Source organism: Pseudoflavonifractor sp. MSJ-37 (assembly GCF_018917965.1).
Taxonomy (GTDB): domain Bacteria; phylum Bacillota; class Clostridia; order Oscillospirales; family Oscillospiraceae; genus Pseudoflavonifractor_A.
Window position 1 is genome coordinate 1 of sequence record NZ_JAHLPP010000006.1, and the last position, 113339, is coordinate 113339.

104 protein-coding genes, 4 tRNA genes, 1 pseudogene and 1 riboswitch (1 of these 110 running past the window's edge) are annotated in these 113339 nt (G+C 64.2%); of the genes and pseudogenes, 62 read left to right on the plus strand and 47 right to left on the minus strand.

Features of this window, described 5'->3' with window-relative positions:
• Positions 1–145: 145 nt before the first annotated feature.
• Both KQI12_RS10785 and KQI12_RS10790 read right to left on the minus strand, forming a co-directional pair.
• Positions 146–313 carry a hypothetical protein gene (locus KQI12_RS10785; protein WP_216573282.1) on the minus strand — a complete coding sequence of 56 codons (168 nt, stop codon included), beginning with the start codon at positions 311–313 and terminating at the stop codon, positions 146–148.
• A 63-nt stretch (positions 314–376) separates the two neighbouring features.
• Entirely contained in the window at positions 377–1303 is a 927-nt protein-coding gene (locus KQI12_RS10790; RefSeq protein WP_253291032.1) for an AEC family transporter, read from the minus strand.
• 241 nt (positions 1304–1544) lie between these two features.
• On the opposite strand from KQI12_RS10790, the gene KQI12_RS10795 reads away from it, so the two are divergent.
• The gene (locus tag KQI12_RS10795) at positions 1545–2105 is read left to right on the plus strand and encodes a manganese efflux pump MntP family protein (protein WP_216573285.1); all 561 of its coding nucleotides are present in this window, start codon (positions 1545–1547) and stop codon (positions 2103–2105) included.
• Positions 2106–2254: 149 nt separating this feature from the next.
• Here KQI12_RS10795 and KQI12_RS10800 read toward each other — a convergent pair whose 3' ends face one another.
• The 9 genes and pseudogenes from KQI12_RS10800 to KQI12_RS10835 form a co-directional block, all read right to left on the minus strand.
• The gene (locus KQI12_RS10800) at positions 2255–3718 is read right to left on the minus strand and encodes a M20/M25/M40 family metallo-hydrolase (RefSeq protein ID WP_216573286.1); all 1464 of its coding nucleotides are present in this window, start codon (positions 3716–3718) and stop codon (positions 2255–2257) included.
• The gene (locus tag KQI12_RS12725) at positions 3715–5835 is read right to left on the minus strand and encodes a sensor histidine kinase (protein WP_371818021.1); all 2121 of its coding nucleotides are present in this window, start codon (positions 5833–5835) and stop codon (positions 3715–3717) included. The genes KQI12_RS10800 and KQI12_RS12725 overlap by 4 nt, the downstream gene beginning before the upstream one ends.
• A 13-nt stretch (positions 5836–5848) precedes the next feature.
• Positions 5849–6550 carry a response regulator transcription factor gene (locus KQI12_RS10810; RefSeq protein WP_216573496.1) on the minus strand — a complete coding sequence of 234 codons (702 nt, stop codon included), beginning with the start codon at positions 6548–6550 and terminating at the stop codon, positions 5849–5851.
• A gap of 252 nt (positions 6551–6802) precedes the next feature.
• Positions 6803–7984, minus strand: coding sequence for an S-layer homology domain-containing protein (locus KQI12_RS12575; protein ID WP_253291035.1), 1182 nt, complete (start codon positions 7982–7984; stop codon positions 6803–6805).
• Positions 7985–8692: 708 nt separating this feature from the next.
• A pseudogene (locus KQI12_RS12815) lies at positions 8693–10135 on the minus strand (leucine-rich repeat domain-containing protein); the annotation flags it as partial.
• 71 nt (positions 10136–10206) lie between these two features.
• On the minus strand, positions 10207–10425 hold the full coding sequence (locus KQI12_RS10820) for a hypothetical protein (protein ID WP_216573290.1): 219 nt from the start codon (positions 10423–10425) through the stop codon (positions 10207–10209).
• Between the two features lie 201 nt (positions 10426–10626).
• Positions 10627–12705, minus strand: a complete 2079-nt coding sequence (gene fusA / locus KQI12_RS10825) for an elongation factor G (RefSeq protein WP_216573292.1) — start codon at positions 12703–12705, stop codon at positions 10627–10629.
• Between the two features lie 451 nt (positions 12706–13156).
• The gene (locus KQI12_RS10830; protein ID WP_253291037.1) at positions 13157–13705 is read right to left on the minus strand and encodes an HD family hydrolase; all 549 of its coding nucleotides are present in this window, start codon (positions 13703–13705) and stop codon (positions 13157–13159) included.
• Positions 13706–13856: 151 nt separating this feature from the next.
• Positions 13857–14498 (minus strand): ferritin-like domain-containing protein, encoded by a 642-nt coding sequence (locus KQI12_RS10835; RefSeq protein WP_216573296.1) that lies wholly within the window; start codon positions 14496–14498, stop codon positions 13857–13859.
• Between the two features lie 165 nt (positions 14499–14663).
• Between KQI12_RS10835 and KQI12_RS10840 the strand changes: the two genes are divergently transcribed.
• The 3 genes from KQI12_RS10840 to KQI12_RS10850 are packed head-to-tail and all read left to right on the plus strand — an operon-like array spanning position 14664 to position 16781.
• Positions 14664–15407, plus strand: a complete 744-nt coding sequence (locus KQI12_RS10840) for an ABC transporter ATP-binding protein (RefSeq protein ID WP_216573298.1) — start codon at positions 14664–14666, stop codon at positions 15405–15407.
• Positions 15407–16333, plus strand: coding sequence for a SufD family Fe-S cluster assembly protein (locus tag KQI12_RS10845; RefSeq protein WP_216573498.1), 927 nt, complete (start codon positions 15407–15409; stop codon positions 16331–16333). Before KQI12_RS10840 ends, KQI12_RS10845 begins: the two co-directional genes overlap by 1 nt.
• Complete coding sequence (locus KQI12_RS10850; RefSeq protein ID WP_216573299.1) at positions 16317–16781, plus strand: PaaI family thioesterase; 465 nt, start codon at positions 16317–16319, stop codon at positions 16779–16781. The genes KQI12_RS10845 and KQI12_RS10850 overlap by 17 nt, the downstream gene beginning before the upstream one ends.
• A gap of 73 nt (positions 16782–16854) precedes the next feature.
• Here the strand turns inward: KQI12_RS10850 and KQI12_RS10855 are convergent, their stop codons facing one another.
• The 3 genes from KQI12_RS10855 to KQI12_RS10865 all read right to left on the minus strand — a co-directional run bounded on the left by KQI12_RS10855 (position 16855) and on the right by KQI12_RS10865 (position 20068).
• A complete protein-coding gene (locus KQI12_RS10855; protein WP_216573301.1) occupies positions 16855–17439 on the minus strand; it encodes an AAA family ATPase in 585 nt (194 codons plus the stop codon).
• A gap of 132 nt (positions 17440–17571) precedes the next feature.
• Complete coding sequence (miaA, locus tag KQI12_RS10860) at positions 17572–18474, minus strand: tRNA (adenosine(37)-N6)-dimethylallyltransferase MiaA (protein WP_216573303.1); 903 nt, start codon at positions 18472–18474, stop codon at positions 17572–17574.
• A 61-nt stretch (positions 18475–18535) separates the two neighbouring features.
• Positions 18536–20068 carry a YifB family Mg chelatase-like AAA ATPase gene (locus KQI12_RS10865; RefSeq protein WP_371818024.1) on the minus strand — a complete coding sequence of 511 codons (1533 nt, stop codon included), beginning with the start codon at positions 20066–20068 and terminating at the stop codon, positions 18536–18538.
• Between the two features lie 298 nt (positions 20069–20366).
• Between KQI12_RS10865 and nifJ the strand changes: the two genes are divergently transcribed.
• Positions 20367–24035 carry a pyruvate:ferredoxin (flavodoxin) oxidoreductase gene (nifJ, locus tag KQI12_RS10870; RefSeq protein ID WP_216573305.1) on the plus strand — a complete coding sequence of 1223 codons (3669 nt, stop codon included), beginning with the start codon at positions 20367–20369 and terminating at the stop codon, positions 24033–24035.
• Between the two features lie 156 nt (positions 24036–24191).
• Positions 24192–25535, plus strand: coding sequence for a butyryl-CoA:acetate CoA-transferase (locus KQI12_RS10875; RefSeq protein ID WP_216573307.1), 1344 nt, complete (start codon positions 24192–24194; stop codon positions 25533–25535).
• A gap of 67 nt (positions 25536–25602) precedes the next feature.
• Here the strand turns inward: KQI12_RS10875 and KQI12_RS10880 are convergent, their stop codons facing one another.
• Both KQI12_RS10880 and KQI12_RS10885 read right to left on the minus strand, forming a co-directional pair.
• Positions 25603–25875, minus strand: coding sequence for a pro-sigmaK processing inhibitor BofA family protein (locus tag KQI12_RS10880; protein WP_253291039.1), 273 nt, complete (start codon positions 25873–25875; stop codon positions 25603–25605).
• A gap of 30 nt (positions 25876–25905) precedes the next feature.
• A complete protein-coding gene (locus KQI12_RS10885) occupies positions 25906–26181 on the minus strand; it encodes a DUF2508 family protein (RefSeq protein WP_216573309.1) in 276 nt (91 codons plus the stop codon).
• A gap of 425 nt (positions 26182–26606) precedes the next feature.
• On the opposite strand from KQI12_RS10885, the gene KQI12_RS10890 reads away from it, so the two are divergent.
• From KQI12_RS10890 to KQI12_RS10915, 6 genes are all read left to right on the plus strand, one after another.
• Positions 26607–28607 carry a type IIA DNA topoisomerase subunit B gene (locus KQI12_RS10890; protein ID WP_216573310.1) on the plus strand — a complete coding sequence of 667 codons (2001 nt, stop codon included), beginning with the start codon at positions 26607–26609 and terminating at the stop codon, positions 28605–28607.
• Between the two features lie 189 nt (positions 28608–28796).
• Complete coding sequence (locus KQI12_RS10895) at positions 28797–31040, plus strand: DNA topoisomerase (ATP-hydrolyzing) subunit A (protein WP_216573312.1); 2244 nt, start codon at positions 28797–28799, stop codon at positions 31038–31040.
• A 72-nt stretch (positions 31041–31112) separates the two neighbouring features.
• Positions 31113–31982 carry a YitT family protein gene (locus KQI12_RS10900; RefSeq protein ID WP_216573314.1) on the plus strand — a complete coding sequence of 290 codons (870 nt, stop codon included), beginning with the start codon at positions 31113–31115 and terminating at the stop codon, positions 31980–31982.
• Positions 31983–32020: 38 nt separating this feature from the next.
• Positions 32021–32611, plus strand: a complete 591-nt coding sequence (locus tag KQI12_RS10905; protein WP_216573316.1) for a lactate utilization protein — start codon at positions 32021–32023, stop codon at positions 32609–32611.
• 26 nt (positions 32612–32637) lie between these two features.
• A complete protein-coding gene (locus KQI12_RS10910) occupies positions 32638–33708 on the plus strand; it encodes a hypothetical protein (RefSeq protein ID WP_216573318.1) in 1071 nt (356 codons plus the stop codon).
• Between the two features lie 63 nt (positions 33709–33771).
• Positions 33772–33847 (plus strand) — tRNA-Gly (locus KQI12_RS10915).
• 182 nt (positions 33848–34029) lie between these two features.
• On the opposite strand, the gene KQI12_RS10920 is transcribed toward KQI12_RS10915, so the two are convergent.
• The 7 genes from KQI12_RS10920 to KQI12_RS10950 all read right to left on the minus strand — a co-directional run bounded on the left by KQI12_RS10920 (position 34030) and on the right by KQI12_RS10950 (position 42343).
• On the minus strand, positions 34030–35412 hold the full coding sequence (locus KQI12_RS10920) for an MATE family efflux transporter (RefSeq protein WP_216573320.1): 1383 nt from the start codon (positions 35410–35412) through the stop codon (positions 34030–34032).
• Positions 35413–35429: 17 nt separating this feature from the next.
• A complete protein-coding gene (locus KQI12_RS10925; protein WP_216573322.1) occupies positions 35430–35870 on the minus strand; it encodes a MarR family winged helix-turn-helix transcriptional regulator in 441 nt (146 codons plus the stop codon).
• A 143-nt stretch (positions 35871–36013) separates the two neighbouring features.
• Entirely contained in the window at positions 36014–37225 is a 1212-nt protein-coding gene (locus KQI12_RS10930) for an amidohydrolase family protein (protein ID WP_216573324.1), read from the minus strand.
• A 179-nt stretch (positions 37226–37404) separates the two neighbouring features.
• Positions 37405–38652 carry a pitrilysin family protein gene (locus KQI12_RS10935; protein ID WP_216573326.1) on the minus strand — a complete coding sequence of 416 codons (1248 nt, stop codon included), beginning with the start codon at positions 38650–38652 and terminating at the stop codon, positions 37405–37407.
• A 92-nt stretch (positions 38653–38744) separates the two neighbouring features.
• Positions 38745–39950: a sodium:proton antiporter gene (locus tag KQI12_RS10940; protein WP_216573328.1), complete on the minus strand. Its 1206-nt coding sequence runs from the start codon at positions 39948–39950 to the stop codon at positions 38745–38747.
• A gap of 58 nt (positions 39951–40008) precedes the next feature.
• A riboswitch (Fluoride riboswitch) is annotated at positions 40009–40106 on the minus strand.
• Positions 40107–40142: 36 nt separating this feature from the next.
• A complete protein-coding gene (locus tag KQI12_RS10945; protein WP_371818027.1) occupies positions 40143–41108 on the minus strand; it encodes an RluA family pseudouridine synthase in 966 nt (321 codons plus the stop codon).
• 962 nt (positions 41109–42070) lie between these two features.
• Entirely contained in the window at positions 42071–42343 is a 273-nt protein-coding gene (locus KQI12_RS10950; protein WP_216573330.1) for a hypothetical protein, read from the minus strand.
• 66 nt (positions 42344–42409) lie between these two features.
• Between KQI12_RS10950 and KQI12_RS10955 the strand changes: the two genes are divergently transcribed.
• Positions 42410–43603 carry an S-layer homology domain-containing protein gene (locus tag KQI12_RS10955; protein ID WP_216573332.1) on the plus strand — a complete coding sequence of 398 codons (1194 nt, stop codon included), beginning with the start codon at positions 42410–42412 and terminating at the stop codon, positions 43601–43603.
• 266 nt (positions 43604–43869) lie between these two features.
• The gene (locus KQI12_RS10960; protein WP_216573505.1) at positions 43870–45051 is read left to right on the plus strand and encodes a DEAD/DEAH box helicase; all 1182 of its coding nucleotides are present in this window, start codon (positions 43870–43872) and stop codon (positions 45049–45051) included.
• A gap of 86 nt (positions 45052–45137) precedes the next feature.
• Here KQI12_RS10960 and KQI12_RS10965 read toward each other — a convergent pair whose 3' ends face one another.
• Positions 45138–46352: an NADP-dependent isocitrate dehydrogenase gene (locus KQI12_RS10965; RefSeq protein WP_216573334.1), complete on the minus strand. Its 1215-nt coding sequence runs from the start codon at positions 46350–46352 to the stop codon at positions 45138–45140.
• Between the two features lie 257 nt (positions 46353–46609).
• On the opposite strand from KQI12_RS10965, the gene KQI12_RS10970 reads away from it, so the two are divergent.
• Positions 46610–47218: a type II secretion system protein gene (locus KQI12_RS10970; protein ID WP_216573335.1), complete on the plus strand. Its 609-nt coding sequence runs from the start codon at positions 46610–46612 to the stop codon at positions 47216–47218.
• Between the two features lie 82 nt (positions 47219–47300).
• Here the strand turns inward: KQI12_RS10970 and ftsH are convergent, their stop codons facing one another.
• Positions 47301–49436 carry an ATP-dependent zinc metalloprotease FtsH gene (ftsH, locus tag KQI12_RS10975; protein WP_216573507.1) on the minus strand — a complete coding sequence of 712 codons (2136 nt, stop codon included), beginning with the start codon at positions 49434–49436 and terminating at the stop codon, positions 47301–47303.
• Between the two features lie 310 nt (positions 49437–49746).
• Here ftsH and rlmB point away from each other — a divergent pair, with 310 nt between their 5' ends.
• From rlmB to KQI12_RS11000, 5 genes are all read left to right on the plus strand, one after another.
• Positions 49747–50532, plus strand: coding sequence for a 23S rRNA (guanosine(2251)-2'-O)-methyltransferase RlmB (rlmB, locus tag KQI12_RS10980; protein WP_216573337.1), 786 nt, complete (start codon positions 49747–49749; stop codon positions 50530–50532).
• A 69-nt stretch (positions 50533–50601) separates the two neighbouring features.
• Positions 50602–53025 carry a hypothetical protein gene (locus KQI12_RS10985; protein ID WP_216573339.1) on the plus strand — a complete coding sequence of 808 codons (2424 nt, stop codon included), beginning with the start codon at positions 50602–50604 and terminating at the stop codon, positions 53023–53025.
• 37 nt (positions 53026–53062) lie between these two features.
• Positions 53063–53383 carry a DUF6506 family protein gene (locus KQI12_RS10990; protein ID WP_216573341.1) on the plus strand — a complete coding sequence of 107 codons (321 nt, stop codon included), beginning with the start codon at positions 53063–53065 and terminating at the stop codon, positions 53381–53383.
• Between the two features lie 3 nt (positions 53384–53386).
• Complete coding sequence (locus KQI12_RS10995; protein ID WP_216573343.1) at positions 53387–53929, plus strand: RNA polymerase sigma factor; 543 nt, start codon at positions 53387–53389, stop codon at positions 53927–53929.
• Positions 53922–54098 (plus strand): DUF4367 domain-containing protein, encoded by a 177-nt coding sequence (locus KQI12_RS11000; protein WP_216573345.1) that lies wholly within the window; start codon positions 53922–53924, stop codon positions 54096–54098. Before KQI12_RS10995 ends, KQI12_RS11000 begins: the two co-directional genes overlap by 8 nt.
• A gap of 182 nt (positions 54099–54280) precedes the next feature.
• Here the strand turns inward: KQI12_RS11000 and KQI12_RS11005 are convergent, their stop codons facing one another.
• From KQI12_RS11005 to KQI12_RS11015, 3 genes are all read right to left on the minus strand, one after another.
• Complete coding sequence (locus KQI12_RS11005) at positions 54281–54637, minus strand: endonuclease domain-containing protein (protein WP_147563446.1); 357 nt, start codon at positions 54635–54637, stop codon at positions 54281–54283.
• Positions 54638–54886: 249 nt separating this feature from the next.
• Entirely contained in the window at positions 54887–55228 is a 342-nt protein-coding gene (locus tag KQI12_RS11010; RefSeq protein ID WP_216573347.1) for a DUF3221 domain-containing protein, read from the minus strand.
• A 379-nt stretch (positions 55229–55607) separates the two neighbouring features.
• Entirely contained in the window at positions 55608–55931 is a 324-nt protein-coding gene (locus tag KQI12_RS11015) for a hypothetical protein (protein ID WP_216573349.1), read from the minus strand.
• On the opposite strand from KQI12_RS11015, the gene KQI12_RS11020 reads away from it, so the two are divergent.
• The 12 genes from KQI12_RS11020 to KQI12_RS11075 all read left to right on the plus strand — a co-directional run bounded on the left by KQI12_RS11020 (position 55915) and on the right by KQI12_RS11075 (position 68050).
• Positions 55915–56778 carry a hypothetical protein gene (locus KQI12_RS11020; RefSeq protein WP_216573351.1) on the plus strand — a complete coding sequence of 288 codons (864 nt, stop codon included), beginning with the start codon at positions 55915–55917 and terminating at the stop codon, positions 56776–56778. The genes KQI12_RS11015 and KQI12_RS11020 overlap by 17 nt on opposite strands.
• A gap of 466 nt (positions 56779–57244) precedes the next feature.
• Positions 57245–57622, plus strand: coding sequence for a hypothetical protein (locus KQI12_RS11025; protein WP_216573353.1), 378 nt, complete (start codon positions 57245–57247; stop codon positions 57620–57622).
• 23 nt (positions 57623–57645) lie between these two features.
• Positions 57646–58200 (plus strand): hypothetical protein, encoded by a 555-nt coding sequence (locus KQI12_RS11030; RefSeq protein ID WP_216573355.1) that lies wholly within the window; start codon positions 57646–57648, stop codon positions 58198–58200.
• Positions 58201–58244: 44 nt separating this feature from the next.
• Positions 58245–59351, plus strand: coding sequence for a hypothetical protein (locus tag KQI12_RS11035; RefSeq protein ID WP_216573357.1), 1107 nt, complete (start codon positions 58245–58247; stop codon positions 59349–59351).
• 113 nt (positions 59352–59464) lie between these two features.
• Complete coding sequence (locus KQI12_RS11040) at positions 59465–60076, plus strand: TetR/AcrR family transcriptional regulator (protein ID WP_216573359.1); 612 nt, start codon at positions 59465–59467, stop codon at positions 60074–60076.
• A 191-nt stretch (positions 60077–60267) separates the two neighbouring features.
• Entirely contained in the window at positions 60268–61803 is a 1536-nt protein-coding gene (locus tag KQI12_RS11045) for a sodium/proline symporter (RefSeq protein ID WP_216573361.1), read from the plus strand.
• A 287-nt stretch (positions 61804–62090) separates the two neighbouring features.
• A complete protein-coding gene (gene larE, locus KQI12_RS11050) occupies positions 62091–62843 on the plus strand; it encodes an ATP-dependent sacrificial sulfur transferase LarE (RefSeq protein ID WP_216573363.1) in 753 nt (250 codons plus the stop codon).
• Positions 62833–63594 carry a nickel pincer cofactor biosynthesis protein LarB gene (gene larB, locus KQI12_RS11055; protein WP_371818029.1) on the plus strand — a complete coding sequence of 254 codons (762 nt, stop codon included), beginning with the start codon at positions 62833–62835 and terminating at the stop codon, positions 63592–63594. Before larE (KQI12_RS11050) ends, larB begins: the two co-directional genes overlap by 11 nt.
• Before the next feature lie 5 nt (positions 63595–63599).
• A complete protein-coding gene (gene larC / locus KQI12_RS11060; protein WP_216573365.1) occupies positions 63600–64934 on the plus strand; it encodes a nickel pincer cofactor biosynthesis protein LarC in 1335 nt (444 codons plus the stop codon).
• Between the two features lie 106 nt (positions 64935–65040).
• Entirely contained in the window at positions 65041–65916 is an 876-nt protein-coding gene (gene pdxS / locus KQI12_RS11065; protein ID WP_216573366.1) for a pyridoxal 5'-phosphate synthase lyase subunit PdxS, read from the plus strand.
• Position 65917: 1 nt separating this feature from the next.
• The gene (gene pdxT / locus KQI12_RS11070) at positions 65918–66481 is read left to right on the plus strand and encodes a pyridoxal 5'-phosphate synthase glutaminase subunit PdxT (protein ID WP_216573368.1); all 564 of its coding nucleotides are present in this window, start codon (positions 65918–65920) and stop codon (positions 66479–66481) included.
• 171 nt (positions 66482–66652) lie between these two features.
• On the plus strand, positions 66653–68050 hold the full coding sequence (locus KQI12_RS11075; protein WP_216573370.1) for an NAD(P)/FAD-dependent oxidoreductase: 1398 nt from the start codon (positions 66653–66655) through the stop codon (positions 68048–68050).
• A 190-nt stretch (positions 68051–68240) separates the two neighbouring features.
• On the opposite strand, the gene KQI12_RS11080 is transcribed toward KQI12_RS11075, so the two are convergent.
• From KQI12_RS11080 to KQI12_RS11090, 3 genes are all read right to left on the minus strand, one after another.
• Complete coding sequence (locus tag KQI12_RS11080) at positions 68241–69269, minus strand: glycosyltransferase family A protein (RefSeq protein WP_216573372.1); 1029 nt, start codon at positions 69267–69269, stop codon at positions 68241–68243.
• Between the two features lie 5 nt (positions 69270–69274).
• Positions 69275–70444, minus strand: a complete 1170-nt coding sequence (glf, locus tag KQI12_RS11085; protein WP_216573511.1) for a UDP-galactopyranose mutase — start codon at positions 70442–70444, stop codon at positions 69275–69277.
• Between the two features lie 244 nt (positions 70445–70688).
• Complete coding sequence (locus KQI12_RS11090; protein WP_216573374.1) at positions 70689–71237, minus strand: inorganic diphosphatase; 549 nt, start codon at positions 71235–71237, stop codon at positions 70689–70691.
• A 299-nt stretch (positions 71238–71536) separates the two neighbouring features.
• On the opposite strand from KQI12_RS11090, the gene KQI12_RS11095 reads away from it, so the two are divergent.
• The gene (locus KQI12_RS11095; protein WP_216573376.1) at positions 71537–72811 is read left to right on the plus strand and encodes a serine dehydratase subunit alpha family protein; all 1275 of its coding nucleotides are present in this window, start codon (positions 71537–71539) and stop codon (positions 72809–72811) included.
• A 97-nt stretch (positions 72812–72908) separates the two neighbouring features.
• On the opposite strand, the gene KQI12_RS11100 is transcribed toward KQI12_RS11095, so the two are convergent.
• The 5 genes from KQI12_RS11100 to KQI12_RS11120 all read right to left on the minus strand — a co-directional run bounded on the left by KQI12_RS11100 (position 72909) and on the right by KQI12_RS11120 (position 74634).
• Positions 72909–72985 (minus strand) — tRNA-Val (locus KQI12_RS11100).
• Between the two features lie 29 nt (positions 72986–73014).
• Positions 73015–73089 (minus strand) — tRNA-Glu (locus KQI12_RS11105).
• A gap of 27 nt (positions 73090–73116) precedes the next feature.
• A tRNA-Met gene (locus KQI12_RS11110) sits at positions 73117–73193 on the minus strand.
• Between the two features lie 96 nt (positions 73194–73289).
• Positions 73290–74141, minus strand: a complete 852-nt coding sequence (locus KQI12_RS11115) for a DUF3298 and DUF4163 domain-containing protein (RefSeq protein ID WP_216573378.1) — start codon at positions 74139–74141, stop codon at positions 73290–73292.
• Complete coding sequence (locus KQI12_RS11120; RefSeq protein ID WP_216573380.1) at positions 74134–74634, minus strand: sigma-70 family RNA polymerase sigma factor; 501 nt, start codon at positions 74632–74634, stop codon at positions 74134–74136. The genes KQI12_RS11115 and KQI12_RS11120 overlap by 8 nt, the downstream gene beginning before the upstream one ends.
• Before the next feature lie 306 nt (positions 74635–74940).
• On the opposite strand from KQI12_RS11120, the gene asnA reads away from it, so the two are divergent.
• Positions 74941–75957 (plus strand): aspartate--ammonia ligase, encoded by a 1017-nt coding sequence (asnA, locus tag KQI12_RS11125; RefSeq protein ID WP_216573381.1) that lies wholly within the window; start codon positions 74941–74943, stop codon positions 75955–75957.
• 84 nt (positions 75958–76041) lie between these two features.
• On the opposite strand, the gene KQI12_RS11130 is transcribed toward asnA, so the two are convergent.
• Positions 76042–76704, minus strand: coding sequence for a DUF6198 family protein (locus tag KQI12_RS11130; protein WP_216573383.1), 663 nt, complete (start codon positions 76702–76704; stop codon positions 76042–76044).
• A gap of 143 nt (positions 76705–76847) precedes the next feature.
• Between KQI12_RS11130 and KQI12_RS11135 the strand changes: the two genes are divergently transcribed.
• Positions 76848–77357 carry a cob(I)yrinic acid a,c-diamide adenosyltransferase gene (locus KQI12_RS11135; protein ID WP_216573385.1) on the plus strand — a complete coding sequence of 170 codons (510 nt, stop codon included), beginning with the start codon at positions 76848–76850 and terminating at the stop codon, positions 77355–77357.
• Positions 77358–77363: 6 nt separating this feature from the next.
• On the opposite strand, the gene KQI12_RS11140 is transcribed toward KQI12_RS11135, so the two are convergent.
• Both KQI12_RS11140 and KQI12_RS11145 read right to left on the minus strand, forming a co-directional pair.
• Positions 77364–78968, minus strand: coding sequence for a response regulator (locus KQI12_RS11140; protein WP_216573387.1), 1605 nt, complete (start codon positions 78966–78968; stop codon positions 77364–77366).
• Positions 78943–80721, minus strand: coding sequence for a sensor histidine kinase (locus KQI12_RS11145; protein ID WP_216573389.1), 1779 nt, complete (start codon positions 80719–80721; stop codon positions 78943–78945). The genes KQI12_RS11140 and KQI12_RS11145 overlap by 26 nt, the downstream gene beginning before the upstream one ends.
• A gap of 469 nt (positions 80722–81190) precedes the next feature.
• Here KQI12_RS11145 and KQI12_RS11150 point away from each other — a divergent pair, with 469 nt between their 5' ends.
• Positions 81191–81880, plus strand: a complete 690-nt coding sequence (locus KQI12_RS11150) for a stalk domain-containing protein (RefSeq protein ID WP_216573391.1) — start codon at positions 81191–81193, stop codon at positions 81878–81880.
• A 173-nt stretch (positions 81881–82053) separates the two neighbouring features.
• Here KQI12_RS11150 and KQI12_RS11155 read toward each other — a convergent pair whose 3' ends face one another.
• From KQI12_RS11155 to KQI12_RS11180, 6 genes are all read right to left on the minus strand, one after another.
• Positions 82054–82767 (minus strand): cyclase family protein, encoded by a 714-nt coding sequence (locus KQI12_RS11155; RefSeq protein WP_216573393.1) that lies wholly within the window; start codon positions 82765–82767, stop codon positions 82054–82056.
• A 19-nt stretch (positions 82768–82786) separates the two neighbouring features.
• Entirely contained in the window at positions 82787–83749 is a 963-nt protein-coding gene (locus KQI12_RS11160) for an ABC transporter permease (RefSeq protein WP_216573395.1), read from the minus strand.
• 1 nt (position 83750) lies between these two features.
• Positions 83751–84782 (minus strand): ABC transporter permease, encoded by a 1032-nt coding sequence (locus KQI12_RS11165; RefSeq protein ID WP_216573397.1) that lies wholly within the window; start codon positions 84780–84782, stop codon positions 83751–83753.
• On the minus strand, positions 84779–86335 hold the full coding sequence (locus tag KQI12_RS11170; RefSeq protein ID WP_216573399.1) for a sugar ABC transporter ATP-binding protein: 1557 nt from the start codon (positions 86333–86335) through the stop codon (positions 84779–84781). The genes KQI12_RS11165 and KQI12_RS11170 overlap by 4 nt, the downstream gene beginning before the upstream one ends.
• 122 nt (positions 86336–86457) lie before the next feature.
• Positions 86458–87549 (minus strand): substrate-binding domain-containing protein, encoded by a 1092-nt coding sequence (locus KQI12_RS11175; RefSeq protein ID WP_216573401.1) that lies wholly within the window; start codon positions 87547–87549, stop codon positions 86458–86460.
• A gap of 76 nt (positions 87550–87625) precedes the next feature.
• Positions 87626–88300 carry a cyclase family protein gene (locus KQI12_RS11180; protein ID WP_216573403.1) on the minus strand — a complete coding sequence of 225 codons (675 nt, stop codon included), beginning with the start codon at positions 88298–88300 and terminating at the stop codon, positions 87626–87628.
• Positions 88301–88612: 312 nt separating this feature from the next.
• Between KQI12_RS11180 and larE (KQI12_RS11185) the strand changes: the two genes are divergently transcribed.
• The 3 genes from larE (KQI12_RS11185) to KQI12_RS11195 are packed head-to-tail and all read left to right on the plus strand — an operon-like array spanning position 88613 to position 91423.
• Positions 88613–89425, plus strand: coding sequence for an ATP-dependent sacrificial sulfur transferase LarE (gene larE, locus KQI12_RS11185; RefSeq protein WP_216573405.1), 813 nt, complete (start codon positions 88613–88615; stop codon positions 89423–89425).
• Positions 89422–90546 (plus strand): cysteine desulfurase family protein, encoded by a 1125-nt coding sequence (locus KQI12_RS11190; RefSeq protein ID WP_216573407.1) that lies wholly within the window; start codon positions 89422–89424, stop codon positions 90544–90546. The genes larE (KQI12_RS11185) and KQI12_RS11190 overlap by 4 nt, the downstream gene beginning before the upstream one ends.
• A gap of 28 nt (positions 90547–90574) precedes the next feature.
• Positions 90575–91423 (plus strand): ATP-binding protein, encoded by an 849-nt coding sequence (locus KQI12_RS11195; RefSeq protein ID WP_216573409.1) that lies wholly within the window; start codon positions 90575–90577, stop codon positions 91421–91423.
• 76 nt (positions 91424–91499) lie between these two features.
• Here the strand turns inward: KQI12_RS11195 and KQI12_RS11200 are convergent, their stop codons facing one another.
• Together KQI12_RS11200 and KQI12_RS11205 are read right to left on the minus strand one after the other, a co-directional pair.
• Positions 91500–91829: a metal-sensing transcriptional repressor gene (locus tag KQI12_RS11200; protein ID WP_216573411.1), complete on the minus strand. Its 330-nt coding sequence runs from the start codon at positions 91827–91829 to the stop codon at positions 91500–91502.
• A 29-nt stretch (positions 91830–91858) separates the two neighbouring features.
• A complete protein-coding gene (locus tag KQI12_RS11205) occupies positions 91859–92449 on the minus strand; it encodes a VanZ family protein (RefSeq protein ID WP_253291046.1) in 591 nt (196 codons plus the stop codon).
• Positions 92450–92828: 379 nt separating this feature from the next.
• On the opposite strand from KQI12_RS11205, the gene KQI12_RS11210 reads away from it, so the two are divergent.
• The 23 genes from KQI12_RS11210 to KQI12_RS11320 all read left to right on the plus strand — a co-directional run.
• The gene (locus tag KQI12_RS11210) at positions 92829–93545 is read left to right on the plus strand and encodes a class I SAM-dependent methyltransferase (RefSeq protein WP_216573413.1); all 717 of its coding nucleotides are present in this window, start codon (positions 92829–92831) and stop codon (positions 93543–93545) included.
• A gap of 26 nt (positions 93546–93571) precedes the next feature.
• Positions 93572–94417 (plus strand): class I SAM-dependent methyltransferase, encoded by an 846-nt coding sequence (locus tag KQI12_RS11215; protein ID WP_253291047.1) that lies wholly within the window; start codon positions 93572–93574, stop codon positions 94415–94417.
• A gap of 7 nt (positions 94418–94424) precedes the next feature.
• Complete coding sequence (gene nikB / locus KQI12_RS11220) at positions 94425–95369, plus strand: nickel ABC transporter permease (protein WP_216573415.1); 945 nt, start codon at positions 94425–94427, stop codon at positions 95367–95369.
• Positions 95366–96202, plus strand: coding sequence for an ABC transporter permease (locus KQI12_RS11225; protein ID WP_216573417.1), 837 nt, complete (start codon positions 95366–95368; stop codon positions 96200–96202). Before nikB ends, KQI12_RS11225 begins: the two co-directional genes overlap by 4 nt.
• A 59-nt stretch (positions 96203–96261) precedes the next feature.
• Complete coding sequence (locus tag KQI12_RS11230) at positions 96262–97809, plus strand: ABC transporter substrate-binding protein (protein WP_253291049.1); 1548 nt, start codon at positions 96262–96264, stop codon at positions 97807–97809.
• Positions 97810–97863: 54 nt separating this feature from the next.
• Positions 97864–98655, plus strand: a complete 792-nt coding sequence (locus KQI12_RS11235; RefSeq protein WP_216573419.1) for an ABC transporter ATP-binding protein — start codon at positions 97864–97866, stop codon at positions 98653–98655.
• 4 nt (positions 98656–98659) lie between these two features.
• Complete coding sequence (locus KQI12_RS11240; protein ID WP_216573421.1) at positions 98660–99418, plus strand: ABC transporter ATP-binding protein; 759 nt, start codon at positions 98660–98662, stop codon at positions 99416–99418.
• 345 nt (positions 99419–99763) lie between these two features.
• On the plus strand, positions 99764–101059 hold the full coding sequence (locus KQI12_RS11245) for a UDP-N-acetylglucosamine 1-carboxyvinyltransferase (protein ID WP_216573423.1): 1296 nt from the start codon (positions 99764–99766) through the stop codon (positions 101057–101059).
• An 87-nt stretch (positions 101060–101146) separates the two neighbouring features.
• A complete protein-coding gene (locus KQI12_RS11250) occupies positions 101147–101935 on the plus strand; it encodes an MBL fold metallo-hydrolase (protein WP_216573425.1) in 789 nt (262 codons plus the stop codon).
• 33 nt (positions 101936–101968) lie between these two features.
• Positions 101969–102451, plus strand: coding sequence for a 23S rRNA (pseudouridine(1915)-N(3))-methyltransferase RlmH (locus tag KQI12_RS11255; protein WP_216573427.1), 483 nt, complete (start codon positions 101969–101971; stop codon positions 102449–102451).
• The gene (locus tag KQI12_RS11260) at positions 102448–102594 is read left to right on the plus strand and encodes a hypothetical protein (protein WP_216573429.1); all 147 of its coding nucleotides are present in this window, start codon (positions 102448–102450) and stop codon (positions 102592–102594) included. Before KQI12_RS11255 ends, KQI12_RS11260 begins: the two co-directional genes overlap by 4 nt.
• Positions 102595–103547: 953 nt before the next feature.
• Entirely contained in the window at positions 103548–103778 is a 231-nt protein-coding gene (acpP, locus tag KQI12_RS11265) for an acyl carrier protein (RefSeq protein WP_216573430.1), read from the plus strand.
• 3 nt (positions 103779–103781) lie between these two features.
• Complete coding sequence (gene accB / locus KQI12_RS11270) at positions 103782–104216, plus strand: acetyl-CoA carboxylase biotin carboxyl carrier protein (protein WP_216573432.1); 435 nt, start codon at positions 103782–103784, stop codon at positions 104214–104216.
• Positions 104217–104229: 13 nt separating this feature from the next.
• A complete protein-coding gene (accC, locus tag KQI12_RS11275) occupies positions 104230–105624 on the plus strand; it encodes an acetyl-CoA carboxylase biotin carboxylase subunit (protein ID WP_216573434.1) in 1395 nt (464 codons plus the stop codon).
• A gap of 49 nt (positions 105625–105673) precedes the next feature.
• Positions 105674–106552 carry an acetyl-CoA carboxylase, carboxyltransferase subunit beta gene (accD, locus tag KQI12_RS11280; protein WP_253291051.1) on the plus strand — a complete coding sequence of 293 codons (879 nt, stop codon included), beginning with the start codon at positions 105674–105676 and terminating at the stop codon, positions 106550–106552.
• The gene (locus KQI12_RS11285; protein ID WP_216573436.1) at positions 106549–107490 is read left to right on the plus strand and encodes an acetyl-CoA carboxylase carboxyltransferase subunit alpha; all 942 of its coding nucleotides are present in this window, start codon (positions 106549–106551) and stop codon (positions 107488–107490) included. Before accD ends, KQI12_RS11285 begins: the two co-directional genes overlap by 4 nt.
• The gene (locus KQI12_RS11290) at positions 107487–108431 is read left to right on the plus strand and encodes a beta-ketoacyl-ACP synthase III (RefSeq protein ID WP_216573438.1); all 945 of its coding nucleotides are present in this window, start codon (positions 107487–107489) and stop codon (positions 108429–108431) included. The genes KQI12_RS11285 and KQI12_RS11290 overlap by 4 nt, the downstream gene beginning before the upstream one ends.
• Positions 108432–108457: 26 nt before the next feature.
• Positions 108458–109387: a nitronate monooxygenase gene (locus KQI12_RS11295; RefSeq protein WP_216573440.1), complete on the plus strand. Its 930-nt coding sequence runs from the start codon at positions 108458–108460 to the stop codon at positions 109385–109387.
• Positions 109388–109513: 126 nt separating this feature from the next.
• Positions 109514–110449, plus strand: coding sequence for an ACP S-malonyltransferase (fabD, locus tag KQI12_RS11300; RefSeq protein WP_216573442.1), 936 nt, complete (start codon positions 109514–109516; stop codon positions 110447–110449).
• A gap of 2 nt (positions 110450–110451) precedes the next feature.
• Positions 110452–111195, plus strand: a complete 744-nt coding sequence (gene fabG / locus KQI12_RS11305; protein WP_216573520.1) for a 3-oxoacyl-[acyl-carrier-protein] reductase — start codon at positions 110452–110454, stop codon at positions 111193–111195.
• A gap of 67 nt (positions 111196–111262) precedes the next feature.
• Positions 111263–112504, plus strand: coding sequence for a beta-ketoacyl-ACP synthase II (gene fabF, locus KQI12_RS11310; RefSeq protein ID WP_216573444.1), 1242 nt, complete (start codon positions 111263–111265; stop codon positions 112502–112504).
• A 2-nt stretch (positions 112505–112506) separates the two neighbouring features.
• Positions 112507–112932, plus strand: coding sequence for a 3-hydroxyacyl-ACP dehydratase FabZ (gene fabZ, locus KQI12_RS11315; RefSeq protein WP_216573446.1), 426 nt, complete (start codon positions 112507–112509; stop codon positions 112930–112932).
• Between the two features lie 75 nt (positions 112933–113007).
• Positions 113008–113339, plus strand: the 5' portion of a protein-coding gene (locus KQI12_RS11320; RefSeq protein ID WP_216573448.1) for a MarR family winged helix-turn-helix transcriptional regulator. The gene runs 130 nt beyond the window's last position; the window shows 332 of its 462 coding nt (coding positions 1–332); it begins with the start codon at positions 113008–113010; the stop codon falls past the right edge of the window.

Genomic DNA, 113339 nt, shown 5'->3' on the forward strand with positions numbered 1-113339 from the left:
TCGAGCCTGTCAAGAACTTTTTTCGAGGTTTTTCAAGGCTTTCCGCCTTCGTACCTCAAAACTCCGTCCTTTTTGAAGTGGTCTGCTCTGTTCGAGCGAACTCATTCAGTTTACCACGCACTCTCACGTTTGTCAAGCACTTTCTTCATCCAGCCCCGCGGGTCCGTCCGGCTTCCGCCCGGTCTCCCCCGAAGCTTTCGGCTTCCAAAAGTGCCCCTCTCGCAAGGCGCTCGACTATGATACCAAGCCCAAGCCCATTTGTCAACTCCTTTTTCGACTTTCTTAGAAGTTTTTCCTTTTCCACCAGTTCCATACAAAAACCCCCGGCACCGATCCCTCTTCTGGGACCCGTACCGGGGGCATATCTTCTATCCCATCATGCAAGGCCGCCGAGCTGTTCGGCGATGACCGCCACCACAGGCAGGGTGACGATCGAGATGAGGGTGGACAGCGTGACGACCTGGGCCGAGCCCTCCTTGTCTCTGTCGAACTGTTCGGCGAACATGGCTGTCACGCCGGCAGTCGGCACGCCGGCCAGGATCACCACCGCCACGAAGCTGATGGGGTTCAGCCCCAGAGGCAGGAGCATCACCACCGTGAGTGCCGGCAGGAAGATCAGCTTCAGCACCGCTGTCGTGTAGAGCCGGGTGTTGCGGAAGGTGGCCGGGATATCGGCGGCGGCCATCTGGGCGCCGATCACGATCATGGCCAGCGGGGTGTTCAGATCCGCCACGAAGCCGATGGTGCTGCCGATGGCGGAGGGTAGCCGGATCCCCAGGAAGAACATGGGCAGAGCCACGAGGATGCCCAGGATCGGCGGGCTCAGGAGGACCTTTTTGATGGAGAAGTTCTCCTTCCCGCCCATCAGATACACACCGTAGGTCCACACGCCCAGATTGAACGCCACGAACACAGGCATGGAGTAGATCAGGCTGTCCTCGCCCAAGATGGCGCTCATCAGCGGGAAGCCCATGAACCCTGTGTTGCCGAAGATGACGGCGAAGCGCATGGTGTCCCGGGTATCCTTGTTTTCTTTTCGGAAGAAGGCCAGACAGACCACCGCGCAGACTGCGAAGCTCAGCAGGACTAGGAAGAAAGACGCCGCCAGGTCATGGAAGAGGGCCGGGTCGAACTCCACCTGCAGGGAGTCGATGATGATGCAGGGAGTGACCACATACAAGAGCAGGAACGAGAGCTGAGGCAACGCCTCTTGCGTCAGTTTGCCCAGCTTCGCCAGTACGAAGCCGATGCTCATCAGCAGGAAAAGGGTCCCGACCTGTCCAGTGACGATGAACAGGTTCATGAATAGGGAAGCCAAACCGGATCACTCCATTTCGATGATTTTCGATTCCAAGTCACGACTAGCCCTATTATAGAGCGGCAAAATCAGGCTGTAAATGATGATCTCATCCAAAATAACGCCCGTTTTTCCGCATTTTCAAGCCAACAACGATAAGATGTCTGCTCTCATCCGCGGTGTACGACAAGACGCGCCGCACCCCACGCTGTCGTTCCCCATAGGATGGGCCGGAAGGAGGCCCCCTATGGAACTCTGCTCCTCGATGGCCGCGGCGCTCTGCTTCGCCCTGGCCTGCAATCTGGATACCCTCCTGCTGGCCGTCGTCTGCGGAGGACGCGGCCTGCAGATCTCGCTCCTCCACGCGCTGGTCCTGGCCGTCGAGACCACCGCAGTGACCGCCCTCTCTCTTCTGCTCGGCTCTGCCTTCTCCACCGTCCTGCCCGTCAGGACCACAGAGGCACTGGGCGGGCTGGTCCTCATCGGCATCGGGCTCTGGACCCTTCTGGACGCCCTCCAGGGGCAGGAGACCGCCGGGGAGGACCAGCCTCCCGGTCCTGCCCTCCGGGACTGGATCGGCCTGGCCGCCGCCCTGGCCGTGAACAATGCGGGAGCGGGCGTCGCCGCCGGAGCCGCCGGGCTTTCCCTGCCGCTGGCGACTGTGGGCACGTTTCTGGTGACGCTGACCGTCCTGCCGCTGGGGGAACGGCTGGGCCGCCGGGCCGCCGGCCGTCTGTCCGACCGTCTGGCCCTCCCGCTCTCCGGCCTGCTCCTGCTCCTGCTTGGTCTGTGGGAGGTCATCCTGTGAACCGATATCTCACGCCGGATAGGATACGGAGGTCAGAGCCGGGGCCCTGACCTCCGTCTTTATTTCAGTCCAAGACCGTCAGCGCGGCCCTCATCAAGCATAAAGGCAGGCGATGCCGGAGAATGGACCGCCGCTGATATCTCATCCGCTCACACCCGTTCCAGTACATAGGCCAGTGCCGCCGCGTAGTCCGGCAGGCCCTCCAGCGGGGCCCGCTCATCCACAGAATGGGCGTCCAAGATCTCCGGGCCGGTGCTGAGCATCACCATCCCCGGCGCTTTCGCCCCCAGGACGGACAGCTCCAGTCCCACATGGACGGCGGTCACGTCCACCGTCCGGTCGGACGTCTCCCGGAAGCCCTCCGCCAGCAGGGCCGCCAGGCGGCTGTCCGGGTCCCCGGGCCAGCTGGGATAGCGCTCCTCCTTCGCCAGCCGGAAGCCCCGGTCGGCCGCCGCTCCGTCGTGCTGGGCAAAGAGGGCCTTCTCCTCCCCATAGGTGGCACAGCGGGTGAAGGCCAGCACCTCCACCTGTCCCTCCCGCTCCCATACCTTCGCCACGTTGGAGGACGCTCCCACCACGTCCGGGAAGCGGGGATGGGCCTCATAGACCCCGTGGAACAGGGTCGTCAACAGGGCACAGGTGTCCCGGGCCGCCTCCTGCGCCCACACGGTCTCCGGCAGAGGGACCGGCTCCAGCTCCACCCTGGCGTGAGGGTCCGTCTCCCCATAGCGTCCCACCAGCTCTGTCCGGAGGGCCTCCACGGCCCCCGGCAGGACCGCCGCGCCCTCGTCCCCCGTCACCAGCCGGCAGGAGGCCCCGGCGGCGATCGCGTTGTGGGCGGTGCCGCCGGCCAGGTCCCCGATCTGGAAGGGCAGCTCCCGCCATAGCTTCCACAAAAAGCCCGCCAGCGCCCGGACAGCGTTGAGCCGTCCCTTGTGGATGTCATCGCCGGAATGCCCGCCGGTGCCGCCGGTGATGGAGATCCTCCACCCCATGGTCCCCCGGGCCGGGACCCGCTCCAGCGGTCTGGCATAGGTCTCCCGCCGTCCCCCGGCGGAGCCCACGATGGCCCGTCCCAGATGGAAGCCGTCGGTGTTCAGCAGGCCCCAGGCCCCCGACAGCCAGGCGGGATCCACCTGATGGGCGCCCTTGAGGCCCACCTCCTCACCGGTGGTGAACAGGATGCGGAGGGGGCCGTGGACGGCGCCCCGCTCCAGCAGGGCCAGCACCACCGCGTTCCCCAGATCGTTGTCCGCCCCCAGTGAAGAAGTCCCGTCCGTGTGGAGGAGCCCGCCGTCTACACGCACATGGGGCGCGTCCCGCTTCGGGTCGAAGCCGCTGTCCGGCCGCACGGCGCACACCATGTCCATATGCCCCTGGAGGATCAGCAGGGGCCGATCCTCATGTCCCGGACTGGCGGGCACGTCCGCCATCACGTTCCCCGCCCCGTCCATCACCGGGGCGAGGGCCAGCCTCCGGAGCCGCTCCATGAGATACGCCCCGGCGGCTCTCTCGTTCCCGGAGCCGTGCGGCATGGCGCTCAGGCCCCTGAACTCCTCCAGGACCGCCCCCACGATCTCGTTCCGCTCCACTTCTGTTCCCGCTCGCGTCATGTCAGATCCTCCGTCCTCTCTTCGCTCTCGGTATCTCGCTCAGGCTCCGCCGGGGCCAGTGGGATGCCCACCTCCGCCTTGAACAGGTCCCCGTCGATCTCCAGCCGGAAGGTCCCGCCCTGGAGCTCTGTCAGGCTCTGGGCGATGGACAGGCCCAGCCCGGAGCCCTCGGTGGTCCGGGCCGTGTCTCCCCGGACGAAGCGCTCCATGAGCCGCTCCGGCGGTACGTTCAGCGCCGCCCGGGAGATGTTCTTCACGGTCAGCTCCGCCATGTCCCCCCGGAGGGCCGTCTCCAGATAGACCCGTGTCCCGCTCATGGCGTATTTGCAGCAGTTGCCCAGCAGGTTGTCCACCACCCGCCACAGGTGCCGCCCGTCGGCCAGCACCTCCGGACCGGTCTCGTCCAGCTCCAGCACCGGCGTCAGCTCCGCCTGCCGGAACTTCTCCTCGTACTCCCCCAGCGCCTGCCGGACCAGCTGTCCCAGGTCCAGCCGGACCAGCTCCACCGGCAGAGTCCCTGTGGAGGCCTTGGACGCCTCCACCAGATCCTCCGTCAGCTTCTTGAGCCGCTGGCTCTTCCGCTCCAGCACCGCCACATACTCCAGCGCCGCCGGGTCCCGGATATCCGTCTTTTTCAGCAGGTCCACGTAGTTGATGATGGAGGTGAGTGGCGTCTTGAGGTCGTGGGACACGTTGGTGATCAGCTCCGCCCGGAAGCGCTCGCTCCGGAGCCGCTCCTCCACCGCCGCGGAGATGGAGGAGCCCAGATCGTTGAGCTGTTCCGCGTGCTCCCGCAGGTCCCGGTACATATGGGCCGTGTCGATCCTGGTCTCCGGCTTTCCGCCCAGGATCTCCCCGGCGGCGGTCCGGATGGTCCGCCACTGCTCCACCCACCGGCAGATGGCCCAAAGCGCCACGCCCTGATAGACCGGGATCAGCACCACCGTCAGCCCGGTCAGCACCGTCCCCAGCAGATACAGCAGGAAGAGCCACACCGTCCGCCGGGACATGGGCCAGAGGTCCGCCGCCCGCCGGACCGTCCGGCGGACCCAGGCATAGAGCCGCCCGCACAGGGTCTTTTGGGGGATGCGGCGGCTCCGGATCTGCCGCAGGGTCGTCCCCAGCAGGACCAGCGCTCCCGCCGCTCCCGCCGCGGACAGCGCGCCCATGCCCACTATGTTCCGGACCGTCAGTCCATACCGTTCGATGCTGGACGCCACCGGATCCCCGGCGCTCACCAAGGCCCCCAGCAGGAGGGCCGCCGCCCCCGCCGTCAGCTCATAGGGGATCCGGTCCCACCAGCAAAGCCGCACCGGTCCGGTCAGATCCGACCGGCACAGCCGCGCCAGCAGGGCCAGCGCCGCCGACAGGGACAGGACCCAGAGCACCGTCACCGGTCCCAGCCACCGCTGGAACGTCTGATAGTCCAGCTCAGCCTCCCAGATCCCATCCTGGACCGTGAGCGGAGCCGTGACGCCGCTCTCGATCACCACCGCCGCCGCGTGGAGGCGCCCATCCAGCGCTTCGTCATACTGCCACTCCCCGCTCCCATCCGCGCAGCGGTAGCCGTACGGCTGGGCGGCGGCCGTGTCGGCCGCGCTCCGTGGGTCGAAGGTCACGCAGGTGTTCTGGTCGGTCCAGACCCGGAGGAGCGGGACGTCCCCCTCCTCGTCCCATTCCACCCAGTCCCGGTCGTGGAGCTCATCTCCGGCGGAGATGCCGGTGCGGGCGGTCTGCCGGTCCTTCAGGTCCGACATGGCCTCTCCCTCCGCCAGACTGCTGTACAGCAAGGTCCCGTCGTCCAGCCGCACCTGGACCCGGTAGTTGGTGTTCTCCGGCCGGAGGGCCTCCGTCAGCCGGTCCAGCCGGAGCCGGTCCAGATAGTCCAGCTCCTCCCCCCAGCTCTCCCGGAGGGACAGGTCCATGGCCGCCGTCACCATGCCGCCGTAGTCGATCTCCGCCCGATAGAGGCTCCCGCTCTGGTAGAAGTCTCCCCCGGACCACAGGTCATCCCAGTGGGAGGCCAGCAGGACGCTGGACCAGAAGGCCGCCGCCGCGCACACCACCCAGACCGCCGCGGCCAGCCGCCGGAACGCTTTGGGCCGTCCCTCCGTCACCGCCGATCCCTCCTCACATCTTCTCCATCTTATAGCCCAGGCCCCACACCACTTTGATATAGCGGGGGTCCGCCGGCTGGATCTCGATCTTCTCCCGCAGATGGCGGATATGCACGGCCACCGTGTTCTCCGATCCCAGAGACGGGTCGTTCCACACCCGTTCATAGATCTGTCCGGTGGAGAACACCCGCCCCGGATGCTTCAGCAGCAGGAGCAGGATGTTGTACTCGATCGGCGTCAGGGCCACCTTCTCCCCGTCCACCGTGACGGTCTTGGCCCCATCGTCGATGGTGATGCCGCCGTTGGTGAAAACGGCGCTGTCCTCCCCCGCCGGCCGGCTCCGGCCGCCCAGGGTGGTGTACCGCCGGAGCTGGCTCTTCACCCGGGCCAGGACCTCCACCGGGTTGAAGGGCTTGGTCACATAGTCGTCGGCCCCGATGTTCAGGCCCAGGATCTTATCGGTGTCCTCGCTCTTGGCCGTCAGGAGGATGATGGGGATATTGGTGGTCTCCCGGAGCCGGGCGGTGGTCCGGATCCCGTCCAGTCCCGGCATCATCACGTCCATGAGGATCAGGTGGATCTCGTGCTCCTTCACGGCGTCCAGCGCCTCCAGCCCGTCATAGGCCCGGAACACCCCGTAGCCCTCGCTGGTCAGGTAGATCTCCAGCGCCGATACGATGTCCCTGTCATCGTCGCAGACCAGGATGTTGTACACAGCGTTCATCCTTTCTCTCTATCGTCTCCTCCCATCTTATCCTATCTTTTTTAAGACGATGGGAGGTCCTCATTAAGATTTCCGAAAGCCCCATATCCAAGGCGCTCGGGAATATTTTACTCCCACCGGCGTCTAAAAAGCAAATCCGTTTGGGAGGCCTCTCTGACGGAGCGTCTCCGCGTCCCCGCCCATGAACGGGAACGCGCCCCCGGCCTTGCGGCCGGGGGCGCTCGTTTTCCCTCAAGGTGTCATTCACTTCGCCACGTTTTCCAAATAATTCATAAACATAGCGGCCACTTCGGCGCGGCTGGCGCTGCCGTGGGGGGAGAGGGTCACGTCGCTGGTGCCCTTGATGACGCCCGCGCCGCAGGCCCATCGCATGGCGGACATGGCCCAGCCGCTGACGCTCTGGGCGTCCGCATAGCGGAGGATGTCGGTGTCCTCGCCCACGCTCACGTCGATGCCCTTGAGTTGGGCGTAGCGGTACAGCATCACCACGAGCTGTTCCCGGGTGATGACGCCCTCGGGGTCGGTGCCGTCGGACACGCCCTTCTCCATGGCCCACGCGCGGCCCTGCTCATACCAGGTGGAGCCGCCGGTGGTGTCCGCGCCGTCCAGACGGGCCAGCATGGTCATGAGCATGGCACGGGTCAGCTTCCCGTCGGGGCCGAACTTCTGGCCGCCGATACCGGACATGATGCCCTTATCGGCGACATAGTCCACGGCCTTGGCGTACCACTGGCCCTCCGCCACATCGGTGAAGTCCGGAGCCTTGGCCGCCTCGGCGAAGGCCGCCTTCACGTCCACCTTGCCGGCGGGCATGGTGAAGGTGTACTTGCCATCGCCCTTGTCGGTCAGGGCGATCTTGTTGCCGTCCTTGTCGGTGACGGTCAGGTCCTTGAGCTGATAGCCGCTGTCGGGCTTGACGGTGATCGTCACGCGGTCGCCCTTGCTGGCGTTCTTCGGGCTGACGGTCACGGCGCCGTTGCTCGCCTTGCTGGGCACGGAGACCTCGTTGCCGGAGGAGCTGGAGCCGGAGGAGCTGGAGCCGCCGTCGGAGGACCGCCGGGTCACGGACACCTTGCAGGTATCGGCAGCCTCTTTGTGGTTATCATCGCCCGCGTAGCTGGCCGTAAAGGTATAGGTCTTGGTCTCGTTGGGGAGTGCCGCGGAGAATGGACCGTCCTTGTTCGCGGTCACGGTGATGCCGTTGTCGCAGGTCACTGCAATTTCGCCCTCAGTGGGAACGCCATTGGAGATGACGGTCAGCTCCACGGTGCCGGAGCCGGTGAGAGAGGTCTGGTCTGCGGAGATCTTGACGGTGGGGGTGGCCTTGGTGATGGTCACAGTTGTCGACTCACTTGTTGCGGTATCATTGTCAACGGTGATTTCCACGGTATAAGCGCCGCTGTCGGCAACATCAGTCAGCGTCAAGCGACTGTTGGTCTTATCGGCAATCGCCGCACCATCCTTGTACCACCGATAGGAAGCATTGCTTGCCGCAGTGCTGCTGGCAGTCAAAGTGACCGTATTACCGTAGACTGCCGTTGCTGTACCGGAAATGGTAGGCTTATTTAATGTCCACTGGGCGATAAGCGTCATGTCTCCACTTAGGTCGACGGTCGTACCAGGGCCATAAATCGTATCACCGTCCTTAACCTTCCAGCCAGTCAGGGTATAACCGGCACGGATGAAAATGTTTTCTCCGGCCAGAGTCCCACCGGATTTCGCAACTGTCTCTTTTACCCTGCTACCATCTGTATAGCCGTCCTGATAAGTGACCTCTGCATAGTTTGCGGAATCCAGCTTCCATTCAACAATATAGGCAGTTCCCCTTGTGGGTGTATCCTTTGTGACTTGAGTGCCATGATTGTCAGGTTTATTTTGGTCATACACATACCATGTGGCGATGTAGCCCGGCTTCGTTACAGCGCTGAATGTACCATCGTCCCCTGTTACAGTCCCCCCGTTGGTGATCAAGCAGGTGCTGGTTCCTTTGTTACGCTCAACCGCCAAAAGATTCTGAAGTGCTTGGCAGCACGCTACATCGTTCAAATAGACATAACGATCAAGATCACTCGTAGTACTGTTACCGTCAATACTAAATGTACGGGTCGCTCCGTCTACTGTGATCGTCCGCACACCGGTCAAGTCAATACGAGACAATGCTGAATTGTTGTAGAATGCAGCATCGCCTGTCAGCATCAAATTTTTTGCGGAAATTTTTACAGATTCCAGAGATTCTCGTATAAAGGCGGTTTTATTTATGGTTGCGATCCCAGTGACATCGATTTCAAGTGTTTTCAGCTTGCCCGTCCCACCCAAAGCGACAGAGAAAGCAGAATCAGCAGAAGCATAGCTGTCGCCTTTAATTGTAAGCTCTGCTACATTCGGATAATTCTTTCGCGTAATTTCTGTTCCCAAAGAACCATCAACGGTCAATTTTGTAGTAAGCACATTGGCAAATTTGGAGGGGTCGATCGTTGTTTCATCTATTACTGCACCAGCGTTTTTCAAATAGCTGACGATCGCATTGCCATCGCTTATGCTCATATTTTCTGACAGCTTGAGGTCGGTGAGTTTAGGGCTAGCATCGTTCTTCACAAAGGATCGGTTTCCAAATGCGATTGCACGGTCCCCCTCAAATGTAAGGCTCGTTAAACCGGAATTTCTAAACGCCGCATCACCAACGGATGTGATACTACTCGGAATCACAACAGAAGTCAGCGATGCGCAATTTTCACAGGTATATGCCGGGATGCCGGTCAAATCAGAAGAGAGCGTCAGCGTTTTGATACCTGACCCGCTAAATGCATTCGTTCCAAAGCGACTATTCAGTGTAGCGGTCGTCAAATTGGGCATATTCTGGAATGCAGAATTGCCATAGCCATCAGTCTGGTTTGTCAGCTGTGCGTTCAGCTTATCAAAATCGATTGAAAATGCAGAACCGTTGATCGTCTGCCCGTTCATCGAAGTGAAGCAATCCGGCAGCCAGTCCGAAAACTCTTGACCTTCTCCTAACTTATTGCAGCTGCCAAAGCCGTCAAACTTCATCGCTGCATGGCCTGCCAGAGACCAGTCGCCCTCCCAATTCACTGTTGTCAGTTCCGGCTCACTGTCAAAAGCCATGGCGCCAATGCTCGTTACCGAATGTGCAATGGTAATGCTCTCAACGCACGGAAGGCGGAACGCCCTTGTACCGACATTAGTCACTCCTTCAGATATGACAACACTTTTCACCGCTGTACCCAGGTCCTTCCAAGGCGTGTTGGATACATAGGTTTTTGTCCCGGCATAATAAATCAAATTCCTACTATCATACAGAGGAGACCTGTCATATTCTGCTTTATTTACATAGCTTCCACTCGAGTCCTCAAAGTTCCCAAAATCCGCCATCGCACCCGTGCCGAAGATCTTCAGCGTGCCGGTACTGCTATCGAAACTCCATTGGACGTCCGCCCCTTCTGCACCGCAGTTGCCGTCCATCACAGCTGTTCCGCTCCCGCCATCTTCTGCCAACGCTGCCGGAGCCAGCGTGAACATCATCGTCAGTGACAACAATATTGCAAGAATTCGCCGTTTCATCTCTTTTACCTCCTAATAGTTATTTATGTTGTACCCGCCTCCGCGGGAGGAACACAAACGAAAAGACGCCTTCAAGACATGGTTTCTCCATGCTCGAAAGCGTCTGCGTATTTCGGATAAAAGAGGCTGTGGGCAGTGCAAAAGGACAGAGTTTTATCTGCTCTGCTCTGCTCTGCTCTGCTCTGCTCTGCTCTGCTCTGCTCTGCTCTGCTCTGCTCTGCTCTGCTCTGCTCTGCTCTGCTCTGCTCAAGCATACGGGCAGGGGCGGGGGCTGTCAAGGTCTTTTTCATGTTCCACCCGCTCCTTTCCGCGTCAAGATCTATCGTTTTTCTACGATAAAAGTATATCATATTTTCCATTCCGTCGCAACCATCTGTGCCCGAACTGTCGTATTTCGGGCCTGAATAGCAGTGCTGAGAAGCGTGTCGAACTGGTCCGACACGCTGGCGGCCCCCGGCATATTGCCGGGGGCCGCGTCGTTCTTATCTATATCAGTTGTCCAGCTCCTGGATCGCCTTGGCGGCCTCGATGGCCTTCTGCTGGGCCACGGGAGGCGCCACCTCGTAGCGGACGAAGTGGAAGGTGAAGGCGCCGCGGCCCTGGGTCATGGACCGCAGGTCGATGGCGTACGTCATCATCTCAGCCATGGGGACCTCCGCGGAGACGACCTGGTTGCCCTTCCCGTCGGGATCCATGCCGAGGACGCGGCCCCGGCGCTTGTTCAGGTCGCCGATCACGTCGCCCATATAGCTGTCGGGGATGGTGACCTTCAGCTCGCCGATGGGCTCCAGGATGGTCGGGTCGGCGTCGGGCAGTCCGGCCTTGTAGGCCAGCTGAGCGGCGGTCTTGAAGGCCATCTCGGAGGAGTCCACCGGGTGATAGGAGCCATCGTACAGGGTGGCCTTCAGGTTCACCACGGGATAGCCCGCCAGCACGCCGTGCTGGACCGCCTCGCGCAGGCCCTTCTCCACGGCGGGGAAGTAGTTCTTGGGCACCGCGCCGCCGAAGACCTCCTCGCAGAATTCCAGCTCCTCGTTCTCGCCGGGCTCGAAGCGGATCTTGACGTCGCCGAACTGGCCGTGGCCGCCGGACTGCTTCTTATGGCGGCCCTGGACCTCCACCTTCTTGCGGATCTTCTCCCGGTAGGCCACACGGGGCACGGAGAGCTCCGCGTCCACGCTGAAGCGGCTCTTCAGCTTGGAGACCAGCACGTCCATCTGCATATCGCCGGTGCCGGAGACCACCATCTGGCGGGTCTCGGCGTTATTGCTCCAGTAGAAGGTGGGATCCTCCTCGCTCAGCCGGGTGAGGCCGGCGGCGATCTTGTCCTCCTGGCCCCGGGTCTTGGGGGCGATGGCCACAGAGTAGCAGGGCTCCGGGAAGGGCAAAGCGGGGAACTTGATGACCTTGCGGGGATCGCAGATGGTGTCGCCGGTCTTGAGGGCGTCCATCTTGGAGATCGCACCGATGTCGCCGCAGACCAGCTCCCGGACCTCCTCCGCCTTCTTGCCCTTCATGGTATACAGGCGGCCGATCTTCACGGTCTCGCCGGTGCGGGCGTCCACCAGAGACATATCCGGGGTCAGGCTGCCGGACAGGACCTTCACATAGGAGTATTTACCGTACTGGTCGGAGATGGTCTTGAACACGAAGGCGCAGGGATAGGCGCGGTCGGAGAGGACGTACTCCTCCAACTCGCCGTCGGCGTTCTCCACCAGCTCGGGCGTGCCCTCCAGAGGATCGGGCACCAGGTCGATGATGGTGTCCAGCAGCATCAGGGTGCCCAGGCCCTCCTCGGCGGAGCCGCAGCAGCAGGGGATCAGGGACAGGTCCCGCACGCCCTGGCGCAGGCCCTGGACCATCTCGGCATAGGAGAAGTCCTCGCCGTTGAAGTAGCGCTCCATGAACTCCTCGCTGGTCTCGGCCACGGACTCCTTCAGGGCGTCGTAAAGCTCGTCCAGCACGGGGAGCTTGTCCTCGGGGACCTCGATCTCCGCGCGTCTGCCGTTCTGCATCTCATAGGCGCGCTTATGGAGCACGTCGATGATGCCGATGACCTTCTTGTCCGCGTCCCAGATGGGGGCGACCACCGGGGCCACGTTCTTGCCGAACCGCTCCCGCAGGGCGGCGAAGGCGGCGTTATAGTCGGAGTTGTCCTCGTCGGTCTTGGAGATGTAGAAGATGCGGGGCATCTTCCGCTCCTCGCAGTAGTTCCACGCCTTTTCCGTGCCGACGCTGATGCTGCCGGCCTTGGCGGGGGTGACGATCACGGCGGCGCCGGAGACGCTCAGCGCCTCGATGACCTCGCCGGCGAAGTCGAAATAGCCCGGAGCGTCCAGGACATTGATCTTGGAGCCCTTATATTCCACAGGAGCGATCGCGGTGGAGATAGAGACCTTGCGGCGGATCTCCTCGGGATCGAAATCGGAAACGGTATTGCCATCGGCGGTAGAACCCATCCGGATGGTGCCGCCGGTCAGGAACAGCATATTTTCAGCCAAAGTGGTCTTGCCGCTGGAGCCATGGCCCAGGAGACAGATGTTGCGGATATTTTGCGCGGAATAGCTCATAAGGTTCCTCTCCTTGCGTTAAATGATCGGAGCAGCCGTGGGTCCGATGGAACATCACGACTACGTTGGTCATTATAACTCAAAAACCATGATATGGCAACCCGTTTTTTAGACGGATCTGCAAATCCATTAGAAAGATATGGCAAAGGCCCGCCGGATCCATCTCCGGCGGACCTTTCGGTCTGTCAAAAAAGTCATTTCTCACGTTGAACGATGCAAAAGCCTCACAGAGTTCCGTCACCCGCAGGTGGCGGGATCAAATGTAAGGTGTTTTTTCTGAGGACATGCGCCTCAGAAAAAACTCTTCTCAGGCCGCTAGTGTGCGAGCATAGCGAGTGTGCGCGGCGGACTGCATCCCATCGAAGAAATGCTTGCATTTCTGAGAAGCGTGTCGAACTGGTTCGACACGCTGAAAGGCCCGCCGGATCCACCTCCGGCGGACCTTTCGGTCTCAGTCTGTCCCTTCCAGCTTCTCCTCGGTCTCCTCCAGCGCCAGATCCCGCAGCTCCCGCAGGAGGGGCTCGCGGGAGCACTCCCCCACGCCGTAGGTCCGGTTCAGCTCCCGCTCCAGCGGGAGCCAGCTCTCCAGCGGCGCCTCGTTGTGCTGGATCACGGCCTCCAGCCGGTCCAGCGCCTTGTAGATCCTGGCCTCCCGGCTCTCCAGCGCCTCCATCTCGGCGAAGAGGGCGGTCAGTTCCCCCCGCTCCGTCTCCGGCAGTCGGGACAGGAGCCCCTCCACCGCCCGCGCTTCCACCGCCCGGTGGCCGTCGTTCTTCTGGAAGGCGGGGATATCTCCGGTGACGGCCTCGCCCCAGTCGTGGATCAGGCACATCCGGATCACCCGGTCCATATCCGCCCCCGGGAAGGACTCCCTCAGGAGGAGGGCCATCACGGCCAGCCGCCAGGAGTGGTCGGCCACGGACTCCTGCCGCCCATTGGAGGTCCAGGAGTGGCGGGTGTTGCACTTCATCTTCTCCAGCATATGGAGGAATTCCATCATCGTCCTCGCGTCCATCACGATCGCTCACGCTCCGATCATCGGTTTTTCTTATCGTAACACAGATGGCCCCTCCGCGTAAAGGCGCCGGCCGGGGGCCTGTATGCGCTCCGCTTTCCCGGAATAAATCCCCGCCGTTCCGGGCACCCTTCTCTCACAGCTCCTCCACCAGCCGCCGCAGGACGGCCGCGTGGCGGAGCTCTCCGGCGGCCAGCTCCCGGCAGAGGGCCCGGAGGGCTGGATCCTCCATCTCCTCCGCCATGGCCAGCAGCCGCCGGGCGCTCCGCTGTTCCTCCCGGAACCGTTCCCGCAGACACAGGGGGAAGGCCCCCCGGAGGGCGGGCTGGATCCGCTCCTCCGGCCAGTACCACGCCCCGCCGATCAGGAAGCAGACGGCGGCCAGACGCTTCCCCTGCCGGTGTTCCTCAGCCGCCAGGGCCCCCAGAGCCCGGCTCCCGCCGCCCGGAGCCCGCCGGGACAGGCTCCGGTACTCCTTCCATCCGGCCACCGCCCGCTCGACCATGCCCTGGAGCTCTCCCAGCCAGGCGGCAGAGCCCTCACTCAGGGGGAGCCCCTCCCCGGCGGGCCGGTCCCGGCGGCACGCCGGCCCGGGATCCGCGCGCGGTGTCTCCCGTCCTGCCGACGGCGGCGGGGAGATGGCGGGCACCGGCACCGGCGGTACGGCGGCCGGCTCCGCCTCGATGGGGCAGTCCGGCCGCGGCTCCGGCATGACCCGGCTCCATACCCGGGCAAAGGTCTCCCGGTCCGGCGCGGTCCCCTGGATCTGGTTCGGCATCATGATCCCTCCTCGTTCATGCTTCCCTCCATCCTATGTCCGCTCCCCGCCATGCGTCCCAGATATCCCCTATTCTCCGGGCATTTATAGGGATAATTCTTGTATTGTGGCGAAAAAGGTGATATGATACTGGTCCGAGAAACGTTACGAAGGAGCATTTTCATCATGCTGGAGATCAGAAGCCTGAGATACCAGGTGCCCGAAGAGGGCGGCACGACGCTGGGGATCCTCAACGACGTGTCCCTGACGATCGGAGACGGCAGCCTGGTCGTCGTCACCGGCCCCAACGGGGGCGGCAAGACCACACTGGCCAAGGCCGTCATGGGCCTGGTCACGCCGACCAGCGGCCAGATCCTCTGGAACGGCACCGACGTCACCCATATGAGCATCACCGAGCGCGCCCGCCAGGGCATCAGCTACGGCTTCCAGCAGCCGCCCCGCTTCAAGGGTCTGAAGGTCCGGGATCTGCTGTGTCTGGCCGCCGGCCGGGAGGACCTGGCCACGGAGGATGCCTGTCAGTATTTGACCAAGGTGGGCCTGTGTGCCCACGACTATATCGACCGTGAGGTGGATGCCTCCCTCTCCGGCGGCGAGGTCAAGCGCATCGAGATCGCCACGATCCTGGCTCGGAACAGCGGCCTCATGATCTTCGACGAGCCGGAGGCCGGCATCGATCTCTGGTCCTTCGCCAAGCTGACGGAGACCTTCCGCGCCATCCACGCCAAGCGGAAGGCCACCCTCATGATCATCTCCCATCAGGAGCGGATCATCGACCTGGCCGACGAGATCGTCCTCATCGAGGACGGAAAAGTGGCCAGACACGGTCCCAAGGATGAGATCTTCCCCCTCATCCTGGAGCGCACCTCCACCGGATGCACCTATCTCAGCCAGGAGGTGGACAAGGCATGATGGACAAGACAGACTGGAAGCTCCTGAAGGAGATCGCCGACCTGGAAAAGACCCCTCTGGGGGCCTACAACATCCGGCTCAACGGCCAGAGCGACTCCCGGGCCTCCACGGCCAATATCGAGATCACCGGCAAGACGGACGGCAAGTCCGGCATCGAGATCCGGGTCAAGCCCGGCACGAAGCACGAGTCCGTGCATATCCCCGTGATCATCCACGCCACCGGCTTCTCCGAGCTGGTGTACAATGATTTCTTCATCGGCGAGGACTGCGATGTGGACATCGTGGCCGGCTGCGGCATCCACAACACCGGCTGTGAGACCGCACAGCACGACGGCATCCACACCTTCTATATCGGCCGGAACTCCAAGGTCCGCTATGTGGAGCGCCACTACGGCGAGGGCGATGCCAACGCCGACGGCAAGCGGATCTTCAACCCCAAGACCGTGGTGTATCTGGAGGAGGGAGCCTCCATCCAGATGGAGACCACCCAGATCCGGGGCGTGGACTCCACCAAGCGGGAGACCATCATCACCGCCGGCAAAAACGCCGAGGCGGTGGTCACGGAGCGGCTCCTGACCCACGGGGACCAGACCGCCGAGTCCGATATGGAGATCATCCTGGACGGCGAGGGCTCCAGCGGCCGGGTCATCTCCCGTTCTGTGGCCCAGGACCGGTCCAAGCAGGTCTTTTATCCCAAGATGACCGGCAACAACAAGTGCTTCGGCCATGTCCAGTGCGACTCCATCATCATGGGGGAGGCTCAGGTCTCCTCCATCCCGGCCATCGTGGCGCATCATGTGGATGCCCAGCTGATCCACGAGGCGGCCATCGGCCGCATCGCCGGAGACCAGCTCCTGAAGCTGATGACCCTGGGCCTGACGGAGCAAGAAGCAGAGGAGAAGATCCTGGATGGATTCCTACAGTAATCTGGAAGCGCGGGCCAAGTGCAACCGCTTCGGCGAGCACAACGGCATCGTCATGACGAAGATCGAGCAGGACTATGCGGAGGGCGAGATCACCGTCTGCGAGACGCATCTCAATCCCATGGGCATGGTCCACGGCGGCTGTCTGGCCACCCTGGCCGACTCAGTGACGGGCACGGCCGTGGCCACCCGGGGCCGGGTGGGCGTGACCATGGACTGCCGGATGGACTATCTCCGTCCCGCCGTCGGCACCAAGAAGGTCCGCTGCCGGGCCATCCCCCAGAAGATCGGCCGGACCATCACCCTCTACCGGGCAGAGCTGACCAATGACGACGGCGCCCTAATCGCCGTCGGCACCTTCAGCTTCTTCCTGACCGACAAGCCTCTGCCCAACTTCCAGGAGCTCCTGGATCAGGCCAGGGCCCATCAGGAGGCGCAAGGGGACGCCTGACCGTCCCGATATAAGGAAAACGAGCGGACCCGCTCCCATCCGGGAGGGGCCCGCTCATTTCATATTTCCTGATTCAATGCTCAACGAAAGACAGGATCGTATCCACACAGCGCTCGATGCCCAGCACGCCGCTGTCCAGACAGAGGTGGTAGTTCTCCGCCATGCCCCAGGTCCGGTCGGTGTAGTACTTATAGTAGGCGATCCGGCGCTTGTCCTTCTCCGTGATGCGCTTCTCGGGGGTATCGTCCTTCTCGCCGTACAGCCGGACGATCCGGTCTTTCTTGAAGGCCATGTCCGCATGGATGAACACGTTCAGGCAGTCATCCCGCTCCCGCAGGAAAAAGTCGGCGCACCGGCCCACGATGACGCAGGGCCCCTTCTCCGCCAGTCCCTGGATGATCTTCCGCTGGGTGATATAGATCTGGTCGGTGAGGGCGCTGTTGGCCCAGTTGTTCAGGGCGAAGAGGAAGCTGGTGTTGGCGCTGGCCTCCTCGCTGGAGTTCTTGATGAAGTCCTTGGACATCCCGCTCTCCTTGGCGATCTGGTTGACCAGTTCCTCGTCATAGCAGGTCACGCCCATGCGCTGGGCCACCTCCTTGCCGATGGTCCGTCCGCCGCTGCCGAATTCCCGATTGATGGTGACGATACGAAAGCCCATTCCGCCGTACCTCCTTTGCGATGTTTCCCGCTCCGACTCAGCCGGACGGAGGAAAAGGGGCGCAGATGCCCGGTGACGGTCCCGCACCCCTTGCTTCGTATTCTAACATACCTCCCGGCGGAACGCAAGCGTTCACCGGGCCAGAAACTCCTCCGAAGCCCGAAGCGCCTGCCCCACAGGGTCCCCCTCCATGTCCAGCCAGAGCACGCCCTTGTCCCGCCGGAACCAAAGGACCTGCCGCTTGGCAAAGCGCTTGATGGCCCGCCCCAGCTCGTCGAACAGGGCCTCACGGCTGGGGATCGCCCCGGTGAGGTAGCGCAGGATATACCGGTACTCCAGGCCAAGAGCGTCCAGGAAGGCGTCCGCGGCCCCCTCCGCCCGGAGGCGTGCCACCTCTTCGATCATGCCCTGGTCCAGCCGCTTTTGGAGCCGCTCGTCGATCCGGCGGCATACGGTCTCTCTGGGATAGTCCACCCCCAGCAGGAGGCAGTCATACCTAGGCTGAGAGGCAGGGGCGTCCAGGCCCTCCCCGGAGCGGAGCTTCTCCAGCGTCCGCACCAGCCGCTGCTTGTTGTTCTCCTCTCCATCGGAGAGGGTGCGGCCGGTCTCCGCCCGGAACATGGCATAGAGCTCCGGGGCGGTCTTTTGCTCCAGCTCCGCCCGAAGGACCGGGTCCGGCTTGCTGTCCGTGAAGGTGAAGCCCTCCGTCACGGCCCGGACATACAGCCCTGTGCCGCCCACCAGGATGGGGACCCGGCCCCGGCTCAGGATATCGTCGATGGCGGCGTAGGCGTCCCGCTGGAACTCCGCGGCGGAGTAGCCCTGGTTTGGGCTCACCACGTCCAGCAGATGGTGGGGGACCCCCTTCATCTCCTCCTCGGTGATCTTTCCGGTGCCCAGATCCAGGCCCCGGTAGACCTGCCGGGAGTCGGCGGAGACGATCTCGCCTCCCAGGGCCCGGGCCAACTCCACGCCCAGCCCGCTCTTCCCACAGGCGGTGGTGCCCAGTACCACGATCAGTTTCGGCAGCGCCATATCCAACATCCTCTCTTGGTGTGCTCGTTCATAGTGGAAAAACGATCCGGAGACGCGTCCCTCATCTCCGGAAATAGCCGCTCTCCCGGTACTGGATCGCCTCGGCTAGATGGGGGACCCCGATCTGCTCCGCGCCGTCCAGGTCCGCGATCGTCCGGGCCACCCGGAGGATCCGGTCATAGCTCCGGGCGGTGAGGCCCATCCGCTCGAAGGCCCCTTTCATCACCGTCCGGCAGGCCTCGTCCAGCGGGCAGTGCTCCTGTAGGTCCCGGGGGCCCATGTGGGCGTTGCAGTCGGGACCCTCCCTGCCGAAGCGGACGGCCTGGACCTGCCTGGCCCGCTCCACCCGCGCCCGGATGGCGGCGGAGGACTCGGCCTTCGGCTTTCGGGACAGCTCTTCGAAGTCCAGGGCCGGCACCTCTACATAGAGGTCGATCCGGTCCAGCAGAGGGCCGGACAGCTTGCCCAGATACTTCCTGACCTCCGTCTCGGAACAGCGGCACCGACCGGAGGGATGGCCATACCAGCCGCATTTGCAGGGGTTCATGGCACAGATCAGCATGAACCGGCTGGGGAACACCTCGCTGGCCGCCGCCCGGGAGATCTGGACCTTCCCCTCCTCCAGCGGCTGGCGGAGGGATTCCAGCACATCCTTGTGGAACTCCGGCAGCTCGTCCAGGAAGAGGACGCCGTTATGGGCCAGAGAGATCTCGCCGGGCTTGGGGATCGGCGAGCCCCCGCCGGCCATGCCGGTGGCCGAGATGCTGTGATGGGGCGCCCGGAACGGCCGCTGGACCACCATCGGCTTCTCCCGGGAGGTGAGGCCCATGACCGAGTGGATCTCGGTGGCCTCCAGCGCCTCCCGCTCGCTGAGGGCGGGCAGGATGGAGGGGAGCCGCTTGGCCAGCATGGACTTGCCGGACCCCGGAGGGCCGATCATGGCCAGGTTGTGGCCTCCCGCCGCCGCGATCTCCAGGGCCCGCTTCACCTGATCCTGGCCCTTCACGTCGGCGAAGTCCAGACCCGCTTCGGGCTCTGCGGTCGGCCGCCACACCTCGGCCGGCCCGATCCGCCGCTTCCCCCTCAGGTGGGCCACCAGCTCCTCCACGCTCTCCACCGGGCAGACCGTCAGGTCTCCGGCCAGAGTCGCCTCGGCGGCGGAGTCCGCCGGGACATACAGGGTGCGGATGCCCGCCCGTCTGGCGGCCAGCGCCATGGGCAGCATCCCGGTCACTGGCCGCAGAGAGCCGTCCAGAGACAGCTCGCCCACGAAGGCGGCGTCCTCCTCCGGCGGCGGGAGCTGGCCCCCGGCCGCCAGGATGCCCACCAGCATGGGCAGGTCGTAGACCGTGCCCGCCTTGCGCCGGTCTGCCGGGGCCAGGTTCACCGTGATCCGGGCCGCCGGGAAACGGAAGCCGCAGTTCCGGGCGGCGGAACGCACCCGATCCCGGGCCTCCTTCACCGCCGTGTCCGGCAGGCCCACCACGTCGAAGGCCGGGAGCCCGTTGGAGAGATCGCACTCGGCCAGCACCTCATATCCGTTGACCCCCTGGAGGCCCAGGGAACGCACCTTGCAGAACAAACCCTCCACCATCCTTCCGCCGGCTCCCGCCAGTCCCATCAAAACTCCTCTATACTGATCGGTAGCACGCAGTTAACATACGCTAACATCAAATAACGCTGCTGTCATCATAGCTTATCATAGCCCATCTGTCCATTTTTTGCAATCAGTATGATGAGTTCAACGATCTAAACCGGCAGTTGGCATGATTTTCGCAGGAAATTTTACAGATCCTTTTGATTTTCTTCCCCCGCAGCGATTTACAAACAGAAACGTTGGTGATAGAATAAGGGCGCTGCTGAAAGGAAAACTTCTAAGGAGGAACCCGTTTATGGCTCGTAAGCTGAAAACGATGGACGGCAACACTGCTGCCGCCCATGTGTCCTACGCCTTCACCGAGGTCGCAGGCATCTACCCCATCACTCCCTCCAGCCCCATGGCCGACAATGTCGATCAGTGGGCCGCGGCCGGCCGCAAGAACATCTTCGGCACGACTGTGAAGGTCATCGAGATGGAGTCTGAGGCTGGCGCGTCCGGCACCGTGCATGGCTCTCTGGCCGCCGGCGCCCTGACCACCACTTATACCGCGTCTCAGGGCCTTCTGCTGATGATCCCCAATATGTACAAGATCGCCGGCGAGCTGTTGCCCGCCGTGTTCCACGTGTCTGCCCGTACCGTGGCCAGCCACGCCCTGAACATCTTCGGCGATCACTCCGACGTCATGGCCTGCCGCCAGACCGGCTTCGCCATGCTGGCCGAGGGCAACGTGCAGGAGGTCATGGACCTGTCCGCCGTGGCTCATCTGGCCGCCATCAAGGGCCGCGTCCCCTTCATCAACTTCTTCGACGGCTTCCGCACCTCCCATGAGATCCAGAAGGTCGCGATCTGGGATTACGACGACCTGAAGGAAATGGTGGATATGGACGCGGTCGAGGCGTTCCGCAAGCGCGCCCTGAACCCCGAGCATCCCATCATGCGCGGCTCCCATGAGAACGGCGACGTGTTCTTCCAGCATCGTGAGGCCAGCAACAAGTACTATGAGGCCGTCCCCGGCATCGTCGAGGAGTATATGGCCAAGGTCAACGCCAAGCTGGGCACCGACTACAAGCTGTTCAACTACTATGGCGCCGCGGACGCGGACCGCGTCATCATCGCCATGGGCTCCATCTGCGACGTGGCTGAGGAAGTCATCGACTACCTGAACACCCACGGCGAGAAGGTGGGTCTGGTGAAGGTCCGTCTGTACCGCCCCTTCTGCCCCGACAAGCTGATTGAGGCCATCCCCGCCACCGCCAAGAAGATCGCCGTCCTGGACCGGACCAAGGAGCCCGGCGCGCAGGGCGAGCCTCTGTACCTGGATGTGGTCACCGCTCTGGCCAACGCCGGCATCACCGACAAGACCATCATCGGCGGCCGCTACGGCCTGGGCTCCAAGGATACTCCTCCCAGCAGCGTGTTCGCTGTCTATGAGGAGCTGGAGAAGGCCGCTCCCAAGCGTCAGTTCACCATCGGCATCGTGGACGATGTGACCAACATGTCCCTGCCCGAGCACGACTGCCCCAACACCGCCGCGGAGGGCACCATCGAGTGCAAGTTCTGGGGCCTGGGCGGCGACGGCACCGTCGGCGCCAACAAGAACTCCATCAAGATCATCGGCGACCACACCGACAAGTACGTGCAGGCCTACTTCCAGTATGACTCCAAGAAGACCGGCGGCGTGACGGTGTCCCACCTGCGCTTCGGCGACAAGGCCATCCGCAGCCCCTACTATATCAACAAAGCCGACTTCGTGGCCTGCCATAACCCCTCCTATATCGTCAAGGGCTATCCCATGGTCCGGGACGTGAAGGACGGCGGCACCTTCCTGATCAACTGCCAGTGGACTCCTGAGGAGCTGGACAAGCACATGCCCGCCGTGGCCAAGCGCTATATCGCCGCCCACAACGTGCAGGTGTACACCATCGACGCCATCGACCTGGCCGCCAAGATCGGCATGGGCAAGCGCACCAACACCATCCTGCAGTCCGCCTTCTTCGCTCTGGCCAAGATCATGCCCGAGGCCGAGGCCATCCAGTATATGAAGGACGCCGCCACCCACTCCTACCTGAAGAAGGGCCAGGACGTGGTGGATATGAACCACAAGGCCATCGACGCCGGTGCCACCGCCTTCAAGAAGTTCGACGTGCCCGCCTCTTGGGCTACCGCCGAGGATCAGAAGGCTGAGAAGACCCTGGCCGGCCGGCCCGCCACTGTGAAGATGGTCCAGGATCTGCTGGAGCCCATCGACCGCATGGAGGGCGACAGCCTGCCCGTCTCCGCCTTCGAGGAGTATGTGGACGGCACCTTCCAGCAGGGCGCCTCCGCCTATGAGAAGCGCGGCGTCGCCGTGTCCGTCCCCGCCTGGGATGAGACCAAGTGCATCCAGTGCAACCAGTGTTCCTATGTCTGCCCCCACGCCACCATCCGTCCCTTCGCCCTGACCGCGGACGAGGCCGCCAAGGCTCCCGCCGCCACCAAGGCCGTGGAGATCAAGGCCGGCAAGGGCAAGGGCACCTACAAGTTCACCATCGCTGTGTCTCCTCTGGACTGCATGGGCTGCGGCGTCTGCGCCAAGGTCTGCCCCGTGAAGGCCCTCACCATGGTGCCTCAGGAGCAGGAGGCCGCGCAGCAGGCCGTGTTCGACTACATGGTGGCCGATGTGGCCCCCAAGGCCGACATGGAGGGCACCGGCTCCGTGAAGGACAGCCAGTTCAAGCAGCCTCTGCTGGAGTTCTCCGGCTCCTGCGCCGGCTGTGCTGAGACCGCCTATGCCCGCCTGGTCACTCAGGTCTGCGGCGAGCGGATGTATGTCTCCAACGCCACCGGCTGTTCCTCCATCTGGGGCGGTCCCGCCGCTACCTCTCCCTACACCGTCAACAAGGACGGCCATGGTCCCGCTTGGGCCAACTCCCTGTTCGAGGACAACGCCGAGCACGGTCTGGGCATCCTGATGGGCCAGAAGGCCATCCGTGAGAGCCTGGTCGCCAAGACCAAGGAGCTGCTCTCCGGCCATGTCTATGAGCCCGCCCGCGTGGCCGGCCAGAAGTGGCTGGACACTCTGGAGGATGCCGAGGCCAACGCCGAGGCCACCAAGGCCTATGTGGCCGCTCTGGAAGAGGCCATCATGCCCGTGGACGATCTGATCAGCTTCGCTGAGAGCGATGCCGGCAAGCAGGTCTTCGGCGATCAGCAGGCCGCGGTCGCGGCCCATGCCAAGGAGCTGAAGGCTCAGGGCGCCGCCCACTGCGACTGCCCCGCCTGCACGCTGGCCTCCGAGATCCTGGCCCACAAGGACTACCTGTCCAAGAAGGCTGTCTGGATCTTTGGCGGCGACGGCTGGGCCTACGATATCGGCTACGGCGGACTGGACCATGTCCTGGCCTCCGGCGAGGACGTGAACGTCTTCGTGTTCGATACCGAGGTGTACTCCAACACCGGCGGACAGGCTTCCAAGGCCTCCAACATCGGTCAGGTGGCGCAGTTCGCCGCCGCCGGCAAGCGGGTGGCCAAGAAGAGCCTCTCCGAGATCGCCATGCAGTACGGCTACGTCTATGTGGCTCAGGTCTCTATGGGCGCCAACCCCGCTCAGACCCTGAAGGCCATCAACGAGGCTGTGAACTACCATGGTCCTTCCCTGATCATCGGCTATGCTCCCTGTGAGATGCACTCCATCAAGGGCGGCATGACCAACTGCCAGAGCGAGATGAAGAAGGCCGTCGAGTGCGGCTACTGGAACCTGTTCCGCTTCAACCCCGCCCTGAAGAAGGAGGGCAAGAACCCCTTCACCCTGGACTCCAAGGCCCCCGCCGGCGGCTATCAGGAGTTCCTGATGAACGAGGCCCGCTACTCCTCCCTGACCCGGTCCTTCCCCGAGCTGGCGAAGGAGCTCTTCGCCGAGAACGAGGAGACCGCCAAGGCGCGCTACGAGCACCTGACCCGCCTCACCGAGCTGTACAAGTAAGTACCGCTCTCTCCGGTCCCGCCGGACGCGAACGCGTCCGGCGGGACTTTTTGCCGATATTTTCTCTGTCCGCCCTACTTGCCACCCGCTTTGGGGAATGCTATAATAGAGCCCACAAGTTCGTTAAAAAAATATCAATATCGAGGTGTTCGGAACATGGATCATCGAGAGAAGTATCTCAGTAAGCTGACCACCGCCGAAGAGGCGGTCAAAGTCGTCCAGTCCGGGGACTGGATCGATTACGGCTGGTGCACCATCACCCCCGAGGCGCTGGACCAGGCTCTGGCCGCCCGCTGGCAGGAACTCCACGACGTGAAGATCCGGGGCGGCGTGCTCTTCCATAAGCCCGCCGTCATGTCGGTGCCCGACGTGGCGGAGCATTTCACCTGGAACTCCTGGCATATGTCCGGCATGGAGCGCAAGATGATCGCCGACGGCGCCACCTTCTACTGCCCCATGCGCTACTCCGAGCTGCCCCGGTTCTACCGGGAGAACGTGGCCCCGATCCATGTGGCCATGTTCCGGGTCTCTCCCATGGACAAGCACGGCTATTTCACCTTCGGCCCCAGCGCGTCCCATCTCCAGGCCGTGTGTGAGCGGGCGGAGATCGTCATCGTGGAGGTGGACTCCAACATCCCCCGCTGTCTGGGCGGCATGGAGAACACCATCCATGTGGACCAGGTCTCCATGATCGTGGAGCACGATTCCCCCATCGGTCAGCTCCCGGCCGGCGGTCCCGCCACGGATGTGGACCAGGCGGTGGCCAAGCTGATCGTGGAGGAGATCCCCGACGGCGCCTGCCTCCAGCTGGGCATCGGCGGGATGCCCAACGCGGTGGGCTCTCTGATCGCCCAGTCCGACCTGAAGGACCTGGGCGTCCACACCGAGATGTATGTGGACGGCTTCGTGGACATGGCCGCCGCCGGCAAGCTCACCGGCGCGCGGAAAGACCTGGACCGATTCCGCCAGACCTACGCCTTCGCCGCCGGCACCCAGAAGCTCTATGACTATCTGGATGACAACCCGGCCTGCATGGCCGCCCCGGTGGACTACACCAATGACGTGCGGGTCATCGCCCAGCTGGACAACTTCATGTCCATCAACAACGCGGTGGACCTGGACCTCTTCGGCCAGGTGAACGCTGAGAGCGCCGGCATCAAGCACATCAGCGGCGCGGGCGGCCAGCTGGACTTCGTCATGGGCGCCTATCTCTCCAAGGGCGGCAAGAGCTTCATCTGCTGTTCCTCCACCTTCCTGAACAAAAAGACCGGCCAGCTGGAGAGCCGGATCAAGCCCACTCTGGACAACGGCTCCATCGTCACCGACACCCGGGCCAACCTCCACTGGCTGGTGACCGAGTATGGCAAGGTCGATCTGAAGGGCACCTCCACCTGGGAGAAGGCGGAGAAGATCATCTCCGTGGCCCATCCCGACTTCCGGGACCAGCTCATCACCGCGGCGGACCAGATGCACATCTGGCGCCGTTCCAACAAGCGCTGATCTGCCCCCCAAAAACACGACTGGCCCGTGGTCCTAATGGATCACGGGCCAGTCCTCTATCCCCTTTTCACCGGACCGCCCAGCTCAACAGGAGCAGCAGGCCGAAGCCCGGGGCCCCCAGTATGCCCAAGACCAGCGCGTTGAACAGATTCACGCCCAGGCCAGCCCCCAGCGCGCTCCCGATCTGGCCCCACAGGGCCAGGAAGGCCAGTCCGGCCCCGGTCCGGCCCGCCAGCCGGATACAGCGCCCCACCGTCTGTCGCAGGCAGAGCAGGACCAGGCCGGCCAGAGCCGCGCCCAACAGGAGCGGCAGATCCTGGGCCAGCCGTTCCATCTCCATCCATCCACCCCCATCCATCCTCGTCCCGCCTCAGGGACAGGCCGTCTGCGGCAGGTGGCCCAGAGAGGGGCCCTCCGTGTCTGTCTGCTGTCCCATCCCGTCCAGGATCTTGATCTGCCGCAGGAGATACCCATACCGGGCCTGAAGGGCCAGCATCTCATAGATGAAGGACTCCGTGAGCTCCGGGTCGCTGGCTCCGTCGAACCCCGCCCGGGCCAGGACCAGCTCCCGCCGGGTCCGCTCCAGAGAAGAGAGCAGGACCTGCCATTCCTCCGTCCTCCGCCGTTCCTGTGCCGTCTTGATCATATACGCGCTCCTTTCCCGTCCGCGGGACATCCCATGCTCCTACTGGTATGCTCAGTTTGTCCGGTCCAGACCATTCTATACCAGTTTTTGGTCCGGATAGGGTCCCGCAGGCAGGATATACTGACATCGGACAGGCGGTGGAGGCTCCGCCTTCCCAAACGCATCTCCTTCTAAGCCGGTGCCGGGCACGCGTGCCCTCAGGCGAAAGGCGGGAGGAGCGGCGGCCTGTCCGGCCGAACGGCGCGCCATCTGTATCCGGGACGCATCCCGGGCATGGTAAGGGCGTCCGTGGAGGGCCGCCGTGCCGGGAGACCGGTGCGGCGGCCCTCGTTGCGTCTGCGAAAGGTTGACACTTCGGGCAAAATGGGGGTAAGATAAGGGGTAAAAGCATTCCGAGCATTTCGTTTAGATAAAAGGAGAAGTCCATGGCAACGACCAGTTCGAAACACTATGGCAATGAGTCCATCTCCGCCCTGAAGGGCGCGGACCGGGTCCGGAAGCGGCCCGGCGTCATCTTCGGCTCCGACGGCCTGGACGGCTGTGAGCACGCCGTTTTCGAGATCCTGTCCAACGCGATCGACGAAGCCCGGGAGGGCCACGGCGACCTGATCGTTGTGACCCGCTTCGCGGACAACTCCATCCAGGTGGAGGACTTCGGCCGGGGCTGTCCCGTGGACTGGAACGAGCGGGAGCAGAAATTCAACTGGGAGCTGGTGTTCTGTGAGCTCTATGCCGGCGGCAAGTACGGCAATGGGGACGGGGACAACTATGAGTACTCTCTGGGCCTGAACGGCCTGGGCTCCTGCGCCACCCAGTACGCCAGCGAGTATTTCGACGCGGTGATCCACCGGGACGGCTTCAAATACAGCCTCCACTTCGAGAAGGGCGAGAACATCGGCGGTCTCCAGAAGGAGCCCACCGACCGGAAAAAGACCGGCTCCCTCTTCCACTGGAAGCCCGATCTGGAGGTGTTCACCGACATCGACATCCCGGCGGAGTACTATATAGACGTGCTCAAGCGGCAGGCCGTGGTCAACGCCGGCATCACTTTCCGCTTCCGGGATCAGGTGGGGGGGCGGTTCGAGACCACCGACTTCCGGTATGAAAACGGCATCATGGACTATGTGAAGGAGCTCTCCGGCGAGAACGCCCTCACCCAGCCCGTGTTCTGGCAGACTGAGCGCCGGGGCCGGGACCGGGAGGACAAGCCCGAGTACAAGGTCAAGCTCTCCGTGGCTTTCTGCTTCTCCAACACGGTGCAGGTCATCGAGCACTACCACAACTCCTCCTGGCTGGAGCACGGCGGTTCTCCGGAGAAGGCGGTGAAGTCCGCCTTCGTCTCTGCCATCGACGGCTGGCTCCGCGCCCAGAACAAATACGTGAAGAGCGAGAGCAAGATCACCTGGCCCGACGTGGAGGACTGCCTGATCCTGGTGTCCAACAACTTCTCCACCCAGACCTCCTATGAGAACCAGACCAAGAAGGCCATCAACAACAAATATGTGCAGGAGGCCATGACCGACTTCCTGAAAGAGCAGCTCAATGTCTACTTCACCGAGGCTCCCTTCGACGCGGCGAAGATCGGCGAGCAGGTGCTGATCAACAAGCGCTCCCGGGAGAACGCTGAAAAGACCCGGCTCAACATCAAGAAGAAGCTCTCCGGCAATGTGGACATCTCCAACCGGGTGCAGAAGTTCGTGGACTGCCGCACTAAGGACACGGAACGCCGGGAGCTCTACATCGTGGAGGGCGACTCGGCTCTGGGCTCGGTCAAGCTGTCCCGGGACGCGGAGTTCCAGGGCATCATGCCCGTCCGGGGCAAGATCCTCAACTGCCTGAAGGCGGACTATGCCCGGATCTTCAAGAGCGAGGTCATCATGGACCTGATGAAGGTCCTGGGCTGCGGCGTGGAGGTCCACGACAAGCACGCCAAGGATATGGCCTCCTTCGACCTGATGAACCTGCGCTGGAACAAGGTGGTGATCTGCACCGATGCCGACGTGGACGGCTTCCAGATCCGCACCCTGATCCTGACCATGCTCTACCGGCTGGTGCCCACGCTGATCCAGCGCGGCTATGTCTACATCGCGGAATCCCCCCTCTATGAGATCAACTACAAGGAAAAGAGCAAAGAGCGCACCCGTTTCGCCTACTCCGACAAGGAGAAGAACGACATCCTGGCCGAGATCGGTCCGGACAAGAAGGTCAGCATCCAGCGCTCCAAGGGCCTGGGCGAGAACGATCCGGAGATGATGTGGGCCACCACCATGAACCCGGACAGCCGCCGGCTGATCAAGGTCATGCCGGAGGACGTGGCCCGGACGGCTCAGGTGTTCGATCTGCTCCTGGGCGACGACCTCCAGGGCCGCAAGGCCCATATCGCCGACAATGGATATAAGTATCTGGAGCTGGCGGACATCTCCTGAACCCGTAGACCGCGGACCGTAGGCCGGCCGCTCGGCTCCGCCTGCCTTTCTGATGCCCGAATCCGAACACATCCGCTCTGACATCCAAGGATCGTTTCGCCTCCTGACCGCCATCGTGAAGGCCCCACAGAGCGGACCGCTCTCCATCCTCCACGCTCCATTTTCAACTCCTCAAAAGGACTGATACATTTGGCAAAGAAAAAGTCCCCCCAGGAGGGGGCCAAGCGGGTCAATGACCCCAATATCATGGGACTCAAGGCCGAGGTGCTGGAACAGCCCATCACCGAGACCCTGGAGCTCAACTATATGCCCTACGCCATGAGCGTCATCGTCTCCCGGGCCATCCCGGAGATCGACGGCTTCAAGCCCTCCCACCGAAAGCTCCTGTACACCATGTACCAGATGAAGCTTCTGGGCGGGCCCCGGACCAAGTCCGCCAACGTGGTGGGCCAGACCATGAAGCTCAACCCCCACGGCGACGCCGCCATCTATGACACCATGGTCCGCCTCTCCCGGGGCTACGGCGCCCTGCTCCACCCGCTGGTGGACTCAAAGGGCAACTTCGGCAAGGTCTACTCCCGGGACATGGCCTGGGCCGCCCCCCGCTACACGGAGGTCCGGCTGGACCCGGTCTGCGCCGAGTTCTTCCGGGACATCGACCAGGACGCGGTGGACTTTGTGGACAACTACGACGGTTCCCTGAAGGAGCCCACGCTCCTGCCCACCACCTTCCCCAACGTGCTGGTCAGCGCCAATCAGGGCATCGCTGTGGGCATGGCATCCAACCTGTGCGGCTTCAACCTGACTGAAGTGTGCGACGCCGCCATCGCCTGGCTCCGGAAGCCCGGCTGTGACCTGCTGACCATCCTGAAGGCCCCCGACTTCCCCACCGGTGGCCAGCTTCTCTATGACGAGGCCGCCCTGCGGCAGATCTACCAGACCGGCCGCGGCTCCTTCCAGGTCCGGGCCAAGTGGCGCTACCTCAAGTCGGAGAACCTGATCGAGATCTATGAGATCCCCTACTCCACCACCGTGGAGGCCATCATGGACAAGGTGGCCGAGCTGGTGAAGGGCGGCAAGATCCGGGAGATCGCCGATATGCGGGACGAGACCGATCTGAACGGTCTCAAGCTCACCATCGACCTGAAGCGGGGCGCCGACCCGGACAAGCTCATGGCCCGGCTCTTCCGCTCCACCCCCCTCCAGGACGCCTATTCCTGCAACTTCAACATCCTGATCCAGGGCATGCCCCGGGTCATGGGCGTGGGCGAGATCCTGGAGGAGTGGACCGCCTGGCGCATGGACGGCGTCCGCCGCCGGACCTATTTCGTCATGAAGAAGAAGGAGGAGAAGCTCCATCTTCTCCAGGGTCTGAAGCGGATCCTGCTGGACATCGACCGGGCCATCCAGATCATCCGGGAGACGGAGGAGGACGCCGAGGTCATCCCCAACCTGATGATCGGGTTCGGCATCGACCAGATCCAGGCGGAGTATGTGGCCGACATCAAGCTCCGCAACATCAATAAGGAGTATATCCTCAAGCGCATCTCCGAGACCGCCCAGCTGGAGGAGGAGATCGCCGACCTGAAGGACCTGGTGGGCGACACGGGCCGCCTCAAAAAGACCATCATCGCCGAGCTCCAGGCCGTGAAGAAGAAGTACGCTGTGGAACGGCGCACCGAGATCCTCTACGACTACTCCAACGAGGCCCCCGGCGCCCAGGAAGAGGATATCCCCGACTATCCCGTCCATGTCTTCCTGTCCCAGGCGGGCTATTTCAAAAAGATCACCCCCCAGTCCCTCCGCATGAGCGGCGAGCAGAAGTACAAAGAGGGCGACGGTCCTTTCCTCCAGTGGGAGGGTACGAACCGGGACGAGCTGCTGGTGTTCACCGACCAGCAGCAGTGCTACAAGTCCCGTCTCTCCGACTTCCCGGACACCAAGGCCAGCGTGCTGGGCGAGTACCTACCCACCCGGCTGTCCATGGAGCAGGGGGAGACCGTTGTGTGGGCCTGCATCACCAGTGATTACAGCGGCAACGTGCTCTTCTGCTTCCAGAACGGCAAGGTCGCCCGGGTGGAACTGGCCGCTTATAAGACCCAGACCCGCCGCAAGCGCCTGACCGGCGCCTATTCGGACAAGTCCCCCCTGGCCGCCGCCCTGCTAATCCAGGAGGACCGGGAGCTGGCCATGATCTCCAGCGAGGGCCGCTGTCTGATCTTCCACTCCTCTCTCCTGGCCCCCAAGAGCACCCGCTCCACCCAGGGCGTGGCCGTCATGACCCTGAAGCCCAAGTACCATGTGGAACGGCTCCTCCCGGTGGAGGAGACCGCCGTGGTGGACCAGAAGCGCTACCGTCCCAAGGCCCTCCCCGCCGCCGGCGCCCTCCTCAGGGGCGAGGACCGGGGCGAGCAGCAGTTGTCGATGCTGTGACGGCCGGGGCCGGACGTCCCGATCCCAGCCATCCATGCTCCACTTCTCACCGCCCGAAGGGAGGCCTCTCCAATGAAGGACAAAGCCAAACCACTCGTTTTCGCCTACCTGTGGATCACGCTGGCAGCCGTGATCTACGCACTGGGGTTCGACTGGTGCTATGCGCCCAATGACATCGGCTTCGGCGGCATCACCGGTCTGGCCCAGATCGTCAACGCCGCTCTCCCCTGGGCCCCCATCGGCATGGTGGTCATCGTGCTCAACGTGCCCCTGTTCTTCTTCGGATGGCGTCTGCTGGGTGGACATCTGCTGTTGTCGTCCCTCTACGCCATGTTCATCTCCTCGGTGTTCGTGGACCTGCTGGCGGTGGCCTATCCCTTCCCGCCCATGGACCCCATGCTGGCCGCCATCTTCGGCGGGATCCTGGTGGGCCTCTCTCTGGCCATGATCCTGCTCCAGGGAGCCACCACCGGCGGCACCGACCTCTTCGCCCGGCTCCTGAAGCTCAAGCTCTCCTGGCTCCCTATGGGGAAGCTCCTGATGGGGGCCGACCTGTGTGTGATCACCGCCGTGGCCCTGGCCTTCCGCAGTCTGTCCAGCGCTCTGTACGGCCTAGTCTCTCTGTATATCTCCACCGCCGTCATGGACATGGTCCTCTACGGTCTGGACCGCGCCAAGGTGGCCTATATCATCTCCGCCAAGCCCCGGGAGATCGCCCAGGCCATCTGCACGGAGATGGAGCGGGGCGTCACCCTGCTCCACGCGGAGGGCTACTGGTCCGGAGACGCCAAGGAGGTCCTGCTCTGCGCCTTCAAGCAGAAGCAGATCGTGCCCCTGCGCCGCATGGTGAAGGAGATCGACCCGGAGGCCTTCCTCATCGTCTGCGACGCCCACGAGGTGTTGGGAGATGGCTTCCGGGAGTACAAGAAGGACGACCTGTGACCCGTCGTCCCCCGTCTATCTGCTAAGGAGGATATCCCATGCCTGACATCGAAAAACTCTGTCAAAACCTGGAACACCGCGGCTTCCACGCCGTGTATTTCTCCACCGCCCAGGAGGCCGCCGCCCACCTGGAGGAGGCCCTGTCCGGCCGCACCGTGGGGGCCGGCGGCTCCATGACGCTGAAGGAGATGGGCCTGCTGGAGCGGCTCCCCGCCTGCTGTACCTTCCACTCCCATTGGGCCGGGAGCACGCTGGAGGACGCCGTGGGCACCGAGGTCTATCTGTCCTCGGTGAACGGTCTGGCCGAGACCGGCGAAATCGTGAACATCGACGGCACCGGCAACCGGGTGGCCGCCGCCCAGTTCGGCCATAAGGCCCTCTATCTGGTGGTGGGCGTCAATAAGATCGCCGCCGATTTCGAGGGGGCCCTCTGGCGGGCCCGGAACATCGCCGCCCCCAAAAACGCCCAGCGTCTGGGCGTCAAGACCCCCTGCGCCGCCAAGGGGGACCGGTGCTATGACTGCGACAGTCCCCAGCGGATCTGCCGTGCCCTGTCCGTCCTGTGGCGGAAGCCCACCGCCATCGAATACGCTGAGGTGGTCCTGGTGGGCGAGCCCCTGGGCTACTGATCCCATCCGAAAGGAGGCGGTCCGCCGTGAAGTGGAAACAGACGATCCCCGCCCTGACGCTGGCGGGCCTGCTGGGCCTGTCCGGCTGTTCCGCCATGCTGGAGCGGAGCTGGCAGGTGGTCACGCCCCACCCGGAGCACCCCGTCACCGCCGACGACGCGGACACCCTCCGGGCCGAGACCTATCAGGATCTGGTCAACGATGTGCTCTACTTCGTGAAGCAGGGCATCGAGAGCGGCAGTATCCGGCTGGTCAACTACACGAGGGACGTAGAGGCCGATCTGAACAACGCCTGTCTGGAGGTGGCCAAGGACGCCCCTCTGGGGGCCTATGCCGTGGATTACATCGAACACGACTCCACCCGGGTGGTGGAGTACTACGAGGCCCGGATCCGCATCGGCTACCGCCGGACCCCGGAACAGATCAAGAGCATCAAGAACGTCACCGGCAGCGGTGCGATCCGGCAGGTCCTCCAGGACAAGCTGGGCCGTTTCGCTCCGGAGGCGGTGCTCCAGGTGGCCTACTTCGCCGAGGATGAGGCCTACATCGCCTCCTTGATCCGGCAGACGTACTACGACACCCCCGCCGCCGCTCTGGGGATGCCGGACTACACCGTCACCCTCTACCCGGCGGACGCCGGTCAGGAGCGGATCGTGGAGATCCTGCTCACCTATCCCGAGCCCACGGAGGAACTGCGGACCAAGAGCCAGGAGCTCCTCCAGGCGGCGGGAGCGCTCCTGCCTTCCTTCCAGGAGGAGGAAGGGGACGCCGCCGCCCGGGCCGTGGTCCGGCTCCTGCGGCAGAAGGTCCGCGTCGGAACAGGTCCTACGGCCTATGATGCCCTGATCGGCGGCGAGGCCGACAGCGAGGGCATGGCTCTGGCCTTCCAGCTCCTCTGTCAGACCGCCGGACTGGACAGTCAGGTGGTCCAGGGCACTCTGGACGGTATGTCCCGCTTCTGGAACGTGTTCGCCATCGCCCCAGGCCGCTATGCCCATGTGGATCCCTCCGCCGGCGACGCGGTCCTCCTGAGCGACGCTTCCATGACGGCTTTGGGCTATGTCTGGGACCAAAACACCGTCCCCAACTGCATCTGACAAAAAACTTGAAATAGTGCTTGACATCGAGGCGATATGACGTTATAATATCATTCGTCTCATGCAGGTGTAGCTCATCTGGTAGAGCGCCACCTTGCCAAGGTGGAGGTAGCGAGTTCGAGCCTCGTCACCTGCTCCAGACCAAAACAGGACGTCCGTCTCGGATGTCCTGTTTTTCTATGTTCGAAAGGACTCGGCCGCTTCTGCGGCGGGAAGCTCCTATGCAGCTTCATCCGTATGATGCTATGATACGAAAAGAGACGGGACATCCGGCCGGATGTCCCGTCTCTTTTTACATGGCGTCGGGATCGCCGCGCCGCTTCACGCTACCTCCGCCCGCTCCAGGCTCTTGATCTGGGCCATCTCCCGGGAGATGGAGCACACCGTCACCAGGAAGGCCAGCAGGTCCGCCACTGGGGCCGCGTAGAGGATGCCGTCGATGCCGCCCATGATCCGGGGCATGATCAGGATCAGCGGGATCAGGAAGATCACCTGCCGGGTCAGGGAGAGGATCATGCCCTTCACCGGCTTGCCGATGGCGGCGAAGAAGTTGGAGGACAGCAGCTGGACGCCGTTCAGCAGGACCATGAAGAGATAGGTCCGCATGAACTTCACCGCGAACTCGAAATAGAGCTCGTTTCCGGTGCCGAACAGGCCGATGATTTGCCGGGGGCAGAGCTGGAACAGCAGGAAGCCGATCGTCGAGATCACCATGTTGCAGGTGATCGCCAGCTTATAGGTCCCCCGCACCCGGGCGTACTGCTTCGCGCCGTAGTTGAATCCCAGGATGGGCTGGGACCCCTGGGACAGGCCGATCATGAAGGCCAGCAGGATCGCGTTGGTCTTGAGCACGATGCCGCAGGCCGCCAGAGGGATGTCCGTGCCATAGGGGGACATGGCCCCGTAGTAGGTCATGGAGTTGTTGAGGACGATCTGCACCAGCGTGATGGCCACCTGGGTGAGGCTGTTGCTCATTCCCATGGAGGCGATCTTCAAGCTCTCCCTCAGCTCGATCCGGAAGTCAGACCGCTCCAGCTCGATGTGCTTGAACCGGGCGGCATACCGCAGAGCCAGGCAGAAGGAGGCGAACTGGCCGATCACCGTGGCCAGAGCCGCACCCGCTACGCCCCTGTGGAGCACGAAGATGAAGATGGGGTCCAGGATCGTGTTGACGACGGCGCCCACCACCATGCAGGTCATAGAGTACTTGGGGCTCCCGTCCGCCCGGGCCAGAGCGCTCATGCCGTTGGTGACGATCAGCAGGGGCATGCCCACAGCGGTGATCCGGGTATACTCCACCGCGTAGGGCAGTACGTCCGGCGTGGCGCCGAAGGCCAGCAGGAGCGGCCGCAGGAAGATCTGGATCAGCACAGCGTAGCTCACGCCCAGCACGATCATCAGACACATGGCGTTGCCCACCACCTGAGCGGCCTTCTCTTTCTCCCCCGCCCCCAAGAAGAGGGAGTAGCGGGAACAGCTGCCGATGCCGATCAGCAGGGCGATCGACAGGCAGATCGTGGTCAGGGGGAAGGCCACGTTGGTGGCGGCGTTACCCAGATAGCCCACGCCCCATCCGATGAACACCTGATCCACGATGTTGTACAGGGAACTGACCAGCATGGCGATCACACTGGGGACCGCGAAGCTCCGCAGGAGCTTGGGCAACGGTTCCGTGCCCAGAGGGTCTTTCTTTTCCGGCTCCATTTCCTTCCGTTCTCCTCTCATTCCGTCATCTCCCGTTCTTCGGCCAGGGCCACGGCGCGCTCCGCCGCCCGCCGCAGGAGGGATACGAGCTGTTCCCGCTCCTCCGGCGTGAAGGGCTCCAGCACCAGATCCTGCCACCGGTCCACGATCTGACGCACCAGAGGGCGGGCCTCCCTGGCCTTCTCCGTGGGGTAGATCCGGCTGGTCCGCTTGTCCTCCGGGTCCTTCTCCCGGTAGAGATAGCCCGCTTTCTCCAGCGCCGCCAGCGACCGGGTCACATTGCTGGGATGGAGCCGGAAGAGCCGGGCCAGCCGGTCCTGCGCGATCCCCGGCTCGTCGCAGATCCGCGGGATATACATATGCTGACTGCTGTTGAGTCCCAGCGGCGCCAAGCATCGGTCCAGATACATCTTCGTATACCGGTCCCCGATGGAGAGCCATTTGACCAGTCCTTCCATCCGATCTCCCCCTGTGCTTTGGTGTGATACCATCATAGCACCATTTCATTGCGTGCGCAAGCAAATTTTTGAGTATAGGGAACGCCGTGGGAAAAGGGGCGGGCACAAGGCCCGCCCCCGATGGGACGTAAGATCCACCTGAGTCACATCAGCACGCCGTCTCTGGCCACGATCTTGCCGCCGTGGAGGACGGTGCGCTTCCGGGGCTGGCTGATGATGGCCTCCTTGGCGCTGGGGGCGTCCAGCAGGACCAGATCCGCTTTACAGCCCTCCGCCAGACCGTAGCCCTCCAGCAGCATGTTCTTCGCCGGGCGGGAGGTGACCATCCGCATGACCTCTGCCAGCTGATCCCGGGTGCCGTATTGGAGCACCTGGGCGGTGAAGAGGGCCTCCTCCAACAGGTCGCCGTTGCCGAAGGGGCGGTAGGGATCCCGGATGTTGTCCGAAGAGGCGGACACGTTGACGCCGGCCTTCAGGAACTCGTCCACCCGGGTGACGCCCCGGCGGATGGGCTGGTGGTCCTTCCGGCCCATCAGGTACATATTGCAGGAGGGCAGGGTGATGATGTGGATCCCCGCCTCGGCGCACTCCATGACCGCCCGGTGGGCCAGCTCGTCATCTACGGCGCAGAGGGCCGTCACATGGCCGCAGGTGACCCGGCCTGCCATGTGGTGCTCTTTGGTCTTTTCGATCACCCGCAGGAAGCAGTCGATGTTGGCCGCGTCCCGCTCGTCGATGTGCAGGTCCAGCGGCAGGCCGTACTCATCGGCCAGAGAGAACACCTTGTCGATGTCCGCCATGGGGTCCGGGGTGAAGAGGGGATAGCCGGCGATGAAGTCGATCTCCCCCGCCCGGGCGGCGGCCCGGAATTCCTTGTCATAGGCCTCGTCCCACTGGAGGATGCCCCGGAGCTCCAGCTTGCCCCGGTACTCCTCCTTCAGCTCCTTCAGGGCCTGATGGGAGGCCATGCCCCACTGGGGGCAGACCAGCACATGGGTCTTGACGGCACAGCTCCCGGCGGCGACCTCCCAGTCCAGGACCTTGCGGGAGCGAGCCTTGATGTCCTCCACTATACCGCCCTCCGGGATCTTGGCCAGATAGCGCTCGAAGATGCCGAAGGCCTCCTCCAGGTTCGGGGTGTCCTCATCCACGGCGGTGAGGGCCTTGTCCAGATGGGTGTGAGACTCCACGAAGCCGGGGATCAGCAGCTTCCCCGCCCCGTCCAGCTCGGTCTCCCCGTGGAACGGCAGGTCCCGGCCGATCTGGGCGATGCGCCCGTCCTTGACGGCCACATCCAGACCATCCCCCACATCGAAGAGGTCCGCCTTGCGGATCAGCAGATCACAGTTCTCCATGACAGTCACGTTTCCTTTCGTTCCGGGATGCGGCGCCCATTCTTCCAGCGATTTCGCCAGTTGGCATCGTTTACATCCCGCTTGTTTTCGTCGAATACACTAAGTATACCATATGAGCGGCGGAAATCAAGGGGGATGCGCACAAAAGAGCGGCCGGACGCTCTCGACTCATCCGGGGTTCAGCAGAGGATCCGCCGGTACTCCTCCTCGGTCTTGACCCGGCCCACGGCAGAGAGGGACAGTCCCTCCGGCTGGAACAGCTCCTCCGCCAGCGTCCGCACGTCCTCCCGGCTCACCGCCTCATAGCCCGCGATGATCTCGTCCGGACTCAGGACCCGGCGCTCCAGCACCTCGCCCCGGCCCATGGCGCTCATGCGGGCCTGGGTGGACTCCAGCCCCATGAGGATGTTGGCCTCGGCCTGCTCCCGGGCCCGGTCCAGCTCCTCCTGCGTGATCCCGTGGGCGGCCACGTCCTCAACCACCGCCCGGATGGTGGTCAGGGCCTGCTCCTCCTGTTCCCGGCTCAGGGCGGTGTAGATGCCGAAGAGGCCGGTCTCCGCGTGTCCGGCGGCATAGGAGTAGACGGAGTAGCACAGCCCCCGCTTCTCCCGGACCTCCTGCCACAGGCGGGAGGACATCCCTCCGCCCAGCACGGCGGACAGGAGCTGGGCGGCGAACCGCCGCTCGTCCCCATAGGGGAGGCCCGGGAAGGCCAGCGTCAGATGGTCCTGCTCGATGGCCTTCTTTTTCAGGGTGAAGGCGGGGCGGTAGGAGGCCTTCTTCTCCGCCTGGGGCTTCCCCAGCTCCAGAGCGGAGAAGCGGGCGGTCAGGGCGTCGATGTCCGCCTGCCGGAAGCTGCCCGCCAGGCTCACCACGATCCGGTCCGGGCCATAATGGGCCCGCTGGTACTCCTTGAGCCAAGCGCCGGTCATCCGGTCCAGCGTGGCTTTCTTCCCCAGGATGGGCCGGGCCAGCGCCGTGCCCCGATAGACCGCCAGGGCCAGCCGCTCGGAGCTCAGGTCCTCCGGGTTGTCCTCGTACATCCCGATCTCCTCCAGGATGACGCCCCGCTCGGTCTCCACGTCCTCCTCGGCGAACCGGGAGTCGAAGAACATATCACACAGCAGGTCCGCCGCCCGGGGGAGATGCCGATCCAGCGACCGGGCGTGGAAACAGGTACACTCCTTGGTGGTGAACGCGTTGACCTGGCCGCCGATGGCGTCCATCTCCTCCGCCAGCGCGGCGGCGGAGCGCCGTCCGGTGCCCTTGAACACCATATGCTCGATGAAATGGGCCGCGCCGTTCTCCGCCGCCTTCTCATGGCGGGAGCCGGTGCCCACCCAGATGCCCAGCGCCGCCGAGCGCACCCCCGGCACGGCCTCGGTGCAGATCCGCACCCCGTTGGGCAGAACGATCTTCTGATCCATAAAGTCCCCTTCCCCCGCCGGCGGCTCCGGCGGGCGCTGTCGTTTTCTGCCCTATTATAGCACCATCGGAGGGACCCTGTCGAGGCGGGAGCTCATGGGGCGTCCTCCCGGGCCAGCAGACGCCCGCTGGTCCGGTCCATGCCGACGGCCCCCAGCGGCGCGGTGATCAGGATGGCCAGCACCGCCACCGACAGCACGATCTGCCCGCAGGGCAGGCCCAAGGACAGGGGCACCGACCCGATCGCCGCCTGCACCGTGGCCTTGGGCAGATAGGCAATCACGCAGAAGAGCCGCTCCTTCCGGTCCAGCTCCGTCCCCAGCAGGCAGAGGCACACCCCCGCCGCCCGGAAGCACAGGGCCAGCCCGATCATGGCCGCCGCCGGGAGGCCCGCCTCCAGCGTGTAACGAATGTCCACTGCCGCGCCCACCAGCACGAAGAGGACCACCTCCGCCGCCAGCCACAGCTTGCCGAATTTCTCCGACAGCCGCCGGGACACCGGGGCCGGGCTCTCCCGCTTCAGCACGCAGGCCATGCTGACCACCGCCAGCAGTCCGGACAGCGGCACCGTGCTCTCGAGCCACTCCTCCAGCGACACCAGCAGGAAGGACACGCCCAGCACCACGATCATCTTCATGCTGTTGCGGACCATCCGGTCCCGGGCATAGGCCCGCTCGAAGGCCCGGCTCAGCAGGAGGCCCGTCCCCGCGCCCACGGCGATGCCAAGCAGGATGGACACCGGCACGTCCAGCAGGTCCGTCAGGTGGACCGCGCCCCCCTGAGCCATGCCCACGAAGGCGGTGAAGAGCACGATCACATAGATGTCGTCGCAGGAGGCCCCCGCCAGGATGAGCTGGGGGATGCCCTTTCCGGTGCCCCGGCGCTCCTCGATGAGCTGGACCATCCGGGGGACCACCACCGCCGGGGAGACCGCTCCCAGCACCGCCCCCATGACGGCGCCCTCGATCCGGCTGACCCCCAGGAGCGAGGGCGCCAGCAGGAAGAAGGCCAGCATCTCGCAGCTGGCGGGGACGAAGGCCATCAGCACCGCCGGACGGCCCACTTTTTTCAGGTCGGACAGGTCCAGCGACAGGCCGGCCTTCAGCAGGATCACGATCAGGGCGATCTTCCGCAGATCGGCGGACACGGACAGGATCGCGGGATCCAGCAGGTCCAGGGCGCAGGGCCCCAGCAGGATGCCCACGAAGAGCATCCCGATGATCCGGGGCAGGCCGATCCCGCGGCACAAAGCCGCGGCGGCCAGTCCCGCCAGCAAGATGAACGCGAGCGATGCTATCATAGAAAAAACTCCTCCTCTCGGATAGGGACGAAAAAAGAGCTGATGCCCCCTGTGACGCTCGATCACAGAAGTCATCAGCTCTTCTCATCCTCAGAAGAACGGTTCCGCCCCGGAGCGCGTCCGCGGGCGGGGGAGCACCTCATTCCCCTATCCGTTTTGTCTCTTGCAGGATACCACCGGCGGGGCCGGCTGTCAAGAGGGATCTCGCCCCGATCCGTTCCCCCGATCTCCCTTCTTCCCCTTCCGGCCGTCCCGGTCCTCCCGGGGCTTCTGCTCCCGGCAGAGGCGGCGGAAGGCGGCGGGCTCCTTGGCGGCGAAGGTCCGCTCCTCCCCGGAGCGGGGGTCCACCAGCACCAGCTCGTTGGCGTGGAGGCACAGGCGGCCCAGAGGCCGGGTCCGGGCCCCGTACTGCCGGTCCCCGGCGATGGGATGGCCCAGGTCGGCCAGGTGCACCCGGATCTGGTTCTTGCGGCCGGTCTCCAGGTCGATGTCCAGCAGAGCGTAGCCGCCCCCGGCGCAGATCGTCTTGTAGCGGGTCACGGCCTCCTTGGCGTCCCGGCCCTTGGGGCCGGAGTACACCAGATGGGTCCGGGTCTCCCGGAGCCAGGAGCGGATGGTGCCCTCGGGCTCCTCGGGGACTCCCTCCACCAGCGCCCGGTAGCCCCGGCGGCGGACCCGGCCGTCCCAGTCCTCCTGGAACGCCCGCTTAGTCTCCTCGTTCTTGGCGAAGAGCACCACGCCGGAGGTGTCCCGGTCCAGCCGGTGGACGATGAACACCCGACCGTCCCGGACCTTCTCCCGCATATAGTCGGTGAGGATATGGTAGGCGGTGCGGTACTTCTCCTTCTCATTGGCGATGGTCAGCAGGCCGGCGGGCTTGTCGATCACGATGATGTCCCGGTCCTCATAGAGCACGGGGAAGGGCAGCTCAGGGGCCTCCACCACCTGCTTGGGGGCCAGGCTCACCTGATCGCCGGGGGCCAGGGCATGGTCGAAGCGGGTGAACACGCGGCCGTTCACCCGGAACTGCCCGCCGGAGAGCATGGATTTGATGTTGTTGCGGGACTTCCCCTTCACATGGGCCAGCAGGAAGGGCAGGAGCACGTCATCCGCCTCCACGTTCCACACCTGAGGGGCTGGTTTCTTCTGTTCTCTCACGTTCGGGACCTCTTTCTATCATAGTGGTACGATGATATCACGGGATGATGGAAATTGCAAGGCGGAGGCGGGACCGCGGGGACGGTCCTTTCGCTGTATTTACACCGCCCCCAAAAAGGTGTATCATTAGGGCAGGAATGACGAGGAAGCGCTTCCTCGTCCCATTTCACCGTGAAATGGGACGCAACTACCATTCTGTCATAGGAGGGACTTGTATGAAGAAACGACTGCTCAGCATACTCACAGCCCTGGCCCTGTGCCTGACCCTGCTGCCCATGGCGGCGCTGGCGGAGGAGGGGACCGGCAGTAAGACTGTCATCGCGTCCGTTGATGATCTGAACGAATTTGCGGCGGCGGTCGATCGCGGTGAATACGAAGATCCAGATACCATCGTCTCTCTTGAGTCGGATCTGGATCTGTCTGGAATCGACTGGAAGCCTATCGGAAATGCCGCAGTTGATCCAAAAGGCAACGTCAGTCAATATTTCGGCGGCAAGTTTCTGGGGAATGGCCATACCATCAAGCTCGACTTTTCCAGTTGCTATGGAAAAGAAGAGGGTGCATCCGTCGGCTTCTTTAGTGAAATCTATGGGGCCGAAGTGTCTGGTCTGACCATAACTGGCATCGCTAATGCCACTGTGAGTGGGCAAACTTGTTTTGGTGCAATTGCAGGATATGCAGATTCCTGCCAAATCTCTGACTGTGTTTCAGAAGTTTCCTCCAATAACAATGGCTATTTTACAAATGGATTCTATGGGATGATTGGCTATGCCAAAGATACTACCATCGAATACTGTCACAGCAGGGGCACTCTTATAAACACAATGGTAAACAATGACCAAATGAGCAGTATGTATGCAGGAGGCATCGTGGGTTACTGCATGAATTCGGTGGTACAATATTGCTCCAATACGGGTGATATGACTCTTGCGGCTACTTATGGCGGCGGCATCGTCGGATCGTTAAGTGCGAACTCTACCATCAACAACTGTTATAATACCGGCAAATTGACTCCGCTCGGAAAGGGTATTACCGATATTGGCGGCATCGTTGGTTATATCTATGATGGTGTTGCAGTCAAAAACTGCTATTTCTCCGGTTTGATCGATTTGAGTCAGTATACTGCCACCATCACTCCACCCGCTGTTTCCTATAGCCGCCTTGGTGGTATCGCTGGACAGGTCGGCAACGGTACTCCCGCTTTTGAAAATAACTATTTTACCGAAACTGAACATATCTCAGGTCGTGTGAAAGGTATGGGGGAAGGTGTCACGGCCGGTGCCGCCAAAACGCCCGAGTACATGACGACCGAAGCGTTCTATAACGAACTCAAAACAGGCGGCGGCGATTATCTGTATCAAGAGGGCCGCACTCCGATCATCCCGCGCCATGTCACCTCCATCGCCCTCGACAAGTCCGCCCTCACCCTGACGGTCGGCGCCACCGGCAAGCTGACGGCCACTGTCTCCCCTGACAACGCCACCGACAAGTCCGTCACCTGGTCCAGCGACAACGAGCCGGTCGCCACGGTCTCCGATGACGGCACCGTCACCGCCGTGGCCGCCGGTACGGCCACCATCACCGTCACCACCACGGACGGCGGCAAGACGGCCTCCTGCACGGTGACGGTCAACGCCCCCACCCCCACGCCTACCGTCCGTGATGACGACGACGATGACGACGATCCCAGCTACCCCGTCACGGTCCCCGGCGGGAGCTCCGTGGCCAACGGCTCCATCCAGGTCACGCCCCGGAACGCGGAGAAGGGCAGCAGGGTGACGATCACGGTCACACCGGACCCCGGCTATGTGCTGGGCTCCCTGTCCGTCACCGACTACAAGGGCAATGCGCTGACGCTCACCGATGCGGGCGACGGCAAGTACACCTTCCTCATGCCCGGCTCCGCCGTCAAGACCAGCGTGTCCTTCGTCCCGGAGACCGTCACGCCCGCTCCCGGTCCGGATCAGGCGTTCCCCTTCACCGACGTAAAGGCGGACGCCTACTACCGTGAGGCGGTCCGCTGGGCCGTGGACGAGGGCATCACCAGCGGCACCTCCGCCACCACCTTCGGGCCGGACCTGCCCTGTGTCCGGGGCCAGATCGTCACGTTCCTGTGGCGGGCGGCGGGCTCTCCCGCGCCCACCGGTGCCCTGACCTTCACCGACGTGGCGGAGGGCTCCTACTGCGCCGACGCCGTCCGCTGGGCGGCGGAGAACGGGATCGCCAGCGGTACCTCCAAGGAGACGTTTAGCCCGGACCTGCCCTGTACCCGGGCCCAGATGGCGGCCTTCCTGTACCGGAGCCAGAAGAGCCCCGCCGTGTCCGGCTCCTCCGCCTTCACCGACGTGAGCGCCGGGGACTACTTCCACGACGCGGTCCTGTGGGCCGCCCAGAACGGCATCACCAGCGGGATCTCCGCCACCGCCTTCGGGCCGGACCTGCCCTGTACCCGGGCCCAGATGGTGATGTTCCTCTACCGCCTCATGGGCAAGTGAACAAAATATCAGCCGGGGGACGGCCTCATCACGGGGCCGTCCCCCTTTTTCGCCCAAATGGAACGTCTCCTTGGGCGAAACTCTCGATTTGCATCTCCCGTCTATCTATGATACAATAAGCTGATTTTGAGCCGAAGGGGGGAAAACTCCCCCCTTGAGATCGAAGGTCGCGCCGGGGTCAAGCGGCGTTCCCGAACGGATATCGTGTCGTTCAGATGGATGGGGACCTTGGATCTGGCACACGAGAGAAAGGAACGAACGATATGATCGAGATCAACGGTGAGCAGGTGGAGCGCGTCTCCAAGTATGCCGACCTGGGCCTCTCGGCCCCGGTCATGCGGGCCATCGACAAGAAGGGCTATGTCCAGGCCACCCCCGTCCAGGCGGGCGCGATCCCCTATTTCATGGAGTGGAAGGACGTGATCGCCAAGGCCCCCACCGGCACCGGCAAGACCTTCGCCTTCGGCATCCCCATGGTGGAGCACGCCGACCCGGCGTCCACCGATGTCCAGGGCCTGATCCTGGCTCCCACCCGGGAGCTGGCCCTCCAGATCCAGGACGAGCTCCGGGATCTGTGCGAGTTCAAGGAGGGCGTCCGCACCGTCTGCCTGTATGGCGGCGCGCCCATCGAGAAGCAGATCACCGCCCTGAAGAAGCGTCCCCAGATCGTGGTGGCCACCCCCGGCCGCCTGATGGACCACATGAAGCGCCGCACCGTCCGGCTGGACAAGGTGGAGACCGTGGTGCTGGACGAGGCCGACCGGATGCTGGACATGGGCTTCATCAAGGACGTGACCCGCATCCTGGACCAGATCAAGCACCGGAAGAACTTGGGCATGTTCTCCGCCACCATCTCCCGGGAGGTCATGGACATCTCCTGGGTGTACCAGCGGGACCCAGTGGAGATCACCGTCCGGCCGGTGGAGGACTCCAAGCCCGACATCCAGCAGTACCGGATCGATCTGGACAGCCGGGAGAAAAAGCTGGACACCATCGTGGCCCTGCTGACCCACGGCGGCTATGAGCGGGCCATCGCCTTCTGCAACACCAAGAACATGACCGACCGGCTGGCCGGCCTGCTGAAGATGCGGGGCATCTCCTGCGAGGCCATCCACGGCGACATCCAGCAGAAGGTCCGGGAAAAGACGCTGGAGAAGTTCAAGGCGGGCCAGCTCCGGGTGCTGGTGGCCACCGACGTGGCCGCCCGAGGCCTGGACATCGACGACGTGGACGCCGTGTTCAACTACGACGTGCCCGACGAGATGGAGAACTACACCCACCGGATCGGCCGCACCGGCCGGGCCAAGCGCCACGGCGTGGCCTACACCTTCGTGGCCAACATCACCGAGGGCATCCGCATGGATTCCATCGTGAAGAACACCAAGGCCGAGGTCCAGCGCCTCCAGTACGACAAGGACGGCTGTCTCCTGCCGGTAGAGGAGAAGTAAGACCGGTCCATCCCAAAAAACGAACGCGCCGCCACGGATCTGCGATCCGCGGCGGCGCTTTGCTGTCTGTGATATGAGTGGTCCGGTCAGGCCAGACGCCGGTCCAGCTCGGCCTTGATGGCGCTCAGGAAGGCGGCGCTGTCCACGGCGTTGGCGGGGGCGCTGCCCTCCCACAGGCCGGCCAGGTCCTTGGTCATGGTACCGCCCTCGATGGTGGCCACAGTGGCGGCCTCCAGCTGATCGGCGAAGTGCTGGAGGTCCTCCAGACCGTCCAGCTCGCCCCGCTTGCGGAGGGCGCCGGTCCAGGCGAAGAGGGTGGCCACCGGGTTGGTGGAGGTGCTCTCACCCTTCAAATACTTGTAGTAGTGGCGGGTGACGGTGCCATGGGCGGCCTCATACTCATACTTGCCGTCCGGGGAGACCAGCACGGAGGTCATCATGGCCAGAGAGCCGAAGGCGGTGGAGACCATGTCGCTCATCACGTCGCCGTCGTAGTTCTTGCAGGCCCAGATGTAGCCGCCCTTGGACCGGATGACCCGGGCCACCGCGTCGTCGATCAGGGTGTAGAAGTAGGTGAGCCCCAGGGCCTCGAACTGATCTCGATACTCCTTCTCATAGGTCTCCTGGAAGATGTCCTTGAAGGTGTGGTCGTACTTCTTGGAGATCGTGTCCTTGGTGGAGAACCACAGGTCCTGCTTCGTGTCCACGGCGTACTGGAAGCAGGAGCGGGCGAAGGACCGGATGGAGGTGTCCTTGTTGTACTGGCCCTGGAGCACGCCGGGGCACTCGAAGTCATAGATGGTCTGGCGCAGCTCCTGGCCGTCCTCCCCACGGAAGAGGAGCTCGGCCTTGCCGGGGCCGGGGATGCGGAACTCGGTGGAGCGGTACACGTCGCCGTAGGCGTGGCGGGCGATGGTGATGGGCTTCTCCCAGTTCTTCACCACGGGGGAGATGCCCTTGACCATGATGGGCGCGCGGAACACGGTGCCGTCCAGGATGGCCCGGATGGTGCCGTTGGGGGACTTCCACATCTCGTGGAGCTTGTACTCGTCCATGCGCTGGGCATTGGGGGTGATGGTGGCGCACTTCACGGCCACACCGTACTTCTTGGTGGCCTCGGCGGCCTCCACCGTGACCCGGTCGCCGGTCTTGTCCCGCTCGGGGAGGCCCAGGTCGTAATACTCGGTCTTGAGGTCGATATAGGGGGTGAGGAGGATGTCCTTGATGTCCTTCCACAGGATACGGGTCATCTCGTCGCCGTCCATCTCCACCAGGGGAGTCTTCATCTGGATCTTTGCCATAGTAGTAAAAGCACCTCCGAAAAAGGGCAGGTCCCTTTTTGATATTCCCATCTATCATACCAGCCCCCGCCCCATTTTGCAACGCCGTTCTTTTGGGCGATGCTGTGGGAAAGTGCCCGGGCATCCCGGTCTCCGCGCCCCTTCCCGTCTGGATATGGGGCCCTTCCTACTTGACGGCCCCGCATAAAAGTCCTATCATTTCAGAAAGAAGGTCCTGCTTCCCCCATATATCATACAAGAGAGGAGCTGAGAGGCTCATGAGAAGAACACGGACCGACAGGCGCGGCTTCACGCTGGTGGAGCTGATCGTCGTACTCGTTATCCTTGCGATACTCGCGGCATCGATCGTCCCTGCTCTGACCGGATATATCGACAAGGCAAAGGAAAAGACCCTGATCACGGAGGCCCGCGGGGTCTGGACCGCCGCACAGGCCGCCGCTTCGGAATGCTACGCGCTGAACGACGACGGGTTCGATGCGGAAAACTGCCGACATTCCTGTATGATAAACGGCCGCAAGGTCTCCGGTCTGGGCCGGATCACGAACGCCACCCTACAGGACGAGCAGAAAAACCATCACACCACGGGTCTCAACGCCAGCAAGCGGATCGGCCAGCAGGTCCTGCGCTATCTGGACAGTGAGGACTACGCCACCGCGCGCTACCGGTTCGAGGGGGCGTGGATCCCCAGCAGCGGCTCCACGATCGGTCGATTCTTCCAGCTCTATCCCAAAGAGTCTGTGGCGATCCAGATCTTCTACGACCGGAACGGCAAAGTCGTCGCGCTCACCTTCGGCCGAGGCGATCTCATGGTGACGATGTTCGACGGTCAGGCTCCCACCTGTGTCCGCAACGGCCGGTTCCTGTAAGCCCGCCGCCCCATGACCGCGCTCCCAAAAAACAGGACAGGAGCCGCTCCGAGATCGGAGCGGCTCCTTGTCTGTTTCTTCGTCATTCGCCTCTGGGAGGATCCTGAGGATCCTGAGGCGCTTCCGGCTCTGCCGGGGCGGCGGAGCCGTCCCCGCTGTCCTGAGGCTGGGGCGGGCGCACCGGCTCGCTGGTCATGTGGATGCTGCGGGCAGGGGGCTCCACGGTGGTGTCCTTCTCGGGGCGGGCGCCGTAGTTGTCGGCCGTGGCGGGGTCCCGGCCCTCCAGGATCGCCATCATCTCCTCGCCGGTGATGGTCTCCTTCTTCAGCAGATACTCCACCACCTTGTCCATGTCCGCCCGGTTGTCCCGGATGATGCCCACGGCCTTCTCATAGGACTTGCGGAGGATGGACATGACGTCCTTGTCGATGTCGGCGGCCGTCTCCTGAGCGCAGTCGATGCCATAGCCGCCGTCCAGATACTGGTTCCGGCGGGAGGCCAGAGCCATCATGCCGAACTTGTCGCTCATGCCGTAGAGAGCCACCATGTTCCGGGCCAGACTGGTGGCCTGCTGGATGTCCTGAGCGGCGCCGTTGGTCATCGTGTCCAGCACCACCTCCTCGGCGGCGCGGCCGCCCATGAGGGTGGCGATCTCCGCCATGAGCTCGTCCCGGGTCTGGAGGTTCTTGTCCTCCTCCGGCAGATGGAGGGTATAGCCCAGAGCCCCCTGAGTGTGGGGCACGATGGTGATCTTCTGCACAGGGGTGGTGTTCTTCTGCTTGAAGGACACCATGGCGTGGCCCACCTCGTGATAGGCCACCAGCTTCTTCTCGAACTCGGAGAGGACGGAGTTCTTCTTCTCCGCGCCGGCGATCACCTGCTCGAAGGCGGCCAAGAGGTCGTTCTGGTCCACAGCCTTCCGGCCCATGCGCACCGCCCGGAGCGCGGCCTCGTTCACCAGGTTGGCCAGGTCCGCGCCCACCGCGCCGGCAGTGGCCAGCGCGATCTTGTTCAGGTCCACGTCGTCCGCCAGACGGATCCGGCGGGTATGGACCTGGAGGGTGGCCAGACGGCCGGCCAGATTGGGCCGGTCCACGGTGATCCGGCGGTCGAAGCGGCCGGGCCGCAGGAGAGCCTGGTCCAGCACCTCCGGCCGGTTGGTGGCGGCCAGCAGGATCACGCCCTTGGTGGGATCGAAGCCGTCCATCTCCGCCAAGAGCTGGTTCAGGGTCTGCTCCCGCTCGTCATTGCCGCCCATGCGGTTGTCCCGGGACTTGCCGATGGTGTCGATCTCGTCGATGAACACGATGCAGGGGGCCATCTTGTTGGCCTCCTTGAAGAGGTCCCGGACCCGGCTGGCGCCCACGCCCACGAACATCTCCACGAAGTCCGAGCCGCTGATGGAGAAGAAGGGCACGTTGGCCTCTCCGGCCACGGCCTTGGCCAGCAGGGTCTTGCCGGTGCCCGGAGGGCCCACCAGCAGAGCGCCCTTGGGGAGCTTCGCGCCGATCTCGGTGTATTTCTGGGGGTTGTGGAGGAAGTCGATGATCTCTACCAGAGACTCCTTGGCCTCATCCTGACCGGCCACGTCCTTGAAGGTCACGCCGGTCTTTTTTTCCACATAGACCTTGGCGTTGGACTTGCCCACGCCGCCCAGGCCGCCGCCCATCTTCCCGGCCATGCCCCGGAAGACCAGCATGAACAGGCCCACGGACACCACCATGGGCAGCACCCACTGCACCAGGAAGGTGACGATGGGCGAGAGCTCCTGCTGGTACTCCGTACCGTACTGGATCACGCCGTGCTCCTCCATCAGGGGGACCACCCGGCTCAAGTCGTTGAGGATCGGAGCGCAGTAATAGCTGTGGGCCCGGGCCAGCTTGGCGCTGACCGACTGGCCGGCGGCGCTGTCGTCCGGACCGGTGAGCATATCCATCATCTGGCTGGCCGCGGCGGTGGAACCGGTGGCCGGTGTGGTGGAAGTGGGCAGCTCCGGCACCGTGTCCGGGTCGATGCCCACGGCGGCCACATCCTCCTTCAGATAGATGGTGTACTTGTTGGAGTCCATGTCCACCGCGTAGACCTTGTCCTCCTCCACCAGACGGATGAAGTCGCTGTACTGGATCAGGTCCGAATTGGCCTGATCCGACATGGAGAGGAAATAATTCACCAAAATAGTGATCACCAGGGCCCACAACAGGACCGAGACGATCCCCATCAGGTTGCGCTTGTTGTTGGGACTGTTGTTGCGCTGCTTATCGGGCTTCAAACGCTCGCCCTCCTCGCTGTTCAAGATAGATCCCGCCCGCGAAAGGCGGTTATCCTTATTTATAACACAAAGCACCTTTGAATACAAGGAAGCGGGGCCGGAAAAGGTGTAAACTTTCTGTGACAGGACCATTTGCCTCCCGATGGAAGTCCCCCTTTTTCCCGCCCTCCAAATGTGGTATACTATCCTATCATGCATATGACGCCATCCATGGCTTCCAGCGAATGGACCGCCATCACGAAAGCAGGAGAATACCGATATGAGAGACGAGAAGAACTTTCCCCGCCGGGACGCCGACCGGGAGGCCGGAGCCGACGGCATCATCGAGGGCCGCAACGCCGTGATCGAGGCCCTGCGGGCTGGCACCGCCATCGACAAGATCTACATCGCCAAGGGCGAGACCGACGCCGCTCTGGGCCACATCGCCTCCACCGCCCGGGGCAAGGGCGTGGTGGTGGTGGAAGCTGACCGCCGCAAGCTTGACAACATGAGCCGCACCCACTCCCATCAGGGGGTGATCGCCCTGGCCGCCGTGCGGGAGTACGCCAGCGTGGAGGACATCCTCAACGCCGCCCGGGAGAAGGGCGAGCCCCCGCTCATCGTGGTGTGCGACGAGCTCTCCGATCCACACAACCTGGGGGCCGTGATCCGCACCGCCGAGTGCGCCGGCGCCCACGGCGTGATCATCCCCAAGCGCCGCTCCGCCGGCCTCACCGCCATCGTGGCCAAGACCTCCGCCGGAGCCGTCAGCCATGTGCCCGTGGCCCGGGTGCCCAACCTGCCCGCTCTGCTCAAGGAGCTGAAGGACGAGGGCGTCTGGATCTTCGGCACCGCCGCCGACGGGGACCGGACCATCTATGAGGCTGACCTGAAGGGGCCCGCCGCCATCGTCATCGGCAGTGAGGGCGAGGGCATGGGCCGTCTGGTGGCCGAGACCTGCGACTTCAAGGTCCGCATCCCCATGAAGGGCAAGCTCAACTCTTTGAACGCCAGCGCCGCCGCCGCCATCCTGCTCTATGAGGCGGTCCGCCAGCGCATGGGATGAGCCCCCGCTATGTTTGAACGAATGACTGAGCCGGAGCCGAACGGCTCCGGCTTTTGACAGGAGAAGCCTATGTCGAAGGATCATGACGACCGCAGCGAGCGGTCCAAATCCCAGGACCCGGAGCTGGAGTTCTCTCTGGAGGACATCCTGGCTGAGTATTCCAGCAAGCCCCGGGACAAGGGCCGGGTGGTCCCCTTCCCTGCTCCCCCCCAAGCGGAGGAGCCGGACGGGACGCCGGCCCCGGAGACCGCCGCCGCTGACACGGATACGACCCCCATCACTTCTATAAGGGAGGAGGACACGGACGCCGTTCCGGAGGACGTCCCGGACGCGTCCCAGTCGGAGCCGGAGCCTTCCGGGGCAGCGGTCCCCGCCCCGCACCGCAGACGCCGCCTCTTCTCCTTCTTCCATCCCCGGGACCGGAAAGCCGCTTCGGAGGAGACGGCGGAACAGCCGCCGATCCCTCCGGGGGAGTCGGACCCCCCGCCGCCCGAGGCGCCGGCAGGCGATGAGGCGCAGGAGGCCCCGGCCCCCAAGCCCTCCAAGCCAAGGCCGTCCAAGGCTCTAAACGTGCCGGACGAAGCGCCCGCCCCCGGACCGGAGCCGCCGGAAAAGCTGGTCTACTTCCCCGGGGAGGACCCCAGGGACAAGGGCCTCGGCGGACAGATCCGCCGTCTGAAGAAGAAGGCCGACGCCTACGCCGATCAGATGTTCCAGGAGGAGGACGCCGGAGACGCTCCGGAGGTCCGCCGGGCCGAGCGCTACATCCCCGGCGTGGATGTGGAGGAACCGGAGGACGAGGAGCCCCCCCGTCCCCGCAGGCCCCGCCGGATGCCCCCGCCCGCCCCGGACCTGCCTCCAAAGGAGCTGTTCCAGCGGTACAGCAAGGGTCTGGGCGGCATGAAGCTCCGGGTGTTCCTGCTGTTCCTGCTCTCCGCGCCGCTGGTCTGGCTGGCGGGCGTATCCTATCTGGGCATCGGTCTGCCCGCGCCGCTGGCGGGACAGGAGCCGCTCCTGCGCTTCGCCCAGGCCGGCCTGCTGGGCGCGGCCATGCTGATCGGCATCGACGGGATCGGCCGGGGGCTCAAGCACCTGCTCTTCCTGCGGCCGGAGCTGGACAGCGTGGCCGCGCTGTCCTGCTTCGCCGTGCTGGCGGACGCCCTGCTCCTGGCCCTGTCGCCGGAGGAGCCGGTCCGCCAGCCCTACTGCGCGGCGGCGGTCCTCTCCCTGGCTCTCGGCCTGTGGGGCGAGCTGTGGAAGCGCCGTGGCCTGCGGGTGGCCTGCCGCACGGCGGCCTCGGCCTCGGAGCCCTACCTCGTCACTCTGGACGAGCACAAGTGGAACGCCAAGGACACCTTCGCCAAGTGGTCCGGGGAGCCGATCGGCTTCGGACGCCAGATCCAGGCCCCGGACGGGGCCCAGCGGATCTACCACATCATGGCCCCCCTGATCCTGATCGCCGCGGTGCTCTTCGCCATCCTGTCCTCCATCGGACGGGGGCGGCCTCAGGACCTGATCTGGGCCCTGTCCGCCACGCTGACGGCGGGGGCCTCCCTCTCCTCCGGCCTGTGCTACGGCATCCCCTGGCGGGAGCTGTCCCTGCGGCTGGCCAAGAGCGGAGCGGCTCTGGCCGGATGGGACGGCGTCTGCGGCACCGGCGGCTCCGCCGGGATCCTGCTGACCGATCAGGACCTCTTCCCCCCGGGGACCGTGGGCCTGAACGGCATCAAGATCTTCGGGGACTTCCCGGTGGAAAAGGTGGTGGGCGTCACCGCCACCATGATCCGGGACTCCGGGTGCGGCCTGGACAAGATCTTCCACGACCTGCTCCGCACGCAGGGGGCCGTCTACCGCCGGACCCGGGACTTCACCTGCTATGAGGGCGGCGGCGTGTCCGCCGAGATCCGGGACCAGTCGGTGCTGGTGGGCTCGGCGGCCTTCATGCACCTGATGGAGGTCCCGCTCCCCCAGGGCCTCCACGTGAAGAACGCGGTCTTTTGCGCCATCGACGGGGAGCTGGCGGGGATCTTCGCCCTGAAATACACCCTCCACGGCACGGTGGAGCCCTCCCTCCACGCTCTGATCCGCAGCCACATCGTCCCCGTGCTGGCCACCCGGGACTTCAGCATCATCCCCGAGATGCTCCGCCAGCGCTTCAAGCTCCCGGCGGACAAGATGGAGTTCCCGCCGGTGGCGCGCCGGGTGGAGCTCTCCTCCCCCCAGCAGGCCCACAGCGAAGTGCTCACCGCCGTCCTCTGCCGGGAGGGCGTGGGGCCCTTCACCGAGGCCGCCGTGGGGGCCAGGCGTCTGCGCAAGGCGGTCCGGCTCTCCGCGGGGCTGACCTGCCTGGGGTCCTGCGTCGGGGTCCTGCTGGCCTTCTATCTCACGTTCATGGGGGCCTATCTGGCCCTGTCCCCCTTCGCCCTGCTGGTGTTCCTGGCCATGTGGCTGGTGCCCACGGTGCTGATCTCCCACTGGGTGACGCAGTATTGACGATATCTCCTTTACATCCTCGCGCGTTTCTGGTAGGATGGAGGTGAAACGAGACGCTATGCGCAAATACGCGATCCTGATCATGAACCCCTGCCACGACCCGGAGAAGGACCGGGCCCTCCTGACCACCAGCGACGGCACCGAGGCCCACATCCTCACCGTCCGGGATCCGGAGGAGGCTCTGGCCAAGGCCGTGGAGCTGGCCGACGCCGGCTTCGGGGCCCTGGAGGTCTGCGGAGCCTTCGGGGAGGACCTGGCCCGGCGGATGTACGACGCCGCCGGACACCGGCTCACCGTGAGCTATGTGGTCTGTCCCCCGGACCAGCTGGACGCCGCCCGGGCCTTCTGGGGCCACTGATCCATGCTGATCCTATTGGACCTCTCCGTCCTGCCGGAGGAGGACGACCGGGAGCTGTTCCGGGCCTTCCACCGCCGGTATGAGGACGGGCTGTACGCGCTGCTCCTCCAGACACTGGGGGACCCGCGCCGTGCCGAGGACGGGCTCCAGACCGTGATGGTCGCCATCCTGCGGCAGTTCCCGACGCTTCGGCGTCTCTACGACACGGACCGGGCGGCCATCGGCCCCTGGGCCGTCACGATCACGAAACACGCCGCATTGGATATGCGCCGGAAGGAGCAGCGCCTGACCGCGATGCCCGAGGACTGGGACCCTCCCGCGCCGGAGACCACCGAGAGCCGGAGCGCCCACGCCCGGCTGGTGGAGCTGATCCGCTCCATGCCCCCCGGCGACCGGGAGGTGCTGGAGCTCCGCTTCCTGCTGGAGTGGAGCCACCGGGACATCGCCAGGGCCCTTGGCATCACCGAGGCCGCCGCCCGGAAGCGGGTGGAGCGCTCCCGTCAGCGGCTGATCCTGTGTCTGCGGGAGGAGGGGTACGATGGATGACGACTTCGACGCCCTCCTCCGCGCCGCGCTGTATTCCGGGATCGAGGCCGATGATATCAGTACGGTGATCTGGTATGATGAAGCAGAAGATGCCGCCTTTTGTCTGAGCGGTATCCTCCCCACAGACGAATTGATGAAAATGGCCAAAAGTATCCAAAAAATATCCTAAATCGAATGATCCGGGGCAAAGAGCTCCAGCCAATCAGCGGGGCGTTCGTAAGACAGTTAACGGAGCGTATCGGTGCGGATACGCTCCGTTTCTTTATGCTAATATGGCATATGACACAGTTGCAGGCAGCCCCCTTGGCTCTCCCTCTGGGAGAGCTGTCACCGAAGGTGACTGAGAGGGTCTTACAGGCGTTTTTGAATGGTGATATCAATTTGTGTGCACACGCCGCGAAAATCCATATCAACATCTCGGTTGGAAAAACGCAGGACCTCCAATCCAAGCGCTGTCAAAAATGCGGAACGCTCAGAATCATAGGCCATCCCCTGAGGCTCATAGTGTTGAGAACCATCCAATTCAATAACTAACTTGGCAGAAGCACAATAAAAGTCTACGATAAATCTCCCGATGATTCGCTGTTTATAAATCTTCACCGGATATTTGCGGAGGAAAAGATACCATAGCTTTCGTTCGTGGGGTGTCATCTCACTGCGTAACCGCCGGGCGTTTTCCAGTTGACTGTTGTCCTTTGGTATGGTCATGTTTTTCCCTCTCAGTCGGCTGCGCCGACAGCTCTCCCAAAGGGAGAGCCAAGTTCCGCGCGTAATGCACTACACCGAACGGTGTATAGAAGTGCGCCTTTGTTATCTGTTCGACAAACCGCAATTGGCTTAATTATATGATCCTTTAATGATTGATACAATGAACAGCAAAATAATACCAACGATCATTTCAATACTTCCGATTATGTATGTAGATTTTTTTCATACGATCACATTCCTTTTCTATATTCAAGATTTGGTGTTCTCCGTTCTGTCAGCAGGAGTTTTCAATGTGATAGCGTAGACCGTGTTTATCTGCATCGGATAGCTTTCTGCAACATTGCCATCGTAATAGACCACAACTTCGTCACCGACATTGAAATTGGTCACACTATCCTTGTTCTCCACATTCAGAGATACCCAATATTCACCATCATCATTTTCAATCAGGGTGGCATTTTCATTCGTTTCTTTGACAATACCTGTAATGCTTGGCTCGTTGCTGATGATGTAATTCATGCTTCTGTTGCTGCAACCAACCAAAGAGAGAACACAAACCAATGCTAAAATCAATGCTATCAACTTTTTCATACAATCACACTCCTTCGTCAAATACCGATTTTCAGGTCTGATTGGCTCCATATTATCTCATATGGCCGGATAAACTACAAGAACACCGACCATTTTGGCTGGAGCTCTTTCTTTTTCTTCGGTGCCAAGATCGTCGCCTCTGATTTGTCTATTTTGACGTGTCACAAAACCGTCCGCTCAAACGTTATACGAATAAAGGGACTTTTTCGTGTCTAGCGTCTGCGTCAGGGACATCCAAAAAACAGAAGCTGGATGGCCTTAGATTTGTACACTCATTTTTTATAAAAATAAAATTTCTTAAAAAATTATTTACGGATCGATGCAGAATATGGTACTATCAAGCCAGAGAATCCCCCATTTTATACAGGAAGAAGGCATCTCACATGTTCAAGAAACGCGTGCTCTCTCTCCTTGTCATCCTGTCCATGCTCTGTTCGATTGGCGCGATGGCCGCCGCAAGATGGAACAGCCAGGCCAGGATCACTCCTTCGATCTCCCGGAACGGGAACGCCGTCACCTGCCAGCTCAAGGTCCGGGCGATGAGTGTCTCTGACCGCATCTCGGCGGAACTTATCGTCTGGTCTACTCCGTCACCGTCACCAGCTCCAAGGGGAGCGATGTGATCGACGGCGAGAAGGAGGTCGATCTTTAAGATCAGCCCTCTGTCACATATGGGGGTGTACCATATGAAGAAAAAAATCATCCTTGCTCTTCTTCTGCTCCTTATCGCACGGATCCTTTATGTCTGCGCCCACCCTCTGGATGAGCAGAAGTCCCATATCATCGCCAAAGAATACTACGGGACAGTCCTCCGTACAGATGAGGACGGCCTCACTATCTTCGACTGGGGGCCCCATTATAAGATCCCGTTCTGCTATGGTGACTACACTCTTTATGTCGAACCCGGCATCAAGATAGGCACCGATGTCAATATCGTGAGTGAGCATGAGGAATATGGCGACCCGCCATACCCGATCTTCCAGATATTCATCACCCATCGCAGAGATGAACTCAAAAAGAACTACCATGGGACAGTCCTCCGTATGGATGAGGATGGCTTCACCATCGTCGATTGGAGGACTCAACGTGAGATCTCGTTCTACTATGACGACTACACTCTTTATGTCGAGCCCGGCATCAAGGTGGGTACTGAGGTCGATATCGTGAGTGAGCATGATGATCATAACGGCCCGCCGTACTCACTCTCCCAAATGTTCATCGCCCATGATATCCGCCTTGATGAAACGTTCAATGAGGATGGCAGCAGAAGCTGGACCGACTACTTTGACGTTCCTGGCACCGAACGCCATTACCGTGTTTGGGTGAACAATACCGGCAAGACCTCCATCACTGTCAGGATCACTTCCGACTCTTATACCGGCGCTAAGCAGAGCGAATTTACTGTTGCCGCTGGTTCTCAGGACTACAGAGATCTTTGTCTCAGTAATATCGGAGGCGGGCGCAGATACATCTCTATCATCGGCACTTCCGGCAATGCTTTCTCCGGCCGTGTTCGCGTCCGCACCGCAGCTTCGACGAGCGAATTCTAGAGCAAGGCCATAAGCAGGAGATAACAGATGGAGGACCGCTCTCACATCCGTACAGTATGTACATCCATCCTTATGCTGCCGCTGGTTTTCTATCTTCCCTCTTGTCTGGTCAAAAAACTCGTACTACGATCACGAATGGAGAACTCGGATCGCTCCCATCAGATCTTCGAGCCCATTATGCCGAAGTAACGGGACCCATTCGTAACACATCGAACTATTTTGCACTAAGCATCGATACGCATGGCAACAAATTCGATAACAAGACTGCACAAAGTTCGACGCAGAAGGGAATTTTTAGAGTTGAACTCGATGTGACTGTAGGTAGCAGCGATTGATCTACACACCTAGCCAAAGAGCTTTCTTTTAACTACTTTTGTAATCTAAAATAAAGTTTTTTGTTTATCTCTCTATATTCTTAGGATGGTGATCTCCCATGCGTCCCTCTCGTGATATAAGGAGTCCTCTCATGACTGATATGATCGAACGCCGCCTCCCTCTCCTGCTGGCCGTCTCGCTGGCAGGGAACGCGGTCCAATGGCGTGCCGCCCATCCGGACCAGCCCGCGCCGCTCCGGGGGACCTACACGCTGGGCGCATCCACGGCGGCGGAGCGTCTGACCTTTCCGACAGAAGGGGGCTGGTACCGCTATCAGGACGGCGCGCTCCTGGGCCGGGGGACCATCCACGCGCAGGAGGACGGCGTCTACTTCCTCCAGGCGGAGACGGGCACGGACGCTTATCTCTTCCGCCGGGGGCGGCACGCTCTATCAGGACCGGGACGGCGGCCTCCTGGCCTTCCGCCTCCAGACCAAAGATCCCATCTTCGTCAACTTCGATCCGAATGAGACTTGAGGAAGGAGGTATACCCATGATCCGCATCCGTGTGCTCCCTCTGATGCTCCTCCCCGGCCTCCTGCTGGCCGGGTGCCGAAGCGCGGCCCCCGCCGGGTCGCCTACGCCAAGCCCCGCGCCCAGTGTCACCTCTCCCGCCTCAGATATCGATGCGGACGCCGCCGAGCAGGTGGAGGCTCTGGCCCAGCCCCTCTGGGCGGCGCTTCTGGAGTCCTATGATGCCGCTCAGGCGTCCTATACGGAGGACCCCACCACGTTCACCGAACTCCGGACCGGCGCTGTGACGCTGGAGGAGGTCTATCCCGCCGATAGGGCCGCCTATCTCCTCTTCCGGGCCCCGATCCGCCTGAAGGCGGCGGACCCGGACAAGCTGGTCCTCTTCGACGACACCGTGGAGGACGGCTGGATGGTCCCGCCCGAGGCCCGCTTCCCCGTGGTGGTGCTCCAGCGGGCGGAGGACGGGGGCCTGACCTTCACCGGCGGCTATGAGACCGAGTCTTCGGCCGGGTCCCAGCTCTACCAGTCCGACTTCCAGCGCTGGCTGGAGCAGGGCCAGGGCGTCCAGCTCTGACCCGCTCCCGCCCCGCATCCACGAACGTGAAGGAGGTATCCTCTATGGACCGCACCCGTGTGCTCCCTCTGATGCTCCTCCCCGGCCTCCTGCTGGCCGGATGCCGAAGCGCGGCCCCCGCCGGGACACCTACGCCAAGCCCCGCGCCCAGTACCGCGCCCGAGGCGGAGGTCTGGGCCGCCCAGCCGATCGGTCTGTCCCTCCAGACGGCGGAGGGCGAGACGCTGGAGCTGCTGGACGCCTCCGGGAGCCAGGTCCTCTTCGCCCGGGTCCACCCGCTCCGCGAGGGCGAGGACGGCTTCCGGGAGGAGGGCTATTCCACCGAGAGCCGCTCCCTGATCCTCTGGGACCGGGACACCGGCGAGACCCTGTGGACCCGTGATCTGGAGGCGGGCGTGTACTGCTCCGGCGCGGCTCTGACCGGGGCGGAGGGCGTGGCCTGGACGCTGGTCCATCTGGACGCCGGAGCGGAGAGCTGTCCCTATGAGGTCCTCCGCTGTGACCGGACCGGCGGGGATCCGGCCACGCTCCGCACTGGCGCCTGCCTCGGCTTCGGGGAGGATGACCCCAAGCTGGCGGACCTGGACGGCACGTTGGCCGTCAGCTGGTACGATCCCGACGGCGGTTCCCACGGCGTGGATCTGGCGGAGACCGATGAGGCCCGCACCGTGCTCAAGGCGGACGCGGCGTCCACCCTCCTGATCCCCTCCGGGGACCGGAGCCTCTGCCTCTTCGCCGCCAAGGGGCAGGACGGCACGGTGCTCTGCCAGATCGACGGGGCGGGCAATGTGACGGAGACGCCCGTGGGCGACGGGCAGATCTATGGGGCCTGTCCCCTGACCGGCGGAGCGCTGGTCTCCGCCCCGGACGGCCTGCGTCTGCTGGATCCCATCGGTGTGGTGCTGGCCCAGACGGAGACGGAGCTCTCCCGGCTCTGCTCCGGCGGCACGGCGGCTCTGGGCAATGATGAGGACTGGCAGACCTGGGCCGTGGTCCCCGGGGACGGCGCGCTCCGCGCCGTGCGGGTGGACCTCCCCGCCGCCTATACCCAGTACCGGGGACTGGAGGACGGCTCCTTCCTGGCCTGGCAGCCCGAGGCCGGAGCCCTGTATCTGATCCAGGCTCCGGAGCTTCGACCTCGTTCCAAGTGAAATAGGACTTGCCAAAGGCGGCCCTCATCCCGTATGATGGTCGATGGATGAGACCCCGGGGACGATCCCACGCGATCTCCCCGGGGTCATATCATGTCATCAGGAGGCGCATCATGGCCAAGAAAAATGCCCGCAACACCAAGGGACGGATCATCCAGGCCGCCTGGCAGCTGTTCTATCAGCAGGGCTACGACGACACCACCGTAGAGGAGATCATCGAGGCCTCCGGCACCTCCCGGGGGTCCTTCTACCACTATTTCGAGGGCAAGGACGCCCTCCTCTCCTCCCTGTCCTATCTGTTCGACCAGAAGTATGAGGAGCTCATGGAGACCATGGACCCGGACATGGACCGCTTCGACCAGCTCATGTACCTGAACCGGGAGCTCTTCGCCATGATCGACGACTCGGTGTCTCTGGAGCTCCTGGCCCGGCTCTACTCCACCCAGCTCACCACCCGGGGCGAAAAGCACCTGCTGGACCACGACCGGTTCTACTACAAGCTCCTGCGGCAGATCGTCCTCCAGGGGCAGGAGCGGGGGGAACTCCGCCGGGACGTGACCGTCAACGAGATGGTGCAGGTGTACGCCCTGTGCGAACGGGCCCTGATCTACGACTGGTGCCTCTCCCGGGGCAGCTACTCCCTCCGCAAGTACGGTCAGAGCATGATGCCCATGTTCTTCTCCGGCTTCCGGACCGGTCCGGAAAAATTCGTGCAAACTGTATAGATCGTAAATCTAATATAAGTACAGCGCAGATCCTTTGTATCACAGTCAGCCCACCAATAAATGCAGGACGATGTACAGACTTTGTTCTATACATCGTTCTGTATTTCATTCCATCCTCTTTTGTGGTAAAATGTGCGAAACTGTCTGCCGCCTCTGTGTGCGGTGGAAGAACGAAAGAGGAGAGGATAACTATGACGAGCGCACAGCTCCTGATCGTAGCCACGATCGTCGTCTATCTGCTGGCCATGGTCCTGGTGGGCGTCTACTTCAGCCGAAAGGGCAGCGGAGACAGCTCCCACGAATTCTACCTGGGCGGCCGCAAGCTGGGCCCCGTGGTCACCGCCATGAGCGCCGAAGCCTCCGATATGAGCAGCTACCTGCTCATGGGCCTGCCCGGACTGGCCTATCTCTGCGGCATGGCCGAGGTGGGCTGGACCGCCATCGGCCTGGCCGTGGGCACCTATCTGAACTGGCTGATCGTGGCCAAGCGGATCCGCCGGTATTCCGCCCGGCTCAACGCGATCACCGTGCCGGACTACTTCTCCAAGCGCTACGGCGATGAGAAGGATCTGCTCTCCTGCATCGCGGCGCTGGCGATCCTGATCTTCTTCATCCCCTACACCGCCTCCGGCTTCAAGGCGGTGGGCACCCTGTTCAACAGCCTGTTCGGCGTGGATTATCATGTGGCCATGGTGGTGGGCGCGGTCGTCATCATCGGCTATACGGTGCTGGGCGGCTTCCTGGCCGTGTCCACCACCGATCTGATCCAGAGCATCTTCATGACCATCGCCCTGATCGTGATCGTCCTGTTCGGCATCCAGCAGGCCGGCGGTCTGGACGTGGTGGCGGCCAACGCCAAAGCCCTCCCCGGCTATCTGAACATGACCCAGGGCTATGACGCCGCCAGCGGCACCGCCTCCTCCTTCGGCGGGCTGAGCATCGCCTCCACTCTGGCCTGGGGCCTTGGCTACTTCGGCATGCCCCACATCCTGCTCCGGTTCATGGCCATCGAGGATGACAACAAGCTGAGCACCTCCCGCCGCATCGCCTCCATCTGGGTGGTCCTGTCCATGTGCGTGGCCGTGTTCATCGGCGTGATCGGATACAGCGTGTCCAAGGTGGGCAAGCTGCCCATGCTGACCACCAGCTCCGAGTCCGAGACCATCATCATCAAGCTGGCCGACCTGATGAGCCAGCACGGCCTGTTCCTGGCCCTGATGGCGGGCATCATCCTGTCCGGCATCCTGGCGGCCACCATGTCCACCGCCGACTCCCAGCTCCTGGCGGCGGCCTCCAGCGTGTCTCAGGACCTGATCCAGGGCTTCGGCAAGGTGAAGATGGCTCCCAAACAGGCCATGCTGGTGGCCCGGGGCACCGTCATCGCCATCGCCATCGTGGGCGTGTTCCTGGCCTGGGATCCCAACAGCTCTGTGTTCCGGGTGGTGTCCTTCGCCTGGGCCGGTTTCGGCGCGGCCTTTGGCCCGGTGGTGCTGTTCTCCCTGTTCTGGCGGCGGTCCAACAAGTGGGGCGCGCTGGCCGGGATGGTCGTGGGCGCCGGGATGGTCTTTATCTGGAAGTATCTGATCGCGCCCATGGGCGGCGCCTTCGCGATCTACGAGCTTCTGCCCGCCTTCCTGTGCGCCTGTGTGGCGATCGTGGTGGTCTCCCTGCTGACCCCCGCCCCCGGCAAGGCCGTCACCGACCAGTTCGATACCTATAACAAGTAGGAGATGGGAGAAAGACCGCCCCGGCTATCAGCGGCCGGGGCGGTCTCCTGTCTCGATCGGCGATCCGCTCTCCACGGTCCCCGTTGACAGCCGCCCCCGGTTTTGCTATCATATCAGGGAACGTTCGCAGGAAGCGGATGGCGGGCGCTGAAGCGCCCTTGTGACCCAGGCGTCTCGACCCCCGCACGATGATCCATGCTGTATGAGGCATATGTCCGTCCCGAAGGGCGGCATATGCCTTTTTTGCGCCCGCTCGCTTCCAGACCCTGATGACAAGAGGTATCACTATGACACTGCAAGATTTTTTCCGAGAGGAGCCCTCTGTAGCGCTGGCCTTTTCCGGCGGCGTCGATTCCTCCTACCTGCTCTATGAGGCCATCCGGAGCGGAGCGAAGGTCAAGGCCTACTACGTGAAGTCCGCCTTCCAGCCCCAGTTCGAGCTGGACGACGCTCTGCGGCTGGCCCGGGAGCTGGGGGCCGACATGGCCGTGCTCCCCGTAGACGTGCTGGCCGCCCCCGAGGTGTGCGCCAACCCCGCCGACCGCTGCTACCACTGCAAGAAGCGGGTGTTCTCCACCATCCTGGCCGCCGCCCGGGCCGATGGCTTCCACGTCCTGCTGGACGGCACCAACGCCTCTGACGACGCTGGGGACCGTCCCGGCATGAGGGCGCTCCGGGAGATGGCCGTCCGCTCTCCCCTGCGGGAGTGCGGGCTCACCAAGGCCGAGATCCGCCGCCGTTCGAAAGAGGCAGGGCTCTTCACCTGGGACAAGCCCGCCTATGCCTGTCTGGCCACCCGGGTGCCCGCCGGCGTCCCGATCACTGGGGACATCCTGTCCCGGACCGAGGCAGCGGAGGGCGCCCTCTTCGCCCTGGGCTTCACCGACTTCCGGGTCCGCTGGCTGGATGGACGGGCCAAGCTCCAGCTCCCGGAGGACCAGCTCCCCCGTCTGCTGGAACACCGGGCGGAGGTCCTCTCTGCCCTGAAACAGTGGTACGGCGAGGTCCTGCTGGATCTGGAGGTGCGCGGTGGAAACTGATCTGAAGCAGCTCCTGGAGGCCGTGAAGGACGGCTCCCTCCCGATCGAGCAGGCCATGCTGACGCTCAAGGAACAGCCCTTCGAGGACATCGGCTACGCCAAGGTGGACCTCCATCGGAAGGTCCGTCAGGGGGCCGCCGAGGTCATCTATGGGGCCGGCAAGACCCCGGAGCAGATCGTAGGCATCCTTAGTGTGATGAGAGACCACGGGCAGGACACGGTCCTGGTCACCCGCCTCTCCCCGGAGAAGGCGGAGCGGGTGATGGAGTCCTTCCCACTGGACTACCACGCCGACGCGCAGGTGGGCATCGCCGGTCCCATCCCGGAGCCCGGCGGCATCGGCACGGTGGTGGTGGCCACCGGCGGCACCAGCGACATCCCCGTGGCCGAGGAGGCCGCCCTCACCGCTCAGGTGCTGGGCAACCGGGTGACGCGGCTCTACGACGTGGGCGTGGCCGGCCTCCACCGGACCCTGGCCCACATGGACGACATCATGAGCGCCAGTGTGATCGTGGCGATCGCCGGCATGGAGGGCGCTCTGGCCAGCGTGATCGGCGGTCTGGCCGACTGCCCCGTGATCGCCGTGCCCACCAGCATCGGCTACGGCGCGTCCTTCCACGGCCTGTCCGCCCTGCTGTCCATGCTCAACTCCTGCGCCAGCGGCGTGTCGGTGGTGAACATCGACAACGGCTTCGGCGCGGGCTATCTGGCCAGTATGATCAACCACATGGATACGAAAAAAGGAGACTGACTCGCATGAAGACTCTTTACTTGGACTGCGGCATGGGCGCCGCCGGCGATATGCTCACCGCCGCCCTGTACGAGCTCCTGCCCGAGGCGGAGCGCAAGGCGTTCCTGGAGGAGCTGGACGCTCTGGGCCTCCCCGGCGTGGCCTTCCGCGCCGAGCCCGCCGTGAAGTGCGGCATCACCGGCACTCACATGGCCGTCACCGTGGACGGCGAGGAGGAGGAGAGCTTCGACCACCACCATCCTCACGACCACGACGGACACGGACATGACCACGAGCATCCCCACGACCACGGCGGACACGGACATGACCACGAGCATCCCCACGACCACGGCGGACACGGACATGACCATGAGCATCCCCATGACCATGGCGAGCATGGACACGACCATGCGCATCATCACCATCACAGCGGCCTCCATGACATCGAGCACATCGTCCGGGGCCATCTGGCCCTGCCGGAGCGGGTGCAGGATGACGTGATGGCCGTCTATGACCTGATCGCCGAGGCTGAGAGCAAGGCCCACGGGATGCCCGTCACCGAGATCCACTTCCACGAGGTGGGCACCATGGACGCCATCGCCGACGTCACCGCCGTGTGTCTGCTTCTGGACAAGCTCGCCCCCGATGAGGTGGTGGTCTCCCCCGTCCATGTGGGCAGCGGCCACGTCCACTGCGCCCACGGCATCCTCCCCGTGCCGGCCCCCGCCACCGCCACGATCCTCCAGGGCGTGCCCATCTACGGCGGCTCCATCCAGGGGGAGCTGTGTACCCCCACCGGCGCCGCCCTGCTGAAGCACTTCGCCACCCGTTTCGGCGAGATGCCCGCCATGGAGCTCCAGGCGGTGGGCTACGGCATGGGCAAAAAGGACTTCCCCGCCGCCAACTGTGTCCGGGCCATGCTGGGCCGTTCCGCCGACCACACCGATCAGGTGCTGGAGCTCTCCTGCGATCTGGACGACATGACCGGCGAGGAGCTGGGCTTCGCCGTGGAGGAGCTGCTGGCCGGCGGCGCGCTGGACGTGTACACCAGTGCCGTCGGCATGAAGAAGTCCCGCCCCGGCACCATGATCCAGGTCCTCTGTACCGAGGCCGACCGGGAGGCCATGCTGGCCCTCCTCTTCCGGCACACCACCACCCTGGGCGTCCGGGAGGCGAAGCTCCAGCGCTATGTCCTCCGCCGGAGCGTCGAAGCGGTGCAGACTGTTTTCGGGCCTGTCCGCCGCAAGACGGCTTCCGGCTACGGCGCGGAGCGGTCCAAGTACGAGTATGAGGACCTGGCCAAGATCGCCCGGGAGCAGGGGCTGAGCCTCCGTCAGGTGAAGGAGCGGCTCCCCCGCTGACCCCTTCGTTATTCTGACCTCATCGGATTATCGATATCTGGATATTTAAATATGGCCACGATGTGGTATCCTGTCCTCACTGAATATCGAACGGAGGACACCACAGATGGAAAAGACACGCTATGAACTGAACAAAGAACTGGCCCAGATGCTCAAGGGCGGTGTGATCATGGACGTGACCACGCCGGAGCAGGCCCGGATCGCCGAGGCCGCCGGCGCCTGCGCCGTCATGGCTCTGGAGCGGATCCCCGCGGACATCCGGGCCGCCGGCGGCGTCTCCCGCATGAGCGACCCCAAGATGATCCGGGGCATCCAGGAGGCCGTCTCCATCCCGGTCATGGCCAAATGCCGGATCGGCCACTTCGTGGAGGCCCAAATCCTGGAGGCCATCGAGATCGACTATATCGACGAGAGCGAGGTCCTCTCCCCCGCCGATGACGTGTACCACATCGACAAGACCCAGTTCCAGGTGCCCTTCGTCTGCGGCGCCCGGGACCTGAGCGAGGCCCTGCGCCGGATCAGCGAAGGCGCGTCCATGATCCGCACCAAAGGCGAGCCGGGCACCGGCGACGTGGTCCAGGCCGTGCGCCATATGCGGGCCATGAACGCCGAGATCCACCGGGTCCAGAACCTGCGGGAGGACGAGCTCTATGAGGCCGCCAAGCAGCTCCAGGTCCCCGTGGAGCTGGTGAAATACGTCCACGAGCACGGGAAGCTCCCGGTGGTGAACTTTGCCGCCGGCGGCGTGGCCACCCCCGCCGACGCGGCTCTGATGATGCAGCTGGGCGCGGAGGGCGTGTTCGTGGGTTCCGGCATCTTCAAGTCCGGCGACCCTGCCAAGCGGGCCGCTGCCATCGTGCAGGCCGTCACCAACTTCACCGACGCCAAGAAGCTCGCCGCGCTCTCCACCGACCTGGGCGAGGCCATGGTCGGCATCAACGAGAACGAGATCGCCATCCTCATGGCGGAGCGGGGCAAGTAAGATGGCCATCGGGATCCTGGCGCTCCAGGGCGCCTTCGCAGAGCACGCCGCCATGCTGGACCGGCTGGGAGCGGAGCATTTCGAGATCCGCCAGCGGCGGGACCTGGACCGGGGGCTGGACGGCCTGATCCTCCCCGGCGGGGAGAGCACCGTCATGGGCAAGCTCCTCCGGGACCTGGACCTTTTCCAGCCCCTGCGGGAGCGGATCCGGTCCGGCCTGCCCGTGTTCGGCACCTGCGCGGGGCTGATCCTGCTGGCCAAGGAGGTGGAGGGAGGCGTCCCCTGCTTCGCCGCCATGGACATCCGGGTGAAGCGCAACGCCTATGGCCGTCAGCTGGGCAGCTTCTCCACCACCGCGGAGGTGGCGGGGCTGGGGCCCCGGCCCATGACCTTCATCCGGGCCCCCTACATCGTCTCCGCCGGGCCCGGCACGGCGGTGCTGGCTCAGGTGGACGGGCACATCGTGGCCGCCCAGCAGGAGAAGCTGCTGGTCACAGCCTTCCACCCGGAGCTGAACGACGACCCGGCGATCCACCGGCATTTTTTGGATATGATCGGCGCGTGAACGCCTTCTCTGTCCCGCGGGGACGGTCCTTCCGGCCGAAAAGACCGAAGGGACCGTCCCCGCGGCCGTTTTTCGTTGCAAACGGTCCGCTCTTTTGCTATAATAGCATATTGGGAAGGACCGTCCAGTCCTCCCACAATAAATCTTTATGAGAAAAGTGAGAGATCGCACATGAACACACGCTATGACGTTGCCATCATCGGCTGCGGCGAGGCCGGCATCTTCGCCGGCTATGAGCTCATGCGCCGCTGTCCTCAGCTGAAGGTAGTCACGCTGGATCAGGGCGCCGACATCTACACCCGGAGCTGCCCCATCGTGGCCGGGAAGGTGAAGGAATGCATCCACTGCAAGGTCTGCGACACCATGTGCGGCTTCGGCGGCGCGGGTGCCTTCTCTGACGGCAAATACAATTTTACCACCGCCTTCGGCGGCTGGCTCACCGACTTCATGGACGGCCGTGAGGTCATGGACCTGATCGACTATGTGGACACCATCAACGTGAAGCACGGCGCCACCACGCAGGTGTTCTCCACCTCCACGCCCGAGGCCAAGGCGCTGGAGAAGCGGGCCCTGGAGCACGACCTGCACCTTCTCCAGGCCCGGTGCAAGCATCTGGGCACGGAGAACAATCTGAAGATCCTCCAGAGCATCTACGAGACCGTGAAGGAGCACGTGGAGTACCGCTTCCGCACCGCGGTGGAGCACATCGAGGATCTGGGCGCAGAGGGCTACCGTCTGGTCACCGACAAGGGCGATCAGGTGGACTGCACCTGGCTGATCGCCGCCCCCGGCCGCTCCGGCGCGGAGTGGTTCGCCAACCAGTGCAAGGGCCTGGGCCTGGAGCTGATCAACAACCAGGTGGACATCGGCGTCCGTGTGGAGCTGCCCGCCAAGGTGTTCGAGCACATCACCGACGTGGTGTACGAGTCCAAGCTGGTCTACCGCACCCGGCAGTACGGCGACCAGGTCCGCACCTTCTGCATGAACCCCTACGGCCATGTGGTGGCGGAGAACGTGGAGGGCATCAACACCGTCAACGGCCACTCCTACTCCGACCCCTCCCTCCGCAGTGAGAACACCAACTTCGCCCTGCTGGTGTCCAACCGGTTCACCTCCCCCTTCAATGAGCCCTACCGCTATGGCAAGCACATCGCCTCCCTGTCCAATATGCTGGCCGGCGGCGTGCTGGTCCAGCGCTTCGGCGACCTGGTGGCCGGCATCCGCACCAACGAGCACCGGATGAGCAAGTCCTTCGTCCGGCCCACCCTCACCGCCGCCGTCCCCGGCGACCTGTCTCTGGCCCTGCCCAAGCGCCAGCTGGACGACATCATCGAGATGATCTACCAGCTGGACAAGCTGGCCCCCGGCACCGCCAATTACGACACCCTGCTCTACGGCGCGGAGGTGAAGTTCTACTCCTCCCGCCTGGCTCTGTCCGGCGAGCTGGAGACCGCCCTGCCCAAGTTCTTCGCCATCGGCGACGGCGCGGGCGTCACCCGCGGTCTGGCCCAGGCCGGCGCCTCCGGCGTGAAGGTCGCCCGCGTCATCGCGGACCGGCTGGAAAAATGATTTGACCGAACGCGAGCCTCCTGCCTGGCATCCCGGATGCCGGACAGGGGGCTCGTTCTGTTTTTGTTCGGTCGTGTGTCGAACCGTCCATATCGTTCTTCCGACCTGCCGTCCAAGTCCATCCAATGCCAAAACGGCCCTCCACGGGAGCTTGCGCTCCCGTGGAGGGCCGTTCTGTCTCATCAGCGGTTCAATTGAATTTATAGATCCGGCGGGCCAGACGGTAGAGCCGCACGGACAGCTTCCGGCCCTGATAGCCGGGGAAGTTGGACACGGCGGACACGGCGCGGTACTTCATCTTATGATAGATCCGCACGTCCACGCTCCGCAGGTACTCCCAGAGCTGGGTCTTCTGCCCCAGGGCCTCCGGAGAGCCGTCGATGATGAGGAAGATGGAGGAGATCGTCATCATCATGGCCAGATAGTTGAACATATACCGCCCCAGCCTGGGCTGCTCCGTCTGGACCTTCCGCAGGTCGTGGGCGTCGATCATCAGGCGGGTGACCCGGACCTGCTGGTCCACCCGGCCCACCATGACCTTCTCGTTCACCGACTGGTCCGCCCGGCCGATGAAGTAACGGTACAGGTCCAGATCCATGTAGTACATGGTCTTGACATAGGGCAGAGGCTGATACACGAAGATGTTGTCCACATAGAACGTGTGCTTGGGCAGCTCCAGCCCGCAGGCGCGGAGCATCTCCGTGCGGTAGATCACCGAGTGCATCAGCAGGTACTGAGAGGGCCGGAAGCGGCCGATCTCGCTCCAGCCGAACACCTTCCCCTCGGGGAACACGTTGGTATAGCGCATGACCTTCTGGGTATCGTCCTCCACGTGCTCATAGACGTAGTTGCAGATCATCAGGTCCACCGGGGCGGGCCGCTTGGCGAACTCCCGCAGCTTGGCCAGGACCTTCTGGAGGGCGTCGGTATCCAGCCAGTCGTCGGAGTCCACCACCTTGTAGTAGAGGCCGGAGGCGTTCCGCAGGCCCTGATTGACGCCTTCTCCGTGGCCGCCGTTGGGCTGGTGGATGACCTTCACGATATCGGGGTACTGCTGAGCATAGCGGTCGCAGATGGCGGGGGTGTCGTCCTTGGTGGAGCCGTCGTCCACCAGGATGATCTCCACATCCGGTCCGCCGGACAGGAGCGTCTCCACACAGTGGTCCATATAGGCCGCCGAGTTATAGCAGGGGACAGCAAAGGTGACAATCTTTTCCATGGGGCTCAGGCTCCCTTCTCCACCAGCGTGTCGCTCAGGGCGAGGGCCTGGGCCACGATGGCATCCATGTTGTAGTATTTGTACTCCGCCAGACGGCCCAGCAGGTGCAGGCCCGCATAGCGGTCCGCCAGAGCCTTGTACCGGCCGTACAGGGCGTTGTTCTCCGGGCTGATGATGGCGTAATAGGGGGTCTCCTCCGCCGCGCCGGTGTAGGGATGGGAGATCTCCTTGGCGATGGTGGTGCTTCCGGGGGCCTCCTGACCGGTCAGATACTTGAACTCGGTGATCCTGGTCCACTCCTCGCTGACGGTGTAGTTCACCGTGCCGTGGGACTGCCAGAAGTCCACGGGATAGTGCTCGAACCGGAACTCCAGCGTCCGATAGGGCAGGCGGCCATAGCGGCAGCCGAAGAGCTCGTCCACCGCGCCGGTATACACCACCGGGCCGGCAAAGGGCGCGCCATCCAGCTCCACCGTACCGTCCTCTTTCAGGGAGAGGCGGTCCTGGGCGTCCGCGCCCAGCTCCACGGTGATGTTCGGATGGTCCAGCATCCGGCGGAAGAGGCTGGTGTAGCTCTCCAGCGGCATCCCCTGCCAGGGGTCCTGGAAGTACCGGTCGTCCCGGGACAGGAACACGGGCACCCGGGCCGTGGTGTTGGGGTCGATCTCCTCCGGAGTCTGGCCCCACTGCTTCATGGTATAGTGGAGAAACACGTTCTCATACACGTAGTCGGCCAGCGCGGCGATCTCCGGGTCGCCGTTCTTCCGCAGCTCCAGAATCGTGACCTTCTTCTCCGGGCCGTAGGCCGCCAGGAGCTTGGCCTCCAGCGCGGCGGCCTTCTCCTTGCCGAAAGCCAGCTCCAGGCTGGTCAGGTTGAAGGGCACCGGCATCTCCGTGCCGTGGACCTGGGCCACCACCCGGTGCTGGTAGTCCCGCCACTGGGTGAACCGGGAGAGATACCGATACACCCGCTCGTTGGACGTATGGAAGATGTGGGGGCCGTACTGATGGATCAGGATACCGTGCGCATCGGGCCGATCGTAGGCGTTGCCGGCGATGTGGTCCCGGCGCTCCAGCACCAGGACCCGCTTCCCGGCCCGCTCGGCCAGCTCCCGGGCCGTGACCGCTCCGGCAAAGCCCGCTCCGATGACCAGACAGTCGTATGTGTTCTGCATCATTGCCACCTCAGATATGTTCGAGATAGATCCGCTCGTGAGACGGACGGCGGCGGATGCCGCTGTCCGGAAAAGAGCCGTGGAGACCGCCTCCCCGGCTGGATGACTCCAGTTTACCATATCTGACCGGGAAAGAAAACGCCAAAACCATTAAGATTCGATCAAACTGTCGAAAACGGTCCGCTCATCGGCGCCCCGGAGGCAAAGACCGCGTGCCGAACCAGTTCGGCACGCGGTCCTTTTTTCAGTCCTTCTTTTTCCCGTCCACGAAGCACTCGTCGTAGTGCTCCATGGCCTTCTTGATGACCTCCACGGCGGCGGCGCGGTCGTTCACGTCGCCGGCCACAGTCTCCTTGCCCTCCAAGGCCTTGTAGACCGTGAAGAAGTGGGCCATCTCGTCGAACACATGGCCGGGCAGGTCCATCAGGTCCTTGAACGTATTGTAGGTGGGATCGGCGAAGGGGATGGCGATGATCTTCTCGTCCCGCTTGCCGCCGTCCAGCATGGAGATGTAGCCGATGGGATAGCACCGCACCAGCGTCAGAGGATCCATGGCCTCCGAGCAGAGGACCAGCACATCCAGAGGATCGCCGTCATCGCCGTAGGTACGGGGGATGAATCCGTAGTTGGCCGGATAGTGGGTGGAGGTGTAGAGCACACGGTCCAGGATGATGAGACCGGTCTCCTTATCCAGTTCGTACTTCTTCTTGCTCCCCTGAGGGATCTCGATGACGGCCACGAAATCCTCCGGCTGGATGCGGTGGGGATCGATGTCATGCCAAATATTCGACATTGGGCTTCACTCCTTCATAAACTGCCCGCGCTGGGCGCCGCGCAGACGCATACATGATACTGTTTCCCTACTATTATATCGGTCCAAAGCGGGAAAAACAAGGACAGGTATCGACAAAATGCCGCCCCTTTTCCCCCCGGTCCATCGTCCAGCATACAAAACTGCGGCGTTTCCTTTTCAGAGCTGGACAGACCGGAAACAGCCCCGTTCTGCCTACTATCCCGATCGGTTGAGGGAGAACTCAGGACGTGCTATGATGAAGTTTGAGAAAGCCCCATCGATAAAGGAGGCAAGCAAATATGGAGCGGACCCCACATTATGACCAGTATATCGCCATCCTGAGGGAAGAGCTGATCCCTGCCATGGGCTGTACAGAGCCCATCGCCGTGGCTCTGGCCGCCGCCAAGGCCCGGGAGGCTCTGGCCCTGCCGCCGGAGTCCTGCCGGGTGGAGGTCAGCGGCAACATCATCAAAAACGTGAAGGCCGTCACCGTGCCCAACACCGGCGGTCTCAAGGGCATCGGGGCGGCGGCCGCCGCCGGTCTGGCGGCCGGCCGGGCCGAACTGGATCTGGAGGTCCTCTCTCAGGTCACGGAGGAGGAGATCCGCCAGATCCACGCCCTTTTGGACCGGTGCCCCATCCAGGTGGTCCCCGCGCAAGGAGACCAGATCTTCTACATCAAAGTGACGGCAGAGGGCGGCGGGCACCGCGCCTCCTGCGAGATCGTGGACCGGCACACCAACATCACCGAGATCCTTCGGGACGGGGCGGTCCTCTTCCGGGGCGGCTCTGCCGCAGACGGCGGTCCCCACACCGACCGCGCGGTCCTCAGCGTGGAGGAGATCGTGGCCTTCGCCGACTGTTTGGAGCCCGCCGACGCGGCGGAGACTCTGGAGCGGCAGATCCAGTACAACACGGCCATCTCTCAGGCGGGCATGGCCGGGGGTTGGGGGGCTGAGATCGGCCGAATGCTGCTGGATACCTGCGGGGACCACATCACGGTCCGGGCCCGGGCGGCGGCCGCCGCCGGCTCCGACGCCCGCATGAGCGGCTGTGAGCTCCCGGTGGTGATCGTATCGGGCAGCGGCAATCAGGGCATGACCGCCTCCCTGCCTGTGATCGAGTACGCCAAAGAGCTGGGCTCCAGCCACGAGGACCTGCTTCGGGCCCTGGCTGTGGCCGATCTGATCACCATCCACCAAAAGACCGGCATCGGCCGCCTCTCCGCCTTCTGCGGGGCGGTGAGCGCCGGGTGCGGTGCCGCCACCGGCATCGCTTATCTCCAGGGCGGCCGGTACGATGTGATCGCCCATACCATCGCCAACACGCTGGCGATCTGCTCCGGCATGATCTGCGACGGCGCCAAACCCTCCTGCGCCGCTAAGATCGCCGCGGCGGTGGACGCGGGCCTCATGGGCTACCAGATGTACCTCCACGGGGGCCACCAGTTCGTGGGCGGTGAGGGCATCATCCGCAAGGGCGTGGAGGACACCATCGCCAGCGTGGGCCGTCTGGCCCGTCAGGGCATGCGCCAGACCGACAGCGAGATCCTGGATATCATGGTGGGACGCTGACGGACCCGCCATAGGAGAGGAGGGGCCTGCCCACATGGGCAGGCCCCCTCTCTGTACATAAAAAAAGAAAGACACGACCGACGTCGTGTCTTTCTCATGGTGGAGACTACTGGACTCGAACCAGTGACCTCCTGCGTGTGAAGCAGGCGCTCTAACCAGCTGAGCTAAGCCTCCAATTGGCGGGAGCGATTCCTCTCCCGTCGTGGTGACGCGTACGGGAATCGAACCCGTGTTACCGCCGTGAAAGGGCGGTGTCTTGACCGCTTGACCAACGCGCCAAGCGTGATAAAGGTCTGGACGACCTATGGTAGCGGCACCTGGATTTGAACCGGGGACACTGCGGGTATGAACCGCATGCTCTAGCCAACTGAGCTATGCCGCCATAGATGCCTCTGCCGAAACAGGACAAGAGTTATTATAACGGCTGGCTCCCGGTTTGTCAACTACTTTTTCAACTTTTTTTGCAGCCGGCGGAGGCTCACTCCGCCTCCACTGGAAACTCCTGGATGCCCATATAGCCCGGGGCCACCTGATACTTCTCGAACACCAGCACCGGGGTCCCGTCCTCCCGGATATAGAACTTCTGGTCGTCCCCCACTCCGGAGAAGCCCCCCTCCTCTGTGAAGTAGGATGCCTTGGGATCCTCGGCCGTCCGCTTGGCGATGCCCGCCCGGACGGCGGCGTCACAGCGGGCCTTCCAATCCTTCCCCAGCAGGTCCCGGAGGGACACGTCGGCCCCGGTGGCCCGGTCCAGATCATAGATATAGAGTTCTGTATAGGAGGTGGCCCGGACCCGGGTGGCTGTGATCACGAAGGAGAGATACTGCTCACTGGAGCATTTGACCTCATAGTCCACATCGAGGATCAGCGGTTCATAGTCCGACCATTTCCCGCCGGTGGCCAGATAGGCCTCCAGCTCGTTCTTCTGCTCCTCCTCGGCCTGCGCCACGATGGCATCGATCTTCGCCCGGATCTCGTCGTTGAGCCGCCGCTCCAGCTCGGTGTTCCCCGTATCAGCCAGAGCGGGCATCCGCACATCGATCACCCGGCGGCGGTCCTCGACCTTCCAATGCTCCACCGTCACCACCCGGGCCAGCTGGCCCAGCACCGGGATGGACTCCATAGCGCTGGCGAAGGCCGGAGAGCCGTTCACCAGCAGGCAGAAGCAGACACAGGCGGCCAGACCGCCGCTCCAGGCCCGCCGGACCGCCCGGCGGCGGCCCTGACGGCGCTTCCCCTCCGCCAGAGCCGCGGATACGGCCCCATCCAGCTCCTCCGGGATAGGGATATCCTGATAGCAGGCTTTGGCCCGCTCCCATGCTTCATGCATCGTCCAAGTCCCCCCCAGTCCAAGTCTTGAGCCTCTTGAGGCCCTTGTAGAGCCGTGATTTCACCGTGTTCAGGTTAGCCCCCGTCACCTGGGCGATCTCCTCCAGCTTCAGATCCTCGAAGAAGCGCAGGCGGATCACCGTCCGCTCCTTCTCTCCCAGCCGGTCCACCGCGTCGTACAGGTCCAGCCGCTCGCCGGGGTCCGGTCCCGGATCCGCCGCCCGGTCGGGCAGCAGCTCCAGAGGTACCAGCCGCTGGCCCCGCCGGAAGTAGTCCATGCTCTCGTTGATCAGGATCCGGCAGAACCAGGTCTTGAGGTAGGCCGGCTCCCGCAGGGTCCCGGCTTTGGCCAGCGCCTTGGCGATGCTCTCCTGCACCACGTCCAGAGCGGCGTCCCGGTCCTTCACATAGCTGTACGCCAGACGATAGAGGTCCTCCTGATGGGCCACCGCATAGTCCGCCACCAGACGGCTGTTTTCTTGAACGCGGTCCATGGCATCATCCCTCCTCCCGCGTCGAGTCAGACTATTATAGCCCCGGACAGGCCGATCGTACAAGCCCCATCCGGACCCGCGGCAGAGGGAGGCGGACCGTCCCGGCTCCGTCCTCTTCTCTATTTCAGACGGATCGGACCGGGGAAAAGTTTTCAGACTGCCGGTACTTTTTTGGGCCTCTGCCTTGCCAGAAGTAGGATCATGGGGTATAATCTGCCTCGTTAGATCGAAAAAGCGATAGGTGGACCGCCGTCCTCCCGCCCGCTGCGGAGAGCCGCTGTCCCCTGATGATGAGGAGATGTTTTTATGTCCAAGACCGTCATCCCGGCCGGCTACGCCCCCTGCCTCAACCTGTATGATACTCAGAAGGCCATCGGCCTGCTCAAGCGCCTGTTCGAGGACACCCTGGGCGGCGCCCTCCATCTGCGCCGGGTCTCTGCGCCCCTGTTCGTGGAGGCCTCCACCGGTCTGAACGACGATCTGAACGGCGTGGAGCGGGCGGTCTCCTTCGATATCCCCTATGCCGGGAAGGAGGCTCAGGTGGTCCACTCCCTGGCTAAGTGGAAGCGCATGGCCCTGTACCGCTATCAGTTCTCCGTGGGTGAGGGCCTGTACACCGACATGAACGCCATCCGCCGGGACGAGGAGGAGCTGGACAACCTGCACTCCGTCTATGTGGACCAGTGGGACTGGGAGAAGGTCATCGCCCCCCGGGACCGGAACGAGACCTATCTGAAGGAGACGGTCACCACCATCGTCAACGCCATGCGCCAGACCCAGACCACCCTCCAGTCCGTGTTCCCCCAGCTCACCGCCCTGCCCGTCATGGACAGTGCGATCTCCTTCGTCACCACGCAGGAGCTGGAGGACCGCTGGCCCGACCTCTCCCCCAAGGAGCGGGAGAACGCCTGGGTGAAGGAGCATCCCATCACCTTCCTGATGCAGATCGGCGGCGCCCTGAAGTCCGGCAAGCCCCATGACGGCCGCGCCCCCGACTATGACGACTGGACCCTGAACGGCGACATCCTGGTCTGGAACTCCGTGCTGGGCCAGGCCTTCGAGCTGTCCTCCATGGGCATCCGGGTGGATCCCGCCACTCTGGACCGCCAGCTCACCATCTCCGGCCACGACGAGCGCCGGACGTTCACCTTCCACAAGCTCCTGCTGGAGGGCAAGCTGCCCCTGACCATCGGCGGCGGCATCGGCCAGTCCCGCCTGTGTATGTTCCTGCTGGGCAAGGCCCACATCGGCGAGGTCCAGGCCAGCGTGTGGGATCCCGCCACGGTCCAGGCCTGTCAGGACGCCGGCGTGATCCTGCTGTAAGGCGCCGGCACACGGCGTCCCCGCCTATTTTATGACGCGAAATGGCCGTCCCTTGCGGGACGGCCATCGTTCTATCGGGAGATCTCAGTGTTCCAGCACCGATACGAAGCGGACCTTCCGGTCCATCTTCCCGCCGATCCAGCCGATCACCTTCCCCATGGTGAAGGCCGCCGCCACGGTGCCGATGCCCAGGCCGTCGATATGGCCCAGGAAGCACAGCCCCATGACGGCCGTCACCGCCAGACAGCTCACATCGAACCCGATCTTGATCCGGGAATAGGGGATACGCAGGATGTCCTCCAGCTCCCGGGGGAACAGGTCCGTCGGGGTGATCGGCAGCTTGCACCGGTTGGACAGGGCGATGCCGAAGCAGATGATGAGGTAGCTCACGCAGAAGTACACGATCCGCAGGGTGATCGTCTGAGGGAGCCGGTCCACCCACAGCGTATGGACGTCCACCAGCTCACCGAAGCAGAAGCCCACTACGAAGCTGAACAGATACGCCGGCACGAACCGCCGCCGCAGGAGCATCAGCGTCAGCACCAGCAGTCCCTGGAACAGATAGGTCCAGGTCCCCAGACTCAGGGCCGGGAGCACCTTGGAGAAGGCGTAGGGCACGCTGGTCACGGCGGAGATGCCGGAGCCGGAGTGGAGCATCAGCACCACGCCCAGACTGTTGATGCACACCGCCACTGCCAGAGCCAGCTCGCCCCGCAGGGTCGTTCGTCGTTCTCCTGTCGCTTCCATCGCTCGGTCAGACCTTTCTCTCCGTGCGTTCATTCCATTTTACTTTACTCCTTTTGGCGAAAAATGGCGATCTGCGGATCCCACGATCTGGGGCCCGCGTCCCGCCATCCGCTCTGTACGATCATCCCAAGGAGGCGACCGCTGTGATCCACATCTACTGCGGCGATGGCAAGGGCAAGACCACCGCCGCCATGGGGCTCGTCCTTCGGGCCGCCGGCCGGGGCCGCCGGGCGGTCGTGGCCCAGTTCCTCAAATCCGACAAGAGCGGCGAACGGGCCGCGCTGGCCCTCCTGCCCACCGTGGCGCTGATCCCCGCGCCCCCGTCCATGACGTTCACCTTCCGCATGACGCCGGAGGAGCGCGCCGCCGAGGCCCTCCGCCAGCGGGACATCCTGGAGGCAGCCTTCCGGGCGGCGGAGGGGGCGGATCTGCTGGTGTTGGACGAGCTGTGCGCCGCCCTCAACAGCGGCATGGTCCCTTTGGACCGGGTCCTGCTCCTGCTGGACGGCCTCGCCCCGGACACCGAGGTGGTCCTCACCGGACGGGAGCCCCCCCAGCCCCTGCTGGACCGGGCAGACTACATCACCGAGATGGTGAAGCGCCGCCACCCCTTCGACCGGGGCATCCCCGCCCGGGAGGGCGTGGAGTGGTGAAGGCCCTCACTCCTCCCGGCCGCTGTGGTCGGTCAGGAACTTGGAGGGGGTCACGCCGTAGTGCTTCTTGAAGCACCGGCTGAAATAGTAGGGGTCCGTATAGCCCACCTGTTCAGACACCGCCGTCAGGCTCAGGCCCGGGTCCCGGACCAGCAGCTCCGCGGCCTTCTTCATGCGGCTGATGGTGATGTACTCCGTCACCGACATGCCCACCTCTTTTTTGAACAGGGAGCTCACATAGGCCGGGGCCGCATACGCCCCGGCCGCGATCTTTTTCAGAGACAGATCGCTGGAGCAGTAGTTCTCCCGGATGTAGTCCAGCGCGGCGGACACCAGCTTGGAGACCTTCCGACTGCCCTGGACGGCCTCCGTCAGCCGGCCGTAGCAGGCCAGCAGGAGCTCCTCCAGCTCATCACAGGAGGCGCTCTGGTCGATCTGTTCCGACAGGGGGCGGCCCTCGCCCTGGACCACCGTGATGTCCACCTGATGCTTGGCCGCCATGGAGTAGAGGATCGCCAGCAGGCCCAGCCCCGCCATCCGGCAGAAGCTCCCCTGGGTCCGCTGCTCCCGCATCTGGCCGAACACGGTCCGGATCAGCCGGGCGCCCTCCTCCCACTCGCCGGCGTCCACACAGAGCTGGAGGCTCTCCAGATCCACAGAGGTGAACACCCCCAGCCCCGCCGTACCGGCGGCGGAATCCGCGAAGAACAGGTCTCCGGTCTGGTAGAACCGCCCGCCCAGAGCGTCCATGGCGGAGCGCACCGCCCGGTCGATCCCGTCATAGCCCACGAAGCCCCGGCTCACGCCGCCGCAGATCCGGAAGGGGAAGTGCTCCGCCACCGCGGCGGTCAGGCTGGCCCATGGCCCGCGGAGGGCCTCCTCCGGGTCCCGCTCCGTGTTGCACAGGAGCACGGCGCAATCGTCCACCTCGGAGATGCCGGTCACGTTCCGGAAGCCTCCGGCCTCCTCCAGCAGTTCCCGGAGCATATTGAGCACCGCGTAGACATAGAGGCCGTCGTCCCGCTCCTCTCCGGGCACGTCGATCTCCACCACCAGAGCCAGCAGATGCTCCGGCTCCAGCGTGACCCCCAGCTCCGCCAGCTCCTGCGCGGTCTGCTCCGGGCTCTGGCGCAGGCGGCCGAAGGCCAGCCGGTGGAGGAACCGGTCCCGGAGGAGCCGCTGGCCCTTGTCCCCCTGCCGCTCCGCCGCCTTCACATGGGCGCTGACTGTCTGCTCCCGCTCGATCTTCTGCCGGAGCCGGGACAGCACCGCCACCGTGTCCTCCACGGACAGGGGCTTGAGCAGATAGTCGAACGCCTGATAGGTCACGGCCTGCTTGGCGTACTCGAAGTCCCGGTAGCCGGTCAGGAACACGATGTTGGTGTCCAGCTTCTCCTCCCGGACCCTCTGGGCCAGCTCCAGCCCATTCATGATGGGCATATTGATGTCCACCAGAGCCACCTGAGGATGGTGCGCCCGGATGAAGTCCAGGGCCTCCTCCCCGTCCCCGGCCTCGCCCACCGGCTCCATGCCCACCTGAGCCCAGGGGATGGAGCGCCGGATCAGGCTCCGGAGCAGATATTCGTCATCGACGATCAGAACTGAGATCATTTTGCTGGTACTCCTTATAGGGGCACACAGGCAGATGCACGTCCACCTGCGTCCATTCTCCCGGCGCGGAGCTCACCCGCAGGCCGTAGCCGGCTCCGAAGTAGAGCTTGATGCGCTGGTCCGCGTTGTACATCCCGTATCCCTTCCGGTGGAGGATCAGGTCGCCCTTCCCCCGCCGGCCGGAGGCCACGGCCTCCCGGGCGGCCTCCTCCGCGGCGGTATCGATGCCCTTTCCGTTGTCCCGGACCGAGAGGACCATGTCCCCGCCTGCCTCCACCCGGCCGGTGATGGTCAGCAGGCCCCGGCGGCGGACCGCCCGGATGCCGTGGTAGATGGCGTTCTCCACCAGCGGCTGGAGGGTGAGCTTCACGATGCTGGCGTCCAGCAGGGCCGGGTCCACATCCACCGTGTAGTCGAAGCCGTCCCGATAGCGCTGGGACTGGACCTTCAGATAGCTCTCGATCATCTGGAGTTCCTCGGACACCCGGATCACGCACCGGCCGTCGCTGAGCACCCCCCGGTAGAACCGGCTCAGGGCCTGAGACATCTGGAAGGCCGCCTCGTCCTCTCCCATCTGGACCAGCGCGCTGACGCTGTCCAGAGAGTTATAGAGGAAGTGGGGCGTGATCTGGGTCTGGAGGGAGATCAGCTCCAGCTCGTGGCGCTTCTGCTCCGAGGCCTCGTTCTCCGCCATCAGGTCCTGGAGCTGGTCCAGCATCCGGTCGAAGCTCCGGGAGAGCTCACCGATCTCGTCCCCGCTGTCGCTGTTGCACCGCAGGTCCAGACGGCCGCCGCCCACCTCCCGCATCCGGGCGGACAGAGCCAGGATCGGCCGGGACAGGGACTCGCCCATGGCGGAGAAGAAGAGCATATACACCAGGACACAGGCGATCGCCAGCGCCAGGATCGTGCCCTGCATCATCTGGACCTCCTGCATGATCCGGCTGTAGGGTGCGATGTCCACCAGCACCAGGCCGTACCGCTCCAGCGTCTGGGTGCGGACCAGATACTGCTCCCCCCGGTCGGTGTAGGTCCTCCGGGCCTGCCCCGCCGCGTCGGCCTCGAAGGCGCTCCGGGCGGGGCGGAGGACGGACACGTCGGCCTCTATGGGCAGGACCAGATTGCCCTTCGCTGTGAACAGGTACACGTCGGAACGGCCGCTCCGGCCCATGTAGCCGTAGAGGTCGGTCAGGGCGGAGCGGCTGACCTGGGCCCGGACGATGCCGATCGGCGGGGCGTCCTCCCGGGTCCGGATCAGATGGTACACCGCCAGCTGGTCCGTGCGGGCGGTGTCATAAGAGGCGTCGTCGTGCCAGTAGTTCCCCTCCGACCGGCAGACCGCCTCCAGCACCGCCCTGGAGGGGCGCTGGATCTCGTTGGCCTCTGAGTCGCTCCCGATCACGAACCGGCCGTCCATGGTATAGAGGGCGACGGACTGGATCTGGTCGGTGAGGCAGATGTCCTTCAGCAGGGCGTCCGCCGACCAGGACCGGGCCTGCCGCCCGCCCTGCGCCGCGATGTCCATGGTCTGCTGGATGGTGATGCTGGTGCCCAGATGGCGCAGGCGGCAGCTGATGGCCAGATCCACATCGTCCAGGAACACGGCGATCTGGTCCAGCTCGTCCCCCATGTCCTCCTCCGCCCGGTCCAGCACCGTGTGGGAGGCCACCACCCCGTAGAACAGCACGAACACGGAGCAGAGCAGGACCATGGACACGATGCCGAAGAGCAGGATCTTCTGCCGGATCTTCAAGTCGGAAAAAACGCGGCCGGGCGTCCGCATGGGGATCATCTCCTTTGCGCAGAGGACTGTCGAGGATGGAAGCGGGCGGCCCCGCCGCTCCGCCCGCGAACATTCGAAAACCGGTTGAAACCCGGCAAAAACTGTGCTATGATGGTCATGGAAAACAAAAATGCGGCAGCGCGCCGGAGATCCTACCCTCCAGCGCGCCTGCGCAGGTGAGAACACCACCTACACTGCGGCCAAGGCCGCGCCGCACATCAATTATACGGTATCCCGGGACCTTTTACAAGGCCTCCGAGGCGCCGTTTTTGAGCGTGCGCTCTGTGTGCATTCGAGGTCCGCCTCTTGCGCCGTGTAGGGGATCCCCTGCATGGCGTTTTTGTTTTCCATCCCGCGCGCGGCGGAGGGCCGGGCATCCGGCCCTCTCCCCCGCACCCGCCGGGATGGAACAACAGAATAAAAAGAGGAGGAACCTGACATGAAACTGCACCGGGCGCGCGATTTCGCGGCCGGGGTCCTCGTGGCGACCCTGGCCCTCGGCGTAGCTGTCCCCGCGGGGGCGGCGGCGCTGACCAGCAAGAAGATCGACGTTCTGCAGGGCATCGAGATCTTCGTGGACGGAGTCCGTCTGGACCCCAAGGACGCCAACGGCAAGAGCGTGGAGACCTTCGTCTACAACGGCACCACCTACATCCCTCTCCGGGCCGTGAGCCAGGCCCTGGGCAAGGCCGTCAACTACGACGGCAACACCAAGCGGGCCTACATCGGAAGCTCTCCCATGACCACCGGGAGCTACCGGATGGAGGATGTCTGCCAGCCGTATCAGAAATCGGGCTTTATGTACACGTACACAGGTGCCGACACGATGAAGATGGGCGGAAACGAGTACGGGAATGGACTCAGGGCGTTTTCCGCTATCAGCGATGAATATGCTTTATTCAATCTGAACGGTGCCTATAACAGCCTGACTCTGGACCTCGGGTCTATCGATGATTGGGGCAACAATGCCGAAGTGACCTTCTATGTGGACGATGTACGGGTGGCCAGCTACACGGTGGAAGGGGAAGCCCTTCCTCGGAAGATCACGGTCCCCCTGAATCATGGGCTCCAGATGAAAATCGTAACAAGCGGTTCATGCATCGGCCTCGGCAACATGATGTTCCAGTAAGCTCCCGCAAAAAGCAAAGAGAGGGTCCTTCCGGTCGTCAGCGGCCGGAAGGACCCTTTTTCGTCCAGAAATGGCCGGAGGAACGGACTGCCCTGTTCCCTCCACTCATCAGCGCGCAAAAGAGCGCGTACCGCCGTTCGGGCGGTACGCGCTCTCGGTTTTTCCGGGATCGGTCACTGCTTGTCGATCAGCATGACGGGCCGCACCGGGGAGGCGGAGCCGTCCCGGATCAGCAGGGGCAGGGCGATGAACCAGCCCCGCACGTCGTGCAGCTTGTCCAGATTGCGCAGGTTCTCCACGATGGGGATCTTGTTGGACAGGAGGATGTGGTGGGCCGGATCGTTGTCCGCGCCGTCCTTGTCCACGCCCAGGGTGTCCACGCCCACCATGCGCACGCCCTTCTCCAGCAGGTACTGGGCCGCCGTGGCGCCCACGCCGGGATAGTCGTGGCAGAAGCGGCTCTCGTTGGGGCGCACGTCCCAGTACTTCATCCAGCCGAAGTCGAAGAGGACCGCGTCCCCCTTTCGGATGGGGCCGTGCTGTTCCTCCCAGGCCAGCAGATGCTCCTTCTCGATGGTCTCCCGGTCCTTCAGGAAGGTGGCGTCCACCGTCACCGCCGGGCCGCAGATCTTGGCCAGAGGCACCTGGTCGATGAACTCGTAGCCGGGCTTGTCGATATAGTGTCCGAAGGAGTCCACATGGGTGCCGTTGTGCTCGTTCAGGATCAGTTGGAAGTCGTTGCACACGTCGCCCAGATGGATCCCATGCCAGCGGACCTTATAGAACTTAGAGTGGGTGGGATGGGTGGGCATATTCTCCTCCAGGTACTGGCCCAGCTCCACCACTTCCATATCGCTCAGGGCTTCACACAGTTTTTCCAGACTCATGACAAGCTCCTCCTTATGCTCACGCGCTCTGCTTCTTGCCGCGGCCATAGGCCAGCAGGATGATGAGGATGATCGCGCCGTTGACGATCTCACGGCCGGCCTCGGCCATGTTCAGGATGATCAGCAGGCTCTGGATCAGGTAGATGATGACGACGCCGCCCATGGTGCCCAGATAGCCGCCGTGGCCGCCCAGGATGGAGGTGCCGCCGATGACGACCGCCGCGATGGAGATCAGCTGATAGTCGTCGGCCATGGTGTAGTTGGGGTAGCCCAGGTGGCCGATCAGCAGGATGCCCGCGATGGCCATCATGACGGAGGCGATCACATACACGCCGATCAGCACCGCCTTGGTGTTGATGGCGGACAGGTCCGTGACCCGGCTGCTGCAGCCCACGGCGAAGATCTTGCGGCCGAAGGCGGTCTTGCGCAGGAGGAAGATGGTCAGGATGCCCAGGGCCGCCCACACCAGCACGCAGTACCGGATGCCCAGGAAGCTGTCCTTGGCCAGAGCGGTGACCAGCGCGGTGGACTCGCCCTTCAGCACGCCCTGGGTGTACAGGAACGTGCAGCTCATGAGGATGGCGTTGGTGGCCAGCGTCATGACCATGGGGGTGATCCGCAGGACGGCCACGCCGATGCCTTTGAACAGGCCCATCAGGATGCCCACGGCGATGGTGGCGGCGAAGCCGATCATGCCGTTGCCTGTGGTCTTGGTGGTCTGGGCGAAGATGCAGGCCGCGAAGGTGACGCTGTACGCCACGGACAGGTCCGCGCCGCCGGTGAGGATGATCAGGGTCTGGCCGATGCAGATGATGCCCAGGAAGCTGCACAGCACCAGGACGCTCATGATGTGGCTGGGGGCCAGATAGTTGGGCTCCAGGATGCCGGAGACCAGGTACAGGGCCAGGATCATCAGGACGATGCGGGGCCCGTTGGACGTGAGCAGCTGCTTCAGGTCCAGTTTCTTCTCAGTCGCTTCCATATCAGGCAGCCTCCTTCTCTTCCGCGATGGCCTTGGCCTTCTCCCGCTTCTGCTTGGCGTAGGCGGTGAAGAAGCCGACGGACAGGGCCAGGATCAGGATGATGCCCTGCACCAGGTTCTGATAGTAGGAGGAGATCTTCCAGAAGATCAGCAGGCCCACGATCAGGGACAGGGTCATGGCGCCGGCGATGGAGCCGAAGTAGGAGCCCTTGCCGCCCGCCAGGGAGGCGCCGCCGAGCACCGCCGCCGCGATGGAGTTGTTGGTGAAGTTGTTGGCGGCGGTGGGGTCGCCGGAACGGGTCTGGGCGGTCAGGAGCACGCCGCAGATGGCGGCGCACAGGCCGGCCACGCAGTAGGCGGTCAGCTTGGCCTTCTCGATCTTGATGCCGTTCAGGAAGGCGGCCTTCTCATTGCCGCCGATGGCATACAGGGCCTGACCGGAGCGGCTGCGGCGGTAGGGGACCCAGATGCACACGATGACCAGGGCCAGGATGATGGCGGACATGGGGATCACGCCGCCCACGCGGCCGGTGAAGAAGCGGGCGAAGGCGCTGGGCACTTCGCCGCCGGGGGTGGGACGGACATAGCGGGCCAGGCCGCTGAAGATGGAGCCGGTGGCCAGGGTGACCACGATGGGCTGGAGGCGGCCGTAGACCACCATGCAGCCGTTGAAGAGGCCGGCCAGCACGCCGATGATCAGCACGATGACCACGGTGGCGATGCCGCCCGCCACGATGTTCCCACCCACCATATTGGTGACGGGCATATAGATCGTGGCGGCCACGCAGTTGGTGAAGATGATCAGGCTGCCCACCGACAGGTCGATGCCCGAGGTGAGGATGATCACCGTCTGGCCCAGAGAGGCCACGCACAGGGTGATGACCTGGTTGAAGATGGACTGGGGACCGTATACCGTGAAGAAGTCGGCCTGGTTGAACGCGAAGAGCACCAGCACCACGGCCAGCACACAGTAGGCCACCACGCCCTCGGCGTAGCGCCGCAGGAAGAGCTTCACGAGCTTATTGTTTTTCATTGCTGTTCGCCTCCTACGCCGATGGACTGGGAGATGATGTTGCGCTCGGTGACCTGGTCGCCCTCCAGTTCGGCCGCGATGCGGCCCTCGTAGAACACCAGCACCCGGTTGCACAGCATGAGCAGCTCGGCGGTCTCGGTGGAATAGAAGACGATGGAGTAGCCCTCCTTGGTCAGCTCCACCATCAGACGGTAGATCTCGCTCTTGGTGCCGATGTCGATACCGCGGGTGGGGTCGGACAGGAGCACGATCTTGGCATTGGTGGCCAGCGCCTTGGCGATGACCACCTTCTGCTGGTTGCCGCCGGACAGGCTGCCCACCGGCAGGTCGGAGCTGAACACCTTGATGCTCATGCGCTTGATGGCGTCCGCGATGGTCTTTTTCTCCTTGGCGCCGGACAGGACGCCGGCATTGGAGATCTCCTTCAGGCTCATCATGGTGATGTTCTCGCCGATGGAACGGGTCAGGATCAGGCCGTCGTTCTTCCGGTCCTCGGGGATCAGGACGATGCCGTTGGCCAGAGCCTGCCGCTCGTTGTGGACGGTGACGGGCTTGCCCTCCACCAGCATCTCGCCGGTGTCGAACTCGCCGTCGCCGAACAGGGCGTGGAGCAGCTCCACCTGGCCGTGGCCGGACAGGCCGGCGATGCCCAGGATCTCGCCCTTCTTGAGCTTCAGGTTCAAATCGTGGAGGACGGTGCCCTTGCCCGCGTGGCGGAGCTCCAGCGCGATATCGGTGTCGCTGCCCTTGGGCCGCTCCATGTCCTCCAGGGCCACCTTGCGGCCGGAGATGTGCTCCACGATCTCATCGTTGCCCAGCTGGCCCCAAGGGAAGGTCATGATGTAGTGGGCGTCGCGGAAGATGGTGGCCCGGTCGGCCACCTGCTCCAGCTCGTCCATACGGTGGGAGATGAAGAGGATGCCCTTGTCCTGCTCCTTGGTGAGCTTCTTCATCATGGCGAAGAGCCACTTGACCTCCTTCTCGCCCAGGGCGGAGGTGGCCTCGTCCAGGATCAGCACGTCGGGGTCCTTATAGAGAGCCTTGGCGATCTCCACCAGCTGCTGCTGGCAGAGGGTCAGGTCCCGGACCAGCATCCGGGGCTCCAGATCCAGGCCGATCTGGTCCAGGAACTCCTGGGCCTTCTTGTAGATCTGCTTGAAGTCGATCCGGCCGAAGCGGGTCAAGGGCTCGTTGGCCATGAAGATGTTCTCCGCCACGGAGAGCTCCTGGATCAGGGACAACTCCTGGAACACCGCCGCGATCTTGTGGCGGTTGGCGTCCTGGGCGCTGTTGATCTCGATCTTCTCGCCGTTCATGTAGATATCGCCGGTGTCACGGATCGTGACGCCGCAGATGATCTTCACCATGGTGCTCTTGCCGGCGCCGTTCTCGCCGATCAGCACGTGGGTCTCGCCGGGATAGCACTTCATCTGTGCGTCCTCCAGCGCGATGATGCCGCCGAACCGCTTGCCCACATGGGCCGTCTCGATCAGAGGCACCTGCGTCTTGGGCTCCGCTTCCGCGGCGGCCGCTGTCTGATTCCTAACATCCATTCTCTTCACCACTCCTGAGAAATAAGGAGGGGGCCGTCTCAAACCATTCGTTTTGAGACGGCCCCCTTCCGTCAGTCATTCAATTGCGCCGTGTCAGGTCGATGCCGTCTCGGCCCTTCCCTTTAGGACTTGGGGGCCACGTCCTCCACGGACAGGTTCCAGGTGTTGTTGTTGTCGGTCCAGTCGCAGACGAAGCCGCCCTCCTGATCGGGCTGATACCACTTGTCCTTGGCCTCCTCGGTGGAGGAGCAGGTGGGCAGGTCGATATAGGTCCAGGAGTCCACTTCCTCGCCGTTCAGGACCTTCAGGGCCACATCCACGGCGGCGGCGGACAGGTACGGAGGCTGAGCGGTGCTGAACGCGTCCAGATCCAGGTCCACCCAGTCCTTCATCCAGGCATTGAACATCTCGCCCTCAGAGATGGGGATGGAGGCGGGATCGATGCCGTTCTCGCTCAGGGACTGGACGATGGCGTGGCCGCCGCCGCCCTCAGACAGGATGCCGTCGATGCCCTGAGAGCCGTAGGCGCTCATCAGGTTGCTCATGACGGAGGCGGTGGTGGAGATGTCCCACTTGCCGAAGCCCTCGCCCAGGACCTTGATGTCGGGGTAGTTCTGGAGGACCTCCTCCATGCCGGCGGTACGGTCCAGCGTGACCTGGTTGCCCTCGATGCCCTTGATCCAGAGGATGTTGCCCTTGCCGTCCATGCGGTCGGCCAGAGACTGGGCCAGCAGGCGGCCGTACTCGTGCTGGTCGGTGTTCACGTTGTACACCAGGTCGGAGTCCACGTTGGCGTCGAAGCAGACCACCACGATGCCGCGCTCAGCGGCCTCTTCCAGCACGGACTGGAGGCCGGTGGCGGAGGCGGCGATGCAGACGATGGCGTCGTAGCCCTCGCTCATCATGTTGCGGATCTCGTTGATCTGAGCCTGCACATCGTCGCCGGCGCTGGAGGAATACGCCTTGGAGAGGACGCCCTGGTCCACCAGATCGGCGGTGTAGGCGTCAAAGATGTTGACGGAAGCGGTGCGCCACGCGTTGCCCACATAGGAGTTGCTGAAGGCGATCTTGTAGCCGCCCTCACCGTCGCCGGAGCCGGAGCCGGAAGCCTGGGGGGCGGAGCTGGCGCCGCCGGAGCCGGAACCGCCGCCGCAGGCGGCCAGAGTCAGCATCATGGAAGCGGCCAGACCAAGAGCCATCACGTTCTTTTTCATTTCGTCGTCCTCCTCAATGTTTTTGTTCGTCTCTTTCCATATGTACCAGCGGGAACGGTCCCGCTCGGGTCCGAGATCAGTCGTCGGTCTCCGCCACCATGGTGACGGGGGCGCTGTCGATGCCCTGGATCAGCATGGGCAGAGCCACGACCTTTTTGAGCTTCTTCCCCACCACAGGGAGCATATGTACGTCCTCGATGCCGCAGATGAAATGGCCGTCCTTCCCCCGGAAAAGGGTCCGGTGAGCCTCATTGCCGTCCTCCTGATCGCTGTAAGAGGCCAGGGAGACGAAGTCCACGGCCACGGCCTTCAGGGCCGGGGCGTGCTCCACCAGCCAGGCGGCGCAGTCAGAGCCGATGCCCGGTCCCCTCTGCTCGAAGGTGGGGACGTCGGTCTGACGGACCTTGTCGAAGCCGGTGTGGATCATCAGCAGGTCGCAGTCCGCGATCTGGTCGGCATAGGGGATCAGGTCCTCTGCCGTCACCTTCTGGCAGGGCTCCTTGGGGAGCTCCACCATCAGGGGCTTCTCATAGATGAACCGCTCCAGCGGAAGCTGGGCGATCTGGATGCCGTCGGCCAGGTAGTGGTTGGGGGCGTCCATGTGGGTGCCCGTGTGGTTGTAGAAGCTGAAATAGACTGTGTTGGCCACATCGCCCTTGGCGATCTGGAGCCGTTTGTCCACATCCAGCTGTGGACTGTCAGGCCAGGCCGGCATATGATCGTCGATCGGATAGGACAGCAGATGATACATCGTTCCCTCCATCTCCCGCGTATTTGAACTGATGGTTTCCGACAACTTGACATATCCACGTGGGATATCTCCCCTGTCGTCTGGTACCATTCTACAAGATGTCTGCTCCGATGAGAATGAAAAATCTTTCGATTTTTCGGAAAATTTTTTCATCATACGCGCCGGTACACAGACATCTCCCCCGTTGACAGAGGTGGGCGTACCGTGCTATCATCTTACTCAACCGATAAACATACTATGTTTATGTATCCACGGAACACCGCTCTGCGGACACGTTCGACTCATATGGATAATGGATAAAGGAGATCTCTCATGCCTACGACCGAGGAAAAATATCAGAAGCTCCGGGAGGACCTGGCGGCCATGGGCGCCGTGGCCGTGGCCTTCTCCGGAGGCGTGGATTCCACCTTCCTGCTCCGGGTGGCCCATGACGTGCTGGGGGACAAGGCCATCGCCGTGACAGCGGCCTCCTGTTCCTTCCCCGCCCGGGAGATGAAGGAGGCTCAGGCCTTCTGCGCCCAGAACGGGATCGAGCACGTGGTGTGCCAGTCCGAGGAGCTGGACATCGACGGCTTCCGCCAGAACCCCAAAAACCGGTGCTATCTCTGCAAGCACGAGCTCTTCGAGAAGATCTGGGACATCGCCAGGGCCCGAGACATCGGCTTCGTGGCCGAAGGCTCCAACACGGATGACGACGGGGATTACCGTCCCGGCCTGATGGCTGTGAAGGAGCTGGGGGTGTCCAGTCCTCTGCGGAAGGCAGATCTGTGCAAGGGTGAGATCCGGGCCCTGTCCAAGGCACTTGGGCTGGCCACCTGGAACAAGCAGTCCTTTTCCTGCCTGTCCTCCCGCTTCGTCTATGGGGAGACCATCAGCGAGGAGAAGCTGTCCATGGTGGACAAGGCGGAACAGCTCCTGCTGGACCTGGGCTTCCATCAGGTGCGGGTGCGCATCCACGGTACTCTGGCCCGGATCGAGCTCCGGCCGGAGGAATTCGGGAAGCTCCTGGCCGACGGGGTCCGGGAGCAGGTCTATGAGAAGCTCAAGGAGTGGGGCTTCTCCTATGTGACCATGGACCTACTGGGCTACCGCACCGGCAGCATGAACGAGACGCTGGCGCCATGATCTATCTGGACTACGCCGCGGACGCCCCTGTGGATCCGGCGGTGCTGGAGCGGTTCTGTCAGGTCAGCCGGAACTTCCCCGGCAACCCCAACTCCGACCACCCGGCCGGGCAGGCCGCCCGGGCTGAGCTGGACCGGGCCACCGCCTCCATCGCCGCCCTTCTGGGCTGCAAGCCCTCCGAGGTCATCTACACCTCCGGGGCCACCGAATCCAACAATCTGGCCCTGAAGGGCATCGCCAAGGCCGAGCGCCACCGGGGGAAGCATATCCTCTCCACCCAGCTGGAGCACTCCTCCGTGGGCGGGAGCCTCACCGCCCTCCAGCAGCAGGGCTGGGAGATCGACCTGCTGGACATCCGCCGGGACGGCGCCATCGATCTGGACCAGCTCCGGGAGCTCCTGCGGCCGGACACCACCCTGCTGGCCGTCACCGCCGTGGACAGTGAGCTGGGCACCGTCCAGCCTCTGGACCAGATCCGGGAGATCCTGAAAGACTTCCCCCGGTGCCGCCTCCATGTGGACGCTACCCAGGCCGTGGGCCGGATCGGACTCTCCTTCGACGGGATCGACACTCTGAGCCTGGCGCCCCACAAGCTGGGGGGGATCAACGGGAGCGGCCTCCTGCTGAAGCGGGAGGCTCTGGTGGTCGAGCCTCTCCTCCACGGAGGCGCCAGCACTACGATCTACCGGAGCGGCACCCCGGCCCTGGCCCTGGCCGCCTCCATGGAGACCGCCCTCCGGCTGGCTCTGGAACGCCGGGAGGAGACGTTCCGGCACGTCCAGGCCCTGAACGTCCGGCTCCGGGAGGCCTTGAGCGCCTACCCCAAGCTCCAGATCAACAGCCCCGCCGGGGCGGTGCCCCACATCTTGAACGTGAGCGTGGAGGGCGTGAAGGGCGCCGCCTTCCAGAAGGCCCTGTCCGACCGGGGCATCTGCGTGTCAGTGAAGTTGGCCTGCTCCTCCGACGGGATGCCCTCCAAGGCGGTGTACGCTGTGAGCCGGGACCGGAAACGGGCCCTGTGCTCCTGGCGGATCAGCCTCAGCGGCGCCGTCTCCGAGGCGGATATCGACGGCTTCCTGGCCGCCTTCCGGGACTGCTATGCGGCGCTGGTCCGGCCATGAACGACAACACAGAAAGGACGTGGATGCCATGGGACGGGAACTGACCCCCTGCCAGCTGATCGAGCGGAGCATCCTGAAAAAATACCGGCGGGAGCTGTGGAAGCCCTTCACCTACGCCATCAAGCGCTATGAGCTGATCCAGCCCGGGGACAAGATCGCCGTGTGCATCTCCGGCGGCAAGGACTCCATGCTCCTGGCCAAGCTGATGCAGCTCCTCCAGCGGCACAGCGACTATCCCTTCGAGCTGGTCTACCTCATCATGGACCCGGGCTACAGCCCGATCGACCGGCACAAGGTGGAGGCCAACGCGGAGCTCCTGGAGCTTCCGGTGACGATCTTCGAGACCAACGTGTTCGAGGTGGCCAACAACAGCGAGAAGTCCCCCTGCTACCTCTGCGCCCGGATGCGCCGGGGGCACCTGTACAGCAAGGCGAAGGAGCTCGGGTGCAATAAGATCGCGCTGGGCCACCACTTCAACGATGTGATCGAGACCACCGTGATGGGGATGTTCTACGGCTCTCAGCTCCAGGCCATGCTCCCCAAGCTCCACAGCACGAATTTCGCGGGCATGGAGCTGATCCGGCCCCTGTACTGCGTCCACGAGGAGAGCATCCTGGCCTGGCGGCGGTACAATGAGCTGGAGTTCATCCAGTGCGCCTGCCGCTTCACGGAGAGCTGCGCGATCTGTGACAACGGGGGCGGCGGCTCCAAGCGGCAGGAGATCAAGACCCTCCTCCGCCGTCTGAAGCGGGATGACCCCAACATCGAGAAGAGCATCTTCAACAGCATCCATGCGGTGAAGCTGGACACCATGCCCGGCTTCAAGGCCCGCGGAGTGGAGCACTCCTTCCTGGAAGGGTACGACCAGCGGGGCTGAACAGCTAAAACAGAAGGGACGGGCTGTCCGATCGCCAAAACGATCGGACAGTCCGTCCCTCTCCTCGCATATCCACTTATTTCAGGAACTGCCCGATCGCTTTGTTGAGCTGTTCCAAGGGCGCCGGGTCCCCCTGCTCCACCGCGTCCAGCAGGCAGTGCTGGATGTGGTCCTCCAGGATGAGACGACTTGTGCTGTTCAGGGCGGCGCGGACCGCCGCCAGCTGGATCAGGACCTCCGAGCAGTCCTCGCCCCGCTCCACCATCCGCTTCACCGACTCCAGATGCCCGATCGCCCGGGACAGCCGGTTCACCACCGCCCTGGTCTGGGTATGGCTGTGTGTATGGCCGTGGGGATGGCCCTGCTCCTCCTCATGCTCGTGATGATGTGCGTGCTCCGTCTCCATCGCCCCGCCTCCTCTGTCGTTTTTCGCGCTCATCGTTCGTTCCCGCCAGCCGCAAGGACCGCCGACGCGATGGCTCCGCCGAGCGCGATCCCGATGAAATTGCAGATCAGGTCATCGATATCGAAGCTCCGGCCGAAGAACAGCTGGAGCGTCTCCAGGCAGACCGGCGCCAAGACGGCGGCGGACAGGACCGTCCTCCAGCCCCTCCGCCCCGTGACGATGGGGAGGAACAGACCGAGCGGGAGGAACAGGATGACGTTGCCGGCCAGCATCGTTCTGGCCCAGCTTCCGATCGAGCGTGTCCCATCCAGATGCTTGATAATGGAGGGGACCAGCTCCACATCGCCGATCTGGAGGATCGGCCCCAGCTCATCCCACCAGCCCAAAAAGAGCCCGTCATAGATCCGCAGCCAGAAATTCGCGGGCAGGACGACGAGGCTGATCAGTCCGGTCAAATAGCACACGAACAGGGCCCTCAGCAGCTCCCTCTTCCACCCGATCCGGGCGTTCCTCCGCTTCTGCCCCGCGATCCGGACTACCGCATACAGGAGGCCCGCGGCACAGGCGATGGGAAGCGCCTGTAAAAAGTGACCCAGCATCGTCCCCGAGCCCATGATCATCCTGAGCCGCCTGAACATAGTCTCCCTCCCGTCCGATCCAGATCTGGTCCCCATCTTATCATATGTCCGGGCCGGCTTCAAGGACCGATGGGACCACCGGAGCCGGATCCGGCGGCATCCAGGGGCAAAATGGGACCCCCCGGGGGGCTTCCCCGGCGGCGGATATCCTGCTATAATAGTTCGGAACAGCAGGGGCGTGCCGTCCCCTGCCGGCCGTGCAGGAGCACCGCCGCGCGGGCGGAGCCCGTTCCCGGCTTCATCTTTTTCCTTTTTTCGAGCGTTCACGGACTAGAAGTCCGCTGTATGCGTCCATGAGGGCGCGGGTACAGCGGACTTTTTTTGTCCTCATACACCTTACTGACACGGAGGCCCAGCACCTATGACAGACCTGAAGCAAGAGATGACCGCCTATTGGACCGAGCGGGCGGAGGCCTTCTCCGCTCTGCGCCGCAGGGAGTTCCAAGGAGAGAAGCACGACCTCTGGCTCTCTGAGCTCCAGTCCCACATCCCCGCCGGGACCCACTGGCGGATCCTGGATCTCGGTACTGGGAGCGGCTTCTTCGCCCTCCTGCTGGCCGCCTGCGGCCATACTGTCACCGGCGTCGACCTGACCGAGGCCATGATCCGGGAGGCCCGCCGGACCGCCCGGGAGCTGGGGCTCCCAGCGGAGTTCCTCGTCATGGACGCGGAAGCCCCCGCCTTCGCCCCCCGGAGCTTCGACGCCATCGTCACCCGCAACCTGACCTGGGGCCTGCCCCATCTGAGGGAGGCCTACCGGGCCTGGCATGGGCTTCTGAAGCCCGGCGGGGTCCTGCTGGACTTCGATGCCGACTACTGCCGGGAGGCGCCCCCGGATCACCTCCCCGCCCACCACGCCCATCAGGACATCTCCGCCGGACTCATGGCCCGGTACGAGTCCTTCAAAGACGCCCTGCGGCCGGGGCAGAAGCCCCGGCCCCACTGGGACGCGGAGCTCCTGCGGGACGCCGGGTTCCATGACGTATCCGTGGACACCGGCGTCTGGAAGCGGGTCTATCCCAGAGAGGACGAGTTCTACAACCCCACCCCCATCTTCAAGATCGCGGCCTACGCCTGATCCCAGCACAGAAAGAGGTATCCCCCATGGAAATGACACAGACGCGCCGAGGCGCTTATCATCAGGACAACGTGACCTACTGGACCGGACGGGCCAGCGGATACTCCGCCGTGAACCAGGACGAGCTGGCCACCGGCCAGCGGGCCGTGTGGGGCTCTCTCCTCCGGGAGCGGATCGGGGCCCAGTTCCCCGGCCGGGAGCCTGGAGCCATCCGGGTGCTGGACATCGGCACCGGTCCGGGCTTCTTCGCCATCCTCATGGCCGAGGCCGGCTATGATGTGACCGCGGTGGACTACACCGCCGCCATGCTCCGGGAGGCCCGGCACAACGCCGGGCCTCTGGCGGACCGGATCTGCTTCCGGCAGATGAACGCCGAGGCTCTGGACTTCCCCTCCGCCCGCTTCGACGTGGTCCTGTCCCGGAACCTGACCTGGAACCTGGCCGATCCGGAGGCCGCCTACCGCCAGTGGGTGCGGGTGCTCAAGCCCGGCGGCCTCCTGCTGAACTTCGACGCCAACTGGTACCGCTATCTCTACGACGAGGCCGCTCTGGGGGCCCATGCCCAGGACCGGCAGAACGTGGCCGACCTCCAGGTGGAGGACGACACCGCCGGCACCGACGTGGACGCCATGGAGGCCATCGCCCGGCAGGCTCCTCTCTCCCGGCAGGCCCGGCCCGTGTGGGACGCGGAGCTCCTCCGCCGTCTGGGGATGCGGGTGGAGGTGGAGCGGGAGATCTGGCGGCGGGTGTGGACCCGGGCCGAGCGGATCAACAACGCCTCCACCCCCATGTTCCTGATCCGGGCGGTGAAGCGCCGCGCCGCCGCCCTCCGCCGGGCGGAGCGTCTGGTCCCGGCCGGGGCCGCCGTCTGAGGGCCCCATGCTGCGCTATATCGGCCGGCGGCTCCTGCACCTGATCTCCATCCTGATCGGCATCACCTTCCTGTCCTTCGGCATGATGCGTCTGGCGGGGGGCGATCCGGTGACCTATCTCTACGAGAACGCCGGGGCCGCCGTCTCCCAGGAGGTCGTCGACCGGACCAAGGCGGAGTACGGTCTGGACGATCCCTTCCTGGTCCAGTATGGCCGCTGGGCGGCTGGGATGCTCAACGGCGACATGGGGACGAGCTATGTGTCCCACCGGGACGTATACGACACCTTCGTCTCCAAGCTCCCCGCCACGCTGGCCCTGACGGCGGTCTCGGTCCTGCTGACGGCGGCTCTGGCCGTTCCGCTTGGGATCCTGGCCGCCGTGCGGCAGGGGAAGCTCCCGGATCTGCTGGTGCGGCTGTTCAGCTTCGTGGGGACCTCTCTGCCGGGGTTCGCCCTGGCCGTCCTCCTCATCTATGTGTTCTGCATCCGGCTCCAGCTCCTGCCCACGATCGCCACGGCGGATCTGGGGCGGAGCATCGTCCTGCCCGCCCTGACGCTGGCCATCCCCATGACCGCCAAATACGCCCGGCAGATCCGGGCTGCTGTGCTGGAGGAGCTGGGGAAGGACTATGTGGCCGCCGCCCGGGCCCGTGGCATCCCCGGCCGCGCGATCGTGGGGCGGAGCGTCCTGCGGGCCTCTCTGCTGTCTATCGTCACCCTGCTGGCCCTGTCCATCGGCAGTCTGCTGGGCGGCACCACGATCGTGGAGACCATCTTCATGTGGGACGGCGTGGGCAAGATGGCGGTGGACGCCATCGATATGCGGGACTACCCGATCATCCAGGCCTATGTGGCCTGGATGGCCGTGATCTACGTGGCCGTGAACTTGGTCTCCGATATCCTCTGCTGGTATCTGGACCCCCAGGCCCGGGAGGGAGGCGGTCCCTCATGAGCCTCATCAGACGCCGCCGGGACCGGGCCCACGCCCGGCTGATCCTCTTCTCCATCCTGCTGGCCCTCCTGCTGGCGGCGGCCCTCTTTGCCCGGTCCCTCTGCCCCCTGGACCCAAATGTCCAGGATCTGTCCATCGTGCGGCAGGCCCCCAGCGCCGCCCATTGGCTGGGCACCGACCGCTTCGGCCGGGACGTGTTCTCCCGGGTGCTGGCGGGCAGTACCGTCAGCATCTACGCCGCGCTGGCCCTGACCGCCGTGACGGCCGTGACGGGCACCGCCATCGGCCTCCTCTGCGGCTGGCTGGGCGGCTGGCTGGACACCGTGCTCATGCGCCTGTCCGACCTGTTCCTGGCCTTCCCCACGCTGGTGTTCGCCCTGGCTGTGGCCGGCGTGCTGGGGGGCGGCATCCACAACGCGGTCATCGCCCTGGCCGCGATCAGCTGGCCCAAATTCGCCCGTCTGGCCCGGAGCCTGACCATCGCCCAGCGGGAGGCCCCCTACCTCATGGCCGCCCGGCTGGCGGGCTGTTCCCCGGCGGGGCTGCTCCTGCGGCACGTCCTGCCCAATATCCTGGGGCAGATCCTGGTGGCCGCCGTGCTGGACCTGAGCACCATGATGATGGAGCTGGCCGGCCTGTCCTTCCTGGGGCTTGGCGTGAAGCCCCCTATGGCCGAGTGGGGCAGCATGATCGACGACGGCAGGAGCCTGCTCCAGACTGCTCCCTGGATGGTCCTCGCCCCGGTCGGCGCGGTCTTTCTGACCGTCACAGTGTTCAGCCTTTTCGGAGACGCTCTGCGGGACGTCATGGACCCCCGCAGGCAGACCTCCTGACGCCCCCAGCCGTTTCCTATCCTATATATCATGGACCACAGTAAGGAGATAAGATCCCTATGGAACGAATGAAGCACTTCCCGCTCACCCTGATCCTCGCCGTTGGTCTGACGGCCTGCGGCGGTCCGTCCGCCGGGACCACTGCCGCGCCGGCAGAGACCACCTTCGTCTACGGCACCACCGGTTACGGCGAGTCCATGGGCGATGCCGGTCTGGACCCCCATGACAACTACTCCGGCTGGAGCGCCCTCCGTTACGGTGTGGGCGAGACCCTGTTCCGGTACAGCGACGCCATGGAGCCAGAGCCCTGGCTGGCCACCGCGTACACCTATCTGGATGACACCACGGTCCAGATCACGCTCCGGGACGGAGTCCGCTTCTCCAGCGGCCGGGCCATGGACGCCCAGGCCGTGAAGGAGTGTCTGGAGGATCTGGTCGGTCGCCACGACCGGGCTCCCTCCGATCTGGATATCGCTTCCATCGACGCCGACGGCCTGACGCTGACGATCCACACCAACGCCCCCTGTCCCGCCCTCATCCACTATCTGGGCGACCCCTACGGAGCCATCATCGACATGGACTACGGCATCCAGGGGGAGGGCGGCTCCGCCAATGTGGCGGGCACCGGCCCTTATGTGGCCACGTCCGTCTCCCCCACCGAGATCCAGTTGGAGAAGAATGAGGGCTACTGGGGCGGCGTGCCCTCCGTGGACCACGTGGTGGTCCGCTCCTTCGAGGACGCCAGCGCCCTCACCGCCGCCCTCCAGAACGGGGACATCCAGGGGGCGTATGGCCTCCAGTATGACAACTACTCCCTCTTCGAGAACGATGCCTACCGGATCTCTTCCACCGCCACCAGCCGGTGCTTCTTCGGACAGTTCAACTTCGACTCCCCCCTCATGGGAGACGCCCGGATCCGCCGGGCCGTGGAGATGGGCATCGACAAAGAGCGCTTCTGCTCCGTGATCATGGAGGGCCGGGGCGTCCCCGCCTCCGCCGCCTTCCCGGACGGCTTCTCCTACGGAAACAGCGCCGTCTCCACTGTGTCCTATGACCCGGAGGGCGCGAAAGCCCTGCTGACCGAGGCCGGCTGGACCGACACCGACGGGGACGGCTATGTGGACAAGGACGGCCGGAAGCTGACGATCCGCTGGCTCACCTACCCCACCCGTCTGGAACAGCCCAAGCTGGCGGAGCATGCCCAGTCCACCCTCAAGGACATCGGGATCGACGTGGACGTGAACGACACCACCGACCACCGGACCTACGCCGCCGCCGGGGATTTCGACGTCTATGTGAGCTCCACCACCACCGCCCCCACCGGCGACCCGGAGTACTTCTTCACCAGCACGGTGACGGGGGCCAAGAACTACGGCCACTATCAGAACGACACCGTCACCGCTCTGGTGGACCAGCTCCACCGGACCTTCGCCCCTGAGGAGCGGGCCGATCTGGCGGTCCGGCTCCAGCAGCAGATCCTGGACGATGACGCCTTCTTCTTCGTGTCCCATCTGAACATGGGCATCGTCACCGCCTCCAACGTCAGCGGCATCGACGCTCATCCCTGCGACTACTATGAGATCAGCGGGGCGCTCAAGATCGGATGATCGTTTTCCCGCCCGCGGCGGAAAAAACTCTCGACTCTCACCAGGAGGTCCGCCATGCCCCTGCTCCAGACTACATCTCTCTCCGTCTCCTACGACGGCCAGCCCGCGCTCCGGGGGCTCTCCTTCTCTGTGGAGGAGGGCGAGATCCTTGGGATCGTGGGGGAGTCCGGCTCCGGCAAGAGCACCGTCCTCAAGGTCCTCACCGGTCTGCTGGGCCCCTCCGGGCAGATCGCCGGCGGCTCCGTCCGCTATCAGGGCCGGGATCTGATCCACATCTCCTCGAGGGAGCGGCGCGCCCTGCTGGGGCCGGAGATCGGCATGGTGTTCCAGGACGCCCGCTCCTCCTTCTGTCCCGTCCGGCGGATCGGCCCCCAGCTCTGTGAGATCGTGCGGGCCCACCGCTCCGTCCCCAAAGACCAGATCCGGCGGGAGGCCCTGGACCTCATGGACAAGCTGGGGCTGGAGGACCCGGCCCGGGTATGGGAGAGCTGGCCCTTCCAGCTCTCCGGCGGCATGAGTCAGCGGGTGGGCCTCTGCGCCGCCCTGCTCCTGCGGCCCCGGCTCCTGCTGGCCGACGAGCCCACCTCCGCGCTGGACGTGACCGTCCGGCGGCAGGTCGTGGAGGAGCTCCTCCGCCTGCGGGCGGAGCGCGGCACGGCCATCGTCCTGGTGGCCCACGACATGGGAGTCATCCGGGCCATGGCCGACCGGATCCTGGTCCTTCGGGAGGGCTCCGCCGTAGAGCAGGGGCCCTGTTCCGCCGTGCTGGACCGGCCCCAGTCCCCCTACACCCAGGCGCTGATGGAGGCGGTCCCCCATCTCCGCCGCCCGCCGGAAGGAGCGTGAGCCCATGTCCACACCGGTGTTGGAGGTCCGGCACCTGTGCAAGACCTTCCCCGGCCGCCATACGGCCCTCTCCGCCGTGGAGGATGTGAGCTTCTCCATCGCCCCGGGCCAGTGTCTGGGTCTGGTGGGCGAGTCCGGCTCCGGCAAGAGCACGGTGGCCCGGATGGTCTGCCGTCTGCTGGAGCCCACCTCCGGCCAGATCCTCCTCCATGGGCAGGACATCACCGGCCTGACCGGCCGGGACCTGCGGGCGGTCTACCGTCAGCTCCAGATGGTGTTCCAGAGTCCGGCGGAGTCCTTCGATCCCCGGCGCACGCTGGGGGACGGGATCGGCGAGAGCCTGCGGGTCCGGGGCGTCCCCCGGCGGGAGCGGGAGCGCCGGACCGCCGCCCTCATGGAGCGGTGCGGGCTGGACCCGGCCCTGGGGGCCCGCCGTCCCCACGAGGTCAGCGGCGGCCAGTGCCAGCGGGCGGCGGTCGCCCGTGCCCTGGCGGCGGAGCCCATTCTTCTGATCTGCGACGAGGCCACCAGCGCGTTGGACATGACCGTCCAGCGGCAGATCATGGATCTGCTGGCCGAGCTGAAGGAGCAGGACGGGATCGCCATCCTCTTCATCTGCCACGACCTGGCTCTGGTCCAGTCCTTCTGCGACCGGACGGCGGTCCTCCACCGGGGCCGCATAGCGGAGGAGGGCCCCACGGAGCAGGTCCTGCTCCACCCCTGCTCCAAGGCCGCCAAAGCCCTCATCGACGCTGCATTTTGACGCATTTTCCGACGGCCGGACGGCCGCGGGGCGCCGGTCTCCGGTCCCTGCGGCCGCCCGGTCCGCTCTTGTCCGGGGCCGCATAAGAGGCGCTCCTCCGGGGCAAGTTGGAGACAGGACAGGATCCCAGATCGTCCGCGTGCCGGAGAGCTGAAATTTGTTTTGATTTTATAGTGCCATGATGCTATAATACTTTGAGTTGATAACTTCGGCTTCGATGCGGGCGCGCTAGGCGCCCGGACTTGACGAACAGATGACAGGCGGCGGTGGTATCCCAGGAGAGAGATCCCCACCGCCGTTTCGACGCCGGGCCCTGCCCCGGAGATGGAGATAGAAGGTGCGCTCTTGACAAAATATGTGATCCACGGCGGGAGACCGCTGTTCGGCGAGATCGCGATCAGCGGCGCAAAGAACGCTGCTGTGGCGATCATCCCCGCCACCCTGCTGGTAGACGGTGTCTGCCGCATCGAGAACATCCCCCAGATCAGCGATGTGACCCTGATCCTGAACATCCTCCAGGACTTGGGCGCAGACGTGCGCACGGTGGACCGCACCACCGTGGACATCGACTGCAGTCACATCCACAACGCCCCCGTGTCCGAGGCTCTGGCCCGGAAGATCCGTGCCTCCTACTACCTGATCGGTGCCCTGCTGGGCCGCTTCGGCAGCGCGGAGGTCCCCCCGCCGGGCGGGTGCGATCTGGGCGGCCGCCCCATCGACCAGCACATCAAGGGCTTCGTGGCCATGGGTGCCGAGGTGGATGTGAAGGGCGGCTATATCCACGCCGCCGCCAAGGACGGCCGGCTGAACGGCACCACGGTCTACATGGACATCGTGTCCGTGGGCGCCACCATGAACATCATGCTGGCCGCCGCGCTGGCCAAGGGCCTGACCATCATCGAGAACGCGGCCAAGGAGCCCCACATCGTGGATCTGGCCAACTTCCTGAACTCCATGGGCGCGGACATCATGGGCGCCGGCACCGATGTGATCAAGATCCGGGGCGTGGATCGTCTGGGCGGCGGCTCCTATTCCATCATCCCCGACCAGATCGAGGCGGGCACCTATATGGCGGCCACCGCCGCCGCCGGCGGCTCCGTCCTCATCAAGAACGTGATCCCCAAGCATCTGGAGTGTATCACCGCCAAGCTGGTGGAGATGGGCGTGGACATCGAGGAGCGGGACGACGCGGTCTTGGTCCGCCGGAACGGCCCCCTCAGCCGGGCCAACGTCAAGACCCTGCCCTATCCCGGCTTCCCCACCGATATGCAGCCCCAGATCGCCGCGGTGCTCTGTCTGGCCAAGGGGACCAGCGTGATCACTGAGGGCGTGTGGGACAACCGATACCGCTATGTGGACGAGTTCCGGCGGATGGGCGCCCAGATCCAGGTGGACGGCAAGATCGCCGTCATCGAAGGTGTGGAAAAGCTCACCGGGGCCCGGCTCCGGGCCTGCGACCTGCGGGCGGGCGCGGCCATGATCATCGCCGCTCTGGCCGCCCACGGCACCTCCGAGATCAGCAACATCCACCACATCGAGCGGGGCTATGAGGACATCGTCCGCAAGCTCTCCGGTGTGGGGGCCGACATCCGGGTGGTCATCACCCCCGACGAGGAGCAGAGCGAGGTCACGGCCGGCTGACGCCCCTCTCTCAATATGACGACACGGGCGGCGGATCATCCGCCGCCCTTCTTTTTGCTATCTTTATCCAACAGGAGCGCGATCGTTTTGCTGACACTCACCACTCTGGCCAGCGGCTCCAGCGGGAACGCCGCGCTGGTCTCCGAGGGCGGCACCCATATCCTCATCGACGCCGGGATCTCCGCCCGCCGGATCACCACTGCCCTCAAAGCGCTTGGCGTGGCCCCGGCAGACCTGGCCGCCGTGCTCATCACCCACGAACACAGCGACCACATCTCCGGCCTGGCCACCCTGAGCCGCCAGCTCCCCACGCCGGTCTACGCCAGCTATGGCACCGCCGGGACTCTGGTGGGGAAGCTCCCCGCCCTGGAAGGCCGGCTCTTCGGCTTCACGCCGGGGGAGTCCTTCCAGATCGGCCCCCTGACGGTAGAGACCTTCGCCACGCCCCACGACACCGCCCAGAGCAACGGCTATGCCGTCTCCGCCGGCGGCCGGAAGGCGGCGGTGGTCACCGATCTGGGCCATGTGACTGAGGCCGTCCAGCGGGGCATCGCCGGAGCCCATCTGCTGGTGGCGGAGACCAACCACGACATCGAGTGGCTCCAGTCCGGTCCCTATCCCTACTTCCTCAAGGAGCGGGTGCTGGGGGACTACGGCCATCTGTCCAACGAGGCCGGGGCGGAGCTGGTGTGCGAGGCGGCGGAGGATCAGGCCCGCACGCTGGTGCTGGCCCATCTCTCCAAGGAGAACGACACCCCCCAGCGGGCCTATGACACGGTGCGTCTGGCTCTGGAGCGCCGGGGGGCGGTCATCGGGAGCGACGTCCGGCTGGACGTGGCCCCCCGGTCCGAGAAGGGCCCCACCTACATCGTCTGACGACCCATCCATCCCAGGAACAGGAGGAACGCCATGCTCAGCGTCTATCTCATCTGCGTGGGCAAACTGAAGGAAAAGTTCTATCTGGATGCCTGCGCGGAGTATGTGAAGCGGCTGTCCGCTTACTGCAAGCTCCAGGTGCTCGAGCTGCCGGAGGAGCGTCTGCCTCCGGACCCCAGCCGGGGCCAGATCGATGCGGCGCTGGAGAAGGAGGCGGCGGCGATCCGGGCCAAGCTGCCCCCCAGTCCCCGCCTCATCCCCCTGTGCGTAGAGGGGAAGCTCCGCTCCAGTGAGGAGGTCGCGGCGATCTTAGAGGACTGCGCCGCCAGCTCGGCCAAGCATCTGGTGTTCCTGATCGGCGGGTCCTACGGGCTCCACCCCTCCATCAAGGCGGAGGCGTGGCTGAAGCTGTCCATGTCTCCCATGACCTTCCCCCACCACCTGGCCCGGGTCATGCTCCTGGAACAGATCTACCGGGGCTTCAAGATCGGCGAGGGGAGCAGCTATCACAAGTGACGGGCTCTGGACCGGTCCGTTCCCTCCTGGGCAGTGCCGGAGAGGATCCCACTGCATCGACCCAGTATCGGATCTTCGTCCAGAAGGCGGACCTGGAGGCCGCCCAGCAGGCGTGTCGGACGCACACGGTGTGGGACAAATAGATATCGACTGTGCATCCCCCTGACGGCATCGCCGTCGGGGGGATCTTTTATGCCCTTCTCCGGTGATGTCTGTTTCCCCGCCAACGGGGTGGGTGCGTTGTGTCCTCGCTTGCGCAGCCGTTGGCGGCTTTGCCGCCTTACGGATGCGGCATGCCCCTTGCGGGTGTGCGCAGGCCGCCTGCTCGGCGGGGGTCCCCTTTCCTTTTCTCCCGTGAGGAAAAAGAAAGGGGGGAAAGAAAAAGAACGCCAGAGGGGGCGGACCTCCCCTCTGGACACCACCTATGCGCTCGTCCTCTCCTCGTTCGGTCATGAAGGCCCTGTCCTCGTCTCGGACATCCTCTGATCGCGCGGAGCGCACGGCTGAAAGTCTATGGTGGGGCGTCGGGGACGCCGCCCCTATGGAGGTCTGGATGCACGAAACGCTCCCGTCCGATCCTGCCCTTCGAAGCGGCAGGCCATCTTGTCTTTTGAGCCGAAAAACGTCCGTCGGGAGCGCCAAGCGAACGTGTGTGTGCTGCCAGGCTCGCGCGGGCGCTGTTGCCTTCGAACGCCAGCCGGAGACGCATTGGGGGGAGTCCAGAGGGGGATCGACTGTCCCCCTCTGGCGGTCCTTTTTCTTTCCCCTGTTTCTTTTTCTGACGCTCAGAAAAAGAAATAGGGTCCCCGCCGGATAGGCGGCCCGCGCGGCGAGCGCATCCCCCATCTCCGCCCCGTGGGCGGACCATCCTCTTCCCGCTACGTCTGTCGTCCAAAACTTCCGATCCGCCCCCATCTGTTTTGTGGATCCTCACAAGATCATCTCCTCAGAGCGCCCCCGTGGCAAATTCCCCATTGACATTTCTCCTCCCGGTGGATACAATACGCTTAAATCATTTTAATTAAATTTATTTAACTAAAATGCCTCTCAATGACCGTATCAAACACCGGCACTGCCGTGAAAAAAGGAGTTTACTATGGATACCTTCGAGAAAGTCCGTGATATCATCGTTTCCAACCTGAGCTGTGACCCCGAGTCTGTGACTCTGGAGGCCAGCCTCACCGACGACCTGGAGCTGGACTCCCTGGACGCCGTGGACCTGAACGCCGCTCTGGAGGACGAGCTGGGCATCTCCATGCCCGACGAGGTCCTGAAGGACGTCAAGACCGTGGGCGACATCGTCCGCTACATCGACGCGCACAAGTAAGCCATGGAGCTCTCTGATATCTTCGCGCTGATGGACCGCTTCGAGCGTGGCTCTATCCAGCGCTTCGAGCTGGAGCAGGAGGACCTGCGCCTGGTGCTGGACAAGACCGTCCCCGCGGCGGTCCTGCCCGTCCAGGCTACGCCGGCCCCTCTGGCCCAGCCGGCCGCGCCGGCGGCTCCCGAGGAGGCCCCCGCTCAGAGCGAGGGCCCGGTGGTGAAGGCCCCTCTGGTGGGCACCTTCTACGCCGCCGCCTCCCCCGACGCCGCCCCCTTCGCCCCGGTGGGCGCCGCCGTGAAAAAGGGCGACACCCTCTGCATCCTGGAAGCCATGAAGATGATGAGCGAGGTCCCCTCCCCCATGGACGGCGTGATCGCCGAGGTGCTCGTCTCCGACGGCGAGCTGGTGGGCTTCGACCAGCCTCTCTTCCGCTTCAAGTAAGGAGGCCCCTCCCATGTTCAAACGCGTTTTGATCGCCAACCGCGGCGAGATCGCGGTGCGGGTCATCCGTGCCTGCCAGGAGCTGGGCGTGGAGACGGTGGCGGTGTACTCCACCGCCGACGCCGACTCCCTCCATGTCCAGCTGGCCGACCGGGCCGTGTGCGTGGGCCCCGCCAAGGCGGCGGAGAGCTATCTGGACCAGATGGCCATCCTCACCGCCGCGGTGGAGTCGGGCTGTGACGCCGTCCACCCGGGCTACGGCTTCCTGTCGGAGAACGACGAGTTCGCCGACCTGTGCGCCAAGTGCGGCCTCACCTTCATCGGCCCCACCGGAGACATGATCCGGAAGATGGGCAACAAATCTGCCGCCCGGGCCCTGATGAAGGCCAGCGGCGTCCCTGTGGTCCCCGGCTCGGACGGCCCTGTGGCCGACGCCGGGGCCGCTTTGGCTCTGGCCGAAGAAGTGGGCTGGCCCGTGCTCCTGAAGGCCAGTGCCGGCGGCGGCGGCCGGGGGATGCGCCGGGTGGATGCCCCGGAGGACCTGGAGCGCCTCTTCCACGAGGCCAAGAGCGAGGCCGAGGCCTGCTTCGGCAACGGTGAGCTCTATCTGGAGAAGCTGATCCTCTCCCCCCGGCACATCGAGTTCCAGATCCTGGCCGATCAGCGGGGCAATGTGATCCATCTGGGAGAGCGGGACTGCTCCATCCAGCGGAAAAATCAAAAGCTGGTGGAGGAATCCCCCTCCAAGGCTCTGGACCCCGCCCTGCGGGAACGGATGGGCGCCGCCGCCGTGGCCGCCGCCAAGGCCGCCGGCTATGTGAACGCCGGCACCGTGGAGTTCGTGCTGGCCGCAGACGGCACCTTCTGCTTCATCGAGATGAACACCCGGGTCCAGGTGGAGCACCCCGTCACCGAGATGGTCTCCGGCCTGGATCTGGTGAAGGAACAGCTCCGCGTCGCCGCGGGGCTCCCTCTCTCCCTGACCCAGGATCAGGTGCGGCTCACCGGCCACGCGCTGGAGTGCCGAATCAACGCGGAGGACTTCCGCCACGGCTTCCGGCCCTGCCCGGGAAAGACCGAGTTCCTCCATTTGCCCGGCGGCCCGGGCGTCCGGGTGGACACCATGCTCTACAACGGGTATGAGGTCAGCCCCTACTACGACTCTCTGGTCGCCAAAGTCATCGTCCACGCCCCCACCCGGCTGGAGGCCATCCGCCGGATGCGCCGCTGTCTGAGCGAGCTGATCGTGGAGGGCTACCCCACCACCGCCGACTTTGCCCATCTCCTGCTCTACCATCCCGACTTCGTCCGGGGCCGGTACGATACCGGCTTCCTGACGCAGCATATGGACGAGCTTCTGGCCTGGGACCGGGGGGAGGCCCCCCGACCCGCCGTGGAAGAAGGATGAACGTCCCCTGTTTTCTGATCCCTGTTATCGCTAAGGAGGCGAACGAGCCTTGAATCACCTGTTTCGCGCCCGGCGGGAGCGGCTGTCCAAGTTCCAGGCCCAGCGGGGCCTGCGGGAGAAGGCGGGCATCAAGCGGCCCGAGGCCGATCTCTTCGAGCAGTGCCCGGCCTGCTCCGCCCCGGTCTCCAAGCGGGACCTGGCCCGGGCCCTCTATGTCTGTCCCCAGTGCGGCCATCACCACCCGATCGGCGCCTATCTCCGCCTGTCCATGCTCCTGGATCCCCACAGCTTCCAGGAGCTGGACGAGCATTTCTCCCTGCCCAACGTACTGGGCTTCCCCGGCTTCGATGAGAAGCTGGAGAAGGTCCGCCGGGACACCGGCCTCACCGAGGGCGTCGTCACCGCCCGGGGCAAGATCGCCGGCCGGAGCGTGGTGGCCGCCGTGCTGGACAGCCGCTTCCTCATGGGCAGCATGGGCGCCGCCGTGGGCGAGAAGATCGCCCGGGCGGTGGAGCTGGCCCGGAAACAGCGGCTGCCCCTGATCATCTGCTCCGCCAGCGGCGGGGCCCGGATGCAGGAGGGCATCCTGTCCCTCATGCAGATGGCCAAGACCAGCGCCGCGCTGGAGCGCTTCTCTCAGGCGGGCGGGCTGTACATCTCCGTGCTGACCCACCCCACCACCGGCGGCGTCACCGCCTCCTTCGCCTCTCTGGGCGACTACACCCTGGCGGAGCCCGGGGCCCTGATCGGCTTCGCCGGTCCCCGGGTCATCGAGCAGACCATCGGTCAAAAGCTCCCCGAGGGCTTCCAGCGGTCCGAATATCTGGAGGAGCACGGCTTCGTGGACCAGATCGTCCCCCGGGCCAAGCTGCGGGAGACCATCCTCCAGCTGCTGAAGCTCCATGAGAAAGGGGGCCGCCTCCAATGATCCAGGAACTGGAACAGAAGATCGCCGCGCTGGATCAGGAACGGGCCGCGCTGGAGGGCCGGGAGGACGGAGCCGCCGTCCTCCGCCGCTCCCAGCTCCTGCGGGACCGTGCGGAGCTTCTGGAGGCCTGCCGGGACTGCGCCCCGGCGGACCGGGTCTATCTGGCCCGCCATGCCGGGCGCCCCGGCACGCTGGACTTCATCCAGCACCTCTTCACCGATTTCTTCCAGTGCAGGGGGGACCGCTCCTGCGGCGAGGACCCCAGCATCCTGGGCGGCGTGGCGCGGTTCCACGGCCTGCCCGTCACCGTGATCGGCCACCGGAAGGGGAAGGATCTGGAGGAGAACATGGCCTGCAACTTCGGGATGCCCTCCCCCGAGGGCTACCGGAAGGCCCAGCGCCTCATGCGGCAGGCCGAGAAGTTCCACCGGCCGGTCATCACCTTCGTGGATACCCCCGGCGCCTATCCCGGCCTGGAGGCCGAGGCCCACGGCCAGGGCGAGGCCATCGCCTCCAGCCTGGCCCTCATGTCCGCCCTGCGGGTGCCCGTCGTCACGGTGATCGCCGGCGAGGGCGGCAGCGGCGGCGCGCTGGCGCTGGCTGTGGCCAACAAGGTCCTCATGCTGGAGAACGCCGTGTACTCCGTCCTCTCCCCGGAAGGCTTCGCCTCCATTTTGTGGAAGGACGCCAGCCGCTCCGGTGAGGCCGCCGGCCTCATGAAGCTCACCGCCGCCGATCTGGTGGAGCTGGGCGTGGCCGATCAGATCGTGCCCGAGCCCCTGGGCGGCGCCCACCGGGACCCGGAGCAGGTCTATCAGGCGGTGGACAAGGCCCTCTATGCCAGCCTGGCCCAGCTCCTGAAGCTACGGGACCCGGCGGCCCATCGCTATCAGAAATTCCGTGCCATGGGCCTCAGCGCCCGGAAGGAGGCCCCATGAATCGAGGACTTCGATTCTGTTCGACCGCCCGGTGCGTACCGGAGCGGATCGTGACCAACGACGAGATGAGCCGGATTGTGGAGACCAGCGACGAGTGGATCCGCAGCCGCACTGGCATCGGCCAGCGCCATTTCTCCCGCGGGGAGACCGCCGTGGACCTGTGCGTCGGGGCAGGCCGTCTGGCCCTGGAGCGGGCCGGCGCGGCCCCGGACGAGGTGGCCGTCTGCGTGGTGGCCACCTGCACCCCCGACTACGCCTCCCCCTCCGACGCCTGTCTGGTCCAGGCCGCCCTCGGCCTGCCGGAGGACACCCCCTCCTTCGACGTGAGCGCCGGATGCACCGGCTTCCTCTACGGGCTGGAGACCGTCCGGGGCCTGCTGGCCCTGGCAGAGGGCAAAAAGAAGTACGCCCTGCTAATCGGCTGCGATCAGCTCAGCCGGATCCTGGATATGACCGACCGGAGCACCTGCGTCCTCTTCGGAGACGGAGCCGGCGCGGCTGTGGTGTGTCTGGAGGACCGGCTCTGGCACGCCGCCCTGGGCAGCCGGGGCACCGCCGCCCCCCTGTGGCTCAACGGCCCCGGTCCTGAGACCACCTATATCCACATGGACGGTCCCGCCGTCTACCGCTTCGCGGTGGAGGCCCTGCCCTCCTGCGTGCAGGACCTGCTGGCCAAGAGCGGCCTGACGCTGGATGACATCGACTGGATCGTCCCCCATCAGGCCAACCGCCGCATCATCGAGACGGCGGCCAAGCGCCTCCATGCGCCGCTGGACAAGTTCTATCAGAACATGGTCCGCTACGGCAACACCTCCGCCGCGTCGGTGCCCATCGCGCTGGACGAGATGGCGGAGCAGGGCCTGCTGGCGCGGGGACAGAAGATCGTCACCGTGGCCTTCGGCGCGGGTCTCACCTGGGGCGGCGCCCTGTTTGAGTGGTGACCACGCCCGGAAAGGAAGGAAACGACATGAAACTCAACGAGCTTTTGGGGACCGAGTTCCCCTTCATCCAGGGCGGCATGGCCAACATCGCCACCGGCGCCTTTGCCGCCGCCGTCTCCAACGCCGGCGCCCTGGGCCTGATTGGCGCGGGCGGCATGGCCCCGGAGTCCTTCCGGGAGCACATCCACCAGTGCCGGTCCCTCACCGACAAGCCCTTCGGCGTGAACATCATGCTCATGCACCCCAAGGCCGATGAACTGGCCAAGATCGCCGCCGAGGAGCGGGTGGCCGTGATCACCACCGGCGCGGGCAGTCCCGGCCCCTACGTCTCCATGTGGAAGGAGTCCGGAGCCAAGGTGTTCCCCGTGGTCTCCGCCGTGTCCCTGGCCAAAATGATGGCCAAAGCGGGCGTGGACGGCGTGATCGCCGAGGGCACCGAGAGCGGCGGCCATGTGGGCGAGACCACCACCATGGCGCTGGTCCCCCAGGTCTGCGACGCGGTGGACATCCCCGTGATCGCCGCCGGCGGCATCGCCGACGGCCGCCAGCTCCTGGCCGCCTATGCGCTGGGCGCCTGCGGCGCACAGCTGGGCACCTGCCTGCTGGTCAGCGAGGAGTGTCCCATCCATGAGAACTACAAGCAGGCCTTGCTCCAGGCCAAGGACCGCTCCACCGTGGTCACGGGCCGCTCCGTGGGCGCCCCCGTCCGGGTCATCAAGAACCAGATGACCAAGGACTATCTGGCCCATGAGAAGGCCGGCGCCGACAAGATGGAGCTGGAACAGTTCACACTGGGCAGCCTGCGGCGGGCCGTGTTCGACGGCGATACCCGCACCGGAAGCCTCATGGCCGGCCAGGTGGCCGGGATGCTCCACCAGATCCGCCCCCTGCGGGCCATCTTCGAGGAGCTCCAGGCCCAGGCCGTCCAGCGGCTGGAGGCCCTGAAGGCGGAATGAATCCGGAGCCCGCCGGACCAGGCCCCTGCGGGCCGAATGAAAAGGGCCCAGACGGGCGCCCCCTGCCTGTCGTCGGCCAGAGACCGGGCGGGTCCTGGATCCGCCCCCGCGAACGAGGTATCTGATATGAAGCTCGCTTTCCTATACGCCGGTCAGGGCGCCCAGCACGTGGGCATGGGCCGGGACTTCTATGACCGCTTTCCGCTCTTCCGGGACATCTTCGACCGCGCCCCGGTGGAGTTCGATCTGAAGGGCCTGTGCTTCGACGGTCCGGAGGAAGCGCTCTCCGACACTCGGTACACCCAGCCCTGCATGGTGGCCTTCGCCGCCGGCGTCACCGGCCTGCTCTATCAGGCCGGGATCCGGCCCTCCATGGCCGCCGGACTGAGTCTGGGCGAATACTCCGCTCTGATGGCCGCCGGGGCCCTGTCCCCCGAGGATGCCATCGCGCTGGTGGCCTTCCGGGGGAAGGCCATGGCCGAGGCCGTCACCGGCCGGCCCTGCGGCATGGCCGCCGTCCTGAGCCTGGACCGGGAGAAGCTCCAGACCGCCTGTGACGCCGCCGCTGACCTGGGGGTGGCCGAGATCGCCAACTACAACTGTCCCGGCCAGCTGGTCATCGCCGGCGACGCCGCCGCCGTGGACAAGGCCGGCGCGCTGGCCAAGGAGGCCGGAGCCCGCCGGGTGGTGCCTCTGAAGGTCAGCGGCCCCTTCCACACCTCCCTGATGGCCCCCGCCGGGGATGCCCTCCGGGAGAAGTTCCGCACGGTAGAGTTCCGTCCCATGGCCTTCCCCGTCCTTTTCAACTGCAAGGGCGATGTGATGGGCCCCGGGGACACGATCCCCGCCCTGCTGGAGCGGCAGGTCCAGTCCAGCGTCTATCTGGAGGATACCATCCGCCGTATGGCCGCGCACGGGGTGGACACCATCGTGGAGATCGGTCCCGGCAAGACCCTCTCCGGCTTCGTCCGCAAGACCGTGAAGGGCATCGACACCTACGCCATCGATACGGCGGAGGACCTGGACAAGGTCATCGCCGCCCTGAAAGGAGAAGGAGCATGAGCATGGAACTGACGGGCCGGGCCGCCCTCGTCACCGGCGGCAGCCGGGGCATCGGCCGGGCCGTGTGTCTGGAGCTGGCCCGGCAGGGCGCCCGCGTGGCCGTGAACTACGCCGGGAACGCTCAGGCCGCGGAGGATACCGCCGCCGCCTGCCGGGAGCTGGGCGCGGAGGCTTTCGCCATCCAGGCCGACGTGGCGGACGCCGCCGCCGTGGACGCCATGGTGAAGGAGGTCATCGGACGCTTCGGCGCCCTCCATATCCTGGTGAACAATGCCGGCATCACCCGGGACAAGCTGGCCCTCCAGATGAAGGAGGAGGATCTGGACGCCGTGCTGGACACCAACCTGAAGGGCGCGTTCCACTGCATGAAGGCGGCCTACCGTCCCATGATGAAGCAGCGCTATGGCCGCATCGTGAACCTGTCCAGCGTAGTGGGCCTCCGGGGCAACCCCGGACAGGCCAACTACGCCGCCAGCAAGGCCGGCCTCATCGGCATGAGCAAGTCCATCGCCAAGGAGCTGGCCAGCCGGAACGTGACCGTCAATTTGGTGGCCCCCGGCTTCATCGACACCGACATGACCGCCGTGCTCCCCGAGGCCGCCCGGGAAGCCCTGCTCAAGAGCATCCCCATGGCCCGTCTGGGCCAGCCCGAGGACGTGGCCCGGGCCGTGGCCTTCTTTGCCGCCGAGACGTCCGGCTACATCACCGGCCAGGTCCTCTGCGTGGACGGCGGCATGGCCGTATGACCGCCCCGCTTCCCGACCGCCACAGCCGGTCTCTATCTTAGGCTCCTGCCTGAAAGGAATCTGAACTATGGAAAAACGACGCGTCGTCATCACCGGCTTGGGGGCCGTCACCCCCATCGGCCGGACCGCCGGAGAGTCCTGGGCCGCCGCCAGGGCCGGCGTCTGCGGGATCGCCCCGATCCAGCAGTACGATACCTCGGACATGAAGGTCAAGCTGGCCGGTGAGGTCAGGGACTTCAACGCCGAGGACTATATGGAGCGCCGGGAGGCCCGGCGTATGGACCGCTTCACCCAGTTCGCCATGATCGCCGCCGCCGAGGCCATGGAGCAGAGCGGCCTGGATCTGGAGCGGGAGGATCCCGCCCGCATCGGCGTCATGGTGTCCAGCGGCATCGGCGGCATGAACACCATCCAGAACGAGTGCCACAAGGGCTTCGAGAAGGGCTTCGACCGGATCTCTCCCTTCTTCATCCCTATGATCATCCCTAACATGGCCGCGGGCCAGATCGCGATCCGGTACGGCCTGAAGGGCATGTGTACCTGTCCCGTGGCGGCCTGCGCCGGCGGCAGCAACGCCGTGGGCGACGCCTTCCGCCACATCCGGGACGGCTATGCCGAGGTCATGGTGTGCGGCGGCGCGGACTCCACCATCGCCGGCATGGGCGTGGGCGGCTTCACCAGTCTGCGGGCCGTGACCACCACCGACGACCCCAGCCGTGCCTCCATCCCCTTCGATCAGGAGCGCTCCGGCTTCGTCATGGGCGAGGGCGCCGGCATCCTGGTGCTGGAGGACTATGACCACGCCATGGCCCGGGGCGCGGAGATCCTGGGCGAGATCACGGGCTACGGCGCCAACTGCGACGCCCACCACATCACCGCCCCTTGCCCCGACGGCGCCGGCGCGGCGGCCTGCATGGGCCTGGCCCTCCAGGATGCGGGCATCGCCCCGGAGGAGCTGGACTACATCAGCGCCCACGGCACCTCCACCCCGCTGAACGACTCCGGCGAGACTCAGGCCGTCAAGACCGCCTTCGGCGGGCACGCCCGGAAGCTGATGATGAGCTCTGTCAAGTCCATGATGGGCCATCTGCTGGGCGCCAGCGGGGCGGTGGCCTCCATCCTCACCGTGCTGGCCCTGCGGGACCAGTTCGCGCCCCCCACGATCAACTACCGGGTCCCCGATCCGGCCTGCGATCTGGACGTGGTGCCCAACGTGGGCCGGGAGGCCCCGATCCGCAACGCCATGGTGAACGCCTTCGGCTTCGGCGGGCACAACGCCTGCCTGATCTTCAAACGCTGGGAGGGCTGAGGATGGAACTGGATATCAAGCAGATCATGGAGATCCTCCCCCACCGTCCGCCCTTCCTGCTGGTGGACAAGATCGTGGAGTGTGAGCCGGGCCAGTCCGCCAAGGGCATCAAGTGCGTCAGCATGAACGAGCCCTTCTTCCCCGGTCACTTCCCCGGCCAGCCGATCATGCCCGGCGTGCTGATCCTGGAGGCCCTGGCCCAGACCGGCGCGGTGGCGGCCCTGTGCCTGCCTGAGAACCGGGGGAAACTGGCGATCTTCGGCGGCGTGAAGAACTGCCGCTTCAAGAAGCAGGTGGTCCCCGGCGACGTGCTGGAGCTCTCCTGTGAGCTGACCGACAAGCGGGGCCCCATCGGCTACGGCAAGGCCGTGGCCCGGGTGGACGGCAAGATCGCGGTCCAGGCCGAGCTGACCTTCGTGATCCAGTAAGTTGGACTCGACTCCGCCGTCCGATCCTGTTATGATAGATAGCAGTAGAAATAAGACTGTGCGGAGGGATGAGCGATGCTGGACGAGACCTTCAACGACGTGTATACCAAGTTCAAGCTCCATTTTTACCGGACTGTCTTTTCCCGGTTCCAGGACCGGGAGGCCAGTCTCACCACGGTCGAGACCTTCTGTATGGAGATCATCATGGCCCTGGGACAGCCTACGATCAACGAGTTCGCGAAATTCGTGAACATCTCTCCGCCCAACGCGGCCTACAAGGTGAACAGCCTGATCCAGAAGGGGTATGTCCGCAAGGAACGCTCCCCAGAGGACAAGCGGGAGTATCACCTGCTGGTGACTCAGAAGTACATCGACTACTACAACATCAGTTACGGCTATCTCACCAC

Excerpts from the sequence above, each read along its gene's own strand:
- KQI12_RS10785 (WP_216573282.1), bottom strand. The coding sequence starts at position 313 with ATGGAACTGGTGGAAAAGGAAAAACTTCTAAGAAAGTCGAAAAAGGAG.
- KQI12_RS10790 (WP_253291032.1), bottom strand. The coding sequence starts at position 1,303 with ATGAACCTGTTCATCGTCACTGGACAGGTCGGGACCCTTTTCCTGCTG.
- KQI12_RS10795 (WP_216573285.1), top strand. The coding sequence starts at position 1,545 with ATGGAACTCTGCTCCTCGATGGCCGCGGCGCTCTGCTTCGCCCTGGCC.
- KQI12_RS10800 (WP_216573286.1), bottom strand. The coding sequence starts at position 3,718 with ATGACGCGAGCGGGAACAGAAGTGGAGCGGAACGAGATCGTGGGGGCG.
- KQI12_RS10820 (WP_216573290.1), bottom strand. The coding sequence starts at position 10,425 with ATGAAAAAGACCTTGACAGCCCCCGCCCCTGCCCGTATGCTTGAGCAG.
- fusA (WP_216573292.1), bottom strand. The coding sequence starts at position 12,705 with ATGAGCTATTCCGCGCAAAATATCCGCAACATCTGTCTCCTGGGCCAT.
- KQI12_RS10830 (WP_253291037.1), bottom strand. The coding sequence starts at position 13,705 with ATGATGGAATTCCTCCATATGCTGGAGAAGATGAAGTGCAACACCCGC.
- KQI12_RS10835 (WP_216573296.1), bottom strand. The coding sequence starts at position 14,498 with ATGCCGAACCAGATCCAGGGGACCGCGCCGGACCGGGAGACCTTTGCC.
- KQI12_RS10840 (WP_216573298.1), top strand. The coding sequence starts at position 14,664 with ATGCTGGAGATCAGAAGCCTGAGATACCAGGTGCCCGAAGAGGGCGGC.
- KQI12_RS10845 (WP_216573498.1), top strand. The coding sequence starts at position 15,407 with ATGGACAAGACAGACTGGAAGCTCCTGAAGGAGATCGCCGACCTGGAA.
- KQI12_RS10850 (WP_216573299.1), top strand. The coding sequence starts at position 16,317 with ATGGATTCCTACAGTAATCTGGAAGCGCGGGCCAAGTGCAACCGCTTC.
- KQI12_RS10855 (WP_216573301.1), bottom strand. The coding sequence starts at position 17,439 with ATGGGCTTTCGTATCGTCACCATCAATCGGGAATTCGGCAGCGGCGGA.
- miaA (WP_216573303.1), bottom strand. The coding sequence starts at position 18,474 with ATGGCGCTGCCGAAACTGATCGTGGTACTGGGCACCACCGCCTGTGGG.
- KQI12_RS10865 (WP_371818024.1), bottom strand. The coding sequence starts at position 20,068 with ATGGTGGAGGGTTTGTTCTGCAAGGTGCGTTCCCTGGGCCTCCAGGGG.
- nifJ (WP_216573305.1), top strand. The coding sequence starts at position 20,367 with ATGGCTCGTAAGCTGAAAACGATGGACGGCAACACTGCTGCCGCCCAT.
- KQI12_RS10875 (WP_216573307.1), top strand. The coding sequence starts at position 24,192 with ATGGATCATCGAGAGAAGTATCTCAGTAAGCTGACCACCGCCGAAGAG.
- KQI12_RS10880 (WP_253291039.1), bottom strand. The coding sequence starts at position 25,875 with ATGGAGATGGAACGGCTGGCCCAGGATCTGCCGCTCCTGTTGGGCGCG.
- KQI12_RS10885 (WP_216573309.1), bottom strand. The coding sequence starts at position 26,181 with ATGATCAAGACGGCACAGGAACGGCGGAGGACGGAGGAATGGCAGGTC.
- KQI12_RS10890 (WP_216573310.1), top strand. The coding sequence starts at position 26,607 with ATGGCAACGACCAGTTCGAAACACTATGGCAATGAGTCCATCTCCGCC.
- KQI12_RS10900 (WP_216573314.1), top strand. The coding sequence starts at position 31,113 with ATGAAGGACAAAGCCAAACCACTCGTTTTCGCCTACCTGTGGATCACG.
- KQI12_RS10905 (WP_216573316.1), top strand. The coding sequence starts at position 32,021 with ATGCCTGACATCGAAAAACTCTGTCAAAACCTGGAACACCGCGGCTTC.
- KQI12_RS10920 (WP_216573320.1), bottom strand. The coding sequence starts at position 35,412 with ATGGAGCCGGAAAAGAAAGACCCTCTGGGCACGGAACCGTTGCCCAAG.
- KQI12_RS10925 (WP_216573322.1), bottom strand. The coding sequence starts at position 35,870 with ATGGAAGGACTGGTCAAATGGCTCTCCATCGGGGACCGGTATACGAAG.
- KQI12_RS10930 (WP_216573324.1), bottom strand. The coding sequence starts at position 37,225 with ATGGAGAACTGTGATCTGCTGATCCGCAAGGCGGACCTCTTCGATGTG.
- KQI12_RS10935 (WP_216573326.1), bottom strand. The coding sequence starts at position 38,652 with ATGGATCAGAAGATCGTTCTGCCCAACGGGGTGCGGATCTGCACCGAG.
- KQI12_RS10940 (WP_216573328.1), bottom strand. The coding sequence starts at position 39,950 with ATGATAGCATCGCTCGCGTTCATCTTGCTGGCGGGACTGGCCGCCGCG.
- KQI12_RS10950 (WP_216573330.1), bottom strand. The coding sequence starts at position 42,343 with ATGTTCAGTTTCGGTAAAATAGTTATTTTCAAAAGCGGGAGTACCGTT.
- KQI12_RS10955 (WP_216573332.1), top strand. The coding sequence starts at position 42,410 with ATGACGACCGAAGCGTTCTATAACGAACTCAAAACAGGCGGCGGCGAT.
- KQI12_RS10965 (WP_216573334.1), bottom strand. The coding sequence starts at position 46,352 with ATGGCAAAGATCCAGATGAAGACTCCCCTGGTGGAGATGGACGGCGAC.
- KQI12_RS10970 (WP_216573335.1), top strand. The coding sequence starts at position 46,610 with ATGAGAAGAACACGGACCGACAGGCGCGGCTTCACGCTGGTGGAGCTG.
- ftsH (WP_216573507.1), bottom strand. The coding sequence starts at position 49,436 with ATGGGGATCGTCTCGGTCCTGTTGTGGGCCCTGGTGATCACTATTTTG.
- rlmB (WP_216573337.1), top strand. The coding sequence starts at position 49,747 with ATGAGAGACGAGAAGAACTTTCCCCGCCGGGACGCCGACCGGGAGGCC.
- KQI12_RS10985 (WP_216573339.1), top strand. The coding sequence starts at position 50,602 with ATGTCGAAGGATCATGACGACCGCAGCGAGCGGTCCAAATCCCAGGAC.
- KQI12_RS10990 (WP_216573341.1), top strand. The coding sequence starts at position 53,063 with ATGGAGGTGAAACGAGACGCTATGCGCAAATACGCGATCCTGATCATG.
- KQI12_RS10995 (WP_216573343.1), top strand. The coding sequence starts at position 53,387 with ATGCTGATCCTATTGGACCTCTCCGTCCTGCCGGAGGAGGACGACCGG.
- KQI12_RS11000 (WP_216573345.1), top strand. The coding sequence starts at position 53,922 with ATGGATGACGACTTCGACGCCCTCCTCCGCGCCGCGCTGTATTCCGGG.
- KQI12_RS11005 (WP_147563446.1), bottom strand. The coding sequence starts at position 54,637 with ATGACCATACCAAAGGACAACAGTCAACTGGAAAACGCCCGGCGGTTA.
- KQI12_RS11010 (WP_216573347.1), bottom strand. The coding sequence starts at position 55,228 with ATGAAAAAGTTGATAGCATTGATTTTAGCATTGGTTTGTGTTCTCTCT.
- KQI12_RS11020 (WP_216573351.1), top strand. The coding sequence starts at position 55,915 with ATGAAGAAAAAAATCATCCTTGCTCTTCTTCTGCTCCTTATCGCACGG.
- KQI12_RS11015 (WP_216573349.1), bottom strand. The coding sequence starts at position 55,931 with ATGATTTTTTTCTTCATATGGTACACCCCCATATGTGACAGAGGGCTG.
- KQI12_RS11025 (WP_216573353.1), top strand. The coding sequence starts at position 57,245 with ATGACTGATATGATCGAACGCCGCCTCCCTCTCCTGCTGGCCGTCTCG.
- KQI12_RS11030 (WP_216573355.1), top strand. The coding sequence starts at position 57,646 with ATGATCCGCATCCGTGTGCTCCCTCTGATGCTCCTCCCCGGCCTCCTG.
- KQI12_RS11035 (WP_216573357.1), top strand. The coding sequence starts at position 58,245 with ATGGACCGCACCCGTGTGCTCCCTCTGATGCTCCTCCCCGGCCTCCTG.
- KQI12_RS11040 (WP_216573359.1), top strand. The coding sequence starts at position 59,465 with ATGGCCAAGAAAAATGCCCGCAACACCAAGGGACGGATCATCCAGGCC.
- KQI12_RS11045 (WP_216573361.1), top strand. The coding sequence starts at position 60,268 with ATGACGAGCGCACAGCTCCTGATCGTAGCCACGATCGTCGTCTATCTG.
- larE (WP_216573363.1), top strand. The coding sequence starts at position 62,091 with ATGACACTGCAAGATTTTTTCCGAGAGGAGCCCTCTGTAGCGCTGGCC.
- larC (WP_216573365.1), top strand. The coding sequence starts at position 63,600 with ATGAAGACTCTTTACTTGGACTGCGGCATGGGCGCCGCCGGCGATATG.
- pdxS (WP_216573366.1), top strand. The coding sequence starts at position 65,041 with ATGGAAAAGACACGCTATGAACTGAACAAAGAACTGGCCCAGATGCTC.
- pdxT (WP_216573368.1), top strand. The coding sequence starts at position 65,918 with ATGGCCATCGGGATCCTGGCGCTCCAGGGCGCCTTCGCAGAGCACGCC.
- KQI12_RS11075 (WP_216573370.1), top strand. The coding sequence starts at position 66,653 with ATGAACACACGCTATGACGTTGCCATCATCGGCTGCGGCGAGGCCGGC.
- KQI12_RS11080 (WP_216573372.1), bottom strand. The coding sequence starts at position 69,269 with ATGGAAAAGATTGTCACCTTTGCTGTCCCCTGCTATAACTCGGCGGCC.
- glf (WP_216573511.1), bottom strand. The coding sequence starts at position 70,444 with ATGCAGAACACATACGACTGTCTGGTCATCGGAGCGGGCTTTGCCGGA.
- KQI12_RS11090 (WP_216573374.1), bottom strand. The coding sequence starts at position 71,237 with ATGTCGAATATTTGGCATGACATCGATCCCCACCGCATCCAGCCGGAG.
- KQI12_RS11095 (WP_216573376.1), top strand. The coding sequence starts at position 71,537 with ATGGAGCGGACCCCACATTATGACCAGTATATCGCCATCCTGAGGGAA.
- KQI12_RS11115 (WP_216573378.1), bottom strand. The coding sequence starts at position 74,141 with ATGCATGAAGCATGGGAGCGGGCCAAAGCCTGCTATCAGGATATCCCT.
- KQI12_RS11120 (WP_216573380.1), bottom strand. The coding sequence starts at position 74,634 with ATGGACCGCGTTCAAGAAAACAGCCGTCTGGTGGCGGACTATGCGGTG.
- asnA (WP_216573381.1), top strand. The coding sequence starts at position 74,941 with ATGTCCAAGACCGTCATCCCGGCCGGCTACGCCCCCTGCCTCAACCTG.
- KQI12_RS11130 (WP_216573383.1), bottom strand. The coding sequence starts at position 76,704 with ATGGAAGCGACAGGAGAACGACGAACGACCCTGCGGGGCGAGCTGGCT.
- KQI12_RS11140 (WP_216573387.1), bottom strand. The coding sequence starts at position 78,968 with ATGATCTCAGTTCTGATCGTCGATGACGAATATCTGCTCCGGAGCCTG.
- KQI12_RS11150 (WP_216573391.1), top strand. The coding sequence starts at position 81,191 with ATGAAACTGCACCGGGCGCGCGATTTCGCGGCCGGGGTCCTCGTGGCG.
- KQI12_RS11155 (WP_216573393.1), bottom strand. The coding sequence starts at position 82,767 with ATGAGTCTGGAAAAACTGTGTGAAGCCCTGAGCGATATGGAAGTGGTG.
- KQI12_RS11160 (WP_216573395.1), bottom strand. The coding sequence starts at position 83,749 with ATGGAAGCGACTGAGAAGAAACTGGACCTGAAGCAGCTGCTCACGTCC.
- KQI12_RS11165 (WP_216573397.1), bottom strand. The coding sequence starts at position 84,782 with ATGAAAAACAATAAGCTCGTGAAGCTCTTCCTGCGGCGCTACGCCGAG.
- KQI12_RS11170 (WP_216573399.1), bottom strand. The coding sequence starts at position 86,335 with ATGGATGTTAGGAATCAGACAGCGGCCGCCGCGGAAGCGGAGCCCAAG.
- KQI12_RS11175 (WP_216573401.1), bottom strand. The coding sequence starts at position 87,549 with ATGAAAAAGAACGTGATGGCTCTTGGTCTGGCCGCTTCCATGATGCTG.
- KQI12_RS11180 (WP_216573403.1), bottom strand. The coding sequence starts at position 88,300 with ATGTATCATCTGCTGTCCTATCCGATCGACGATCATATGCCGGCCTGG.
- larE (WP_216573405.1), top strand. The coding sequence starts at position 88,613 with ATGCCTACGACCGAGGAAAAATATCAGAAGCTCCGGGAGGACCTGGCG.
- KQI12_RS11190 (WP_216573407.1), top strand. The coding sequence starts at position 89,422 with ATGATCTATCTGGACTACGCCGCGGACGCCCCTGTGGATCCGGCGGTG.
- KQI12_RS11195 (WP_216573409.1), top strand. The coding sequence starts at position 90,575 with ATGGGACGGGAACTGACCCCCTGCCAGCTGATCGAGCGGAGCATCCTG.
- KQI12_RS11200 (WP_216573411.1), bottom strand. The coding sequence starts at position 91,829 with ATGGAGACGGAGCACGCACATCATCACGAGCATGAGGAGGAGCAGGGC.
- KQI12_RS11205 (WP_253291046.1), bottom strand. The coding sequence starts at position 92,449 with ATGATCATGGGCTCGGGGACGATGCTGGGTCACTTTTTACAGGCGCTT.
- KQI12_RS11210 (WP_216573413.1), top strand. The coding sequence starts at position 92,829 with ATGACAGACCTGAAGCAAGAGATGACCGCCTATTGGACCGAGCGGGCG.
- KQI12_RS11215 (WP_253291047.1), top strand. The coding sequence starts at position 93,572 with ATGGAAATGACACAGACGCGCCGAGGCGCTTATCATCAGGACAACGTG.
- nikB (WP_216573415.1), top strand. The coding sequence starts at position 94,425 with ATGCTGCGCTATATCGGCCGGCGGCTCCTGCACCTGATCTCCATCCTG.
- KQI12_RS11225 (WP_216573417.1), top strand. The coding sequence starts at position 95,366 with ATGAGCCTCATCAGACGCCGCCGGGACCGGGCCCACGCCCGGCTGATC.
- KQI12_RS11230 (WP_253291049.1), top strand. The coding sequence starts at position 96,262 with ATGGAACGAATGAAGCACTTCCCGCTCACCCTGATCCTCGCCGTTGGT.
- KQI12_RS11235 (WP_216573419.1), top strand. The coding sequence starts at position 97,864 with ATGCCCCTGCTCCAGACTACATCTCTCTCCGTCTCCTACGACGGCCAG.
- KQI12_RS11240 (WP_216573421.1), top strand. The coding sequence starts at position 98,660 with ATGTCCACACCGGTGTTGGAGGTCCGGCACCTGTGCAAGACCTTCCCC.
- KQI12_RS11255 (WP_216573427.1), top strand. The coding sequence starts at position 101,969 with ATGCTCAGCGTCTATCTCATCTGCGTGGGCAAACTGAAGGAAAAGTTC.
- acpP (WP_216573430.1), top strand. The coding sequence starts at position 103,548 with ATGGATACCTTCGAGAAAGTCCGTGATATCATCGTTTCCAACCTGAGC.
- accB (WP_216573432.1), top strand. The coding sequence starts at position 103,782 with ATGGAGCTCTCTGATATCTTCGCGCTGATGGACCGCTTCGAGCGTGGC.
- accC (WP_216573434.1), top strand. The coding sequence starts at position 104,230 with ATGTTCAAACGCGTTTTGATCGCCAACCGCGGCGAGATCGCGGTGCGG.
- KQI12_RS11285 (WP_216573436.1), top strand. The coding sequence starts at position 106,549 with ATGATCCAGGAACTGGAACAGAAGATCGCCGCGCTGGATCAGGAACGG.
- KQI12_RS11290 (WP_216573438.1), top strand. The coding sequence starts at position 107,487 with ATGAATCGAGGACTTCGATTCTGTTCGACCGCCCGGTGCGTACCGGAG.
- KQI12_RS11295 (WP_216573440.1), top strand. The coding sequence starts at position 108,458 with ATGAAACTCAACGAGCTTTTGGGGACCGAGTTCCCCTTCATCCAGGGC.
- fabD (WP_216573442.1), top strand. The coding sequence starts at position 109,514 with ATGAAGCTCGCTTTCCTATACGCCGGTCAGGGCGCCCAGCACGTGGGC.
- fabG (WP_216573520.1), top strand. The coding sequence starts at position 110,452 with ATGGAACTGACGGGCCGGGCCGCCCTCGTCACCGGCGGCAGCCGGGGC.
- fabF (WP_216573444.1), top strand. The coding sequence starts at position 111,263 with ATGGAAAAACGACGCGTCGTCATCACCGGCTTGGGGGCCGTCACCCCC.
- fabZ (WP_216573446.1), top strand. The coding sequence starts at position 112,507 with ATGGAACTGGATATCAAGCAGATCATGGAGATCCTCCCCCACCGTCCG.